At 71.5% G+C, this 114117-nt stretch carries 98 protein-coding genes and 3 pseudogenes (2 of these 101 cut by a window edge); 46 read left to right on the top strand and 55 right to left on the bottom strand.

Annotation, left to right across the window (positions count from 1 at the left end; translation table 11 throughout):
• Positions 1–165: the final stretch of an OB-fold domain-containing protein gene (locus ABZ845_RS13145; RefSeq protein ID WP_360977384.1), read on the top strand. 276 nt of this gene lie to the left of the window's left edge; the window shows 165 of its 441 coding nt (coding positions 277–441); the start codon falls outside the window, past its left edge; it ends in the stop codon at positions 163–165.
• Complete coding sequence (locus ABZ845_RS13140) at positions 162–941, top strand: enoyl-CoA hydratase/isomerase family protein (RefSeq protein ID WP_360977381.1); 780 nt, start codon at positions 162–164, stop codon at positions 939–941. The genes ABZ845_RS13145 and ABZ845_RS13140 overlap by 4 nt, the downstream gene beginning before the upstream one ends.
• 49 nt (positions 942–990) lie before the next feature.
• Here ABZ845_RS13140 and ABZ845_RS13135 read toward each other — a convergent pair whose 3' ends face one another.
• On the bottom strand, positions 991–3348 hold the full coding sequence (locus tag ABZ845_RS13135) for a serine/threonine-protein kinase (RefSeq protein WP_360977378.1): 2358 nt from the start codon (positions 3346–3348) through the stop codon (positions 991–993).
• A gap of 466 nt (positions 3349–3814) precedes the next feature.
• On the opposite strand from ABZ845_RS13135, the gene ABZ845_RS13130 reads away from it, so the two are divergent.
• Positions 3815–4462, top strand: coding sequence for a TetR family transcriptional regulator (locus ABZ845_RS13130; RefSeq protein ID WP_360977375.1), 648 nt, complete (start codon positions 3815–3817; stop codon positions 4460–4462).
• 233 nt (positions 4463–4695) lie between these two features.
• Here the strand turns inward: ABZ845_RS13130 and ABZ845_RS13125 are convergent, their stop codons facing one another.
• Both ABZ845_RS13125 and ABZ845_RS13120 read right to left on the bottom strand, forming a co-directional pair.
• Positions 4696–5169, bottom strand: a complete 474-nt coding sequence (locus ABZ845_RS13125) for a nitroreductase family deazaflavin-dependent oxidoreductase (RefSeq protein WP_360977372.1) — start codon at positions 5167–5169, stop codon at positions 4696–4698.
• On the bottom strand, positions 5166–6359 hold the full coding sequence (locus tag ABZ845_RS13120; RefSeq protein WP_360977521.1) for an acyl-CoA dehydrogenase family protein: 1194 nt from the start codon (positions 6357–6359) through the stop codon (positions 5166–5168). Before ABZ845_RS13120 ends, ABZ845_RS13125 begins: the two co-directional genes overlap by 4 nt.
• A 187-nt stretch (positions 6360–6546) precedes the next feature.
• On the opposite strand from ABZ845_RS13120, the gene ABZ845_RS13115 reads away from it, so the two are divergent.
• Together ABZ845_RS13115 and ABZ845_RS13110 are read left to right on the top strand one after the other, a co-directional pair.
• Entirely contained in the window at positions 6547–7719 is a 1173-nt protein-coding gene (locus tag ABZ845_RS13115; protein ID WP_360977369.1) for an acetyl-CoA acetyltransferase, read from the top strand.
• Between the two features lie 22 nt (positions 7720–7741).
• Positions 7742–8407 carry a pyridoxal 5'-phosphate synthase gene (locus ABZ845_RS13110; RefSeq protein ID WP_360977366.1) on the top strand — a complete coding sequence of 222 codons (666 nt, stop codon included), beginning with the start codon at positions 7742–7744 and terminating at the stop codon, positions 8405–8407.
• 95 nt (positions 8408–8502) lie between these two features.
• Here ABZ845_RS13110 and ABZ845_RS13105 read toward each other — a convergent pair whose 3' ends face one another.
• From ABZ845_RS13105 to ABZ845_RS13095, 3 genes are read right to left on the bottom strand one after another with little or no spacing between them, the layout of a single operon-like run.
• Positions 8503–9108 (bottom strand): GNAT family N-acetyltransferase, encoded by a 606-nt coding sequence (locus tag ABZ845_RS13105; RefSeq protein WP_360977363.1) that lies wholly within the window; start codon positions 9106–9108, stop codon positions 8503–8505.
• Positions 9109–9132: 24 nt separating this feature from the next.
• The gene (locus ABZ845_RS13100) at positions 9133–9597 is read right to left on the bottom strand and encodes a Zn-ribbon domain-containing OB-fold protein (protein WP_360977360.1); all 465 of its coding nucleotides are present in this window, start codon (positions 9595–9597) and stop codon (positions 9133–9135) included.
• Positions 9594–10046 (bottom strand): DoxX family protein, encoded by a 453-nt coding sequence (locus ABZ845_RS13095; RefSeq protein WP_360977357.1) that lies wholly within the window; start codon positions 10044–10046, stop codon positions 9594–9596. Before ABZ845_RS13095 ends, ABZ845_RS13100 begins: the two co-directional genes overlap by 4 nt.
• A 226-nt stretch (positions 10047–10272) precedes the next feature.
• Between ABZ845_RS13095 and ABZ845_RS13090 the strand changes: the two genes are divergently transcribed.
• From ABZ845_RS13090 to ABZ845_RS13080, 3 genes are all read left to right on the top strand, one after another.
• Positions 10273–11562 carry an NAD(P)/FAD-dependent oxidoreductase gene (locus ABZ845_RS13090; RefSeq protein WP_360977354.1) on the top strand — a complete coding sequence of 430 codons (1290 nt, stop codon included), beginning with the start codon at positions 10273–10275 and terminating at the stop codon, positions 11560–11562.
• A gap of 115 nt (positions 11563–11677) precedes the next feature.
• Positions 11678–13903: an acetate--CoA ligase family protein gene (locus ABZ845_RS13085; protein ID WP_360977351.1), complete on the top strand. Its 2226-nt coding sequence runs from the start codon at positions 11678–11680 to the stop codon at positions 13901–13903.
• A gap of 109 nt (positions 13904–14012) precedes the next feature.
• Positions 14013–14825: an enoyl-CoA hydratase-related protein gene (locus tag ABZ845_RS13080; protein ID WP_360977518.1), complete on the top strand. Its 813-nt coding sequence runs from the start codon at positions 14013–14015 to the stop codon at positions 14823–14825.
• On the opposite strand, the gene ABZ845_RS13075 is transcribed toward ABZ845_RS13080, so the two are convergent.
• A complete protein-coding gene (locus ABZ845_RS13075) occupies positions 14812–15834 on the bottom strand; it encodes a hypothetical protein (RefSeq protein WP_360977348.1) in 1023 nt (340 codons plus the stop codon). The genes ABZ845_RS13080 and ABZ845_RS13075 overlap by 14 nt on opposite strands.
• Before the next feature lie 83 nt (positions 15835–15917).
• On the opposite strand from ABZ845_RS13075, the gene ABZ845_RS13070 reads away from it, so the two are divergent.
• Positions 15918–16526 (top strand): flavin reductase family protein, encoded by a 609-nt coding sequence (locus ABZ845_RS13070; protein WP_360977345.1) that lies wholly within the window; start codon positions 15918–15920, stop codon positions 16524–16526.
• Positions 16527–16687: 161 nt separating this feature from the next.
• On the top strand, positions 16688–17392 hold the full coding sequence (locus tag ABZ845_RS13065) for a serine/arginine repetitive matrix protein 2 (RefSeq protein ID WP_360977515.1): 705 nt from the start codon (positions 16688–16690) through the stop codon (positions 17390–17392).
• A 58-nt stretch (positions 17393–17450) separates the two neighbouring features.
• Here the strand turns inward: ABZ845_RS13065 and ABZ845_RS13060 are convergent, their stop codons facing one another.
• A complete protein-coding gene (locus ABZ845_RS13060; RefSeq protein WP_360977342.1) occupies positions 17451–18770 on the bottom strand; it encodes an MFS transporter in 1320 nt (439 codons plus the stop codon).
• A gap of 71 nt (positions 18771–18841) precedes the next feature.
• Here ABZ845_RS13060 and ABZ845_RS13055 point away from each other — a divergent pair, with 71 nt between their 5' ends.
• Positions 18842–19870, top strand: coding sequence for a helix-turn-helix domain-containing protein (locus ABZ845_RS13055; protein WP_360977339.1), 1029 nt, complete (start codon positions 18842–18844; stop codon positions 19868–19870).
• Between the two features lie 72 nt (positions 19871–19942).
• Here ABZ845_RS13055 and ABZ845_RS13050 read toward each other — a convergent pair whose 3' ends face one another.
• Genes ABZ845_RS13050 through ABZ845_RS13040 form a run of 3 tightly spaced genes read right to left on the bottom strand, consistent with a single transcriptional unit; the run spans position 19943 to position 23128 of the window.
• Positions 19943–20992: a Zn-dependent alcohol dehydrogenase gene (locus ABZ845_RS13050; RefSeq protein ID WP_360977511.1), complete on the bottom strand. Its 1050-nt coding sequence runs from the start codon at positions 20990–20992 to the stop codon at positions 19943–19945.
• A 30-nt stretch (positions 20993–21022) separates the two neighbouring features.
• Positions 21023–22183, bottom strand: a complete 1161-nt coding sequence (locus tag ABZ845_RS13045) for an acyl-CoA dehydrogenase family protein (protein ID WP_360977336.1) — start codon at positions 22181–22183, stop codon at positions 21023–21025.
• A gap of 33 nt (positions 22184–22216) precedes the next feature.
• The gene (locus tag ABZ845_RS13040; RefSeq protein WP_360977333.1) at positions 22217–23128 is read right to left on the bottom strand and encodes an SDR family NAD(P)-dependent oxidoreductase; all 912 of its coding nucleotides are present in this window, start codon (positions 23126–23128) and stop codon (positions 22217–22219) included.
• A gap of 100 nt (positions 23129–23228) precedes the next feature.
• Here ABZ845_RS13040 and ABZ845_RS13035 point away from each other — a divergent pair, with 100 nt between their 5' ends.
• The gene (locus tag ABZ845_RS13035; protein ID WP_360977330.1) at positions 23229–24155 is read left to right on the top strand and encodes a cyclase family protein; all 927 of its coding nucleotides are present in this window, start codon (positions 23229–23231) and stop codon (positions 24153–24155) included.
• A gap of 285 nt (positions 24156–24440) precedes the next feature.
• On the opposite strand, the gene ABZ845_RS13030 is transcribed toward ABZ845_RS13035, so the two are convergent.
• The 4 genes from ABZ845_RS13030 to ABZ845_RS13015 form a co-directional block, all read right to left on the bottom strand.
• Positions 24441–24932 (bottom strand): ATP-binding protein, encoded by a 492-nt coding sequence (locus tag ABZ845_RS13030; protein WP_360977327.1) that lies wholly within the window; start codon positions 24930–24932, stop codon positions 24441–24443.
• Between the two features lie 520 nt (positions 24933–25452).
• Complete coding sequence (locus tag ABZ845_RS13025) at positions 25453–26349, bottom strand: acyl-CoA dehydrogenase family protein (RefSeq protein ID WP_360977324.1); 897 nt, start codon at positions 26347–26349, stop codon at positions 25453–25455.
• A 38-nt stretch (positions 26350–26387) separates the two neighbouring features.
• Complete coding sequence (locus ABZ845_RS13020; RefSeq protein ID WP_360977320.1) at positions 26388–27542, bottom strand: acyl-CoA dehydrogenase; 1155 nt, start codon at positions 27540–27542, stop codon at positions 26388–26390.
• Positions 27542–28735, bottom strand: a complete 1194-nt coding sequence (locus ABZ845_RS13015; protein WP_360977317.1) for an amidohydrolase family protein — start codon at positions 28733–28735, stop codon at positions 27542–27544. Before ABZ845_RS13015 ends, ABZ845_RS13020 begins: the two co-directional genes overlap by 1 nt.
• 164 nt (positions 28736–28899) lie before the next feature.
• Between ABZ845_RS13015 and ABZ845_RS13010 the strand changes: the two genes are divergently transcribed.
• Complete coding sequence (locus ABZ845_RS13010; RefSeq protein ID WP_360977314.1) at positions 28900–30414, top strand: AMP-binding protein; 1515 nt, start codon at positions 28900–28902, stop codon at positions 30412–30414.
• On the opposite strand, the gene ABZ845_RS13005 is transcribed toward ABZ845_RS13010, so the two are convergent.
• Together ABZ845_RS13005 and ABZ845_RS13000 are read right to left on the bottom strand one after the other, a co-directional pair.
• Positions 30393–30905 (bottom strand): EF-hand domain-containing protein, encoded by a 513-nt coding sequence (locus tag ABZ845_RS13005; RefSeq protein WP_360977311.1) that lies wholly within the window; start codon positions 30903–30905, stop codon positions 30393–30395. The genes ABZ845_RS13010 and ABZ845_RS13005 overlap by 22 nt on opposite strands.
• A gap of 394 nt (positions 30906–31299) precedes the next feature.
• The gene (locus tag ABZ845_RS13000; protein WP_360977308.1) at positions 31300–31680 is read right to left on the bottom strand and encodes an STAS domain-containing protein; all 381 of its coding nucleotides are present in this window, start codon (positions 31678–31680) and stop codon (positions 31300–31302) included.
• 269 nt (positions 31681–31949) lie between these two features.
• Here ABZ845_RS13000 and ABZ845_RS12995 point away from each other — a divergent pair, with 269 nt between their 5' ends.
• Both ABZ845_RS12995 and ABZ845_RS12990 read left to right on the top strand, forming a co-directional pair.
• Complete coding sequence (locus ABZ845_RS12995; RefSeq protein ID WP_360977305.1) at positions 31950–32531, top strand: sigma-70 family RNA polymerase sigma factor; 582 nt, start codon at positions 31950–31952, stop codon at positions 32529–32531.
• Positions 32525–33787: a maleylpyruvate isomerase N-terminal domain-containing protein gene (locus tag ABZ845_RS12990; RefSeq protein ID WP_360977302.1), complete on the top strand. Its 1263-nt coding sequence runs from the start codon at positions 32525–32527 to the stop codon at positions 33785–33787. The genes ABZ845_RS12995 and ABZ845_RS12990 overlap by 7 nt, the downstream gene beginning before the upstream one ends.
• Positions 33788–33811: 24 nt before the next feature.
• Here ABZ845_RS12990 and purU read toward each other — a convergent pair whose 3' ends face one another.
• Together purU and ABZ845_RS12980 are read right to left on the bottom strand one after the other, a co-directional pair.
• Positions 33812–34693, bottom strand: a complete 882-nt coding sequence (gene purU, locus ABZ845_RS12985; protein WP_360977299.1) for a formyltetrahydrofolate deformylase — start codon at positions 34691–34693, stop codon at positions 33812–33814.
• A gap of 99 nt (positions 34694–34792) precedes the next feature.
• Positions 34793–35302, bottom strand: coding sequence for a hypothetical protein (locus tag ABZ845_RS12980; RefSeq protein ID WP_360977296.1), 510 nt, complete (start codon positions 35300–35302; stop codon positions 34793–34795).
• Positions 35303–35495: 193 nt separating this feature from the next.
• Here ABZ845_RS12980 and ABZ845_RS12975 point away from each other — a divergent pair, with 193 nt between their 5' ends.
• A complete protein-coding gene (locus ABZ845_RS12975; protein ID WP_360977293.1) occupies positions 35496–36761 on the top strand; it encodes an ABC transporter substrate-binding protein in 1266 nt (421 codons plus the stop codon).
• A 249-nt stretch (positions 36762–37010) separates the two neighbouring features.
• Here ABZ845_RS12975 and ABZ845_RS12970 read toward each other — a convergent pair whose 3' ends face one another.
• Positions 37011–38507, bottom strand: coding sequence for a hypothetical protein (locus tag ABZ845_RS12970; protein ID WP_360977290.1), 1497 nt, complete (start codon positions 38505–38507; stop codon positions 37011–37013).
• A gap of 250 nt (positions 38508–38757) precedes the next feature.
• Positions 38758–40143, bottom strand: a complete 1386-nt coding sequence (locus ABZ845_RS12965) for a transcriptional regulator (RefSeq protein WP_360977287.1) — start codon at positions 40141–40143, stop codon at positions 38758–38760.
• Positions 40144–40620: 477 nt separating this feature from the next.
• On the opposite strand from ABZ845_RS12965, the gene ABZ845_RS12960 reads away from it, so the two are divergent.
• The 4 genes from ABZ845_RS12960 (at position 40621) to ABZ845_RS12945 (ending at position 45343) form a co-directional block, all read left to right on the top strand.
• Positions 40621–41274 carry a bifunctional DNA primase/polymerase gene (locus ABZ845_RS12960; protein WP_360977284.1) on the top strand — a complete coding sequence of 218 codons (654 nt, stop codon included), beginning with the start codon at positions 40621–40623 and terminating at the stop codon, positions 41272–41274.
• 146 nt (positions 41275–41420) lie between these two features.
• Entirely contained in the window at positions 41421–42212 is a 792-nt protein-coding gene (locus ABZ845_RS12955; protein ID WP_360977280.1) for an ABC transporter ATP-binding protein, read from the top strand.
• Positions 42209–43807 carry a transporter gene (locus tag ABZ845_RS12950; RefSeq protein ID WP_360977277.1) on the top strand — a complete coding sequence of 533 codons (1599 nt, stop codon included), beginning with the start codon at positions 42209–42211 and terminating at the stop codon, positions 43805–43807. The genes ABZ845_RS12955 and ABZ845_RS12950 overlap by 4 nt, the downstream gene beginning before the upstream one ends.
• A gap of 144 nt (positions 43808–43951) precedes the next feature.
• Positions 43952–45343, top strand: coding sequence for a PAS domain-containing protein (locus ABZ845_RS12945; RefSeq protein WP_360977274.1), 1392 nt, complete (start codon positions 43952–43954; stop codon positions 45341–45343).
• A gap of 84 nt (positions 45344–45427) precedes the next feature.
• Here ABZ845_RS12945 and ABZ845_RS12940 read toward each other — a convergent pair whose 3' ends face one another.
• Entirely contained in the window at positions 45428–46249 is an 822-nt protein-coding gene (locus ABZ845_RS12940; RefSeq protein ID WP_360977271.1) for an SIS domain-containing protein, read from the bottom strand.
• A gap of 197 nt (positions 46250–46446) precedes the next feature.
• Between ABZ845_RS12940 and ABZ845_RS12935 the strand changes: the two genes are divergently transcribed.
• On the top strand, positions 46447–47139 hold the full coding sequence (locus ABZ845_RS12935; protein ID WP_360977268.1) for a metal-dependent transcriptional regulator: 693 nt from the start codon (positions 46447–46449) through the stop codon (positions 47137–47139).
• A gap of 315 nt (positions 47140–47454) precedes the next feature.
• Here ABZ845_RS12935 and ABZ845_RS12930 read toward each other — a convergent pair whose 3' ends face one another.
• Positions 47455–48555, bottom strand: a complete 1101-nt coding sequence (locus ABZ845_RS12930) for a citrate synthase 2 (RefSeq protein ID WP_360977265.1) — start codon at positions 48553–48555, stop codon at positions 47455–47457.
• A gap of 410 nt (positions 48556–48965) precedes the next feature.
• Between ABZ845_RS12930 and pdxH the strand changes: the two genes are divergently transcribed.
• The gene (pdxH, locus tag ABZ845_RS12925) at positions 48966–49604 is read left to right on the top strand and encodes a pyridoxamine 5'-phosphate oxidase (protein WP_360977508.1); all 639 of its coding nucleotides are present in this window, start codon (positions 48966–48968) and stop codon (positions 49602–49604) included.
• Between the two features lie 323 nt (positions 49605–49927).
• Here pdxH and ABZ845_RS12920 read toward each other — a convergent pair whose 3' ends face one another.
• The 11 genes from ABZ845_RS12920 to ABZ845_RS12870 form a co-directional block, all read right to left on the bottom strand.
• A complete protein-coding gene (locus ABZ845_RS12920) occupies positions 49928–50788 on the bottom strand; it encodes an alpha/beta hydrolase (RefSeq protein WP_360977263.1) in 861 nt (286 codons plus the stop codon).
• A gap of 510 nt (positions 50789–51298) precedes the next feature.
• Entirely contained in the window at positions 51299–52369 is a 1071-nt protein-coding gene (locus tag ABZ845_RS12915; protein ID WP_360977260.1) for a 2-oxoglutarate and iron-dependent oxygenase domain-containing protein, read from the bottom strand.
• 251 nt (positions 52370–52620) lie between these two features.
• Complete coding sequence (locus ABZ845_RS12910) at positions 52621–53220, bottom strand: TetR/AcrR family transcriptional regulator (protein WP_360977257.1); 600 nt, start codon at positions 53218–53220, stop codon at positions 52621–52623.
• Positions 53208–53945, bottom strand: a complete 738-nt coding sequence (locus ABZ845_RS12905; RefSeq protein ID WP_360977254.1) for an enoyl-CoA hydratase family protein — start codon at positions 53943–53945, stop codon at positions 53208–53210. Before ABZ845_RS12905 ends, ABZ845_RS12910 begins: the two co-directional genes overlap by 13 nt.
• Positions 53942–55507 carry a 4-coumarate--CoA ligase family protein gene (locus tag ABZ845_RS12900; protein WP_360977251.1) on the bottom strand — a complete coding sequence of 522 codons (1566 nt, stop codon included), beginning with the start codon at positions 55505–55507 and terminating at the stop codon, positions 53942–53944. Before ABZ845_RS12900 ends, ABZ845_RS12905 begins: the two co-directional genes overlap by 4 nt.
• Positions 55508–55584: 77 nt before the next feature.
• Positions 55585–56742, bottom strand: a complete 1158-nt coding sequence (locus ABZ845_RS12895; protein ID WP_360977248.1) for an acyl-CoA dehydrogenase family protein — start codon at positions 56740–56742, stop codon at positions 55585–55587.
• 236 nt (positions 56743–56978) lie between these two features.
• The gene (locus ABZ845_RS12890; RefSeq protein WP_360977245.1) at positions 56979–58835 is read right to left on the bottom strand and encodes a biotin carboxylase N-terminal domain-containing protein; all 1857 of its coding nucleotides are present in this window, start codon (positions 58833–58835) and stop codon (positions 56979–56981) included.
• 8 nt (positions 58836–58843) lie between these two features.
• The gene (locus ABZ845_RS12885) at positions 58844–60442 is read right to left on the bottom strand and encodes a carboxyl transferase domain-containing protein (RefSeq protein ID WP_360977242.1); all 1599 of its coding nucleotides are present in this window, start codon (positions 60440–60442) and stop codon (positions 58844–58846) included.
• Complete coding sequence (locus ABZ845_RS12880) at positions 60439–62124, bottom strand: acyclic terpene utilization AtuA family protein (protein WP_360977239.1); 1686 nt, start codon at positions 62122–62124, stop codon at positions 60439–60441. Before ABZ845_RS12880 ends, ABZ845_RS12885 begins: the two co-directional genes overlap by 4 nt.
• Positions 62121–62933 (bottom strand): TIGR03084 family metal-binding protein, encoded by an 813-nt coding sequence (locus ABZ845_RS12875; RefSeq protein ID WP_360977236.1) that lies wholly within the window; start codon positions 62931–62933, stop codon positions 62121–62123. Before ABZ845_RS12875 ends, ABZ845_RS12880 begins: the two co-directional genes overlap by 4 nt.
• Positions 62934–63066: 133 nt before the next feature.
• Complete coding sequence (locus ABZ845_RS12870) at positions 63067–64494, bottom strand: hypothetical protein (protein ID WP_360977233.1); 1428 nt, start codon at positions 64492–64494, stop codon at positions 63067–63069.
• Between the two features lie 193 nt (positions 64495–64687).
• Between ABZ845_RS12870 and ABZ845_RS12865 the strand changes: the two genes are divergently transcribed.
• Positions 64688–65527: a GNAT family N-acetyltransferase gene (locus ABZ845_RS12865; RefSeq protein WP_360977230.1), complete on the top strand. Its 840-nt coding sequence runs from the start codon at positions 64688–64690 to the stop codon at positions 65525–65527.
• A 21-nt stretch (positions 65528–65548) separates the two neighbouring features.
• Here ABZ845_RS12865 and ABZ845_RS12860 read toward each other — a convergent pair.
• Positions 65549–65683: pseudogene (locus ABZ845_RS12860) on the bottom strand (cupin); the annotation flags it as partial.
• A 260-nt stretch (positions 65684–65943) separates the two neighbouring features.
• Here ABZ845_RS12860 and ABZ845_RS12855 point away from each other — a divergent pair.
• From ABZ845_RS12855 to ABZ845_RS12845, 3 genes are all read left to right on the top strand, one after another.
• A complete protein-coding gene (locus tag ABZ845_RS12855) occupies positions 65944–66078 on the top strand; it encodes a hypothetical protein (protein ID WP_360977227.1) in 135 nt (44 codons plus the stop codon).
• Positions 66079–66223: 145 nt separating this feature from the next.
• Complete coding sequence (locus ABZ845_RS12850; RefSeq protein WP_360977224.1) at positions 66224–68392, top strand: ABC transporter ATP-binding protein; 2169 nt, start codon at positions 66224–66226, stop codon at positions 68390–68392.
• Positions 68393–68575: 183 nt separating this feature from the next.
• Positions 68576–69487, top strand: a complete 912-nt coding sequence (locus ABZ845_RS12845) for an EamA family transporter (RefSeq protein WP_360977505.1) — start codon at positions 68576–68578, stop codon at positions 69485–69487.
• A 154-nt stretch (positions 69488–69641) separates the two neighbouring features.
• Here the strand turns inward: ABZ845_RS12845 and ABZ845_RS12840 are convergent, their stop codons facing one another.
• Both ABZ845_RS12840 and ABZ845_RS12835 read right to left on the bottom strand, forming a co-directional pair.
• A complete protein-coding gene (locus ABZ845_RS12840; RefSeq protein ID WP_360977221.1) occupies positions 69642–70784 on the bottom strand; it encodes a peptidoglycan bridge formation glycyltransferase FemA/FemB family protein in 1143 nt (380 codons plus the stop codon).
• An 87-nt stretch (positions 70785–70871) separates the two neighbouring features.
• Positions 70872–73805, bottom strand: coding sequence for an FAD-binding and (Fe-S)-binding domain-containing protein (locus ABZ845_RS12835; RefSeq protein ID WP_360977218.1), 2934 nt, complete (start codon positions 73803–73805; stop codon positions 70872–70874).
• 227 nt (positions 73806–74032) lie between these two features.
• On the opposite strand from ABZ845_RS12835, the gene serC reads away from it, so the two are divergent.
• Complete coding sequence (gene serC, locus ABZ845_RS12830) at positions 74033–75151, top strand: phosphoserine transaminase (RefSeq protein WP_360977215.1); 1119 nt, start codon at positions 74033–74035, stop codon at positions 75149–75151.
• A gap of 78 nt (positions 75152–75229) precedes the next feature.
• On the opposite strand, the gene ABZ845_RS12825 is transcribed toward serC, so the two are convergent.
• Positions 75230–76237: a WD40 repeat domain-containing protein gene (locus ABZ845_RS12825; protein WP_360977212.1), complete on the bottom strand. Its 1008-nt coding sequence runs from the start codon at positions 76235–76237 to the stop codon at positions 75230–75232.
• Positions 76238–76346: 109 nt separating this feature from the next.
• On the opposite strand from ABZ845_RS12825, the gene ABZ845_RS12820 reads away from it, so the two are divergent.
• The 4 genes and pseudogenes from ABZ845_RS12820 to ABZ845_RS12805 all read left to right on the top strand — a co-directional run bounded on the left by ABZ845_RS12820 (position 76347) and on the right by ABZ845_RS12805 (position 79122).
• A complete protein-coding gene (locus tag ABZ845_RS12820; RefSeq protein ID WP_360977209.1) occupies positions 76347–77027 on the top strand; it encodes an SGNH/GDSL hydrolase family protein in 681 nt (226 codons plus the stop codon).
• Between the two features lie 56 nt (positions 77028–77083).
• The gene (locus ABZ845_RS12815; RefSeq protein ID WP_360977206.1) at positions 77084–77692 is read left to right on the top strand and encodes a DJ-1/PfpI family protein; all 609 of its coding nucleotides are present in this window, start codon (positions 77084–77086) and stop codon (positions 77690–77692) included.
• A 121-nt stretch (positions 77693–77813) separates the two neighbouring features.
• Positions 77814–78401: a Uma2 family endonuclease gene (locus ABZ845_RS12810; protein ID WP_360977203.1), complete on the top strand. Its 588-nt coding sequence runs from the start codon at positions 77814–77816 to the stop codon at positions 78399–78401.
• 122 nt (positions 78402–78523) lie between these two features.
• A pseudogene (locus ABZ845_RS12805) lies at positions 78524–79122 on the top strand (Uma2 family endonuclease).
• Positions 79123–79197: 75 nt separating this feature from the next.
• Here the strand turns inward: ABZ845_RS12805 and ABZ845_RS12800 are convergent.
• The gene (locus ABZ845_RS12800) at positions 79198–80190 is read right to left on the bottom strand and encodes an aldo/keto reductase (RefSeq protein ID WP_360977200.1); all 993 of its coding nucleotides are present in this window, start codon (positions 80188–80190) and stop codon (positions 79198–79200) included.
• A gap of 193 nt (positions 80191–80383) precedes the next feature.
• Positions 80384–80977: an RNA 2',3'-cyclic phosphodiesterase gene (thpR, locus tag ABZ845_RS12795; protein WP_360977197.1), complete on the bottom strand. Its 594-nt coding sequence runs from the start codon at positions 80975–80977 to the stop codon at positions 80384–80386.
• 113 nt (positions 80978–81090) lie between these two features.
• Here thpR and ABZ845_RS12790 point away from each other — a divergent pair, with 113 nt between their 5' ends.
• On the top strand, positions 81091–81672 hold the full coding sequence (locus tag ABZ845_RS12790) for a Uma2 family endonuclease (protein WP_360977194.1): 582 nt from the start codon (positions 81091–81093) through the stop codon (positions 81670–81672).
• 6 nt (positions 81673–81678) lie between these two features.
• Here the strand turns inward: ABZ845_RS12790 and ABZ845_RS12785 are convergent, their stop codons facing one another.
• Both ABZ845_RS12785 and ABZ845_RS12780 read right to left on the bottom strand, forming a co-directional pair.
• Positions 81679–83088, bottom strand: a complete 1410-nt coding sequence (locus tag ABZ845_RS12785; RefSeq protein ID WP_360977191.1) for an MFS transporter — start codon at positions 83086–83088, stop codon at positions 81679–81681.
• A gap of 121 nt (positions 83089–83209) precedes the next feature.
• Complete coding sequence (locus ABZ845_RS12780; protein WP_360977188.1) at positions 83210–83647, bottom strand: MarR family transcriptional regulator; 438 nt, start codon at positions 83645–83647, stop codon at positions 83210–83212.
• A gap of 192 nt (positions 83648–83839) precedes the next feature.
• Between ABZ845_RS12780 and ABZ845_RS12775 the strand changes: the two genes are divergently transcribed.
• Entirely contained in the window at positions 83840–84022 is a 183-nt protein-coding gene (locus ABZ845_RS12775; protein ID WP_360977185.1) for a ribbon-helix-helix protein, CopG family, read from the top strand.
• A gap of 18 nt (positions 84023–84040) precedes the next feature.
• On the opposite strand, the gene ABZ845_RS12770 is transcribed toward ABZ845_RS12775, so the two are convergent.
• Entirely contained in the window at positions 84041–85492 is a 1452-nt protein-coding gene (locus ABZ845_RS12770; RefSeq protein WP_360977182.1) for an NCS2 family permease, read from the bottom strand.
• A 274-nt stretch (positions 85493–85766) separates the two neighbouring features.
• Between ABZ845_RS12770 and ABZ845_RS12765 the strand changes: the two genes are divergently transcribed.
• The gene (locus tag ABZ845_RS12765) at positions 85767–86024 is read left to right on the top strand and encodes a DUF2530 domain-containing protein (protein WP_360977179.1); all 258 of its coding nucleotides are present in this window, start codon (positions 85767–85769) and stop codon (positions 86022–86024) included.
• Positions 86025–86084: 60 nt separating this feature from the next.
• Positions 86085–88478, top strand: coding sequence for an HAD-IC family P-type ATPase (locus tag ABZ845_RS12760; protein WP_360977176.1), 2394 nt, complete (start codon positions 86085–86087; stop codon positions 88476–88478).
• 55 nt (positions 88479–88533) lie between these two features.
• On the opposite strand, the gene ABZ845_RS12755 is transcribed toward ABZ845_RS12760, so the two are convergent.
• The 4 genes from ABZ845_RS12755 to ABZ845_RS12740 all read right to left on the bottom strand — a co-directional run bounded on the left by ABZ845_RS12755 (position 88534) and on the right by ABZ845_RS12740 (position 95196).
• Positions 88534–89460, bottom strand: a complete 927-nt coding sequence (locus tag ABZ845_RS12755; protein WP_360977173.1) for a hypothetical protein — start codon at positions 89458–89460, stop codon at positions 88534–88536.
• Positions 89461–89656: 196 nt separating this feature from the next.
• Positions 89657–90541: a hypothetical protein gene (locus ABZ845_RS12750; protein ID WP_360977170.1), complete on the bottom strand. Its 885-nt coding sequence runs from the start codon at positions 90539–90541 to the stop codon at positions 89657–89659.
• A 292-nt stretch (positions 90542–90833) separates the two neighbouring features.
• A complete protein-coding gene (locus ABZ845_RS12745) occupies positions 90834–93989 on the bottom strand; it encodes a molecular chaperone Hsp90 (protein ID WP_360977167.1) in 3156 nt (1051 codons plus the stop codon).
• A gap of 280 nt (positions 93990–94269) precedes the next feature.
• Positions 94270–95196, bottom strand: a complete 927-nt coding sequence (locus tag ABZ845_RS12740) for a DUF3027 domain-containing protein (protein ID WP_360977164.1) — start codon at positions 95194–95196, stop codon at positions 94270–94272.
• 461 nt (positions 95197–95657) lie between these two features.
• On the opposite strand from ABZ845_RS12740, the gene ABZ845_RS12735 reads away from it, so the two are divergent.
• The 4 genes from ABZ845_RS12735 (at position 95658) to ABZ845_RS12720 (ending at position 99581) form a co-directional block, all read left to right on the top strand.
• A complete protein-coding gene (locus ABZ845_RS12735) occupies positions 95658–97091 on the top strand; it encodes an MFS transporter (protein ID WP_360977161.1) in 1434 nt (477 codons plus the stop codon).
• 432 nt (positions 97092–97523) lie between these two features.
• On the top strand, positions 97524–97985 hold the full coding sequence (locus tag ABZ845_RS12730) for a DUF2771 domain-containing protein (RefSeq protein WP_360977158.1): 462 nt from the start codon (positions 97524–97526) through the stop codon (positions 97983–97985).
• Between the two features lie 23 nt (positions 97986–98008).
• Positions 98009–98740 carry a futalosine hydrolase gene (locus ABZ845_RS12725; protein ID WP_360977155.1) on the top strand — a complete coding sequence of 244 codons (732 nt, stop codon included), beginning with the start codon at positions 98009–98011 and terminating at the stop codon, positions 98738–98740.
• A complete protein-coding gene (locus ABZ845_RS12720) occupies positions 98721–99581 on the top strand; it encodes a 1,4-dihydroxy-6-naphthoate synthase (RefSeq protein ID WP_360977151.1) in 861 nt (286 codons plus the stop codon). Before ABZ845_RS12725 ends, ABZ845_RS12720 begins: the two co-directional genes overlap by 20 nt.
• 41 nt (positions 99582–99622) lie before the next feature.
• Here ABZ845_RS12720 and ABZ845_RS12715 read toward each other — a convergent pair whose 3' ends face one another.
• Positions 99623–100006 carry a cold-shock protein gene (locus ABZ845_RS12715; RefSeq protein ID WP_350951219.1) on the bottom strand — a complete coding sequence of 128 codons (384 nt, stop codon included), beginning with the start codon at positions 100004–100006 and terminating at the stop codon, positions 99623–99625.
• Between the two features lie 173 nt (positions 100007–100179).
• Here ABZ845_RS12715 and ABZ845_RS12710 point away from each other — a divergent pair, with 173 nt between their 5' ends.
• Positions 100180–100431 (top strand): hypothetical protein, encoded by a 252-nt coding sequence (locus tag ABZ845_RS12710; protein ID WP_360977147.1) that lies wholly within the window; start codon positions 100180–100182, stop codon positions 100429–100431.
• Positions 100432–100574: 143 nt separating this feature from the next.
• Here the strand turns inward: ABZ845_RS12710 and ABZ845_RS12705 are convergent, their stop codons facing one another.
• Together ABZ845_RS12705 and ABZ845_RS12700 are read right to left on the bottom strand one after the other, a co-directional pair.
• Positions 100575–101180 carry a haloacid dehalogenase-like hydrolase gene (locus ABZ845_RS12705; protein WP_360977144.1) on the bottom strand — a complete coding sequence of 202 codons (606 nt, stop codon included), beginning with the start codon at positions 101178–101180 and terminating at the stop codon, positions 100575–100577.
• Between the two features lie 24 nt (positions 101181–101204).
• The gene (locus ABZ845_RS12700) at positions 101205–102206 is read right to left on the bottom strand and encodes a hypothetical protein (RefSeq protein WP_360977141.1); all 1002 of its coding nucleotides are present in this window, start codon (positions 102204–102206) and stop codon (positions 101205–101207) included.
• A gap of 374 nt (positions 102207–102580) precedes the next feature.
• Here ABZ845_RS12700 and ABZ845_RS12695 point away from each other — a divergent pair, with 374 nt between their 5' ends.
• Both ABZ845_RS12695 and ABZ845_RS12690 read left to right on the top strand, forming a co-directional pair.
• On the top strand, positions 102581–105166 hold the full coding sequence (locus ABZ845_RS12695) for a helicase-associated domain-containing protein (protein ID WP_360977138.1): 2586 nt from the start codon (positions 102581–102583) through the stop codon (positions 105164–105166).
• A 54-nt stretch (positions 105167–105220) separates the two neighbouring features.
• On the top strand, positions 105221–106864 hold the full coding sequence (locus ABZ845_RS12690) for a DNA repair helicase XPB (protein WP_360977135.1): 1644 nt from the start codon (positions 105221–105223) through the stop codon (positions 106862–106864).
• Positions 106865–106898: 34 nt separating this feature from the next.
• On the opposite strand, the gene ABZ845_RS12685 is transcribed toward ABZ845_RS12690, so the two are convergent.
• On the bottom strand, positions 106899–107090 hold the full coding sequence (locus ABZ845_RS12685) for a hypothetical protein (RefSeq protein WP_360977132.1): 192 nt from the start codon (positions 107088–107090) through the stop codon (positions 106899–106901).
• A gap of 162 nt (positions 107091–107252) precedes the next feature.
• Between ABZ845_RS12685 and ABZ845_RS12680 the strand changes: the two genes are divergently transcribed.
• Positions 107253–107381: a hypothetical protein gene (locus ABZ845_RS12680; protein ID WP_360977129.1), complete on the top strand. Its 129-nt coding sequence runs from the start codon at positions 107253–107255 to the stop codon at positions 107379–107381.
• 18 nt (positions 107382–107399) lie between these two features.
• On the opposite strand, the gene ABZ845_RS12675 is transcribed toward ABZ845_RS12680, so the two are convergent.
• The 3 genes and pseudogenes from ABZ845_RS12675 to ABZ845_RS12665 all read right to left on the bottom strand — a co-directional run.
• A complete protein-coding gene (locus ABZ845_RS12675; protein WP_360977126.1) occupies positions 107400–108104 on the bottom strand; it encodes a beta-ketoacyl-ACP reductase in 705 nt (234 codons plus the stop codon).
• A 93-nt stretch (positions 108105–108197) separates the two neighbouring features.
• Positions 108198–108626 (bottom strand): hypothetical protein, encoded by a 429-nt coding sequence (locus ABZ845_RS12670; RefSeq protein WP_360977530.1) that lies wholly within the window; start codon positions 108624–108626, stop codon positions 108198–108200.
• A 213-nt stretch (positions 108627–108839) separates the two neighbouring features.
• Positions 108840–108917: pseudogene (locus ABZ845_RS12665) on the bottom strand (hypothetical protein); the annotation flags it as partial.
• 249 nt (positions 108918–109166) lie between these two features.
• On the opposite strand from ABZ845_RS12665, the gene ABZ845_RS12660 reads away from it, so the two are divergent.
• The 3 genes from ABZ845_RS12660 (at position 109167) to ABZ845_RS12650 (ending at position 113720) form a co-directional block, all read left to right on the top strand.
• Positions 109167–110039: a helix-turn-helix domain-containing protein gene (locus ABZ845_RS12660; protein ID WP_360977123.1), complete on the top strand. Its 873-nt coding sequence runs from the start codon at positions 109167–109169 to the stop codon at positions 110037–110039.
• A gap of 108 nt (positions 110040–110147) precedes the next feature.
• Positions 110148–111122 carry an MBL fold metallo-hydrolase gene (locus ABZ845_RS12655; RefSeq protein ID WP_360977119.1) on the top strand — a complete coding sequence of 325 codons (975 nt, stop codon included), beginning with the start codon at positions 110148–110150 and terminating at the stop codon, positions 111120–111122.
• Between the two features lie 624 nt (positions 111123–111746).
• Entirely contained in the window at positions 111747–113720 is a 1974-nt protein-coding gene (locus ABZ845_RS12650) for an ATP-binding domain-containing protein (RefSeq protein WP_360977502.1), read from the top strand.
• A 159-nt stretch (positions 113721–113879) separates the two neighbouring features.
• Here the strand turns inward: ABZ845_RS12650 and ABZ845_RS12645 are convergent, their stop codons facing one another.
• Positions 113880–114117, bottom strand: the end of a protein-coding gene (locus ABZ845_RS12645; protein ID WP_360977116.1) for a copper homeostasis protein CutC. It continues 458 nt past the right edge of the window; 238 of the gene's 696 nt are visible here — the last part of the coding sequence; its start codon lies off the right edge, out of view — the gene reads right to left on this strand; its stop codon occupies positions 113880–113882.

The following is a 114117-nucleotide window of genomic DNA, read 5'->3' as shown; positions in this document are numbered from 1 at the left end:
GTGGAACTGGCCGAGGCGCCGCGCATCCGGCTGGTCGGCAACCTCGTCACCGGCCCGGACGCTCTCCTGGACTCGGTGCCCCCGGACCGGGTACGCATCGGTGCGCGCGTGCGGGCCGTCTTCAGCCGGGACGGGCTGCCCCGCTGGGTCCTGGAGCGGTCGTGAGCGGGGGGCTGAGGGTATCGGCCGACAAGGACACCGGCGTCGCCGTCGTCACGCTCGACCGGCCGGACAGGCTGAACGCCATCGATCCGGCGCTGGCCGCCGAACTCGCCTCCTGCTGGCATGCGTTGCGTTTCGACGACACCGTACGGGCCGTCGTCCTCACCGGCGCGGGCGAGCGGGCCTTCTGCACGGGCATCGACCGGGACACGGACGTGCCGCAGCCGAACTCGCCCTACATGGTGGACGATCCACTGCTCAGGATCGGCCCGAAGGCGAACGACCTGTGGAAGCCGGTGATCGCCGCCGTGCGCGGGATGGCCTGCGGCGGGGCGTTCTATCTGCTCGGCGAGAGCGAGTTCATCGTGGCGGACACCAGCGCGACCTTCTTCGACCCGCACACGACGTACGGGATGGTCAGCGCGTACGAGTCGGCCGCCATGGCGCACCGGATGCCGTACGGGGAGGCGGCGCGGATGGCGCTCATGGGGACCGCCGAGCGGATCTCGGCACGGCGGGCCCACGAGATCGGGCTGGTGTCCGAACTCACCGAGCCGGGCGCCGCCTTGGAGGCCGCCGTCCAGTGCGCCGCCGTGATCTCGTCGTATCCGCCGGAGGCGGTGCAGGGATCCGTACGGGCGCTGTGGACGGCGCAGGAGGCGTCCCGGGCACGGTGCTTCGCGCAGGCGCCCGCGCTGATCGCGCTCGGGAACCTGCCCGCCGAACGGCAGGCGGAACTGTTCTCGGGGCGACGGGGGCGGGAGTACCGGATTCGGTAGGCGCGGCGCTCGGCTGCCGCTATTCGGGCGTGGCCGCCGCGTCGGCCCCTCACGTGGTCCGGGCCGTCCCCGTCCCCTTCTCCGCGTCCAGGGCGTACACGCAGCGGTCCTTGCTGCACGCGTAGACCACGCCGTCCCGCACCACCGGCGCCCCGGTGATCTCTCCGCCCGTGGCCAGCTTCCAGCGCAGGCGGCCGTCGTCCGCCTTCAGCGTGTACAGCAGGTGGTCCGTGGAGCCGAAGTGGATACGGCCCTCCGCGACCACCGGGGAGCCCACGATGTCCCCGCCCGCCTGGAAACGCCACTTCGGGGTGCCCGTGACCGCGTCGAGGGTGTAGAGACCCTTGCCGCTGCCCACGTGGACGTGTCCCGCCGCCACCAGTACCGGCTCGATCGAGGCCCGCGACTCGGTGGCGATGCGCCAGCGGTCGCGGCCGTCGGTGGCGTCCAGCGCGTACACCGTGCCCAGGTAGTCGGCCAGGTAGACGCCGCCGCCCGTCACCGCCGGACCCGGTACGAAGGCCGGCGGGCACAGGAAGACCGCCGGGGCCTCGAAGTGCCAGCGCACCATGCCGGTGGAGACCTCGATCGACAGGACCCGGGCGCCTGCCGAGACGTACACATAGCCGTCCCCGGCCCGGGTCAGGCGCACGGGGACACCGCCGCAGGAGGCCGCGTCGCCGATCGGGTACGACCAGCGCTCCTCGCCCGTGCGCGCCTCCAGGGCCAGCAGCCGGGCGTCCTTCCAGACGTACACCGTGTCGTCCTGGATCAGCGGTCCGGCCTCCGGCGTCTCGAAGTCCGTCTGCGCCCCGGTCAGCTCCCACAGCTTCTGGCCGTGGGACGCCTCCCACGCCTGGACTCCGCCGCCGCGGGTGCCGGTGACGACCGTGCCGCGGTCGGCCTGGACGGAGTACACCCAGCCGTCCAGGGACAGCCGCCACAGGTCCGCGCCCTCCCGGGCGTCCAGCGCGAAGAGCGTGGGGCCGTCCGAGGCGTGGATGCGCCCGCCCGCCACGGACATCGACCAGGCCACGTCCCGTGTCTTGAAGCGGCGGCGGCCCGTCGCCACGTCGAGGGCGTGCACCTCGAACGAGGTGACGTAGACCAAATCCTCCGCGACCGACGGGGTGCCCCAGACGTCGTTCGACATGCGGAAGCGCCATGGACGCCAGCCGGTGGCGCCCTCAGGGGGCGCGGTCGGCGGGGCGACGGCGGGCGGCGCGACGGCGGGCGCGGCGCCCGTCCCGGCGCCCGGCCGGGACCAGGACGCGACGAGGCCCGCCTCCGGGGGAGGCGCCTTCACCGCGGCGGCCCGGGCGTCGGCGACCCGCGGCCCGGGCCCGATCGGCACGGAGGCGCCCGCGAGCCGCACCGGCCCGCCGTCGGGGCCGCCGACCGGAACCGGAACCGGAGCGGGTGCCGGGGCGTGCGACGGCGGGGGCGGCACCGCGGGCGGCCGGCTGCCGCTGCCGCCGCGGCTCGAGGACGGGGACGGCTTCACCGCCGGGCGCCCGCCGCGTCTTCCCTCGATCAGGGTGACGGCCTTCTCGGGCAGCCACGCCGACGCCGTACCGCTGTCGTCCGAGCCGGAACCGAACAGATGGGGTGCGAGCTGGGCCTGGAGATCGGCCGGGTTCGGGCGGGCGGAGGCCTCCATCTGCATGCAGGACTCGATGAGCGGACGCAGTTCGTCGGGCAGTCCGGAAAGGTCCGGGCCCTCGCGCAGCAGCATGAAGACGGTCTCGACGGGGTTCGCGCCGTGGAAGGGCGGATGCCCGGTGGCGGCGAAGACGAGCATCGAGCCCAGCGAGAAGACGTCGCTGGCGCCGGTCACGCTGCGCGAGTCCTTCGCCTGCTCGGGGGACATGTACGCGGGGGTGCCCACGGCGACATTCGTCATCGTCAGACGTGTGTTCGACACCCCGGAGGCGATACCGAAGTCGATCACCCGTGGGCCGTCCTCGACGACAAGGACGTTCGACGGCTTCAGGTCGCGATGGACGAGGCCCGCGCCGTGGATCGACTGGAGCGCCTCGGCCACGCCCGCCGCCAGCCAGCGCACCGCCTGGGCCGGCATCGGCCCGCATTCGGTCACTATCTCTTCCAGGGAGGGCGCGGGCACGTAAGCGGTGGCGAGCCACGGCACGGCCGCGCGCGGGTCGGCGTCGACCACGGCCGCCGTGTAGAAGCCGGAGACCGCCCGCGCCGCCTCCACCTCGCGGGTGAAGCGCACCCGGAAGAGCTGGTCCTCGGCCAGCTCCGTGCGCACGGTCTTGATCGCCACGCGCCGCCCGGATGCCGAGCGCGCGAGATAGACCAGCCCCATGCCGCCGGCACCCAGCCGTCCCAGCACCTCGAACGGCCCGATCCGCCGCGGATCGTGCTGCGTAAGCTGATCCACCACTTGCCTGCCACCTCCCCGTACGGGTCGCGTCATCCGCGTCGTGCACGCGACCCCGTGCAGCGTCTCACCACCGCACCGCCATGGCGGCACGCAGCCCGATTGTCCCTGTCCGAGGCACCGGTTGCGAACCCGGGGGCGGATCGGGGTGTCTCAGGACAAAACCATGTCCGGCCGCCCTACGGGAAACGGCGCCCGCATGGTGGAACGCCCGATACGCCTTCGAAGTGCCACGCCGGGACATCGAGCCGTCGGTCAGGAATACGGAGCGGGTGCCCTTTTCGCTCGCTTCGCCGCCCGTTCACTGTCCGTGACCGCCGCTCACCACCACTCGTCCGCAGGAGGTCTCGAACGGCGGTACCCCTGCCAGGCTCCTTCTCACGGGCTCCGGAAGCCGCCGGAGGCCCCCCTACTCCCCATTTGCAGTCGGCCGAATCGCGCTCCGATCACCCGTCGGTAAGCTGACGGCATGACAGGACAAGTACGTACCGTCGACGGCCGCGTGGCCGGTCGGCGTGGGCAGGCGACCCGGCAGAAGCTGCTGGACTGCCTCAGCGAGATGCTCAGCTCGTCGCCCTACCGGGACGTCAAAGTCATCGATGTCGCCCGGAAGGCGGGGACGTCACCGGCGACCTTCTACCAGTACTTCCCGGACGTCGAGGGCGCCGTCCTGGAAATCGCCGAGCGCATGGCGGCGGACGGCGCCGGGTTGACCGAGCTGCTCGAAGGGCGCTCCTGGGTCGGCAAGGCGGGCTGGCAGACCGCGCAGGAACTCGTGGACGGATTCCTCGAGTTCTGGCGCAAGCACGATGCCATCCTGCGCGTTGTCGACCTGGGCGCCGCCGAGGGCGACAAACGGTTCTACAAGATCCGCATGAAGATCCTTAACTCGGTGAACAACTCCCTCGCGGATTCGATCGCCGAACTCCAGTCCAAGGGGCGGGTCGACAAGGACGTGAACCCGGCGGCCGTGGCCGGATCGCTCGTGGCGATGCTCGCGTCCGTGGCCTCCCACCAGAAGGGCTTCCAGTCCTGGGGCGTCAAACAGGCCGAACTCAAGCCGAACCTGGCGCTGTTGGTGCATCTGGGCGTGACCGGGAAGAAGCCGACGAAGTAGGACGCCGCGCGACGGCACTCGTTCGGGCGCGCCCGGTCCTGTCGGTTCGGCTGCTCCAGGCCCACGTTCCGTTCTGTCATGCGGGCGGTGATCCACTCCGGTGGACCACCGCCCGAGGCGCATCTGCCGGCCCAGCCTTGCGAGCCGCACGAGCGTACGAGCCGTGCGGTCAACGTCGTACGAGCCGTACGAGCCGTGCGGTCAACGTCGTACGAGCCGTACGAGCCGTGCGGTCAACGTCGTACGAGCCGGAGCAGCCGGATCTGCCGCTCCACCCGCGCCTGGTACGTGGCATACGGCGGCCAGAAGGCCAGCACCGCCTTCCAGACCGCGTCCCGCTCCTCGCCCTCCAGCAGAAGGGCCGTGACCGGGATGTCCTTCCCCTTCCAGCTGATCACGGCGTCGGGGTGCGCCAGCAGGTTGGCGGTCCAGGCGGGGTGACCGGTCCGCCCGAAGTTCGACCCGACGAGGATCCAGCTGCCGCCGTCCTCCGGCATGCACGCGAGGGGCGTGCGACGCGGGAGGCCACTGCGTGCCCCGGTGGCCGTGAGGATCACGCTCGGCAGCATCCGCGCGCTGAGCATGACCCGGCCCCGGGTCAGCCGGTGGACGGCACGGTCCAGCGCGGGCAGGACGTGCGGGGCGACCTTGGCGAAGGCCCGCGTGGAGGACACCTTCTGCACAAGCCGCACTCCGATGGCGCTCATACGGCCACCTCCCCCAACGTGAAGAGCCCGGCTCCCTCTGCGGCGTGTGCGCGCAGCCGGTGCACGGGGCCGAACAGCAACTCGTCCCCGGCGGCGCGCTTGAAGTACAGATGCGCCTCGTGCTCCCAGGTGAAGCCGATGCCTCCGTGCAGCTGGATGCCCTCGGCGGCGGCGGTCCGCAGGGCCACCAAGGCCTGTGCGAGGGCGAGGCCGCCCACGGGGCCGCCCGACGCCTCCGTCTCGCCCGCCGCCCAGGCCGCGTAGTAGGCCGCGGAGCGCGCCGCCTGCACCCGTACGTACACATCGGCCAGCCGGTGCTTGACCGCCTGGAAGGACCCGATCGCCCGCCCGAACTGCTCCCGCCGCCTGACATGGTCCACGGTCCGCTCCAGCGCCCGGCCCGCCGCCCCGACCGCCTCACAGGCGAGCACCGTGGCGGCGCGGTCCCCGACCCCGGCGAGCACCCCGGGCACATCGGCCCCGTCCTCGCCCAGCAACTCGGCTTCGACGTCCCGCAGCTGCACCCGCGCGCACGGCCGTGTCTCGTCCAGCGAGGTCTCCCGGGTCCGCACCCCGCCGCCCTCCCCCCGCACGAGGAACAGCAGGGTACGAGACCGGGCGTACCCCCCGGCATGGGCGGCCACGATCAGCAGTCCGGCGCTGTGTCCGTCGAGCACCTGGCACGCCTCCCCGTACAGCCGCCAGGCACCGTCGGCCCGCCGCGCCTGGATGCCACCGGCGCGCCCGCCGCCGGCCCAGTCGCCCCGGTTGTCGCCGGCGAGGCCGAGGGCGGTGGCGAGGGCGGTGCCGGGGACGGCGAGGGTGGCGGTGAGCTCGCCCGAGGCGATGCGGGGGAGCAGTTCGGCGCGCTGGGCCGCGGAGCCGAGGGCGAGCAGCAGGGGCGCGGCGAGGACGGCCGTGGCCAGCAGCGGGGAGGGGGCGAGCGCGCGCCCCACCTCCTCGCAGGCGAGGGCGAGTTCGGTGACGGAGCAGCCGACACCGCCGTATCCTCCGGGAAGCGCGAGGCCGGGCAGACCGAGCTGCCCCGCGAGGGTGTCCCACAGGGCGGGGTCGTATCCGGCACCGGTCAGGACGGCGGCCCGCACATCATCGGGCCCACAGCGCTTGGCGAGCGCCTCCCGCACCGTACGGCGGATCTCGTCCTGTTCAGCGGTGAAGCGGGCGTCCATGGGCGTTGGTCCCTTCTCCATCTGACGATCCGTCATATTAAGGCGCGGGAGCGTCGACGGGGAGTCTCGGTACCGATTTCGGCGGCTGCGGAAGGGACGCGCGGCGGCACGGGGAGGGGACCGGTCCTCGACGGACCGCGCCTGCGGGCCGGTTCCGTGCAGCGATATCTGATGTACCGTCAGATTCATGACTGCTGCGACCGGACGTAAGGCCGCCATCGTCGGGGTAGCGCTGTCCGACTGTGGCCGGATCGACGATATGACGGCGTACGCCCTGCACGCCCAGGCCGCTCGCCGTGCCCTGGCCGACGCGGGGCTGGAGCGTTCGGTGATCGACGGGTTCGCGTCGGCGGGGCTCGGGACCCTGGCTCCGGCGGAGGTCGCGGAGTATCTCGGTCTGCGGCCGACCTGGGTCGACTCCACGTCCGTCGGCGGGTCCACCTGGGAGGTCATGGCCGCCCACGCGGCGGACGCCATCGCCGCCGGGCACGCGCGGGCGGTGCTGCTCGCGTACGGCTCGACCGCACGCGCCGACATCAAGGCGGGGCGCCGCACCGGGAACCTGTCCTTCGGCGCCCACGGCCCCCTCCAGTTCGAGGTCCCCTACGGCCACACGCTCATCGCCAAGTACGCGATGGCGGCACGACGCCATATGCACGAGTACGGCACCACGCTGGAGCAGCTGGCCGAAGTGGCGGTGCAGGCGCGTGCGAACGCGGCCGCCAACCCCGAGGCCATGTTCCGTGAGCCGGTCACGGTCGACGAGGTGCTGTCCGGGCCGATGGTCGCCGATCCCTTTACGAAGCTGCACTGCTGCATACGCTCCGACGGAGGGGCGGCGGTGCTGATCGTGGCCGAGGAGCTGGTACGGGACTGCCGTACGCGGCCGGTGTGGGTGCTCGGGACCGGGGAGCACGTCTCGCACACGACGATGTCCGAATGGGACGACTTCACCGTGTCACCGGCCGCCGTGAGCGGTGCTCTCGCCTTCGAACGGGCGGGAGTGCGTCCGCGGGAGGTCGACTTCGCCGAGATCTACGACGCCTTCACCTACATGACGCTGGTGACGCTGGAGGATCTCGGGTTCTGCGCGAAGGGCGAGGGCGGGCCGTTCGTGGAGAAGGGGCGGCTGCTGGCGCGGGGCGGGGAGTTTCCGGTGAACACCGACGGAGGCGGTCTGGCGGCCCAGCACCCCGGGATGCGGGGGCTGTTCCTGCTGGTCGAGGCGGTGCGGCAGCTGCGCGGGGAGGCGGGCGAGCGCCAGGTGCGCGCCAGGGACGGGCAACTGCCCCGGCTGGGTGTCGCGTCCGGCACGGGCGGATGGTTCTGCTCGTCGGGGACGATGGTCCTCGGGCGCTGAGCGGCGGCTACATACTCGGAGCATGGCAACGGATCTTCATGAACTGCTCCGGACCCTGCGGGTGTGGGACCCGGCGGCCACCGAGCTGCCCGCCTTCGACCCGGCGGCAACGCCCGAGGAGCCGCTCGCGCTGTTCACGGAGTGGTTCGCCCAGGCGGTGGCGGCGGGGCAGGCCGAGCCCCACACCATGGCGCTGGCGACCGCCGACGCGGACGGCACACCGGACGTCCGCGTCGTGATGCTGCACGGAGCGGACGCGGACGGCTGGGCCTTCGCCACGCACGCGGGCAGTCGCAAGGGCCGGCAGCTGGCGGTGCGACCGTACGCCGCCCTGGAGTTCTACTGGCCCGTCCAGGGGCGGCAGATCCGTGTGCGGGGAGCGGTCACGGCCGCTCCCTCTCGGGAAGGCCAGGCCGATCTGCACGCACGCTCCACCGGCGCGCTGGCCGCAGCGCTCACCGGGCGGCAGAGCGATGTGCTGGGTTCGGTCGCGGAGCTGGCGCGGGCGTCGGAGGAGGCGTGGGAGCGGGCGCGGCGCGAGCCCGAGGCGCCGGTTCCGTCCTGGACGCTGTACCGGCTGCGGCCGGACGAGGTGGAGTTCTTCCAGGGCGACGAGGAGCGCAGGCACGTACGGCTCGCCTACCGGCGCACGGAGGAGGGCTGGGCCAAGCTGCTGCTGTGGCCTTGAGCCGCGGCTTCCCGCAGGGATTCGCACGGCTTCAGCGCCGCTCCCGCACGGCTCCCGCACGGCCTCCGCACGGCTCCGGCGCGCCTCCCGCGCGGCTACGGAAGCGCCGGTTCCGGGTCGGTCGCGATCCTCGCGTGCAGATGCACGTCCCGGAACGCGTCTCTGCGTCCCGCCTCGCACATCGCGCCGCGCAGCGTCCCCTCGTGGAGGAAGCCGCATCGCTGGGCGATACGGCAGGAGGCCGTGTGACCGAGGGCGTGGCCCAGCTCCAGTCGGTGCAGGCCCAGGTCGGTCAGGGCCCAGCGGGCGGCCAGGGCCAGGGCGCGGGTCGCGACGCCCTGGCCGCGGGCCTCGGGCAGCACCCAGTAGCCGACGCGCGCGCAGCGTGTGAGCCGGGCGATGTCGTTGACGGCGATGTGCCCCAGCGTCGTACCGCTCGCCGCGTCCGCGACCCGGAAGGAGGCACCGGTTCCGTTCGCCGTCGCCGCCAGCTTCGACCGTATCGACTCCCGTGCGCCCGCCATGTCCTCCACGGCCTTCAGCGGGGTGTTCCACTGATGGAAGTCGGGGTCCGTCACCCCCCGCAGCCACGCTTCGACATCACGTTCCGACCCGTCGTCCCAGGAGCACAGCCGAAGGCCATGCCCGCGCAGTACGGGGACGAGGCCGGGGAGTTCGCCGGAGTTCTTGACGTCAGTCATCCGGCCATTCAAGCCCGCGGCCCGTCAAGGCTCACGCCCGGGGCGGAAGACCGGGACGGTGACGTCCCCGGCCTGCCGGAAGTGGGCCTCCAGGGCCATGCCCACCCGCAGTCCTCTCTCCTCGCACTCCACCACCTCCGTCATCATCCGTGGCCCCTCGGCGAGATCGACCACGGCGGCGACGTAGGGGGTCCGGCCCCCGAAGGGCGGGAGGTCGTTGCGGTGGACGACGGACCAGGTGTAGAGCGTGGCCCGGCCGCTCGCCTGCTCCCAGGCGACGTCCTCGCTCCAGCAGTGCGGGCAGAACTCGCGCGGATAGTGGTGAGCGCGCCCGCACGCCGCGCACCTGCGGATCAGCAGTCGCCCCTGGGCCGCCGCGTCCCAGTAGGGGCGGGTGAAGGTGTCGACTCCGGGAAGGTCGTGACGCGGCCCGTCGGCCCCTGCCCCTGCCCCTGCCCCTGCCCCTGCCCCTGTCCCTGCCCCCGTCATTGGAACAGCCCCAGCGCGTTGTCCACCGACCACGTCTGCCACGACATCGCGAACAGGCCCACGACCGAGATCAGGGCCATCATCGAGTTCTGCCCCTGCTCGGCCCAGTCATGGATCATGAGAATGAAGTAGAGGACGTTGAGGAGCAGTCCGCCGACCAGGGCGATGGGGGTCAGGAAGCCCACTGCCAGGCCGAGGCCCAGGGCGAGTTCCGCGTAGACGACCACGTAGGCCATCAGGCGCGGGCGCGGGGCGACCACCAGGTCGAAACCTCTGCGCACCGCCGGCCACCGGTGGCGGGTCGCCACCCCGGTGGCCCACTCGATGCCCGAACCCCGTTCGAACCACGCCTTCTTGTCCTTGTGCCGCCAGCTCTCCAGCCACCACAGTCCGAGCCCGATACGGAGCACAGCGAGCCACTCCGCGCCGGTGAGCCAGATCGTGTCCATGAGGCGCCCGCCTTCCCAGCGGCCGAGTTTCTGACGGTACGTCAGTTTCGATGTACGAAGAGGTCTCGCGCAAGAGCTACGCACGGCGTGAGCACCCACCGGTCCCCCACAACCGGTCCGCCTACGACACCGGTCCCACCCACTCCTCCTACAGCCGTGATCGATTCGCAACGCATTCCGGTCTTGACCGAGACCCATCAAGGAATCGTCTGGATACGCTCCGTACATGGCCGACTCGACTACTGCTTCGCCGCGCCCTGTGGTGCCCTCCCACGAGGACCGGCCCGTATACGTCATCGGCGGCGGACCGGGCGGGCTGGCCGCGGCCTGCGCGCTGCGCGCCCGGGGTATACGGGCCGTCGTACTGGAGAAGTCGGACCGCGTCGGGGCGTCTTGGCGGCGGCACTACGACCGGCTGCACCTTCACACCACCCGACGCCTCTCGGCCCTGCCGGGACTGCCCATGCCGCGGTCCTTCGGACGGTGGGTGGCGCGCGACAACGTGGTGCGCTACCTGGAGACCTACGCCGAACACCACCAGCTGGAGATCGTCACCGGCGTCGAGGTCTCCCGCGTGGAACCGGCCCCGGACGGCACCGGGTGGCTGCTGCACGCGACCGGCGGCCGGGAGCTCACCGGCCGGGCGGTCGTCGTCGCCACCGGCTTCAACCACACCCCGTACGTGCCCGACTGGCCCGGCCGCGACACCGCCACGGCCGAGCTGCTGCACGCGGGCGACTACCGCAACGCCGAGCCGTACGCCGACCGTGACGTCCTGGTCGTCGGCGTCGGCAACACCGGTGCCGAGATAGCCGTCGACCTGGCGGAGGGCGGGGCCTCCCGTGTGCGGCTGGCGGTACGCACCGTGCCCCACATCGTGCGGCGGTCGACCGCCGGGTGGCCCGCGCAGCTCACCGGAATTCTTGTACGACGGCTGCCGGTCGGGCTCGTCGACCGGCTCGCCCGGCCGATGGCGAAGATCAGCGTCCCCGATCTGTCGGCTCATGGGCTGCCCCGGCCCGCCACCGGGTTCTACTCGCGCGTGAAGGAGGGCGCGATCCCCGTGCTGGACGTCGGGCTCATCGACGCCGTGCGGAAGGGGCGGGTCGAGGTCGTGGCGGCCGTCGAGGGGTTCGAGGACGGCAAGGTCGCCCTCGCCGACGGCAGCCATATCGAGCCGGAGGTCGTGATCGCCGCCACCGGGTATGTCCGCGCCCTGGAGGGGCTCGTCGGCCACCTCGGCGTCCTTGACGACCGCGGCCGACCGGTCGTCCACGGTGCCGGCTCGCCGCGCACGGCACCCGGACTGCACTTCACCGGCTTCACCAATCCGGTCAGCGGCATGTTCCGCGAACTGGCCATCGACGCACAGAAGATCGCCAAGGCGGTGGCACGCCACACGGAAGCGTCCCGCGCCGACAAGCCCGGCCCGACGAAGCCGGCCCCCGAGAAGCCCGCGGCGAAGGTGTCCCGCTCGGAGAAGTCCGCCACCAAGGTGCCCCGCTCGGCACAGTGACGCGGCTGAACCCTTCCCGCGCTTTTGCCTGCACACCCGTTCCTGACACTGCGTCAGTTCAGTAATCTGACAAAGCGTCAGTTGATTGAGCCGTCACACAGGAGCGGGTGGAGCGATGCTTGGATCAACCCACGGCACCCTGACCACCGACTCCCGCCGGGCCCGAGTCATCGCCTGCGGCGAGCAGCCCTCGCCCATGGTTCACGGCAGGCCGGCCGACGTCGGTGACCTCGACGTCAGCGGACGGCCGCTGCATGCCGACGTCCCCGATCTGGACCGGTTCTTCCGGCCCGAGTCCGTCGCCGTCGTCGGTGCGTCCGACGCGGAGGGCCGGCCCAACACCGGTATCACGCGGCAACTGCTCGCCTGGGCCGACCGGGTCGGTGCGCGGGTGCACCCCGTGCACCCCACCCGCGACGCGGTCTTCGGCATCCCGTGCTTCTCCTCTCTCGGGGACCTGCCGGAGCAGGTCGATCTCGCCGTACTGCTCGTCTCCGACCCGCTCCCCCTCATCGAGGAACTCGGCTCCGCCAAGGTGAAGTTCGCCGTCGCCTTCGCCTCCGGTTTCGCCGAGACGGGCGAGGAGGGGGCGGCGGCCCAGGCACGGCTCGCCCGGGCCGTGGAACGGGCCGGGACACGGCTGCTCGGACCGAACACCAACCTCAACGCGTTCGAGCGGTTCCGGGACGACCTCGACGGGCCCGCCATCGCGCTCATCACCCAGTCCGGGCACCAGGGTCGCCCCGTCTTCGCCCTGCAGGAGCTGGGCATACGGCTCTCCCACTGGGCGCCGACGGGCAACGAGGCCGATCTGGAGACGGCCGACTTCATCTCCTACTTCGCCGAGCGGCCCGAGGTCGGCGCCATCGCCTGCTACATCGAGGGCCTGAAGAACGGCCGCTCCTTCCTGCTCGCCGCCGACCGGGCCGCCCGGCGCGGTGTCCCGGTGGTCGCGGTCAAGGTGGGCCGCACGGAGACCGGCGCCCGGACGGCCGCCTCACACACCGGCAAGCTGACCGGCGCGGACGACGTGGTCGACGCGGCGATGCGGCAGTTCGGGGTCATCCGTGTCGACGGGCTCGACGAACTCCAGGACACCGCCACCCTGCTGGCCCGGGCACACGCCCCGCGCGCAGAGGGCGTCGTCGTCTATTCGATCTCGGGCGGCACGGGCGCGCACGTCGCGGACCTGGCGGCCGAGGCGGGTCTCAGCCTTCCGGTTCTGTCCGAGGCCAAGCAGGCGGAGCTGCACGGGTGGATACCCGAGTACCTGAGCGTCGCCAATCCCGTCGACAACGGCGGCCACCCGGTGGGCGACTGGCGCGGGCGGAAGATCATCGACGCCATCCTCGACGACCCCGAGGTGGGCGTGCTCATCTGCCCGGTCACGGGGCCCTTCCCTCCGCTGAGCGACAAGCTCGTACAGGATCTCGTGGACGCGGCGGAGCGCACGGACAAGCTGGTGTGCGTGGTGTGGGGTTCGCCGGTCGGCACCGAGGCCGCCTACCGCGAGACCCTGCTCGGATCCTCGCGCGTGGTGACCTTCCGCACCGTCGCGAACTGCCTCACGGCCGTCCGCGCCCATCTCGATCACCAGCGCTTCGTCCTCGGCTACCGCTCCCCCTTCGACGAGGCGCCCCGTGTCCCCTCGCCGTCCTACCGCAAGGCACAGGCGCTGATGCGCCCCGGGCAGCAGCTGAGCGAGCACGCGGCGAAGCAGCTGCTGCGGGCCTACGGCATCCGCGTACCGCGCGAGCAGCTGGTGACCAGTGCCGCGGCGGCCGTGCGCGCGGCGGGGCTCGTCGGCTATCCCGTGGTGATGAAGGCGTCCGGCGCGCAGATCGCCCACAAGACCGAACTGGGACTGGTGAAGATCGGGCTGACGTCCGCCAGCCAGGTCAGGGACGCCTACCGGGAGCTGACCGACATCGCGCGCTACGAGCAGATCAAGCTCGACGGGGTGCTCGTGTGCCAGATGGTGGAGCGCGGTGTCGAGATGGTCGTCGGTGTCGGCCACGACCGCCTCTTCGGGCCGACGGTCACGGTCGGGCTCGGCGGTGTGCTCGTGGAGGTCCTGCGGGACGCGGCGGTGCGCGTGCCGCCCTTCGGGGAGGATCAGGCGCGGGACATGCTCTTCGAACTGCGCGGGCGGGCCCTGCTGGACGGCGTGCGCGGGCGCCCGCCGGCGGATGTCGACGCGCTGGTCGAAGTCGTGCTCCGGGTCCAGCGGATGGCCCTCGAACTCGGGGACCAGATCGCGGAGCTGGACATCAATCCGCTGATGGTGCTGCCCAGGGGGCAGGGAGCCGTGGCGCTGGACGCGCTGGCGGTGTGCGGCTGAGGACTGGGGCAGCCGGCCGAAGCCTCCGGCCGTGACGACACGGATCACGATCATCCGGATCATGACCGAACAGACCGTGGACAAGCGGACCGCGACGAAACGGAACACGATGACACCTTCCCCCGAAGATCCCGTCGAGCCATTGGTGCTGCACACCACTGACAGTCACGTCGCGTGGCTCACCCTCAACCGCCCCTCCTCCCTCAACTCCATCACCCCTGACCTGCGCGAACAGCTCATCCAGAAGTTCCGCGACACCTCCGCCGACCAGGATGTGCGCGCGGTGGTCCTGACGGGAACGGGCCGAGGCTTCTGCGCCGGGGCGGACCTGCGCGGCGGGGCGACGGGCGGGGAACGGATACCCGGCGATGTGGCGCGCACCATCCGCGAGGGCGCCCAGCGTCTGATCGCCGCGGTCCTCGACTGCGAGAAGCCCGTGATCGCGGCCGTCAACGGCACCGCCGCCGGGCTCGGCGCGCATCTCGCCCTCGCCTGCGATCTCGTGATCGCCGCCGAGTCCGCCACGTTCGTCGAGGTGTTCGTGCGCCGCGGTCTGGTGCCGGACGCCGGCGGCGCCTACCTTCTGCCCCGGCTCGTGGGGCCACAGCGGGCCAAGGAACTGATGTTCTTCGGCGACGCACTGTCGGCCCCGGACGCCGAGCGCCTGGGCCTGGTCAACCGGGTCGTCGCGGCGGACGCGCTGGAGAAGGCGGCCCGCACCTGGGCGGAGCGCCTCGCCGCCGGTCCCACCCGGGCGCTCGCGCTCACCAAGCAGCTGGTCAACGCCTCACTGGAGACAGACCGCACGACCGCCTTCGCCGCCGAGGCCGCCGCGCAGGAGATCAACATGACGACCGCGGACGCGCTGGAGGGCGTCGCGAGCTTCGTGCAGCGGCGCGACGCCGAGTTCAAGGGCCGGTGACGGCCCCTGTCCCGGCTTCCCGGACCCGCTTCAGGATCCGCAGCGAACCGGCGTCGGCGTCGCCGAACAGCACGAACAGCCCGGGCTTCCGCTCCGTGCCGCCGATCGTCCAGAACGTCTCGTGCCCGCATCCGCCACCGAACCGTACGAAGACGCCGTCCCGGTGCCGGGGCCCTTCGTCGCCGTCCGACGCGTAGTGGCCGTTCTTGTCGAGCACCCAGCTACCGGTGCCGTCGCACACCGTGAAGTCCTCGAGCCCCCGGTCGTCCGGCGAGGGCTGTACGGGCACCTTGGTGAACTCGACGCGGCCGTCCTCGCCCAGCCGCATCACCGCCCCGCCGTCACCGCGCCATTCCCCGGCCAGCTGCCGGGCGGACAGCACGGGAGGCCGGTACTGCGGGAGCGAGCCCGTCATCGAGGCGACCACCCCGCCCGAGACGACCAGGACGCACAGGACGAAGGACGCGAGCCCCGCCCGGAACCAGAGGCGCCAGAAGCCCCACGCACGACCCGTGCGCGCGGCCCGGCCCCGCACATACGCGATCCCCAGCACCGGCAGCACGGCCAGACCCATGAGCCAGCCGGCCGTGACAATGAACGGCCGGTCCCACAACGCGGCCACCGCCCCCGCCCACACCACCGCGGCCACCGCGGCGAACCCCAGGTGCCAGAGCCACTCGGCTCCCCGGGCACGCCGGACCGCCCGACGGGCGAGTACCGCGGCCGGCAACGTGAAGACGGCCGCGTGCAGCAGGCCGAGCACCGGAAAGACCAACGGCGCGAAGAGGACCAGACAGAACAGGCCCCATCCACCACCGGTGGCGCCGCGGTCGTCACCGGTCGATGCCTCCAGCCACCGGACGAGCCCTGCCGCCGGAAGCGCCGCCGCGCTCATCGCCGCGGCCGTGGTCGGCGTGGTCCCCGACCGGGCGGCGGACCCCCACCGGACCCTGCCGGCGGTCCCCGGACGCCCCTGGGCCCCCGCGTTCCCCGTGCTCCCCCGTGTCATGAGCGCAGCGTACGCACGGGTGTGCTGCGGGTGTGTCATACCCCTTCTCAACTGATACTCCGTCAGCTTCAATGGGGGCTGTGATGGGACACGCGGGGATGGCGGCGACCGCCGTCCGCTACCTCAGGTCGGTCGGAGCCCCTACGGTGGCGGAAGGGCCCTTCGAAGCCCTGCCGCGGCCGGAGCTGCGGTGCGTCGGGGAGGACGAGCGGGCACCGGTCGACCAGGGCGAGTTCCGGCGCGTCCTGGGGAGCTTCGCCACCGGCGTCACCGTGATCACAGCGCCCGCGGGGGACGACGGGACGGGACCCGCCGGCTTCGCCTGCCAGTCCTTCTCGTCGCTGTCGCTCGACCCTCCGCTGGTCGTGTTCATGGTCGGCCGAAGCTCTACGACCTGGCCGCGCATCGCCCGCGTGGGCGTGTTCTGTGTGAACGTGCTCGCGGGCCATCAGGGCGAGTTGTGCCGCGGCTTCGCGGTGAGCGGCGGGGACAAGTTCGCCGGAGTCGAGCACGAGCCGGCGCCGTTCTCCGGATCACCGCGCCTCACGGGCACCGCGGCATGGATCGACTGCGCCATCCACGCCGTGCACACGGGCGGCGACCATCTCATCGTGGTGGGCCGGGTACGGGCTCTGGGGACGGGTGACGACGACAGCGCGCCGCTGCTGTTCCACAAGGGCCGGTTCGTCTAGGGCCTGTTCACTTCGAATTCCGGCGCCGGCATCATGGCAGCGCGGGCCGGTGAAGACGGTTGCCCCGGAGAAACGCGTGCTTCGGTCTGCGCCCGGTCATCTTGGGCAACCGGCCATTGATTCACCCGAGTTGCGATGCCCTAGCATGCCGCGTTGTGACAATGCAGACTCCGTACGGGGCACCGTACAGCGGTCCACCGCCCCCGCCGCCCCACATCCCGGCAAAGGACGTACGGCCCCGGCGTATCTGGTACGCGATAGCCGCGCTGCTGGGGCTCGTGCTGGCCGGTGCGGGTGCCGTCTTCATCGGGGTGATGGTGAAGGACACCGTGAACTCGGTCGACACCTCCCACAGCTTCTCCGGCGGCGGCTCACAGACGTTCAGCTTCGTCCGGGGAGAGACCAAGGCGATCTACGTCTCCCAGTACGGAAGAGGCCGGGTCGACTGCCGGATTCCGCAGATGCCGTCCGCGGCGATCACCCATCCGGGCAGCAGCTTCCAGGTCACCCTCGGGTCCCGCACCTGGGAGCGTGTCTTCGAGGTGCAGCCCAGCAGCAGTGGCGACTACGCGCTCACCTGCACCTCAGAGCTGCCGGCCGAGTTCGCGCTGGGAAACAAGCCCCATGTGGGGAAGGCGATCGGCAGCATCGCCGCGGGGATCGGCTGCATCTTCGCCGCGTTCGCGGCCGCCGTGACCATCACCGTCGTCACGGCCGTCCGCCGCCACCACTACCGACGGCGGTTCGCCGCCACATCGGCCTCTCCGCAGCAGTGGGGCCCTCCACCCCAGTGGTCTCCCCCGCCGCAGTGGGGCCCGCCGCCCTCCGGTCCCGGCCCGGGGTACCCGCCTGGCTCACGGTCCTAGGGTCTTTCGTTCGGATCAGGCCGGATCCGGGAATGAGGCCTGATCCGAACGAGAAGCCCTAGGCCAGGGCAGCCTGGTGTCCGGTTGCCGCAGGCGCCGGGCGCCGACGGATCACGAGGGCCATCAGGGCCGCCGCCGCGCACAGGGCTCCCGACGCGTACCAGACCACGTCGTACGAGCCGAACGCGTCCCGCGCGACGCCGCCAAGGAAGGCCACCAGGGCCGCTCCGACCTGGTGGGAGGCGAGGACCCAGCCGAAGACGATGGCGCTGTCGTCGCCGTACTGCTCCCGGCACAGCGCGAGGGTGGGAGGCACGGTGGCCACCCAGTCGAGGCCGTAGAAGACGATGAAGAACACCATCGGCGGGTGGACGGACGGGGCCAGCAGCATGGGCAGGAACAGGAGCGAGAGACCGCGCAGGGCGTAGTACACCGCGAGCAGGCGGCGCGGCGAGAAGCGGTCGGTGAACCAGCCGGAGGCGACCGTGCCGAGGACGTCGAAGACTCCGATGACCGCGAGCAGGGAGGCCGCCGCGGTGATCGGCATGCCGTGGTCGTGGGCCGCCGGGACGAAGTGCGTCTGGACCAGGCCGTTGGTGGAGGCGCCGCAGATCGCGAAGGTTCCGGCCAGCAGCCAGAACGGGCCCGTGCGCGCCGCCGAGATCAGCGCGGTCAGGGCGCGGCGGGCGGCACCGCGCACGGGCTCCGGCCGGGGGACGAACTCCTCGGCTCCATACGGCTTCAGGCCCACGTCGGCCGGGTGGTCCCGCAGCAGCAGCCAGACGAAGGGGACGACCGAGAGCGCGGCCAGGGACACCGTCACCGCTGCCGGACGCCAGCCGTGGTGCTCCACCATCCAGGACAGCACGGGCAGGAAGATCAGCTGTCCGGAGGCCGAAGCGGCGGTGAGGATGCCGCTGACCAGCCCGCGCCGCTCGGTGAACCAGCGGTTGGTGACGGTCGCCGCGAACGCCAGCGCCATCGAACCCGTGCCCAGGCCCACCAGCAGGCCCCAGCAGAGCATGAGCTGCCAGGCCGTCGTCATCCACACGGTCGCGCCCGAGCCCAGTGCGATCACCACGAGGGCCACGGCGACGACCCGGCGGATGCCGAAGCGGTCCATCAGGGCGGCGGCGAACGGCGCGGTCAGCCCGTACAGCGCGAGATTGACGGAGACCGCGGCGCCGATCGTGCCGCGCGACCAGCCGAACTCCTGGTGCAGCGGGTCGATGAAGAGTCCCGGCACGGAGCGGAAGGCGGCGGCGCCGATGATCGTCACGAAGGTGACGGCGGCGACGAACCACGCCCGGTGCACACGGGCCGGCCTCTTCTCGGTGCGTACGGTGTCCGCGGGTGCGGCTTCGGTCGTCTGAGTCACGTCTTCGAGGGTCCGGTCCGATGAGCGTCCGAACGAGTGGCCCGAAGGACAGCATTCGCTAGAATCAGGCCATGGATCGAGTCATGGCCCGCCCCGACGCATCCGCGTTCCGGCCACACCGCGTCGTGGTCCTGGCACTCGACGGACTGCTTCCCTTCGAACTGGGCATCCCGCACCGGATCTTCGGCCGCCCCAAGGACCAGCAGGGACGGCATCTGTACGAGGTCGTCACCTGTTCCGTCAGGCCGCCCGGGCCGGTCAGGACGGAGGCCGACTTCGTCATCCATGTCGAGCACGGCCCCGAGGCGCTGGCCACCGCCGACACCGTCATCGTCCCGGCGTCGTACGAACTCGGGCCCGTGTTCGAGGAGGGCGTCCTCACGGAGGAACTGGCCGCCGCGCTCGCCCACATCCGGCCCGGCACCCGGCTCGTCTCCATCTGCACCGGCTCCTACGTCCTCGCCGCCGCGGGCCATCTCGACGGGCGCCCGGCCACCACGCACTGGGCCGAGGCCGAGCACTTCCAGCGGCTCTTCCCCCGGGTCGAGGTGGACGCCGACGTGCTGTTCGTCGATGACGGCGACGTCCTGACCTCCGCCGGTGTGGCCGCGGGGATCGATCTGTGCCTGCACATCGTCCGCCGCGACCACGGCACGGCGATCGCCAACGAGGTGGCCCGCCGTACGGTCGTCCCGCCGCACCGCGACGGCGGCCAGGCGCAGTACATCCACCGGCCCGTGCCCGATCCGCAGCTGGCCACCACGGGGGCGGCCCGCGCCTGGGCGCTCGGCCGCCTCCATGAGCCCATCCAGCTGCGCGACATGGCGCGGCAGGAGGCCATGTCCGTACGCACCTTCACCCGCCGCTTCCGCGAGGAGTCCGGTGTCAGCCCCGGCCAGTGGCTGACCCAGCAGCGCGTCGAGCGCGCCCGCCAGCTCCTGGAGTCCACCGATCTGTCCATCGACCGGGTGGCCAGGGACGCCGGATTCGGTACGGCCCAGTCGATGCGGCAGCACCTCCAGGCGGCCCTCGGGGTCACCCCGACCGCGTACCGCCGGACGTTCCGCACCGCGGTCGGCCAGAACGGCTGGAACGACTAGGGCCTCTCGTTTGGATCAGGCCGGATCAGGGAGCGTTCGCCCCTCGCGACGCCCGGCACGCCTGCCGCGGCACTAGAACGTGAGCACGGCCCGCGCCACCCTCCCCGCATGTGCGTCCGCCGCCGCCTTCTCGAAGTCCTCCACGGGGTACGTCGCCGTCACCAGCTCGTCCAGGAGCAAGCGGCCCTCACGGTAGAGCCTGGCGTAGAGCGCGATGTCCCGCTGGGGGCGCGAGGAGCCGTAGCGGCAGCCCAGGATGGACTTGTCCAGGTACATGGAGGAGACCAGGAACGTCGCCTCGGCCGCCGCCGGGGGCACCCCCAGCAGGACCGCCTGGCCGTGGCGGTCCAGGGAGTCGATCGCCGCGCGGATCAGCTCGACCCGGCCCACGCATTCGAAGGCGTGGTCGGCGCCGGTGGGGAGCAGATCCCTCACCCCGGCCGTCGAGGTGAGGAAGTCCGTCGCCCCGAACTGGCGCGCCATCGTCTCCTTGTCCGGGTTGGCGTCCACCGCCACGATCCTGGACGCCCCCGCTATGCGCGCGCCCTGGAGGACGTTGAGGCCGATCCCGCCCGTCCCGATCACCAGAACCGTGTCGCCCTGATCCACCCGGGCGCGGTTCAGAACGGCGCCCACGCCGGTCAGCACTCCGCAGCCGATCAGCGCGGCCGACGTGAGCGGTATGTCCTCGGGGATGCGGACCGCCTGCACCGCCTTCACCACGGTCCGTTCCGCGAAGGCCGAGTTGGACGCGAACTGGTACACCGGCCGGCCGCCCCGCGTGAACGGCTGTCCGGGACGTCCGATCGCCTGCCGGCACATCGTGGGCCTGCCCCGGTCGCACTCCGCGCAGGCCCCGCAGTTCGCCAGGGTCGACAGCGCCACATGGTCGCCGGGCCGGACATGGGTGACGCCCTCGCCCACCGACTCCACCACACCCGCGCCCTCATGGCCGAGCACCACGGGCACCGGGAAGGGGATGGTCCCGTCCACCACGGACAGGTCGCTGTGGCACAGCCCCGCCGCCGAGATCGCCACCCGCACCTCGCCGGGCCCGGCTTCCCGTATCTCGAGGTCGTCCACGACCTGCGGCTGCGTGCCGTCGTAGACCACCCCTCGCACACCGCTTGCAGCACCTGACATGGCAACTCCTCAGCCCTTCGGTCCCCTTGGTTCCTTCGGCAGTCCGAGCAGGCGCTCGGCGACGATCGTGCGCTGGATCTCGTCCGAGCCGCCGTAGACGGTGTCGGCCCGGCTGAAGAGGAACAGGTGCTGGAGCGGGTCCAGTTCGTAGGGCGCGCGAGCCGACCAGTCGGCCGGTCCCGCCGCCCCCACCGCGCCCCGCACCTGCATCGCCAGCTCGCCCAGGCGCTGGTGCCAGCGGCCCCACAGCAGCTTCGCCACGCTGGAGGCGCCGGCCGTCTGCGTGCCGCCCAGCGTGCGCAGGGCGTTCCAGCGCATCGTCCGCAGTTCGGCCCACTGGGTGACGAGCCGGTCGCGGATGACGGGATCGTCCACCGCCCCCGTCTCCAGCGCCGTGCGGATGACGTCACCGAGCTCGCGCGCGAAGCCGATCTGCTGGGCCAGCGTGGAGACACCCCGTTCGAAGCCGAGCAGGCTCATCGCGACGCGCCAGCCATTGCCCTCTCCCCCGACCACATGCTCGGCCCGGGCCGTGGCGCGGTCGAAGAACACCTCGTTGAACTCGCTGGTCCCGGTGAGCTGACGGATGGGACGGACCTCGATACGTCCGGGCTGGTCCATCGGTACGAGGAGGAAGGTCAGCCCGTGGTGGCGTCGCGACACCGGGTCGGTGCGGGCCAGCACGAAGCACCAGTCCGCCTCATGGGCCAGCGAGGTCCAGATCTTCTGGCCGGTGACGCGGTACGTGTCCGGGGTGTCGCGTACGGCGGCGGTACGGACTCCGGCGAGGTCGGAGCCCGCGCCGGGCTCGCTGTAGCCCTGACACCACAGCTCCTGGCCCCTGGCTATGGGCGGCAGGAAGCGGGCCTTCTGCTCGGGGCTGCCGTGGGCGATCAGGGTGGGGGCGAGGAGGTTCTCGCCGATGTGACCAGAGCGAGAGGGTGCCCCCGAGCGTGCGTACTCCTCCGCCCAGGCGACCTGCTGGGTGAGCGTGGCGCGGCGGTTGCCGTGGCCGTCCTCGGGCCAGCCGAGACCGATCCACCCGGCACTGCCGAGCGTGCGCTCCCACTCCCTGCGGTCCGGTGCGCCGTCCACCGCCACGTGCGACGTCAGCCAGGCGCGTGCCTCGCGCCGGAACGCTTCGTCTTCCGGACCGAACCCGAAGTCCATGGTCTCCGCCTCTTCTCGGTGGGTGAGGGGGGTTCACGCGTTGGGTCGCGTGCCCTCCCGTGCCGCCCTCTCCATCTCCTCCAGCTGCGCGAGCAGAGGCATCGGGTCGGTGCCCACCGACGTCGGCAGGAACTCGGCGATGGTCTCCGGGGTCCAGGAGCCCTCCGCGTACGCCGCCCTCAGCTCCCTCGGCTGGGCCCACACCGCCAGCTTCGGGCCCGCGATCGTGTACACCTGGCCGGTGATGCGTGCCTGCCGGGCGCGGTCCGACAGGAGGTAGACGACCAGGGCGGCCACGTCCTCCGGTTCGCCGATCTCCTTCAGCTCCATGGGGACGTTCGCCGACATCCGCGTCCGGGCCACCGGTGCCACCGCGTTGGCCGTCACGCCGTACTTGTGCAGTCCCAGTGCTGCGCTGCGTACGAGGGAGATGATGCCGCCCTTGGCCGCGCTGTAGTTGGCCTGGGCGACCGAGCCCTGGTGGTTGCCGCTGGTGAAGCCGATCAGCGTGCCGGAGCGCTGGGAGCGCATCACCGCCGACGCGGCGCGGAACACCGTGAACGTGCCTTTGAGATGGGTGGCGACCACGGGGTCCCACTCCTCCTCGGTCATGTTGAAGAGCATCCGTTCGCGCAGAATGCCCGCCACGCACACCACGCCGTCCAGGCGGCCGTAGGCGGCCAGGGCTTCGTCCACCAACCGCTGCCCGCCGGCCATGGTCGAGATGTCGTCGGCCACCGCGACGGCCTCTCCGCCCGCCGCCCCGATCTCCTTGACGACGGCCTCGGCGATCTCGCTCGTGGGCGAGGCGCCCTCCACCGACACCCCGTAGTCGTTGACGACGACGCGTGCGCCCTGCGCCGCCGCGGCCAGCGCCACCGCTCGCCCGATGCCGCGGCCCGCGCCGGTCACGGCGATGACCTTGCCTGCCAAGAAGTTCCCCATGCCCGGACCCTTCCCGCGCTTTCTGACGGTTCGTTAGATTGACGGTTCGTTAGATTCTATGACCCGCCGGACGCGCGGAGACAAGCCCCGGGGAGGACTCATGTCACTGCCTGCCGAGTTCCATGAGATGGCCAAGCGCGTGAACAACTGGGGGCGTTGGGGGCGTGACGACGAGATCGGGACCCTGAACCTCATCACCGACGAGGTGGTCAGGGAGGCGGCGGCCTGTGTCCGCAGCGGGCGGCGCGTTCCGCTCGCCCTGCCGCTCGAGCAGGACGGTGTGCAGACCGGCGTCATCCCGGGGCGGGTCAATCCCCTGCATGTGATGGTGCAGATCAACCAGGAGATCTTCGGTCCCGACACCGTGGCGTGCAGCGACGACGCCGTGACGATGGGGCTCCAGTCAGCCACCCACTGGGACGCGCTGACGCACGTCTCGCACTCCGGGAAGCTCTACAACGGCCGCCCCGCCGACTCGATCACGGCCCATGGCGGTGCGCAGTTCGCGGGGATCGACAAGCCCCGGCACATCGTCTCGCGCGGGGTGCTGCTCGACGTACCCCGCGCACTGGGTGTGCCACGGCTGGACGGCGCGCACGCCGTGACACCCGAGGACCTCGAGGCGGCAGAGGAACTCGCCGGGACGCGTGTGCGGGCCGGCGACATCGTGCTCGTACGGACCGGGCAGATCCAGACCTGTCTCGCGGGCGACAAGCACGCGTACGGGTACCCGTCGCCGGGACTGTCCATGCGCACTCCGGAGTGGTTCCACGCGCGCGATGTGGCGGCCGTCGCGAACGACACGCTCACCTTTGAGATCTTCCCTCCCGAGATCGAGGATCTGTGGCTGCCCGTGCACGCCCTCGACCTCGTGGAGATGGGGATGCACCAGGGCCAGAACTGGAATCTCGAAGAGTTGTCCACAGCCTGTGGAGAAGAGGGGCGCTACGCCTTCCTTCTGTCGGCGATGCCCGAACCGTTCGTCGGCGGTACGGGAACCCCCGTGGCTCCGGTGGCCATCCTGTAGGCAGCACCGCAACACGATCCGCACCGTCGAGGGCTCCCGTCACCGGAGCCCTCGGCGTCCCCTCGCGGCGAACCGCCGAACATAAGCGTGATGAAACGGACACTCGGCGTCAACAGCCGTTCAGAGATTCCTCACTTACTTCCCTTTTGTGAGAACGCGCACGGAAGCGCATACCGGCGCGCCCGAGCACATGCGCGCAGGAGCGCACGCCCTACCCGCGCCCCGCGGGAACGTCGGCCTTCGAGCCGGACGAGCGAAGAAAGCCCGGTGGCCCAGGGAGGGTCCTCAGAGCACCCCGTACGCGAACTCCGCCGCCACCACATCGGCCCCGCACACCGCGGCCCTGCCCGCGACCGACGCCGCACAGCGGTCCAGTTCGCACCAGATGCGCTTGCCCACGCCCTCCTGGTCCCAGCCCCACCGGTCCGCGAGGCCGTCCACCAGTTCCAGGCCGCGACCACCGGTCTCGTCACCCGTCGCATGCCGGGGCTCCGGCGGGCGGGCGCTGGCGTCGGCCACCTCCAGGCGGACCATGCCGGCCACGGCGCCCGAGGGGTCGTCCCGCATCCCCGTCAGCAGCAGCCGCAGCACGGCGGGGCACCCGGTGTGCACCACCGCGTTGGTGACCAACTCGGAGACGAGCAGGATCAGCGTCTCGGCGAGCGGCTCATCGGCCGCTATGCCCGACCCGGCGAGCCGGGAGCGGGCCCATTGGCGAGCCCGCCCCACTTCCGCGGGGTCGGGCCGGATCTCCAGCTGCACTTGAAGCACCTGCACCGCTCACACCATCCGAACCGGCGGGCACATCGCCTCGCGCCTCACAAGAGCCACGATCGTGGTCATTGTCTGCATGGCAGGAACCAGGATCACGGACCGTGATTCCCTCGCACGACAGCATGGTTGACGTACAGTCACCCCAACAAGCGCTTCGGGCATATTCCAGCGCGAAGGAGTACCCGTGCGGCATACTGTGCGACGCTTGCCGTGACGAGTCGAACAGGCAGGCACGACCGTCAGCCCTGCCTCCGGAGCCGCGCGCATCACCGGATCCGGCGCCACCACTGGGGTCACACCGGGGTGAATCGGGCTCGGTACGGCTCGCATCCCACACAAGGTACCGGAGCCGCCCGCCGACTCCAGTCCGTGACAAGTCACGCATAGGACACAACCCGATATCAACGCTCTGTGATGCCAAAGCGCCACGATCCGCGACATTCCTGCCGCCCGGCCCGCACCCCGCCCGGACCTCGCCCGAGAAATGCCTGCCCAGGGGCCCCGGCGGCTCCACGGAGATCCTCTACTTCATCCCCGAAAGCAGTTCCGCGGCGAGCAGTTCATCACTCTCCGTGCTCGTCCCCGTGCGCTGTGTCCGCACCCACGCCCGCTTCAGGAACAGGTGCACTTCCGACTCCCAGGTGAAGCCCATGCCTCCGTGCACCTGAAGGCAGTCGCGGGCGCCGCGCACGGCCGCCTCGTCGGCGAGCAGCCGGGCGGCGGCGATGTCCAGGGGGTCGGCGGTGACCGCGGCGGCGTAGACCGCTACACGGGCCGTCTCCACGCGCACCAGGCTCTGTGCGCAGAGGTGCTTGACCGCCTGGAATGCTCCGATGGGCTGTCCGAACTGCTCCCTGGTCCGCGCGTACTTCACGGCCAGCTCGCAGGCACGGGCGGCGCCGCCGAGCTGTTCGGCGGCGGTGAGGAGGACCGCGACCGGATCGGGGGCGTCACCGGCCGGGCCGCCCGGGGCCGCAGGCAGCCGGTGCAGCGGGGTCAGCGGGTCCACCGACGCGACAGGTACGGCACCGGACGCGTCCCCCACCACGACGTCCGCTTCCGCCAGCCACTCCACCAGCCCGCCGGAGGCGGCGGCCGTGACCACCGTCTCCCCGGTCGCCGCGCCCGCCACCCGGCCGGCCGCGAGATGCGTGGCCACCAGCGGCCCGGGCAGCAGCACCCGGCCCGCCTCCTCGAAGGCGAGCACCGCCTCGGGCAGTCCCAGTCCGACCCCGCCGTCCGCCTCCGGCAGCCGCAGCGCGAAGAAGCCCGCCGCGCCCAGCTCGCGCCACAGCGCGCGGTCGAGGACACCGGGCCGGGCGACGGCGGCGCGCAGCGCGTCGGCACCGAAGCGGCCCGTGAGCAGGTCACGCACCCCGGCCCTGAGCGCCTGCTGATCGTCGGTGAGTTGGAAGTGCACCGTTGTGTCACCGCCCCTTCCAAAAGCGCACGGGTGTGTCACCGCCCCTTCGGCAGCCCCAGAATGCGTTCGGCCACGATGTTCTGCTGGATCTGCGAGGTGCCGGCCGCGATCGTGTAGGACAGCGACGACAGCCGGTCGAGGACCCAGGGCCGGTCGAGGTCGAGGGACGCGGCGCCCAGGACCTCGGCTGCGGTGTCGTAGAGCTCCTGGCGCGCGTGCGAGTAGCGAAGCTTGAAGACCGACCCTCCCACGCCCGGCACTCCGCCGGTCAGCTCCGCCTCGCTCACGTTCCACTGCGTGAGCCGCCACAGCGCGCGGAACTCGGCGTTGAGCCTGCCCAGCCGCCGCCTGAGCGCCGCGTCGTCCCAGCGGCCGTTGCCCCGCGCCTCGCGGGCCAGTTCACCAAGGACACGACGGCAGGCCACCACCTCGCCCACGAACGCCGTGCCGCGTTCGAAGGAGAGGGTCACCATGGTCACGCGCCAGCCGTCGTTCTCCTCGCCGACCCGGTTGGCCACCGGCACCCGCACCTCGTCGAGGAAGACCTCCGCGAACTCCGTCGAACCGGCGAGCGTCCTCAGGGGCCTTACGGTGACGCCGGGCGCGTCCATGGGCAGCGCGAGCCAGGTGATGCCTTTGTGCTTGGGCGCGTCCGGGTCCGTGCGCACCAGCAGTTCACACCAGTCGGCGACCTCGGCGTGCGAGGTCCAGATCTTGGAACCGCTCACCACATAGGTGTCGCCGTCGCGCCACGCGCGCGTGCGCAGCGACGCGAGGTCCGAACCGGCGTCCGGTTCGCTGAACCCCTGGCACCAGACCTCCTCGCCGCGCAGCACGGGCGGCAGCCAGCGCGCCCGCTGCCCGGGTGTGCCCTCGGCGGCGATCGTCGGCCCCGCGTGCAGCAGGCCCACGAAGTTGGCCCCCACGTAGGGCGCGCCCGCCTTCTCGGTCTCCTCCAGGAAGATCAGATGCTGGGTGGGGGTGGCGCCGCGCCCGCCCGCGTCCACGGGCCAGTGCAGGCCCGCGTAGCCGGCGTCGTACAGCATCCGCTGCCAGCCGAGGTCGTAGGCGCGTCTGCCCGGCCAGTCGTCGGGGGACGGCTTCGGGGGCAGTGCCAAAAGGGCCTTGGCGAGCCACTCCCGCAGCCGTGCCCGGAACTCCTCCTCCGCGGGCGAGTAGGCGAGGTCCACTAGCGGTCCAGGTCGAGTCCGAGCATGCGGATGGCGTTGCCGCGCATCAGCTTGTGGACCGTCTCGTCGTCCAGGCCCTTGACGTGGTCGAGGGCGACCTCCTTGGTGTGCGGGAAGGTCGAGTCGACGTGCGGGTAGTCGGTCTCGAACGTCGCGTTGTCCCGGCCGACCGTGTCGAGGGACGCCACGCCGTGCTTGTCGCGGAAGAAGCAGCAGTAGATCTGCCGGTAGTAGTACGTGGACGGGGGCTCGGGGATCAGGCCGCGGACGCCGCCCCAGGCACGGTGCTCCTGCCAGACGTCGTCGGCGCGCTCCAGGGCGTACGGGATCCAGCCCATCTGCCCCTCGGAGTAGGCGAGGGTGAGGCGCGGGAACTTGACCAGCACCCCGCTGAAGAGGAAGTCCATCATCGACGCCATGGCGTTGTTGAAGGAGAGCGACGCCTGCACGGCGGGCGGGGCGTCCGGGGAGGCGGCAGGCATCTGGGACGAGGAACCGATGTGCATGTTCACGACGGTCCCGGTCTCCTCGCAGACCGCGAAGAAGGGGTCCCAGTAGCCGGAGTGGATGGAGGGCAGCCCGAGGTGGGTGGGGATCTCGGAGAAGGTCACCGCCCGTACGCCGCGGGCGGCGTTGCGCCTGATCTCGGCGACCGCGAGGTCGATGTCCCACAGGGGGATCAGGCACAGCGGGATCAGCCTGCCGCCGCTGCCGCCGCACCACTCCTCCACCATCCAGTCGTTGTACGCGCGCACACACGCCAGGGCGACCTCCTTGTCGTGCGCCTCGGCGAAGGTCTGGCCGCAGAAGCGCGGGAAGGTCGGGAAGCAGAGGCTGGCCTCGACATGGTTGAGGTCCATGTCCTTGAGCCGCTCGGCCGGGTCCCAGCAGCCGGGACGCATCTCCTCGCGGGTGATGCCCTCCAGGGTCATCTCGTCACGGTCGAAGCCGACGGCTGCGATGTTGCGCTTGTACGGGAACTTCAGGTCCTCGTAGATCCACCAGTCGGCCGGTGGCCCTTCCGGGTCCATCGTGATCTGGTACTTGCCGCCGATGTAGGCGAGTTCGCCGATCCCCGCGGTGAGCGGCCTGGGGCCGCGGTCCCGGTACCTCTGCGGCAGCCAGGTGTCGAAGAGGTGCGCGGGCTCGATCACATGGTCGTCGACGCTGATGATGCGGGGCAGTTCGGTCATGAGTCCCCTCCGTCCGGCGGGCATATATCTGATGGACCGTCAGATTCTCCTCCATGGGCAGGTTAGTCCCGCACCCCTGGACCGACAAGGCGGAGCGTCCTACGCTCTGCGCACGATCTGACTACCCGTCAGCTCACTCGCCCCGTCAGGCACAGGGAGCCGCCGTGAACGACACCGCACACGCGCTGGGCGCCTCCCGGACGCTCTGGGAACTGGCCGAACGGCGCGCCGCCCTCACCCCCGACCGGCCCGTACTGCTCCAGGGCGACCGCTCCCTGAGCTTCGGCGAGCTGCGCGAACGGGCCGAGCGGGTGGCCGCGGGGCTGTACGGCATGGGAGTACGTCCCGGGACGGTGGTCGCCTGGCAGTTGCCCACCCGTATCGAGACGGCACTGCTGTCCTTCGCGCTCGTCCGTCTGGGCGCCGTGCAGAGCCCGGTCATCCCCTTCTACCGGGACCATGAGGTCGGCTTCGCGCTACGGGAGTCGAGGGCGGAGTTCTTCGCGGTGCCGGGCACCTGGCGGGGCTTCGACTTCGCGGCGATGGCACGGCGGCTCGGCGCGAAGGGGGTCTTCGAGGCGTACGACGGCGAGGGCCTGCCCGACGGCGACCCGGCCGTGCTGCCTCCGCCGCCCGCCGAGGGCACCTCGGTCCGCTGGATCTACTGGACCTCGGGGACGACCTCCGACCCCAAGGGCGTACTGCACACGGACCGTTCACTGATCGCGGGCGGCTCCTGCCTCGCGCACGCGCTGCACCTCTCGCCGGACGACGTGGGGTCCATAGCCTTTCCTTACGCGCACATCGGCGGGCCCGACTACACGGTGATGCTGCTGCTGTACGGATTCCCGGCGGTGATGTTCGAGCAGTTCGCGCTGCCCGACGCGCTGGAGGAGTACCGCAGGCACGGGGTGACGGTGGCCGGCGGGTCGACGGCCTTCTACTCGATGTTCCTGGCGGAGCAGCGCAGACGGCCGGGCGGGAAGCTGATCCCGACGCTGCGGCTGCTGGCGGGCGGCGGGGCACCCAAACCCCCCGAGCTCTACCACTCCGTCGTCCGCGAGATGGGCGTGCAGCTGACGCACGGGTACGGCATGACCGAGGTGCCGATGATCACCATGGGGTCGCCGGACGACTCCGCGGAGAACCTGGCGAGCACCGAGGGGCGGCCACCGGAGGGGATGGAGATACGGATCGTGGACGGGGAGGTGCGCCTGCGCGGGGAAGCCGTCTGCCAGGGCTATCTGGACCCGGCACAGACGGAGGAGGCGTTCGACGAGAACGGGTTCCTCGTCACGGGCGACCTCGGCAGGCTCACCGCCGACGGCCACCTCGTGCTCACCGGGCGTCTCAAGGACGTCATCATCCGCAAGGGGGAGAACATCTCCGCCAAGGAGATCGAGGACCTGCTGCACCGGCATCCCGCCGTCCAGGACGTCGCGGTGATCGGCCTGCCGGACGAGGAACGCGGTGAACGGGTCTGCGCGGTGGCCGAGCAGGCGCCGGGGACGGCGGCGCTGACCCTTGCCGCCGTCACCGCGTATCTCCGGGCGGAAGGGCTCTCCGTCCACAAGCTGCCGGAGCAACTGGAGGTGGTGGACGCCCTTCCGCGCAACGACACCCTGCGGAAGGTGCTCAAGTACAAGCTGCGCGAGCGCTATTCGGGGACGGTGAAGTAACGCGCGAAGGCGGCCACGATCTCGGTCTCGCCGACCTTGCCGTCGCCGTCCGCGTCGAGCGTCGCGGTGACCGCCCGGGCGATGTCCTCGTGCACCCCGAGCGCCCTCAGGACGCGGACGGTCTCCTCGACCGTGGCCGTGCCGTCGTGGTCGCCGTCCGCCACGGCGAGCGCCGCGTGCAGGAAGGGGCGGGCGATCTCCCCGAACCGCTCGGGGTTGTCGCGCAGCCGCTTGACCGCGCCGCCGACGAACTCCTCGCGCGTGATGCGCTGGTCCCCGTCCCGGTCCGCGATCCCGGCCATGCCCTGCCAGAAGGCCTCACCCCCGGCATACAGGGCCTGTCCCCGCTCGGAACGGGCCGCGGTGCCGAACTCGGTGAGAACGGCCTTGGCCGCGACGTTGAAGTCCTCGCGGTCGATGTAGCCGTTGCCGTCCTGGTCGAAGGTGGCGAACCGGGCGGCGATCCTGCGCTCGTACTCGGTGCTGACCATGTGTTCTCGGGCCGCCTTACATCACATCGGGGCTGTATCCGGCACGGAGCGTACGACGCCGAGGCCTCCGGTGGAGACGGAAAGCGGCGCTTGTACCAAGATCGCAGGAATTCTGGGACAACAGTGTGGCCCACTTGCGACACGGATGCGCTGAGGCGCGCCCCGCAGGAACGCCGGGCCGTACCGATCCGCGCCGCCACCACATGGCCGCACACGACGCACCCGACAAGCGGCGCGGAGAACTACGTGACCAGCCACGAAGCACCTGCCAAGGGGCGCGGGGAACTGCGCGACCAGCCACAACAGACCCGCAGGCGGCAACGCACCTGATAGGGGCGCGGGGAACTGCGCAAACCCCCCACGCACCCGCAGGGACACCGCAACGCGACAGCGATCACGCCGACAACGGCCGGGCCTCGTCATCCGTGGCCGAGGTCACATCCCGATGCACATCGAAGAGACGCCGCACGCCCAGCGCGGCGAGGACCCGGTTCACATGGGAACCCTCCGCCCCGCCCTGCCCTGGCAGTATCAGCCGCAGCCGCCCCTGGCAGGACCGGATCAGCCGCCGCGTGGCGATCAGCACACCGACCCCGCTGGAGTCGCAGAAGAAGACCTCGGAAAGGTCCAGCACGAGCTGGTGACGGCCATCGGCCACGGCGTCGTGCACCCGCTGCCGCAGCACCGGTGACGTCACGAGGTCCAGTTCGCCCGCCACTTCGAGCACGGCCCACTCTCCGCGCTCCCAGAAGGTCACCTTGAGCGTCACCGCCACGCCTCCCGCTTGCCTGCAATCCGACCAAGAAACCGGAAGTACTTCCTACGCTTCCTTCAGGCGCGGCTGCCCCGACCCTGCTCCATGAAACACCGAAGTCCTGATCGAAAGCGTGTTGCAAACGAGCCAATTCATTCAGTAGCGGTCCCATTCGTTCATGTCTGGTCATCAACTGTCGGGGTAGGCGCCCACCCGGACCACGGGTCCCGCGTTGTCAGACGTGCCGACTACATTTCGAGGGGTCGTACGAGCAGGACTGAGGGGGCCGCATGGCGAAAAAGGACGCACCGCCCCGGTGGGACCGCGACATGCAACAGCGGCTCGCCCGGGGTGAGGCGGCGGCGCTCGGTGAGTGCTACGACCGGTTCGCCTCGCTCGTGCACGGACTGGCCCACCGCGTGCTCGGGGACGAGGACGCGGTGGACGGCGTCACGCGGGAGGTGTTCGCCCGCCTCTGGGAGAACCCCGGGGCGTACGACCCGAAGCAGGGCCCCCTGCGGTCATGGGTGGCCACGCTCACCCAGCGGCTCGCCGTCGAGCGGCTGCGCGCCACCGAGACCGCGGCACTCTCCCTGGACGGCGGGGGGACGACGGAGGAGCTGGAGCGCAAGGTGCGCAGCGCGTCGGTCGCGGCCCGTGCGGACTACATCATCACCTCGATGCCGGTGCCGCTGCGCGCCGCGCTGGAGCGTGCCTATTTCCAGCGCCGGGACTACCGCCAGACCGCGACCGACCTCGGCATCACGCGGGACGAGGCCCGCCGTCGCCTCCGCCTGGGTCTGCAGTTGCTGTCCACTGCCCATGAGACGGGTTCCTCGGGCACCCCTCCCGAAGCGGAGGCCGCGTGGTGACCGGGACGGACCGCTTCGAGGAACACGGCCGCACGCCCCGGATCCCGTTGCCGCGCCCCTCGGTCGAGGACACCGGGCTTCCTCTGCCCGATCCCTCCCCAGGCCCGGTGGCCCCTCCCACGGCGCTCGTGCTCGAACACCGGGTGCTGAAGGCACTGCTCGGCGCCTGGGCGCTCGCCGCCTGCTCGCCGGAGGAGACGACGGCCGTCGAGGCGCACCTCGGTGACTGCGGCCCGTGCGCGGAGGAGGCTCGGCGGCTGCGTGAGGCCGTACGGCTGCTGCACCGCCCCGACAGCCTCGACCTCGACCCCGGCCTGCGCACCCGTGTCCTGGAGAGCTGCCTCGACCGGCGCCCGCCCAGCGTCCCGGTGCCCGACTGGGCCGCCGCGTACGACGCCGAGGCCGCGCGCCTCGACGCCCTGCTCCAGGACATAGGCGACGCCGAGTGGCATGCCCCGGTGCGCCTGCGCTGGTTCGACGGGACGGGACCGGCCGGCCGCCGTACGACCGTCGCCGGAGTGATAGCCCATCTGCTCTCCGTGGACGGGCTGGTGGCGGTCGCGCTCGGGCTCGACGACCCGCTCGGGGAGGCGAACGTCGGGGAGGGCACACCGCAGTCCCGCACGGAGGCGTACTGGCGCACCTCGCGCCTTCCGCCCACCGGTGCCGTACGCGGTCCATGGCGGGAGCAGAGCCGCGATCTGCTGCGGGCCCTGTCCTTCGCGGGCGGGGACCCGGCCGGGCGCGGACTCGGGCTCTCGGTGTCGTACGGCGGGTTCGGGCTGCCGCTGCGCGACGCGATGCTGGACCGTGCCTTCGAGTGCTGGGTGCACGCGGAGGACATCGCGAACGCCATCCACTATCCGTACGGGCCCCCGGCGCCGCGTCATCTGAACAAGATGATCGATCTGGGCGCGCGGCTGCTCCCCACGGCCCTGGCGGCGCGGCGCCGGGCCGGACTCGCCGCGCCCGGGCACACCCGCCACCTCGTGCCCGCGGGCGAGCCGGGGCGGACCCTGCGCCTGGAGATCGAAGGCTCGGGCGGCGGAGAGTGGCTGATCGCCCTCGACGCCCCGCCGCACTCGGCGGTCGCCTCCCCCGAGCACGAGGTGGCGCACGTCGCGCTCGACGGGGTGGAGTTCTGCCGGCTGGCCGCGGGCCATGTGCCGCCCCAGGAGGCGGCCGCGGGACAGGTCGGCGACCGGCAGGCGATCCGGGATGTGCTGTTCGCGGCCGCGTCCCTGAGCCGGATGTGAGGCAGACGCGAAGGGGCCGGAGCCTCAGGCAAAGACGACCGTCCGCCGGCCGTTGAGCAGGATCCGGCGTTCGGCGTGCCACTTGACCGCGCGTGCGAGCGCCTGGCACTCCACGTCCCGGCCCACCGCGACCAGTTGGTCGGGGGTCACATCGTGGCCCACGCGCTCGACCTCCTGCTCGATGATCGGGCCCTCGTCGAGGTCGGCCGTGACGTAGTGCGCGGTGGCCCCGATCAGCTTCACACCGCGGTCGTGGGCCTGGTGGTACGGCTTCGCGCCCTTGAAGCTCGGCAGGAACGAGTGGTGGATGTTGATGATCCGGCCGCTGAGCTGCTTGCACAGGTCGTCGGAGAGCACCTGCATATAGCGGGCCAGGACCACCAGTTCGACGTCCAGCTCACGGACCAGTTCGAGGACCTTGGCCTCGGCTTCCGGCTTGGTGTCCTTCGTGACCGGAATATGACGGAAGGGGATGTTGTACGAGCCCACGAGCTCGGCGAAGTCGGTGTGGTTGGACACCACCGCCGCGATCTCTACGGGCAGCGCGCCGATCGAGGCCCGGAAGAGCAGGTCGTTCAGGCAGTGCCCGAACTTGCTGACCATCAGGATGACGCGCATCTTCTCGTCGGCCCGGTGGATCTGCCAGTCCATGTGGAAGGAGTCACCGATCGCGGCGAAGCTCGCGCGCAGCTTGTCGACGGTCACCGGCGCGTCGGCGGAGAAGTGGACGCGCATGAAGAACAGACCCGTGCCGCGGTCACCGAACTGCTGACTGTCCTCGATGTTGCAGCCGGTCATGAAGAGATAGCTCGACACGGCGTGCACGATGCCCTGCTTGTCGGGGCAGGAGAGGGTGAGGACGTACTGCTCGGCGGGGGCCGCGGCCCGGGTGGACTGCTCACTCATGCGGGCCAGGGTCTCATGGGCACGGGCCCACGCGGATCCCCGTCCCGCCACCCGGACGGATGCCGGCGTCGATGCCGGGCACCGGGTGAGGTGAGCGGTCTACGCGCTCTGCGCGGTGTGGGTGAGGATCCGCAGCACCTCGAGCGTCCGCGGCGGCGCGTCCGGGTCCTCGCCGTCGCTCACCGCGAGCCGCATATGGGCGTCGCGTGCAGCTCGTACCGCCTCCGGCCACCCTTGGTGGTTGAGGTACGCCTCCACCGGCGCGTCCGGCCCCACCTGGTGCATGATCCGCAGCACGCGCAGCACGGCGGTGTCGACCAGCGCCGCCTCCTGCGAGTCGCGGAAGATCGTGCCGACGTATTTCTCGGCGGACCAGCTGTCCAGCCAGGTGTCCTCGACCAGGCGGTAGACGGCGTCGGTGACGTCACCGTATCCGTCGACGCCGGCGAGCCAGACGTCTCGCTGGAACCCAGGATCGGAGAGCATGTGCAGCGCGGAACGCACGTTGCTGCGCCAGCGCCACCAGGGCATGTCGTTGAGCGGCATGCCGCCCATGGTGGATGAGCGACGGCCACGACGGGAAGGGGTCTCCGAACCTTGCACGGTCACCGATCGTACGTTCCACACGAAATCCAAAGCATCGACCCCCCGTAATTCACCCCTATGTCACTTCCTGTTGGTCAAAGGTCACTCGCAGGTTAGTGATGTGGCGGAATCGTGCGGGTCCATGAGCGGCAGGCGACGCAGCACCAGTACCTCCTCCATCCGCCCCCGGGTTTCCGGCTCATCAGGCCGCGGTGGCATGAGCCGCCGCGTCAGAAGCGCGCTGCTGTCCGCGGGCGTCCTGGTGGCGTGCTCGTCCCTCACCGTCGCCTGCGGGGTGATCCCCGGTGTCTCCGGTGACTCCTCGGACGACGCCATCACCGTCATGACCTGGGCGCCCGAGAACACCTCCGCCAACAACGAACCCGGCGTGCCGGCGATGGCGAAGGCGTACGCGCGCTGGATCAACGCGAACGGCGGCCTGGGCGGCCGCAAGCTCAACGTGCTGACCTGCAACGACCAGAACGACTACATCGAAGCCGCGAAATGTGCCCGGCTCGCCGTCAAGGAGAAGGCCGTCGCGGTCGTCGGCTCCTACAGCCAGTACGCGAGCTCCTTCATCTCCCCGCTGGAGTCGGCCGGGATACCGTTCATCGGCGGCTACGGCCTGACCGACGACGAGTTCAAGAGCGTGCTCTCCTACCCCGTCAACGGCGGTCAGCCCGCGCTGCTCGCCGGACTCGGCGAGGAGCTGGGCAAGACCTGCGGTCCCGTCTCGCTGGTGCGTCCTGACACCGTCGCCGGCGACGAGCTTCCCGTGCTGCTCAACTCCGGGCTCAAGGCGGGCGGCCACACGTCGGCCGCCGATGTGCGCGCCGCCGAGGACGCCACCGCGTTCGACCCCCAGGCCCAGCAGGCGCTGCGGAGCGCGACCAAGAACCCGCTGCAGAAGGGGTGCGTGGTGCCTGCGCTCGACGAGCGCACCGGTACGTTCATGGACTCCTTCCGCCGTCTGAGCCAGGACTACCCGGCGGTGCGCACCGCCTCCGTGCTGGGCAGCGTCGACCAGTCGGTCGTCGACACGTCGGGCGGCGCCTCGGGCCCGTACGAGGGCGCGTACGTCACCAGCTGGTACCCGGCGGCGTCGGACCCGCGCTGGGATCCGATGAAGAAGGTCATCAGCAAGGAGGCCTTCGGCGACAACCGGATCGATCCGGCGGACGCGGGAGTGCAGACGACGTGGATCGCCTACACCGTGCTGAAGAAGGTCGTCGACTCGCTCGGGGGCGGTGAGGTGTCCGCGCGCACGATCCGCGACTCGCTCGACAACGGCCTCCAGGTCGACACCGGTGGGCTGACGCCGCCCCTGCGCTGGCGGTTCCAGGATCTGACCGCTGTGGTCGACTATCCCCGGCTGATCAACTCGGATGTGACCTTCCAGGTCGTGCGGGGTGGGCAGCTTGTTGCTGCACGCAAGGGGTTTGTGAACGTGTCCAAGACGCTGGAGAGCACGACGACGGGCTGAGCGTGTTCCCTGCGGGGGCGGTGCGGGTTTTTGCGCAGTTCCCCGCGCCCCTTATCAGGTGCGTCGTCGCCCGCGGGTCTGTTGTGGCTTGTCGCGCACTTCCCCGCGCCCCCTATCGGTTCTCCCGCGGGTGCGTCGTGGTTGGCTTCGCGCCCGGATAGGGGCGCGGGGAACTGCGCGACAAGCCACGACGGACCCGCACGTGCCGATACATCGAAGTACCCCCCATAGGGGCGCGGGGAACTCGGGTTACAGCTGGGTCGGCTGGCGTTGGGTGAGGCCGTACTTCTGGGCGATGGCGTTCCACAGACGCGCGGCCTTCGTTTTCTCGCCGCTGGCCGTACCGCTGGCCCGGTTGCCCTCCGCGGCCTGCGGCGTGGTGCGGGCGTGGCCCTTGTGGCACGCCCTCTTGTTGCCCGAGACCTGGTCGGCCCACGCCGCGTAGTGGGTGTCGGCGGAGGCGGACGCCCGCCATGCGTTGGTGAGCGCGGTGGTCAGCTCGCTGTGGGAGGGGAGCTGGTCGACGCCGAGCGCGGACAGCCGGTCGACGAGGCCGCTGCGCTGTGTCGCGGCGTTGCGGAGGTCGGTGGCCGCCTGGCCGAGGTTCTTGCAGGACTTGACCTCGGCGACCGCGTTGATCACCGAGTCGCGGCTGTTGCCGCTGTCGGCGAGAAGCTTGTCGAGCGCGATGGCCTGCTGCTTGGCGGGGTCGCTGGAACCCGGTGTCGAGGCCTTCGCGGCCGGGCCGGTAGCAGAGACGTTCTTGCTGTTGTCGCTCTTGCCGTCGGTACCGCCGCCGCTGAGCAGGGCGCCCGCTCCGATGCCGAGGACGATGATGCCCACCCCGGCGGCTGCTATGAGGGGGATCTTCGAGCGGGTCCGGCCGCCTCCGTCGTCGTCGTACCCTACGGCCGGCCCCGCCCCGGGGCCGCCCGGCATGCCCGGCGCGTCGATCCGCGGCAGATGCTGGGTGGAGTCATGGCCGGCCGCCGCGTCATGACGGAAGAGGTTGTCGAACTCCGCCGGGGTGTGCCGGTCGCCTCCGGGCGCGCCCTGCGCCATGCCGTACGGCGCCGGGCCGGACTGTCCGGTCACCGGGGGCAAGAACTGCGTGGCCTGGGCGTCGGGGCCGGCGGCATGCGGCAGCAGGCCGGCGGCCGGGGTCCCCACGGCCCGTCCGAGATAACGCGTGGAGTCGTCCGCCGGTACCTCCGGCGGCAGCGCGCCCGGCGCCACCGGCGGGATGTACTGCGTCGCGCCCTCGTCCGCGGCGGCGACCGGCGGGATGTACTGCGTCGCGCCTTCGTCGGCGGCGGGCGGCAGGGGTGCCGCATGCGTGGCCTGCGGCATGGGCTGCGCCCCCGGCGCATGGGCGTGTGCGCCCCCGGAACCGGGAGCCCCGCTCCAGCCGGAGGGCGTGTCCGAGGACTCCCAGGACGGCTGTGCCTGCGCGCCGCCCCACTCCTGTGCGGGTGCCGAGGCGGGCTGCTGGGGTGCGCCCCACTGCTGCCCCGCGTCGCCGCCCCAGGTCTGGGCGGGCGGCTGTGCCTGGGCAGGCGGCTGTGCCTGGGCCGATTGCCCGGGGCCCCAGGGCCGGCCCCATGTCTGTTCGCCCGCCGGATGCGAGGAGCCGTTCACTCCGCCGGACCGGCCCGGCAGCAGGGGCTCGCCACCGTCGGAAGGCAGCACGATGCCTTCTCGCGCGGGCCGCGCCGAGGGCTCTTCGCCCTGTCCACTCTGCGTCACCGGGACTCCTACGAATGGGGGACCTTCGGAATCGTCGGCTCACGCTACCGGGTCCCCCGAGTCCCATGCCATGCAGCACAGGGCGTGACCTCGCACCCATGTGACCGTCGTAACAGATCCTCGGCGCACGACGCTGTTTATGCCGCCCCCAGGCCGTCCTTCCTTCGCTCACCAGCCGTTCACCACTCCTTCACTCCTGTACGGGTGATCAGTAAGGAGTGCTGAAAGACACCCCGGTCCCGTCTTCGGCCTACGCCGCCGCGGACAGGTCCAGCCGCGCGCCGAACTCCCGCACCACCGACTCCTCCCGGAACGGCTCCAGCCGCTGCTGGAAGTCCTCCAGGTACTCGGCGCCACGATTGGACCTCAGCGTGCCGAGCAGGTCCACGGCCTTCAGACCGGTGTGGCACGCCTGCTCCACCTCGCGCCGCTGCACCTGCGCGGTGGCGAGCAGCACATAGCCGATCGCCCTGCGCCGGACCCGGGACTCGGGGTGCCCGGCGAGGGACTCCTCGGCGCACCGGGCCGCCGCCTCCGCCTGCCCGAGGTCCCGGTGGCAGTGCGCCAGTTCGTCCGCCAGGTACGCGTGGTCGAAGTGGGCGATCCACGCCGGGTCGTCCCCGGACGCCGCGTCGGCCGCCTCCAGTGCCGCGACCGCGCGCCCCGAGGAGAACTGGGCGGCGCGCACATCCCCCATCAGGGCATGGCCGCGTGCCTCGGCCGCGTGGAACATCGCCTCCGCGCGCGGCGTCACTCTCCCCCGCGCTCCTTCCTGGGCCGCCCGCGCCAGCTGCGCGATCTCGCGCGGGTTTCCCAGCTGCGCCGCGAGATGACTCATGGAGGCGGCGAGCACATAGCCGCCGTATCCGCGGTCGCCCGCCGCCTGAGCCAGGCGCAGCGCCTGGATGTAGTACCGCTGGGCGAGGCCGGGCTGCCCGGTGTCGATCGCCATGTATCCGGCGAGTTCGGTCAACCGCGCGACGGCCGCGAACAGTTCGCGCCCCACGACGTCCCGGTACGAGCCCGCGAGCAGCCCCGACACGACGCTGTTGAGGTAGTGCACGACGACCGGCCGCACATGGCCGCTGCCGAACTGGTGGTCCAGGTCGACCAGTGCCTGGGTCATCGCGCGCACCGCGGCCACGTCCGAGGGCCCGACCCGTGGTCCCGCCGAGCGCGCGACCTGCGCGTCCGGCCCCGAGATCAGCCAGTCACGGCTCGGTTCGACCAGTGCCGAGGCGGCGACCGAGGAACCGGACAGGAAGTCCCGGCGGCCGACATCGCTGCGCCACAGCTCGCAGACCTGCTCGATGGCTCCGAGTACCGTCGGCGAGAACTGGAGCCCCACGCCCGAGGCGAGGTTCTTGCCGTTGGCCATGCCGATCTCGTCGATCGTGACCGTGCGCCCCAGCTTGCGGCCGAGCGCCTCGGCGATGATCGCCGGGGCCCGGCCCCTCGGCTGCTGTCCGCGCAGCCAGCGGGCCACCGACGTCTTGTCGTAGCGCAGATCGAGGCCGTGTTCCGCACCGCACATGTTGACCCGGCGGGCGAGTCCCGCGTTCGAGCAGCCCGCTTCCTGAATGAGCGCCTGCAGCCGTTCGTTCGGCTGTCGCGCGACAAGTGGCCTCGCGGCCATGGCGTACCCCCTGCTTCATGGCGCGCTCGCCTCCGGGGCGCCCCGTCGGCCCACGCGCCGTATGCCTGCGGTGCCTGCGCACGCACCGTGCCTTCAGCGATGACGTTCTTCAGCGTTGACGTACTTCAGTGGCCGGACTCACGGGAACGCTTCTCTCGTGCACCGCGAGGATCCGGCCTTGAAGATCGATGCCCAGCGGACATGCCTCTGATGCGAGACATGCGAGGATTGCCGGAGTAAAGACTGATGCCGCACCCCGGTCGCACCCCGGCCGTACCCCCCGTGGCTACCCAGCCCCCGCTGTCGTTCCCCGCGCGCGCCCCCGGCCGTGCACCCATGCGCCCCACGCGTCGTACCGGTGCTCCTCCCCGGCGCATGCGGGATGAAAAGGGCAGGCCCGAAACCCGATTCGCGGACCGGGGGAAGCCCCCGCAAGTGCGGGCGTAACCCCCCGTGACGGCTAGAGTTGAGTTCATCGTGGAAGAGACCATCGCGAGCCCTGAAACTGCCCATATCCCGAAGCAACGCGGCGACTCGCTGCTGGAATCGGCCGTACGTTATGCCGAGGAACGCCACTGGGAGGTGTTCCCCGGGACCTGGCTGGAAGCCGCCGACGGGGTGCTCCGCTGCTCCTGCGGACTGTCCGCGTGCCCGCTGCCCGGCGCGCACCCGGCACGCGACGACTGGGCGACCCAGGCGACCGGCAGCGCGACCGTCACGCGCCGCATGTGGGCCCGGCAGCCGAACGCGTCGATCCTGCTGCCCACGGGGCGCACCTTCGACGCGATCGACGTACCGGAGAGCGCCGGCTTCCTCGCGCTGGCGCGCATGGAGCGGATGGAACTGACGCTCGGTCCCGTGACGGTGACGCCGGACCGGCGCATGCTCTTCTTCGTCCTGCCCGGCGCGTCGTTGAAGGTGCCCAGCCTGGTTCGGGGCCTGGGGTGGTCACCTTCCTCCCTCGACCTCACCGCCCTGGGCGAGGGCGCGTACGTGGCCGCCCCGCCCACGCGCTACGGCTCCCGGGGCGCCGTCCAGTGGGCCCGCCGCCCCACCCCCGCCAACCGCTGGCTGCCGGACGCGGAGGAGCTGATCTCCCCCTTGTCGTACGCCTGCGGCAGGGACCGGTAGGCAGGAGAGCAACCATGCGGCCGTGTCCGCCCGCCGTCCGCCCGTCATGGCCGGGGCAGCGGGCGGCACCGGTCGGCCACCCCGCGCGACGCACCGGTCCGGGCACCCCCGCCCCGTAGCGGACCGCAGGTCACTAGGGTGCTCATATGACCGAGAGGGCTGAGGCGGGTACGCCCGCCGTACGGGTGCAGGGGCTCTGGAAGCGGTTCGGGGAGCAGATCGCCGTCGCAGGCATCGATCTGGCGCTCCCGGCAGGCCGGTTCATCGGGCTCGTCGGGCCGAACGGGGCGGGGAAGACCACCACCCTTTCCATGATCACCGGGCTGCTCAGACCCGATCAGGGCACCGTGGAGGTCGTAGGCCACGACGTATGGCGGGACCCGGTCGAGGTGAAGGCCCGCATCGGTGTGCTGCCGGAGGGACTGCGCCTCTTCGAACGCCTCTCGGGGCGCGAACTCCTCGCCTACACCGGCAGATTGCGCGGACTGCCCGGCTCCGAGGTCGACAAGCGGGCCACCCAGCTCCTCGATGTCCTCGACCTGGCCGGGTCCCAGCACAAGCTCGTGGTCGACTACTCGACCGGCATGCGCAAGAAGATCGGGCTCGCCGCAGCCCTGCTCCACAATCCCGAAGTCCTCTTCCTGGACGAGCCGTTCGAAGGTGTGGACCCGGTGTCCGCGCAGACCATCCGCGGCGTACTGGAGCGGTACACCGCCTCGGGCGCCACCGTGGTGTTCTCCTCCCACGTCATGGAACTCGTGGAGTCGCTCTGCGACTGGGTGGCGGTCATGGCCGCGGGACGCATCCGCGCCCATGGCCCGCTCGCCGACGTACGCGGCGACGCCCCCACCCTCCAGCAGGCGTTCCTCGAACTGGTCGGCGCGCACGGCCGCACCGCGAACGCCGACCTCGACTGGCTCGGGGGCGGCGCCCGATGAGCACCGCGGGCGTCACCCCGACCGTCGTACGCCTCAAGCTGTCCCTGCTGCGCAACGGGCTGCGGCAGTCCGCCGGGAGACGGGCCGCCTACATCACCTCCGTCGTCCTCGTACTCCTGGTCGCCGCGCTGCAGCTGATCGGCCTCATCGCCCTGCGGGGCACCACGCACGCCGCCACCATCACGGTCCTGCTGGTCGAGATCCTGGCCCTCGGCTGGGCGGTGATGCCGCTGTTCTTCCCCAGCGGGGACGAGACGCTCGACCCGACCCGTCTGGTCATGCTGCCGCTGCGCCCCCAGCCCCTCGTGCGGGCCCTGCTGGCGGCCTCCCTGGTGGGCATCGGGCCCCTGTTCACGCTCTGCCTGTTCACCGGTTCGGTGATCTCCCTGGCGCACGGGGCGGTCGCGTACGTCACCGCCGTTGTCGCCGTCCTCCTCGCGCTGCTCGTCTGCGTGGCGCTCGCCCGGGCCGTGGCCGCCGCGAACATCCAGCTGCTGTCCAGCCGCAAGGGCCGCGATCTGGCCGTACTGAGCGGGCTCCTCATCGCGATCGGCGCGCAGCTCGTCAACTTCGGGGCTCAGCGGCTGGGGTCGGCCGGGGGCCTGTCCCGGCTCGACCCGGTGGCCGACGTGGTGCGCTGGGTCCCGCCCGGCTCCGCGATCGGCGCCGTGGACTCCGCGAGCCGAGGCTGCTACGGCATCGCCGCCGCCCAGCTCGCGCTCAGCGCCGCGGCCCTGGCAGGGCTGCTGGTCCTGTGGTCGCGCACCCTGACGAAGCTGATGACCTCTCCCGACCAGTCCACGCTCAATGCCGCCGACCCGGGCGCCCGGGAGCGCGGCGCCTCGACGGGCCTGTCCCGGCTGCTGCCGGCGGGCCGCACGGGCACCGTGATGGAGCGCAGCCTCCGCTATGTGTGGCGCGACCCCAAGACCAGGGCGGCCTGGGTGACCTCGCTCGCGATCGGGCTCATCATCCCGGTCTTCAACGCCCTCCAGGGCACCGGCTCCGTCTACTTCGCCTGTTTCGCCGCCGGGATGCTCGGCATCCAGATGTACAACCAGTTCGGGCAGGACACGTCCGCGTTCTGGATGGTCGCGACGACGATCTCCTCGCCGCGGGACGCCTACGCCGAACTGCGCGGCCGGGCGCTGGCCCTGCTGCTCATCACGCTGCCGTACGCCACCCTCGTGACCACCGTGACGGCCGCGCTGCTCGGCGTCTGGGCCAAGCTGCCCGAGGTGCTCGGGCTGTCCTTCGCGCTGCTCGGCGCGATGCTGGCCACGGGCGCCTGGGCCTCGGCCCGCTTCCCGTACTCCATCCCGCAGGAGGGGTACAAGAACGTCGTCCCGGGGCAGGCGGGGCTCGCCTGGATCTCCGTCTTCGGCGGCATGGTCGCCGCAGCCCTGCTGTCCGCGCCGATGATCGCCGCGGCCATCTGGCTGAACGTCTCCGCGGGCGGCGAGGAGTGGGCCTGGCTGCTCCTGCCGTCGGGCGCCGTGTACGGGGCGCTGATCGCCCTGCTCGGCCTGCGGCTCGCGGCGCCGCGGACGGCACGTCGGCTGCCGGAGATCCTGACGGCGGTCAGCAAGGGGTGAGTACTCGCTGAGCAACGATTTCCTCCAAAGTCCTCCGAACTTCCCCGAAGCAGATGTGGGCTGAGTCACGTTCCAGTTGAATGAAGACGAGTGAGCGGACGAACGCGCTGTACACGCGGACGCGGCAGCCTGCAGGGGGTCCAGGTGAGTGCTTTCCGGCCTAAGGGGACGACGGACGAGCTGGGGCCGGGCGAGCCCGACCGGGACGGCTCGGATCTTCTCGCCGCGCTTCTGGACGGCATGGACGCGGCCCTGTGCGCCTTCGACGCCACCGGAGTCGTCACCCACTGGAACCGGGAGGCCGAGCGGATCCTCGGCTGGTCCCCGGCCGAGGCGGTGGGGCGGCGAGGGTTCGCCGACTGGGCGGTGCGGCCCGCCGACGCGGCGGAGGTCGAGACGCGGCTGATGTCCGCGATGGGCGCGCCCGGCCGGCAGGTGCACGAGTTCGCGCTGGTGACCAAGGACGGCGGGCGGGTGCTCGTCAGGACCCAGTCCGCCGCGGTGCGGGGGCCCGACGGGAAACCCGCCGGGGTGTACTGCGCCTTCAGCGAGGTCCACGCGCAGATCGACCTGGAGCGTTCCATCGCGCTGAGCGAGGCCCTGTTCGAGGACGCGAGCTGGGGAGTCCTGCTGGTCGACGCGGATCTGCGGCCGGCCGTCGTCAACGCCTACGCCGCCCGCGCGCTCGGCACCGGCCGTACGGCCGTGCTCGGACGGCCCCTTGGTGACCTGCTCTCCCAGGGGGTGGAGGAGCTGGAGAGCGCGCTGACCCATGTGCTCGCCGAGGGCGCCCCGCCCGCGCCCGCCGAGATCTGGGTGAGCGTGCGGTCCGCGGAGGGCGAGAGGCGGCGCTGCTGGCGCAGCGGATTTCTGCGGCTGTCGTCACCGCTCGCGGAGGAGCCGGTTCCGCTGGGCGTGGGCTGGCTGTTCCAGGACATCACCGAGGCCAAGCAGTCCGAGCAGGACGCGGCCCTGCTGCGCTTCCGCTCCAACCAACTGCACCGCGCGGCGCGGGCGGCGGCCGAGTGCGAGGACCCGGGTGAGGCGGCCACCATCCATCTGGACTTCGCGCTCGCCGGGTTCGCCGACCACGCGCTGATCGACCGGGTGGCGGGCGGTCCGGTGGCGGACGGGGACGGTCCGGTGCGATTGGTACGGGCCGTCGAGACGCCGTCCGGCGCGCCGGGCCCCAGCATGCTCGCCGGCAAAGCGGGACTGCCCGTGCGGTACGCCGGGGGGCATCCGGCCCTGCAGTGCATGGCGCGTGCCGGGTCCGTACGGGCCGCGGCGGGCGACGTCGGCCCGGAGCGGGCGAGCGAGTGGGCGCTGTCCCGGCAGTGGCCCGCGGACGCGGTGCACGCGCTGTGCACGGTGCTGCGCAGCCGGGGCAGGACGCTGGGCGTGGTGACGTTCCTGCGCGGGGCCGGACGCAGCCGGTTCGAACGGGCCGACGCGGTGTACGGGGAGGATGTCGCGGTACGGATCGCCGCGGCGCTGGACCTGGCCGGGGCGGTGGACGGCCGGGCGGGGACCTAGGGGCGGCCTGATCCAGACGCCCGCGGGGGTGCCGTCAGGTTGGGAAAGACCCTGGGCGCGTACGGGGCGGACGGAGCGTCGTCACTACGCCTGGCGGTAGAAGATGCGGTCGCGGTACTCCCGCATCACCTGGCTGTTCCATTCATGGCCGCCGTCGACGTTGCCCGACCTGAGCAGCGGCGGTTCGACGCCGCGGTCCGCGAGTACGCCCGCGGCCGTCGCCATGACCGCCTGGAGCAGGGCCGAGGTGACGACGGTGGAGGCGGGGGCGAAGGGGGCGGGGATGGTGTCGAGACTGAGTTCCGCGTCGCCGACCGCGATCTTCGAGTCGAGGACGATGTCGCAGTGGTCCTTGAGGTAGGTGCCGGAGGAGTTCCGCGGCTTCGTCTGTGAGGCGTAGGCCACCGAGGTCACCCCGATGACCTTGACACCGAGAGCGCGGGCCTTCATCGCCATCTCCACGGGGAGCGCGTTGCGGCCGGACAGGGAGATGATCACCAGCAGGTCCCCGGACCTGAGCGGGCTGGAGTCGAGGACCGCTCCGGCCAGTCCGTCGACCCGCTCCAGCGCGGAGCCGAGGGTCGCGGGCATGACGTCGACACCGACCACGCCGGGGACCGTGAGCAGGTTCATCAGGGCGAGGCCGCCCGCGCGGTAGACGAGGTCCTGCGCGGCCAGCGAGGAGTGCCCGGCGCCGAAGGCGAACAGCCGGCCGCCGGCGACGACGGTCTCCGCGATCAGGGTGCCGGCCTCGGCGATCGGCCCCGCGTCCTCGTCGCGCACCCGCCGCAGCAGGCCGATCGCCGCGTCGAAGAACCGACCGGCCAGGTCGCCCGCCGCCGGTTCGCCCGCCGCCGTCTCGCTCCCGCTTCCGCCGCGCGGTTCCCGGCTCGGCTCCTCGCTCATCTCGGCGGCGTCCCTTCGCAGTCTCGGGGTGACAGGCGATCACGTTACGGTGCGCGGAGCGGTCTGGACCAGTGGGACGCCATCCGCTTCTGGCGTCGCTCCCCGGTTGTCGGTCGCATGCGTCAGAATTGACTGCAGGGCCAGCGCACACGCCGGCGGGCCGTCGAGCCTTCGGCAGATCTCATCGAGGGGCACGTATGTCCGGACTGATCGACACCACGGAGATGTATCTCCGCACCATCCTCGAGCTGGAGGAGGAAGGCGTGGTCCCCATGCGCGCCCGGATCGCGGAGCGGCTCGACCAGAGCGGGCCGACGGTCAGCCAGACGGTGGCGCGTATGGAGCGCGACGGTCTGGTGTCGGTCGCCACGGACCGCCACCTGGAACTGACGGACGAGGGCCGCCGCCTCGCCACCCGCGTGATGCGCAAGCACCGCCTGGCCGAGTGTCTGCTGGTCGATGTGATCGGCCTTGAGTGGGAGCAGGTGCACGCGGAGGCGTGCCGCTGGGAGCACGTGATGAGCGAGGCGGTCGAGCGCCGCGTCCTCGAACTGCTGCGCCACCCCACCGAGTCGCCGTACGGGAACCCCATCCCGGGCCTCGAGGAGCTGGGCGAGAAGGACGGCGCGGACCCCTTCCTGGACGAGGGCATGGTGTCGCTGGCCGAGCTGGACGCGGGCGCGGACGGCAAGACCGTGGTCGTGCGGCGGATCGGGGAGCCCATCCAGACGGATGCGCAGCTGATGTACACGCTGCGGCGGGCGGGCGTACAGCCCGGCTCGGTGGTCAGCGTGACGGAGTCGCCGGGCGGGGTGCTGGTCGGAAGCGGTGGGGAGGCGGCGGAGCTGGAGGCGGAGATCGCGTCGCACGTGTTCGTGGCCAAGCGGTAGCGCTCCGCTTGGGGTGGGGTGGGGGTGCGGGGTGTTGGGGTGCGCAGTTCCCCGCGCCCCTGTCCGGGGGCTCCCGTGCGTCGTTCCCTGCGGGGGCCGGGTGGGATTTTGCGCAGTTCCCCGCGCCCCCGTCCGGGGCGCTCCCGTACGTCGTCACCTGCGGAGCCACGTGAGGTTTTGCGCAGATCCCCGCGCCCCCGTCCGGGGCGCTCCCGTACGTCGTCACCTGCGGAGCCGCGTGGGGGATTTTTGCGCAGTTCCCCGCGTCCCTGGGCGGGGCGCGGGGAACTGTGCGGGGGGGGGTGCGATGGGCCCTCAGTGGGCGATGGTTCCGTATCCCTCGATGTCCCGCACGCTACGAGTCCCAGGCCCGACGTACCGGGCCGAAGGCCGCACCAGTCGGCCCGTGCGCTTCTGCTCGAGAATGTGCGCCGACCACCCCGCCGTACGGGCACAGGTGAACATCGACGTGAACATGTGCGCCGGGACCTCCGCGAAGTCCAGGATGATCGCGGCCCAGAACTCCACGTTCGTGGCCAGCACACGGTCAGGACGCCGGTTGTGCAGTTCCTCGAGGGCCGCCTTCTCCAGCGCCTCCGCGATCTCGAAACGCGGGGCGCCGAGCTCACGGGCCGTACGGCGGAGCACGCGCGCCCGCGGGTCCTCGGCGCGGTACACCCGGTGCCCGAAGCCCATCAGCCGCTCGCCCTGGTCGAGCGCCCGCTTCACATACGCCTGCGCGTCGCCGGTGCGCTCGATCTCCTCGATCATGCCGAGCACACGCGAGGGCGCGCCGCCGTGCAGCGGCCCGGACATGGCGCCCACGGCACCCGACAGCGCCGCGGCCACGTCCGCGCCGGTGGACGCGATGACGCGGGCCGTGAAGGTGGACGCGTTCATGCCGTGCTCGGCGGCCGACGTCCAGTAGGCGTCCACGGCCGCGACATGCTTCGGGTCCGGCTCGCCCCGCCAGCGGATCATGAATCGCTCCACGATGGACTGCGCCTTGTCGATCTCCCGCTGCGGCACCATCGGCAGACCCTGGCCGCGGGCCGACTGGGCGACGTACGACAGCGCCATGACGGCCGCGCGCGCCAGGTCCTCACGGGCCTGCTCGACGTCGATGTCCAGGAGCGGTTTCAGTCCCCATACCGGAGCCAGCATGGCCAGCGCCGACTGCACGTCGACCCGGATGTCACCGGAGTGGACCGGGATCGGGAACGGCTCGGCGGGCGGCAGTCCGGGGTTGAAGGCGCCGTCGACCAGCAGTCCCCAGACGTTGCCGAACGAGACATGGCCCACCAGTTCCTCGATGTCGACGCCCCGGTACCGCAGAGCGCCGCCCTCCTTGTCCGGCTCGGCGATCTCCGTCTCGAACGCGATGACTCCCTCGAGTCCGGGTACGAAATCGGACATCAGGCGGCTCCTAGTGACTCGTGATGTGTGCGGCGGATGTGGTCTGTGGGGTCCCGCCGACCCCGTCCACGGGCCGGCGCAGGTGAAAGGCTCGCGGTCCGTAGCGGTCACCCGGGTGATGCCCCGATCGGTCGGCGCTCATCCACTCCGAACGGCAACTGCACGATATCCCCGAGTGCCACCTTTGGGGAGAGCATGCGGCACTCAGTGCCACTCAGTGATGTACCACACCCACCCGAAGTGCCAGCGGCATACGGCAAGATGACGACGTGACCGACCGCTACCCGGACGAACCCGCACCCGAATCCGCAGCCGAGTCTCCGGCCTCCGCCGCGGAGCCGAAAATCGAACCCATCGTCGAACGCGCGGCCCGGGGCCCGGCCGAGGACCTGGCCCACGACCCCGCCGAGATGCGGGCGCACTACCGCGCCGAAGGGCTCGATGAGGCCTCGCTCTCGGCCCACCCCATGGACCAGTTCGCCGTCTGGTTCAAGCAGGCGGCCCAGGCGTCCATCGCGGGGATGATCTACGAGCCGAACGCGATGGTCGTCTCCACGGTGGACGCGGAGGGCCGGCCCAGCTCACGCACGGTCCTGCTGAAGCAGTACGACACAGAGGGCTTCGTCTTCTACACCAACTACGACTCCCGCAAGGCCCGGGAACTGACGGCGAACCCCCAGGTCGCACTGCTCTTCCCGTGGCACCCGATGGCCCGCCAGGTGATCGTCACGGGTACCGTCCGCCGGACCGGCCGCGACGAGACTGCCGCCTACTTCCGCAGCCGCCCGCACGGCTCCCAGCTCGGCGCCTGGGCCAGCGCCCAGTCCTCGGTGATCAGCTCCCGCACGGAGCTCGAACTCGCCTACGAGGAGCTGAGTGCACGCTATCCAGAGGGCACCCTTGTCCCGGTCCCGCCGAACTGGGGCGGCTTCCGTGTGATCCCTCAGACGGTCGAGTTCTGGCAGGGCCGCGAGAACCGCCTCCACGACCGTCTTTACTACACCGCGGAGCCGGACGGTTCATGGCGGGTGGAGCGCCTGAGTCCCTGACCGTACAGACGCAGACGACCCGCGAGTTCGGTTCCTCCGCCTGACGGCGGGGAGCCGGCCGGACGTGCCGGCGAACTCGCGGGTCGGGTGACTGCTTGGGATTGGGCCGGCTGCGCACACGATCGCGCGCTGGTCCGGCACCGCACTTGGTGGGGTGCCGGGCCGCTAGCCCGCAGCCACCTCACGCGTCCGGTTCTCATACATCTGCCGAACCACCTCCCTTCTCGTGTAATCCACACCTTAGGAACCCCCTGGAAGGCAATCAACTACTTTTTTCCGAGTCCGCGCCCCGTCCGCGCCCCCGTCCGGGTCCGCGTTCCGGGTCAGGGCGTGAGCACACCGTCCAGGAACGGCTCGATCGCCGCCCGCCAGGCCTCGGGCTGGTCGTAGTGGACGAGATGGCCCGCGTCGGCGACCTCGGCGTACCGGCCGTGCGGCAGGACGCGCACCATCTCCTGGGCCTCCGCGCGGCCCAGCTCGCCGTCCAGGCCGCGGACGACCAGGGCCGGGCACCGCACCTGCGCGAGCTCCTCCCAGTGCGCGTCGTAGACCCAGGTCTGGCGGGACTTCAGCATCTGCTCCGGTTCGAAGACGGGCCGCCAGCCGTCCTCGGCCTCGGTCATGACCTCGGCGTAGAACGCGCCGCGCGCCGGGTTCGGGCGCTCCACCCAGGGGTCGTCCTCGCCGAACCACTTCCGTACGTCGGCGAGCGTGGCGAAAGGCAGGGGCCAGGACCTGAACCAGCTCTCCCACTCGCGCTGCGAGGCGGCGCCGAGCGCGGACGCCCGCATGTCGCAGATGACGAGTCCGCTCACCAGATCGGGGCGTTTGGCGGCGAGCTGCCAGGCGGTCAGGGCACCCATGGCGTGGCCGATGAGAACCGCCGGGGCGAGGCCCAGCTGCTCCAGGGCCGCCTCGGCGTCGTCGACGTAGGCCTCGCGCGTGTACTCCCCTTCGGGCGGCTTGTCGCTCTGGCCGTGGCCGCGCTGGTCCAGGGCGACCACGCGATGCCGCCCGGAGAGCCGGCGGGCCGTGGGCGCCCAGTGGGAGGCGCGCCCCATGAGCCCGTGCAGTAACAGCACTCCCGGCGCCCGCTCGTTCTCGCCGGGCTTGGGAGGATCGGCGAACTCCCAGGCGGCGAGCCGTACGCCGCCCGCCCCGGTCACGTCGATGCGCCGCACCATCGTCCTGGCACCCCCCTGCTCCGGCTACCGCTGTCGTCCTGCTGCATGTGCTCGTGTCGCCACGACGCTATCGAATGGCTATTCGAAAATGCGCCTTTTCGGGACAACACCCCACCTTTGAGTGACCTTCCTCCAGGATTGGCTGCCGATTCCGTGGGGAGATCTTCAGCGGGAGGCGGACCGCTCGGGGAAAAACGGTCCGAGGGGGACGACCCTGAGAGCTCGGGGCTCCGGGTCGGAACAGGGGAGGACAGGCCCCGGCACCCAAGGTGCCGGGGCTCTTCCCCTGTCTGCGGCACATACTCCCACCCTCTCCGCGCCCGGATGACATCGCTGTCACCGTCCGGCCAAGAGCTCTCCGGTCATATGCCTCCCGCCACAGCCTCGCACGCGAACGCCGTCAACGCTGCGGTTCGGCGGACTAGATCTTGAATTCGACGGTGTCCTTCCGGGGGCGTGGCGGGATTTCGCGCACGCGCGGCGGAGACCACTCTTTCCGGGCTCCGCCCTTCATGCCGCTGTCAGCAGGTCCGTGTGGTGGCGTTCCGCTGCCAGGGGATGGGCTCGCAGCTTGCCCTTCAGTTCGTTGTAGCCGTACTCGGCGAACAGGGGATTGGCCGGGTCCCGGGTGATGCCGGGGGCCGTGGAGGCGTGGGGGAATGGGAGGGGCTGGACTCGGGCGTCGAGGCGCGGGTTGTAGAAGAACGGGACGGAGAAGCGTTCCGTGGCGCCGGGCGGGCTGACGACGCGGTGATTGGTGGCGATCAGGTAGCCGTTGGTCGCCACCTCCAGGAGTTCGCCCAGATTGACGACGAAGGCGCCCTCCAGGGGCGGCACGTCGTGGAAGAGCCCGTCCTCGCGCTGCACCTGGAGTCCGCCGACCCGGTCCTGGAGCAGCAGGGTCAGGAAGCCGTAGTCCTTGTGCGCGCCCACGCCCTGGTCGGCGCCGTCGCCGGCGCTGCCGGGGTAGCGCACCAGCTTGAGGTGCGGGTGGGCCCGGTCGCCGAAGACCGGGTCGTAGAAGTCGGCGGACGCGCCGATGGCGGTGAGCAGTTCGTGCAGGAGCCGGCCTGCGACCCCGCTGAGCCGCTCGATCCAGGCGAGCGCGGCCGTGCGCAGCCCGGGCAGGGCGGCGGGCCACTGATTGGGGCCCTCGAGCCACCAGTAGGCGGGCTCCCCCGGGCCGGGTGTGCGGGCGGGGCGTTCCGCGCCTATGTCGAGCTGGTCGCGCCAGTCACGGGCGCCCTGGGTGCGTTCGTCGCCGGTGCGGGTGTAGCCGCGGAAGTGGGGCGAGCGGACGTTGTCGAGGGCGAGGCGGTCGGCTTCGGGGAGGGCGAAGAACGCGTGCATGACGCCCAGCAGGGCGTCGGTCTCGGCCTGGGGCACGCCATGGCCCACAAGCTGGAAGAAGCCCACGTCATGGGCGGCGCCGTGCAACTGCGCGTGCAGGAGTGCCCGGGCCTGGGGGCCGCGGTCGGCTGCGGAGAGGTCGATGATGGGGAGCTGGTCGTACGACGGGGCAGACCGGTTTGCCGGGTTTGCCGTGTTCGACAGATGTGCCTGGTTCAACAGGTTCGTCATGGGACGCGTCCGCGGGTGTACGGGGGCACGGGCTGCCGCCGAGGGTGGGGCGGAGCCCCTGGTGCCACGGGAAAGTGGAAGAAGAACGTGAGGGGCTGGGTCAGGCAGAGCGCCGACAGCCCATGCTCGTGACGCGCACGTAGTCCACGTGGCGGCGTCGAACGAGCATCGGAAGCATGAGGGAAGGATACTGCGGGTCCGTGGCATCCGGTTGGGATGTGTCCCGGTTCACGTCCCGGCTCGGGCCGCTCTCAGCCCAGCGCCTCGTCCAGCAGCGCCGCCCACTGGGCCACCACCCGCTTACGGCGGGCCCTGTCGTCGGTGAGCAGGTTCGCCAGGCCCAGGCCGCGGGCCATGTCGAGCAGGCCCTGGACCGTTTCGCGTGCGCCGGGGCGGGATTCGTCGGCGCCGAGCAGGTCGACGGCGATGCGATGCGTCTCCCGGCCGACGCGCGCCTCGAGTTCCGTCACGCGCGGGCGCAGCTGCTCCTCGTTCGAGGCGGCCACCCACAGGTGCAGGGCGGCGCGGAACAGGGGCCCCGTGTACAGGTCCACGAGGGCCGCGACCACGGCCCGGCGGTCGGCCGGGCCCTGCGGGAACAGCGCCCGCAGGGCCGTGGAGCGCTGATCGGCGACGTATTCGACGGCCGCCGTGAACAGGTCCTCCCGGGTGGGGAAGTGGTGCTGGGCGGCCCCCCGGGAGACGCCCGCGCGTTCCGCGACGACCTGCACCGTGGAGCCCGCCCAGCCGTGTTCGGCGAGGCAGGCCACGGCGGCTTCCAGGAGTCGCTGCCGGGTCGCCCGGCTGCGGTCCTGCTTGGGCACGCGGTCGACCGTGCTCACACCACCCACTCCGGGTCCCGTCGTTCGAGGAAGGCCGTCATCCCCTCGCGGGCCTGCGGGGAGGAGAACAGCCGAGCCGAGAGCGCGGCCAGGTCGGCCGCGTCCCGGTCGAAGGTCTCCAGCACCCTAACCGTGAGCAGGCGCTTCGTCTCGGCCAGGGCCTGGGGTTCCGCCCTGCGCAGTCCGTCGAGCACGGGCTCCAGCACCTCGTCCACGTCGTCGCCGGACGCGGTGAGCAGCCCGGTGCGTACGGCCTCGGCAGCGTCGAACCGCTCACCGCTGAGGTAGTAGCGGGCGATGGCGCGCGGGTCGGTGCGCGGCAGCAGAGTCAGGGAGATGACGGCGGGGGTGACCCCGATGCGTACCTCGGTGAGGGCGAAGGTGGCGGCGGCGGAGGCCGCCGCGATGTCGCAGGCGCCCAGCAGTCCGAGACCACCCGCCCGCACGTGTCCGGTCACCCGGGCGACGACGGGCCGGGGCAGTTCCACGATCTGCCGCAGCACTCCGACCATCGCCCGGGTGTCCGGCGGATCGCGCAGGTCGGCCCCCGCGCAGAAGGTGTTCCCGGTGTGGGTGAGGACGACGGCCCGAACGTCCTCGTCCTTGGCGACGGCGGTCAACGCCTGTGACAGATCGCCGAGCAGCGCCGCCGACAGGGCGTTGCGGTTGGCGGGCGAGTCGAGGGTGAGGGTGGTGAGGCCGCGCTCGTGCGCGGTTCGTACGAGGCTGGTCATGGGCGCTCCCTGAGCTGTCGGCGGAGGATCTTTCCGCTGGCGGCGCGCGGCACGGCGTCGATGAAGGTGACGGCGCGGACACGTTTGTAGGGGGCGACGCGCTCGGCGACGTACATCATCACCTCCCCCTCGGACAGGTCGTCCGCGTCCGGCCGGCGGACCACGAAGGCGTGCGGTATCTCGTTGCCCTCGTCGTTGTAGACACCGACGACGGCGGCGTCCGTGATCTTCGGATGGGTGAGCAGGAGTGCCTCCAGTTCGGCGGGTGCCACCTGGAAGCCCTTGTACTTGATGAGTTCCTTGACGCGGTCGACGACGAACAGCCAGCCGTCGGCGTCGACGTGACCGACGTCGCCGGTGTGCAGCCAGCCGTCCTGGTCGATCATCGCGTCGGTCGCGCCGGGCTGTCCGAGGTAGCCCCTCATCACCTGCGGGCCGCGGATGGCGATCTCTCCGGGCTCGCCGACGCCCAGGTCCTTCGCGGGGTCTTCCAGGGAGAGGATGCGCATCTCGGTGCCCGCGATGAGTTTGCCGACCGTGCCCGGGGGCGGGTTCTCGGCGCCGAGCGGGACCACATGGGTGCCGGGGGACAGTTCGGTCATGCCGTAGGCCTGGCCGACCGGCGGCAGCCCGAGCCGGCGCGAGCAGGCCGCCGCGAGCCCGGCGTCCAGAGGGGCGGCGGCGGAGAGGACGTACCTCAGGGACGACAGGTCGTACCCCTCGACGGCCGGGTGCTTGGCGAGGGCGAGGACGATCGGCGGGGCCACGTACAGGGCGGTGATGCGGTGCTTCTCGATGGCCTCGAGGAACGTCTCCAGCTCGAAGCGGGGCAGGACGACGACTGTGGCGCCGAGCCTGAGGGGTGCGTTCATGAGGGCGGTGAGCCCGTAGATGTGGAAGAACGGCAGTACGGCGAGGATGCGTTCACCCGGGGCGTTGGGCACCAGGGGTTCGAGCTGCGCGAGATTGGTGGCGATGGACCGGTGGGTGAGCATCACGCCCTTGGGTATGCCGGTGGTCCCGGAGGAGTACGGCAGGGCCGCGATGTCGTTCGCCGGGTCGATCTCCACCCGGGGTTCGGGCGCGGCCGAGCCCAGCATGTCGAGCAGGGAGCGGTGTCCCGGCGCGCTGTCGCACAGGAAGATCTCCTGGATGCCGCCCGCCTTCTCGGCGGCGGTGCGCGCCGTTTCCAGGAACGGTGACACGGTGACGATCCAGCGTGCCCCCGAGTCGCGCAGCTGCTTCGCGAACTCCTCGGCCGTGGCGAGCGGGTGCACGGTCGTGACCGACGCACCCGCTCGCGTGGCGGCGTAGAAGGCGAGCGGGAAGGCGACCGTGTTGGGGCTGTGCAGGGCGAGGACGTCGCCCTTGCTCACCCCTGCCTCGGCGAAGGCCGCGGCGAGCCGCCGGTGGAACCGGTCGAGCTGTTCGTACGTGAGAGTGGTGCCGTCCACCCCGTCGATCAGGGCGGGCGTCTCCCCGAACTCGGCGGCCCGGCCGAGCACTGCCTCGTGGATGGGGAGATCGACGGCCGGGACGTCTGCGTACTGGCTTCGGAACACGGTTCCTCCTCGTACGGCGCTGTACGGCTCTCTACGGCTGCGACGCGGTTCCCGTTCGGCCGCCGGGCCGCCGTGGATCAGTACGACTTGGGCAGGCCCAGGGTCTGATGGGAGACGTAGTTGAGAATCATCTCCCGGCTGACCGGCGCGATGCGAGCCACGCGCGCGCCCGCGATGAGCGAGGCGATGCCGAACTCGCGCGTGAGGCCGTTGCCGCCGAGGGTGTGCACGGCCTGGTCGACGGCCTTCACACAGGCTTCGCCCGCCGCGTACTTGGCCATGTTGGCCGCCTCGCCGGCGCCGATGTCGTCCCCCGAGTCGTAGAGGTAAGCCGCCTTCTGCATCATCAGGCGGGCCAGTTCGAGCTCGATGTGCGACTGCGCGAGCGGGTGGGCGATGGCCTGGTGGGCGCCGATGGGCGTCTTCCAGACGGCACGCTCGCGCGCGTACTCGACGGCACGGGCGAGCGCGAAGCGGCCCATGCCGATCGCGAAGGCGGCGGTCATGATGCGCTCGGGATTGAGGCCCGCGAACAGCTGGAGCAGACCCGCGTCCTCGTCGCCGACCAGCGCGTCGGCGGGGAGCCGTACGTCGTCGATCGTCAGCTCGAACTGCTTCTCGGCGCTGGTCAGTTCCATGTCGATCTGCCGCCGCCCGAATCCGGGCGCGTCCCGGGGGACGATGAACAGACAGGGCTTGAGCTTTCCGGTGCGGGCGTCCTCGGCGCGGCCGACGATGAGGGTGGCGTCGGCGATGTCGACGCCGGATACGAACACCTTGCGGCCGTTCAGGATCCAGTCGCCGCCCTCGCGGCGGGCGGTGGTGGTGATGCGGTGGGAGTTGGAACCGGCGTCGGGCTCGGTGATACCGAAGGCCATGGTGCGGGTGCCGTCGGCGAGGCCGGGGAGCCAGGCCCGCTTCTGCTCCTCGGTGCCGAAGCGGGAGATGACCGTGCCGCAGATCGCGGGCGACACGATCATCATGAGCAGGGGGCTGCCTGCGGTGCCCAGCTCTTCGAGGACGATGGAGAGTTCGGCTATGCCGCCGCCTCCGCCGCCGTATTCCTCCGGAAGGTTGACGCCCAGGTAGCCGAGCTTGGCTGCGTCCGACCAGAGTTCGTCGGGGTGGCGGCCTTCCCTGATGGCGGCGGTGAGGTACTCGCGGCCGTAGCGTTTGCCCAGGGCGGCTACGGCTGAGCGGAGAGCCTTGTGTTCGTCTGTCTCGATGACGGTCATGGGTTTCTCCCGTGGGCGAGTTGCTTCGGGTTGGTGGCGCGGTGTCCCTGCGGGGGCGTCGGGGGTTTTGCGCAGTTCCCCGCGCCCCTGGCGAGGTCGCTTGCGTGCGTCGTGTTCTGCGGGCGCGTCGGGGGATTTGCGCAGTTCCCCGCGCCCCTGGCGAGGTCGCTTGCGTGCGTTGTGATCTGCGGGTGCATGGGGGGTTTGCGCAGTTCCCCGCGCACCCTTCTAGGTTCCTATCGGGGGGCTTCGGCGGCGTCCACTACTGCCAGGAGCGTGCCTACCTCCACCTGTTGGCCCGGGGTGGCGTGGAGGGTGGTCAGGGTTCCTGTGGCTGGGGCGGTGATCTTGTGTTCCATCTTCATTGCTTCCAGCCACAGCAGGGGTTCCCCGGCGCGGACCGCGGCTCCGGGCTCCAGGCCGTCGGCGATGCGTACGACCGTTCCGGGCATCGGGGCCAGCAGGGAGCCGGGGGCGTGGTCGGCCGTGGGTTCGTGGAAGCGGGGCAGGGCGGTCAGGGGCGTCGGGCCGACGTAGAGCTGGTCGCCGTACCGTACGACCTCGAACTTCCGCCTCACGCCGTCCAGTTCGAGGATCACCAGCTGCGCGTCCGCGTGGACCACGACCACTCCGTCCGCGGCGAGGCCCTCGCGCGTGTGCCGGTAGCGGGCCTCGTGCTCCTCCCCCGCCATGAGGTAGCGCTTGGCCTGCTCCTGCGAGGCGAGGTTGCGCCAGCCGCCGAACCGTGAGCGGCCGTGCGCGTCCGCGAGGGCGGCGGCCAACGGGGCGTAGGGGTCGGGAGCGGAGCCGGTCAGGGCGGTCAGGTGGCGTTCGTAGAAGCCCGTGTCCATGCGGGCGGAGGTGAACTCCTCGTGGCGCAGGGACCGTACGAGCAGGTCACGGTTGGTCGCCGGGCCGTGGATGGCCGCCCGCTCCAGCGCGCCCGCCAGTCCCCGGACCGCCTCCGCACGGGTGGCCGCGTGGGCGACCGCCTTGGCGAGCATGGAGTCGTAGTGGACGCCTATCGCGTCGCCGTCGGCGTATCCCGAGTCCAGGCGTACGCCGGGTACGGCCAGGCGGTGCAGGGTGCCGGTCTGCGGGGCCCAGTCGCGCGACGGGTCCTCGGCGTAGAGGCGGGCCTCGACGGCGTGGCCGCGGGCGCGCGGCGGCTCGGACTCCAGGGCCTCGCCCTCCGCCACCCGGATCTGGAGGGCCACCAGGTCGATGCCGAACACCGCCTCGGTGACCGGGTGTTCGACCTGGAGCCGGGTGTTCATCTCCAGGAAGTGCGCGTTGCCGTTCGCGACCAGGAACTCCACGGTTCCCGCGCCCACGTAGTCGACGGCGCGCGCGGCGCGCTCCGCCATCGAGCAGAGGGACTCGGTGAGTTCGGGGGTCAGTCCCGGGGCGGGCGCCTCCTCGATCACCTTCTGATGGCGGCGCTGGAGCGTGCAGTCGCGGGTGCCCAGCACCCACACCGTGCCGTGCGTGTCGGCGAGGACCTGCACCTCGACATGGCGTCCGCCCTCGACGTACGGCTCGACGAAGACCTCGTCGTCGCCGAAGGCGCTGAGCGCCTCGGCGCGCGCGGCCGTGAGTTCGGCCTCCAGGTCGTCCAGATGCCGTACCACCCGCATGCCCCGGCCGCCGCCGCCGGCCGCCGCCTTCACCAGGACCGGGAGGTCGTCCTGGGTCACGGACGCGAGCGGCTCCAGACCCATCAGCTTCTTCGCGTGGGTCTTGGAGGCCATCGCCTCGATCGCCTCGGGCGGCGGCCCGATCCACACCAGGCCCGCGTCGAGCACGGCGCGCGCGAAGCCGGCGTTCTCGGACAGGAAGCCGTAGCCGGGGTGCACGGCGTCGGCGCCGGAGGCGAGGGCGGCCTTCACGATCAGGTCGCCGCGCAGGTAGGTGTCGGCGGGCGCCGACCCCTCCAGACGTACGGCGGCATCGGCGACACGCGCGTGGAGCGCGTTCGCATCGGCGTCCGAGTGCACGGCGACGGTGCGGACGCCCAGGTCATGGCAGGTGCGGAAGATGCGGCAGGCGATCTCGCCGCGGTTCGCCACCAGGACAGATGAAATCGTGGACATCACGGGCCTCACATCCGGAAGACGCCGAACCCACCGCGCGCGCCCTCGTAGGGCGCGGTGTGGATCGCGGACAGGCACAGGCCGAGGACGGTGCGGGTGTCGCGCGGGTCGATGACCCCGTCGTCGTACAGCCGCCCGGACAGGAACTTCGGCAGGGACTCGGACTCGATCTGCTGCTCCACCATGGCGCGCAGTGCGGCGTCCGCCTCCTCGTCGTACGGCTGCCCCTTCGCCGCCGCGGACTGCCGGGCGACGATCGACAGGACGCCGGCGAGCTGCTGCGGGCCCATGACGGCGGACTTGGCGCTCGGCCAGGCGAACAGGAAGCGCGGGTCGTACGCCCGTCCGCACATGCCGTAGTGCCCGGCGCCGTACGAGGCACCCATGAGCACGGACAGATGCGGCACCCGGCTGTTGCTGACCGCGTTGATCATCATCGCGCCGTGCTTGATGATGCCGCCCTGCTCATACTCACGGCCGACCATGTAGCCGGTGGTGTTGTGCAGGAACAGCAGCGGGATGTCTCGCTGGTTGGCGAGCTGGATGAACTGGGCCGCCTTCTGGGACTCCGCGCTGAACAACACCCCCTGGGCGTTCGCCAGCACCCCGACCGGATAGCCGTGCAGGGACGCCCACCCGGTGCACAGGCTGGTCCCGTACAGCGGCTTGAACTCGTCGAAGTCGGAGCCGTCCACGATGCGGGCGATGACCTCGCGCGGGTCGAACGGCACCTTCAGGTCGCCCGGCACGATCCCGAGAAGTTCCTCGGGGTCGTACTTCGGAGGGGCGGCCGGACCCGGTTCCGGGTACGCCTTGTGGTGGTTCAGCCGGGCGACCACGCGGCGTGCCTGCCGCAGGGCGTCCTGCTCGTCCACGGCGAAGTGGTCCGCGAGCCCCGACACGCGCGCGTGCATCTCGGCGCCGCCGAGGGACTCGTCGTCGCTCTCCTCGCCGGTGGCCATCTTCACCAGCGGCGGACCGCCGAGGAAGACCTTGGCCCGCTCCTTCACCATGATCACGTGGTCGGACATGCCGGGGACGTACGCGCCTCCGGCGGTGGAGTTGCCGAAGACGACGGCGACGGTGGGGATCCCGGCGGAGGACAGCCGGGTCAGATCCCGGAAGATCGCGCCTCCGGGAATGAAGATCTCCTTCTGGGAGGGCAGATCGGCCCCGCCCGACTCCACCAGGCTGATGAGGGGCAGCCGGTTGGAGAGCGCGACCTCATGGGCGCGCAGGGCCTTCTTCAGGCTCCACGGGTTGCTGGCACCGCCCCGCACGGTCGGGTCGTTCGCGGTGATCAGGCACTCGACGCCCTCGACCACGCCGATGCCGGTGACAAGGGACGCGCCGACCGCGTAGTCACTGCCCCAGGCGGCGAGCGGGGACAGTTCCAGGAAGGGTGTGTCGGGATCGAGGAGCAGTTCGATGCGTTCCCGGGCGAGCAGCTTGCCGCGAGCCCGGTGCCGTTCGACGTACTTCTGTCCGCCTCCCGCGAGCGCCTTGGCGTGCTCGGCGTCCAGGTCGGCGAGCTTGGCGAGCATGGTCTCGCGGTTCGCCCGGTGGTCCGGGTCCCCCACGTCCACAGCTGTGGAAAGGACGGTCACAGAAGGTCCTCCGGTATGTCCAGGTGACGGGCGCGCAGCCATTCGCCGAGGCCCTTGGCCTGCGGGTCGAAGCGGTGCTGCGCGGCGACGCCCTCGCCGAGGATGCCCTCGACGACGAAGTTCAGGGCGCGCAGGTTCGGCAGGACGTGGCGCTCGACGCGCAGGCCGGCCGTCTCGGGCAGCAGCTCGCGGAAACGGTCGGCGGTGAGGGTGTGGACGAGCCATCGCCAGGCGGCGTCCGTGCGCACCCACACCCCGACGTTGGCGTTCCCGCCCTTGTCGCCGCTGCGGGCTCCGGCGAGAAGGCCGAGGGGCGCGCGCCGGGTCGGGCCCGGGGGCGGCGCCTCGGGGAGGGCCGGTTCCGGTACGTCGTCGAGTACGCGGGTGGCGTGGGCCGGGGGCACCGGCATCCGCCGCCCGTCGTGGAGCACCGCCGTGTGGCCGACGGTCTCACGGTCGACGTGGGCGGACTCGAAGACCCCGTAGGGCGAGCCCTTTCCGGGCAGCGCGACCACGTGGAAGCCGGGGTAGCTGGCGAGGGCCAGTTCGACCGCGGCGCCGCTCAGCGCCTTGCCCACCGCCTCCTGGGAGGGGTCGCGCACGACGAGGCGGAGCAGGGCGCTGGCCGTCTCCTCGCTCGGGGCGTCGGAGTGGTCGGTACGGGCCAGGTCCCAGCGCACCTCGGCCGGCGGCGACTTGGCGAGCGCGTCCGTCATCTGGTCCCGCACGAGGGCGGCCTTGGCCTCGATGTCCAGGCCGGTCAGCACGAAGGCGACCTCGTTGCGGAACCCGCCGAGGCGGTTGAGGCCCACCTTGAGGGTCGGGGGCGGTGCCTCTCCCCGTACGCCCTCGATCCGCACCCGGTCGGGCGCCTCCTGGGTCAGCCGTACCGCGTCGAGGCGGGCGGTGACGTCCGGGCCCGCGTACCGTGCGCCCGCCGTCTCGTACAGAAGCTGCGCGGTGACCGTGCCGGTGTCCACGATGCCGCCGCTGCCTTCGTGCTTGGTGATGACGCTGCTGCCGTCCTCGTGGAGTTCGGCGAGCGGGAAGCCGGGGCGGCGCAGCAGCGCGGGCGGGTGCCCGGTGAAGAAGGCGTAGTTGCCGCCGGTGGCCTGCGCCCCGCACTCCAGCACGTGCCCGGCGACCACGGCGCCCGCCAGCCGGTCGTGATCCTCCGGCCCCCAGCCGAAGTGGGCGACGGCGGGCCCGGTGACGAGCGCGGCGTCCGTGACGCGCCCGGTGACCACGACGTCGGCGCCCTCGCGCAGGCAGGCGGCGATGCCGTGACCGCCCAGGTAGGCGTGGGCGGCGAGGGTGCCGGGGAAGTCGGCGGTACGGTCGTCGCCCTCGACGTGTGCGACCCGCACCGGGATACCGAGCCGGCCGGCCAACTCCCTCACCGCGTCGGCGAGACCGGCGGGGTTGAGGCCACCGGCATTCGTCACGATCTTGACCGAACGCTCGTGTGCGAGACCGAGGCACTCCTCCAACTGGCCGAGGAACGTGCGGGCATAGCCCCCGGAAGGGTTCTTGAGGCGGTCGCGGCCGAGGATGAGCATCGTCAGCTCGGCGAGGTAGTCGCCCGTGACGACGTCGAGGGGGCCGCCGGTGAGCATCTCGCGCAGGGCGTCGAAACGGTCGCCGTAGAAGCCGGAGGCGTTGCCGATACGCAGGGGCTTCATGCGCCGGCCCCCTTGTGGTCTCCCTTCGCGGGGCGTCCGCCGCCGGGCGGGCCCGCGAAGGCCTGCGCGATGTTCAGCCACTGGTCCGCGTCCGGCCCCTCGGCCTTGAGGGCGAGGTCGGCACGGTGCGCGCGCTGGGTGACCAGCAGACAGAAGTCCAGCGCGGTGCCGGTGACGCGCTGGCCGGCGTCCTCGGGCCCGTACGACCAGACATGGGCACCCGAGGGGGCGGTGAGCTCGACGCGGAACTCCTCCTGCGGCAGGCTCAACCCCCTTACCCCGAAGGCGAAGTCACGGGTGCGCACGCCGATGCGGGCCACGTGCCGCAGCCGGTCCGTGGGGGTGCGGGTCACGCCGAGCGTGTCGGCGATGTCCTGCCCGTGCGCCCAGGTCTCCATCAGCCGGGCGGTGGCCATGGACGCCACGGCCATCGGCGGGCCGTACCAGGGGAAACGGGCGCCGGCGGGTGCCGCGCGCAGGGCGCGGTCCAGGGCGGCTCGTCCCTCGCGCCACTCGGCGAGCAGTCGGGCGGGCGGCTGCGCGGCGCCCTCCCGGGCCGCGTCGTCCACCCAGGTGTCGGGGGAGGTGAGCGCCTTCTGGACCTCCGCCGCGAACCCCTCGGCGTCGGTGGCGGCCAGCAGCGCGGCCCGGTCGGTCCAGGCGAGGTGCGCGATCTGGTGGGCGATGCTCCAGCCCGGGGCGGGGGTCGGGAGGGTCCACTGCGTCGGGCTCAACTCGGCTACGAGCCCGTCGAGTTCCTCGTTCTCTTCGTGCAGATCGTCGAACACGGGCAGCGTCGGATCGGACATGGGGGGAGCATGGCAGCGGCGCCGAAAACAATCAAGCGTGCTTGCATTAATTTCTTCTTCCACCTTTTCCCGCGACCCGCCACGCGGACGGAGCCGTGTCGCTGCCCTCGCCGATGCGCCGACTCCGTGGCGGTCAGTTCGTGCAGTTCATGACCGGCTGCGGGCTGAACAGGCAGTTCGTGGGCGTGTTGCCCATGAAGGTGGTCGCACCGTCGACGCTGGTGATGGCCACGCCCGTGTACACGCCGCCGGGTGCGGGCGCCATCGGCGCGATGTTGTCGTTTACGCTCGACGTGATGAACGAGTAGATGGTGTCCACGTTGTAGATGCCTCCGGCGGCCGAGCCTGTGCCGGTCACCTTGTTCCGGTCGATATGGGAGTCGGTCACCGTCACGCTGGAGCTGGTCGCGGTGTTCGTGCTGGTGTAGAGCCCGCCGCCCTGGGAGTACCGCCCGGAGGCCAGGTTGCCGGTGACGCTGGTGCTGTTCAGGTTCAGGTCTGTGGCCCCGATGCTCCCCCAGAGGGCGATCCCTGCGCCCTGACCGCCCGCGCCGACGATCTGGTTCCCGGCGACCTTGCTGGCGTTGAGGGTGAGTGTGCCCTCCCGGTGGAGGATGCCCGCGCCCAGGTTGCTGCCGGGGTTGGCCGCATCGAACCCGGTGAGCAGGTTGCCGCTGACCAAGGTGTTGGTGAGGGTGGCGCCGGCCCCGGCCTCCGGGTCGTTGAACAGCCCCCCACCGCCGTTCTGGCTGCGGATCACCCTGTTGTCCGTGATCCTGCTGCCGGAAATGGACAGCGTGCTCGAGGTGCTGCCGCCGTACTGGACTCCGCCGCCGTCCTCCACCGCCGTGTTGTCGCTGATGACGCTGTTGGTGATGTTCGTCGCATTGAAGTTGGTGAGACTCACCCCGCCGCCCTCGGAGGCGGCGCGGTTGCGCTGGACGGTCACCGAGCTCAGGGTGACCGTGCCCGCCGCCGTGCCGTAGACGGCACCGCCGTCCCCGTCGGCGCGGTTGTCGGTGAGGGCGCCGCCGGTGAGCGAGACGGTCGCGTCGTCGGTGGTGGCCACCGCGCCGCCGTTCTCGGCCACGTTGCCCTGGAAGTTGACGTCGGTGGTGGACAGCGACCCGTTGGCGGTACTGAGGAGCACGCCGCCGCCGTCACCGCCGGTGGAGGTCGCGTCGCCGTTCATGACGGTCAGGGTGTCCATGGTCAGCGAACTGGCACCGACGGCGAAGATCCGGAACTGGGTGGTGGCGGCGGGGTCGCGGCGGATGGTGGCGTTGTTGCCATGGACGGTCAGGGGCTGGGTGATCGTCGGCAGGGTGCCGTCGGCGTCGGTCAGCGTGTAGACGCAGTACGACGCGAGCGACAGTGTGTCTCCGCCCGCCATTCCGTTCGATGCGTTGATCGCCGCGATCAGGTCCGCGTCCGTACACCCCACGCTGGTCACCGCGTACGCGGGAACCACGCACGGCCCCGCCAGCAGCACCCCCGCCGTCACCGCAACCCTGGCGGCCGAACCCGGCCGCCCGCCACCCTGCGCTCCGCGCCGACCCATCGCACTCCTCCACCGGACCATGTCGGATGCCGCCGACATCGGGTGCCGCTTGAACGCGGACGGCGACGCATGGGTAGCCGCCCCGGGGCACCGGCAAACGGACGCACCAGGCACCGTCACCCCATCGGCCCGCGCAAAGTGGGCGAATCACACGAGGTGCGGTAGTGCACGGCTCTCTGATCAACTGCGCCGTATGAGTGACTCACCACGCGACCGGATAGAGCGGTACTACGCCACGGTGCCCCTGCTGTTCGCCGAGGCCGAGGACTTCGGCCCGCTGAGGCTGTTCGTACGCAAGGCACCCGGCACCCCGTACTACGGCGGACCGAGCCACGCCCGGCCCACCGCGGAGGGCACCGTCACCGCCGCCGACATCGCCCGCGTGCGTGCCCGGCAGCGCGAACTCGGTGTGCCGGAGGCGTTCGAGTGGCTGGCGGAGGCGGCGCCCGGGATGCGTGCTCGTATCGAGGGCGCCGGACTGCCGGTGCTGGAACGGCCGCTGATGGTGGTGGACCCCGACCGTCCCTTGGCACCCGCGCCGTTGCCGGACGGTGTGAAGCTCCGGGTGATGACGGCCGACGACCCCGCGCTGCCCGCGGTGCTCGCGCTCCCCCGCCTGGCGTTCGCGCAGCAGGACACCGCCCTGGGCCCGGCGGGCCGTGCGGAGTTGCTGTCGTTGGCCGCCGGACTGACCGAGGACGGCACCGTGGAGTCGATCCGCCCCACGCTCCGCACCGGGCACAAGACGCTCATCGCCGCCCTTTCCGCCGACGGCACCCCGCTGGCCGCCGGTCACTACCACCCGGCGGCGGACGCCACCGAGATCGGCGGTGTCGGCACCCTCCCCACCGCCCGCCGCCAGGGCCTGGCCCCGGCCGTCACCGCGGCGCTGGCCGAGCACGCCCGCGAGCACGGGGTGAGCACGGTCTTCCTCGCCTACGCGCAGGAAGCGGTCGCCCGCATCTACGCCCGCCTGGGCTTCCGCCCCGCCGGAACCACCCTCCTGATCGCGAACCAGCCCGCACGGTCGTAGTGCCGCGAACCCGGTGCGGCCTCAGGGGTGCCGCTTCTCGAGGCGGGTGCCGGCCCGAAGGGTGACCGACATCAGGTTGCTGGGCGTCTCCAGTTCCAGGCGGTGCCGGCGGCCTCGGGGGACGATCACCGCGGTGCCCGCCCGCAACCGCGTCACCAAGGAGCCTCACAGGCAAGGCCCTTGGCGGACAAGTGGTGCTCAGGTTCCTCAGTGTCGTCCCAGCAGATTCTCAGGAGTTCACAGCGATATCCGGGTCTTTGCCACTGCATCGCCCTGTAGGTTCTTTCATGTCGGACGGCGCGGGAATTCCGAAGGACTTCAGTCGTGAGTTCCCGGGCGAGTCCGCAGAGAATTCTCGCCCAACTGCACAGCTGCACAGCTGCACAGCTGCACAACAAACCGTTCAAGGAGTCGAGATGAGCTTCAAGAAGCTGGCCCCCCTGCACCCGAAGCCCAAGTCGAGGCAGCTCCCGCCCCCGCCGCACCCGAAGCCGAAGCCGAAGCACGCGCCGAAGCACCACCCCAAGCCGGTTCCCGGCCACGGCTGCTGAACCAGTGGTGAAGAAGAGGGCCGACGGTGCACCGTCGGCCCTCTTCGGGCTTCACGGAGTAATTCCGGCAGCCCCGGAATTATTCGCAGGTTTTCCTGAGGAATTTCAAAGGGTGAGCCAAGGCCAGTGGCCGAGCATTGTTGCCATGACCGGCACGGATCATTACGGCGAGGCCCGCCCACCCGGCACCCATGACGTTCACGAGGAATACGACGAGTACGAGGCCGGCGACACACCGGCCATCTCCGCGCATATCGCGTTCCGGCGGTTCTGGCCCCTGACCGGAGGGCTGCGGGCCGGGCTCGTGTGCGTGTGGCTGTGCGCGGTGGTGGCCGCGCTCGCCGAGACCGAAGCCATCCTGTTGTTCAGCGACCTGACCGACCATGCCCTGGAGAAGGGCTCGTTGAGCGCGTTCTGGGATCCGGCCGCCAAGTGGCTGGGCGTCGCGGTGGTGGGCGCGCTGATGGGGTACGCGGGCAACTCGCTCGCCGCCTGGCTCACCGAACGCTACGTGATGCGGCTGCGCGACCATGTCTTCGACCATGTACAGCAGTTGCCGCCGCACTTCTTCCAACGGCACCGGCAGGGCGACCTGTTGTCCCGGCTCACCAGCGATGTCGAGGCGATCGAGACGATGATCGTGTCCGGCCTCGTCGGCGCGGCGTCCGCGGCCTTCAGCGCGCTGTTCTACGCGGTCGCCGCCATCTGGCTGCGCTGGGACCTGGCCGCGGCCACCTTCGTCCTCGCGCCCCTGTTCTGGCTGGCGGCCCGCCGTTTCTCCGGCCTGCTGGGGGACGTCTCACGTGCGGGCCGGGTCGCCGACGGCGCGATCACTTCCGTGGTGGAGGAGTCGCTCGGCAATATCGTCCTCACCCAGGCGTACGACCGCCGGGACGCCGAGCGGAGACGGCTGCGGAAGGAGGCGACCGCCTGGTTCCGTTCCTCGGTCCGCTCACAGCGCCTCAACGAGGCCTACGAGCAGCTCGTCCAGGTCATCGAGACCGTGTGCGTGCTCGCGGTGATCGGCATCGGAGCCTGGGAGATCTCCACCGGGCGCATGACTCTCGGGCAGCTCCTCGCCTTCGCCGCGTTTCTCGGCTACCTCTACCCTCCCGTCCGGGGCCTCGCCCAGCTCGGTCTCACCGTCACGGCGGCGAAGGCCGGGGCCGAACGCCTGATCGAGATCCTGGACGCGGAGCCCTCGGTGCGCGATCCGGATCATGTCCCGTACGGGGACCCGTATGCGTACGGGGGTATGCACGAGCCGGCCGGACGGCCCGACGGAGCCGTGGAGGTGCGGGACGTCTCCTTCCGCTACCCCGGCGCCGACGGGGCCGCGCTGACGGGCCTGTCCTTCACCGTCAGCCCCGGCGAACTCGTCGTCGTCACCGGGCCGAGCGGTGCGGGCAAGTCCACGATCTCCAAGATGCTGCTGCGCTTCTACGACCCCGACTCCGGTTCGGTGCTCCTCGACGGCGTCCCGGTCAGCGGCTTTCCGCTGGCCCGGCTGCGCGAGTACATCACGCTCCTGCCCCAGGAGACCCTCGTCCTGCGCGACACCGTCCGCGCGAACATCGCCTGCGGGCGCCCCGGCGCGAGCGAGCAGGCGATCGTGGACGCGGCGCGGGCCGCCGACGCGCACGAGTTCATCGTGCGGCTGCCCCATGGCTACGACACCCTGGTCGACCCCCACTCGGCACGGCTCTCCGGCGGCCAGCTCCAGCGCCTCGCGCTGGCCCGCGCCATCCTGCGCGACTCACCGGTACTCGTCCTGGACGAGCCGACTACCGGTCTGGACGCGATGGCAGCGCGCCGGTTCGTGAAACCGCTGCGGCGCCTGATGACAGGCCGTACGACGATCGTGATCACCCACGACCTGAATCTGGCGCCGGACGCCGACCGTATCCTGGTCGTCGACCGGGGCCGCGTCATCGAGACGGGCCGCCACGAGGAACTGCTGGCCCGGGGCGGGGCGTACTCCCGGCTGCACCAGTCACAGAACAACCCCCTGATGGACACGGGGGAACTGCGGCTGCCGCTGTCGGGGCCGAGCACGCAGACCGTACAGATCACCCGGACCCCGCGGACGGCATGGAGGGCGACCTCCGACGGAGCGCGCGGCCACGGGTGGGCTGCCGCGGAGCGAGGGAACGGGGCACCGGCACAGTCCGCGGAGGCCGTACCGACGCTGTACGCGGACGAGGCCGAGGCCGGGTTCTCCGGACGCCCGCACGGCCCCTCCCGCGCCTTTCCCGGCCAACTTCCCGACGGGCGGCCCCTCTTCCGCGACGAGGCACCCCGGCGCGGGACCTGACCGCCGCCCGCCCGTCGCCGTACAGGCACGTCTCGGGTTCACACTCCTGTCCAAGTCCATTACCCTGGACCGGAAGGTACATCACGATGAACGCACCGAGTCACCTTGGAAGGCCCCGTGAACAGGCCCAGCGCCGCCCCCTCCGGTCCGGTCCCGGTCCCCGTCTCCAACGGGACGGTCCCCCTGCACCCCGCGCCCGGCGGACCGCGACCGCGCCGCCGGGGGTCCCTGGGTTCCGCGGGGCCGGTGGGACTCGTCCTCGCCGGAGGCGTCTCCGTGCAGTTCGGCGGGGCGCTCGCGGTGACCCTGATACCCCGGGCCGGCGCGCTCGGAGTCGTCACCCTGCGGCTGTTCGTGGCCGCCGTCGTCCTGCTGCTCGTCTGCCGCCCCCGGCTGCACGGGCACTCGCGCGTCGACTGGGGCACCGTCGTCGTCTTCGGTGTCTCCCTGGCCGCGATGAACGGCTTCTTCTACCAGGCCCTGGAACGCATTCCGCTCGGCGCCGCGGTCACCCTCGAGGTCCTCGGCCCGCTGTCCCTTTCGGTGCTCGCCTCCCGCCGCGCGGTCAACCTCGTCTGGGCGGGCCTCGCGCTGACCGGCGTCTTCCTGCTCAGCGGCGGAGGCTTCGGGAACCTGGACCTGGCGGGTGTCGCGTTCGCGCTCGCCGCGGGCGCGATGTGGGCCCTGTACATCGTGTTCAGTGCCCGCACGGGACGGCGCTTCCCCCAGGCCGACGGGCTCGCGCTCGCGATGGCGGTGGCCGCGGTGCTGTGCGTGCCGCTGGGAATCGTCGAGTCCGGTACGAAGCTGCTCGTACCGGCGACGCTCGGCCTGGGCGCGGGCGTGGCGATACTCTCCTCGGTCCTCCCCTACACCCTGGAGCTGCTGGCCCTGCGCCGCCTGCCCGCCGCCACCTTCGCGGTCCTGATGAGCCTGGAGCCCGCCCTCGCGGCTGCGGCCGGGTTCCTCGTCCTCGGACAGGCCCTGACCGCCCCCCAGGCGGTGGCGATCACGCTGGTCATCGCGGCGAGCATAGGAGCCGTGCTGACCCAGGCCGGACGGGGCAGGACCGCGCCCGTCGAACCTGAGGCGTAAGACGGCACGAGGTGGGTTGAACTACTTGTTCAACTTGATCAGTTGTCATCGCTTCGTACGAACGGCCGGCCGACAGGACCGCTGAGCCGGCGGGCGCGAGCGAATGGAGCGAACAGGAGGGCGTACGGGGGCGGGCGCGGTTCTCCCCGGCCGTCTACCGGCGCGCCATGTACCACTCCAGCGCCCTGTGCAGCAGGCGGTTGAGCGGCAGGTCCCACTCGCCCAGGTACTCCACCGCGTGGCCGCCCGTGCCGACCTTGAAGCGCAGCAGCCCGAGCAGGTGGTCGGACTCCTCCAGGGTGTCGGTGATGCCGCGCAGGTCGTAGACGGCCGCCCCTCTCTCGTGGGCGTCGCTCAGCATTCGCCACTGGATCGCGTTGTTCGGCTGGACCTCGCGCCGCCGGGCGGTGGAGGCTCCGTAGGAGTACCAGACGTGGCCGCCGACCGTGAGCATCGTCGCGGCGGCCAGGACCTCGCCGTCGTGGTGGGCGAGGTAGAGCCGCATACGGTCCGGGGCCTCGGCCGTCAGCGCGGTCCACATCCGCTGGAAGTACGGCAGCGGACGCGGGATGAAGCGGTCCCGTTCGGCGGTCTCCGTGTACAGGGTGTAGAACGCCGGCAGATCGTCGTACCCGCCCTGTACCACCTTGACGCCCGCCTTCTCGGCCTTCTTCACATTGCGGCGCCACTGCTGGTTGAGACCGCGCTGGACCTCGTCCAGGGTCCGCCCCGCGAGCGGTACCTGGAAGACGTACCGGGGCTGGCCGGCCGTGAACCCGTCCTCGCCGCCGGGCCGCGACTGCCGCCAGCCCATGCTCCGCAGCCGGTCCGCGATGCCCTCGGCCCGTGGTTCGTGCCCGGTCGGCGGCACATCGCGCAGGCGCCGCGCGTCCGGGTCCGCGATCGCCGCCTTGACGGCGTCCGCGCTCCAGCGGCGTACGGCCACGGGCGGGCCCATCTTCACCGAGAAGGCCCCACGGCTCTTCAGATGGGCGACCAGCGGTGCCAGCCAGCGCTCGAGGGACGGGTCGTCCCAGTCGATCACCGGGCCCTCGGGCAGATACGCCAGACACCGCTTGAGCCTGGGCAGCGGGCGCAGCAGCACCAGGCCCACGCCGACCGGCCGTTCCCCGCCCCCTTCGCCTCCGCTGCCTTCCTCGAACCAGCCCAGGCTCTCCGCCCGCCAGTCCGGCTTCACATCCCCCCAGGAAGGCATCTGCATATGGCTGGCCGACGGGAGCGAGGCGATGAACGCCAGGTGATCTTCCCGCGAGATGGGGCGGATGCGGAGGGTCATGCGCAGGGCTCCTGGGGTGGGGGGAGACACGTCCCGTGCCTCCATCCTCCCGAAGACCGCCAGGGCCGCCACCGCTGCGGACGGAGTTCACCGCGACGGCCCCTCCGTCACCCCCTCATCCGCCTCGCTCAGCCCCTCCGCCAAGACCTCCGCGACATGGCGTGCCCCGATGCCCGCGAGCTGCTCCAGCTGGGTGCGGCAGGAGAAGCCGTCCGCGAGGACGAGGGCGTCCTCGGGCGCCGACCGCACCGCTGGGAGCAGCTGCTCCTCCGCGCAGGCCCGTGACACGTCGAAGTGCCCCTTCGTGAAGCCGAAGTCGCCCGCGAGCCCGCAGCAGCCGCCGGACAGCTCCCCGGTCAGGCCCGCCGCCGCGCGCAGCCGCCGGTCGGCGGCGTCGCCCAGAACGGCGTGCTGGTGGCAGTGGGTCTGGCCCACGGCCGGCCGGTCCAGCCGTGGCGGCGTCCAGTCCGGAGCGTGCCGCTCCAGGGCCTCAGCGAACGTCACCACGGCCGCCGCGAGGCGCCGCGCACGCGGGTCGTCGTGCAGCAGCTCGGGCAGGTCGGTGCGCAGGGCCGCGGCGCAGCTCGGTTCGAGGACGACGACGGGAGGCGGCTCGGGGTGGGTCTCCGGGTCCAGGCAGGTGTCCAGCAGGTCGAGCGTGCGGCGCATCACGGCGCGGGCGCGGTCGAGTTGGCCCGTTGAGACATACGTCAGCCCGCAGCAGACGCGCCCCCGCCGGGCCGTCCACGAAGCCGTGGGCGGCGCCGCCGCGAGCCGTACGCGCAGCCCGGCCGCCCCCAGTACCCGTACGGCCGCCCTGCCCACGGACGGCGAGAGGTGCTCGGTGAAGGTGTCCGGCCACAGGAGGACGGGCTTGCCCGGCCCCTCACCCGATTGCCCGGCCCTCGCCCACCAGCGGCTGAAGGTCTCCGCCGCCACCGGCGGGATCTCCCGCTCGGGCGTGATCCCGGCCAGCCGTCTGCCGAGCGCCGCGACCGGCCCGGCAGACACCAGGCAGTTGACGAGCGGCGCGGTGCGCGTACGGGCGACCGCCCGCAGCCACACCGGCAGCCACCCCATCGCGTAGTGGGCCGCAGGTCTGCGCCGCCCCGCGTAGTGGTGGTGCAGGAACTCCGCCTTGTAGGTGGCCATGTCCACGCCCACCGGGCAGTCGGTGCGGCAGCCCTTGCAGGACAGGCAGAGGTCGAGCGCCCGCCTGACCTCCGTCGAGCGCCAGCCCCCGGTGATCACCTCGCCCGCCAGCATCTCGTGCAGCAGATGGGCCCGGCCGCGCGTGGAGTGTTCCTCCTCGCCGGTCGCCCGGTACGAGGGACACATGACGCCCGCCCCGGACACCTCCGTCGTACGGCATTTGGCGACGCCCACGCAGCGGCGCACCGCCGCCGAGAAGTCCCCGCCGTCCGCCTGGTAGCCGAAGGCGACGTCCACCGGTTCGCGGGGCAGCACCGCGAACCGCAGGTTCTCGTCCAGGCGGTCCGGCCTCACCAGCATGCCCGGGTTGAGGAGGCCGTCCGGGTCCCAGACGTCCTTGGCCCGCTCGAAGAGGGCGATCAGGTCCGGCCCGTACATCTTCGGCAGCAGCTCCGCCCGTGCCTGGCCGTCGCCGTGCTCCCCGGAGAGTGAACCGCCGTGCGAGACGACCAGGTCCGCGATGTCCTCGGAGAAACGGCGGAAGCGGGCGATGCCCGGGGCGGTGATCAGGTCGAAGTCAATGCGGACGTGGATGCAGCCGTCCCCGAAGTGGCCGTAGGGCGTGCCGCGCAGACCGTGTTCGGCGAGCAGACGTCTGAAGTCCCGGAGGTAGGCGCCGAGCCGGGCCGGTGGCACCGCGCAGTCCTCCCAGCCCGGCCACGCCTCCGATCCGGGCCCGGACCCGGGCAGCCGGGAAGCGGCGCCGCTCGCGTCGTCGCGCAGCCGCCACAGCGCGCGCTGTCCGGCCTGGTCCGTGACCACCACGGCGTCCGTCACGTCCGCAGCCCGAATGATCGCCTCCGCGTGCGCGCGTGCCTCGGCCGCGTCCGCGCCGCCCGTCTCCACGAACAGCCAGGCGCCGCCCCGTGGCAGCCCGGCCGACGCCGGTACGAGGTCGGCGCCCATGCCCTCCACCGTCAGCGGCTTGTGCGGCAGCAGCCCGGGCGCCGCCTCGGCCGCCGCGCTCTCGTCCGGATACGCCAGTACGGCCAGCGCACGCGCGCGAGGTGCCTCCACAAGCCGTACGACCGCCTCGGTCAGCACACCCAGCGTGCCCTCGCCGCCGCAGAAGGAGCGGGCCACGTCCGCGCCCTTCTCCGGAAGCAGCGCGTCCAGCGCGTACCCGGAGATCCGGCGCGGCAGGTCCGGGTACCCCGTGCGCAGGGGCGCCAGCCCTCCGTCCACCAGCGCCCGCAGCCCCTCCGGGGCGCCCCGCCAGCCCCGGCCCAGGGTCAGCGCCTCCCCCCGCGCGGTGAGCACCGACAGCTCGCGGACGCTGTCCGCCGTGGTGCCCCAGGCCACCGAGTGGGAGCCGCAGGAGTTGTTGCCGATCATTCCGCCCAGCGTGCAGCGGGAGTGTGTGGAGGGGTCCGGGCCGAAGCACAGGCCGTGGGGGGCGGCGGCCTCCTGGAGGCGGTCCAGGACCAGGCCCGGCTGCACCACCGCCGTACGCGCCTCGGGGTCGAGGGACACCACCACGTTCATGTACCGCGTGAAGTCGAGCACCACTCCCGTGCCCGTGGCCTGCCCGGCGATCGACGTACCGCCGCCACGGGCGACGACGGGCACGCCCTGCGCACGGCACACGCTCAGGGCCGCCGCCACGTCCTCCGCGTCACGGGGCGCCACCGCACCGAGCGGCACCCGCCGGTAGTTGGACGCGTCCATGGTGTGCAGCGCCCGTGCCGCCGTACCGAAGTCGACCGCGCCGCGCACCGCCGCACGCAGCCCGGCCCGCAGCGCGCCGACGTCCACGCCGGCCGCCCCGGCGGCTGCGCGCCGCCGCTCTCGCCCACCCGTTCCGGTCATGCCACCAGGATGCCCCCGACCACCGACAGTCACCGTGACATCCCCGGCGTCACCCGGGAAACAAAGATGCGGAACACCCTGTTCGGCCACAGTCCGTGACATGACGCCAGAGCGCCTGACCTCGCGCGGAGCCTTGTGCTTCCCGCCAAGTCCACGGACCGGGTGGCGTCGTCTCATCCGACGGACACGTACTCGCCCCGTTTCACCGAGCGACTACCCTCCGCCTCGTGGCCGATATCCAGATCCCTGCTGACATCAAGCCCGCGGACGGCCGTTTCGGCGCGGGTCCCTCCAAGGTGCGGGTCGAGGCGCTGGACGCCCTCGCCGCGACGGGCAGTTCGCTGCTCGGCACGTCCCACCGCCAGGCCCCGGTCAAGAACCTCGTCGGCAAGGTCCGCGAGGGTATCCGTGAGCTGTTCCGGCTTCCCGACGGCTACGAGGTCGTTCTCGGCAACGGCGGCTCCACCGCGTTCTGGGACATCGCGACCCACGGACTGATCGAGAACAAGTCGCAGCACCTCACCTTCGGTGAGTTCTCCTCCAAGTTCGCGAAGGCGGCGAAGCTCGCCCCGTGGCTCGCCGAGCCCACCGTCATCGCCTCCGACCCGGGCACGCACCCGGAGCCGGCCGCCGAGTCGGGCGTCGACGTGTACGCCTTCACCCACAACGAGACCTCCACCGGTGTCGCGATGCCGGTCAAGCGCGTCGCGGGCGCCGACGAGGGCGCGCTCGTCCTGGTGGACGCCACCTCCGGCGCCGGTGGTCTCCCGGTCGACATCGCCGAGACGGACGTCTACTACTTCGCCCCGCAGAAGTCCTTCGCCTCCGACGGCGGCCTGTGGATCGGCGTCTTCTCCCCGGCCGCGATCGAGCGGGCCGAGCGCGTCCACGCGTCCGGACGCCACGTCCCGGAGTTCTTCAGCCTGCCCACGGCGATCGACAACTCCCGCAAGAACCAGACCTACAACACCCCGGCCCTCGCCACCCTGTTCCTGCTCAACGAGCAGCTCGAGTGGGCCAACGGCCAGGGCGGTCTCGACTTCGCGGTGCGCCGTACGGCCACCTCCGCGCGCACGCTCTACAACTGGGCCGAGGACGCCAAGTACGCGACCCCGTTCGTCGCCGACCCGGCCAAGCGCTCGCAGGTCATCGGCACGATCGACTTCGCGGACGAGATCGACGCGGCGGCGGTGGCCAAGGTGCTGCGCGCCAACGGCATCGTCGACACCGAGCCGTACCGCAAGCTCGGCCGCAACCAGCTCCGTATCGCGATGTTCCCGGCGATCGACCCGGCGGACGTCGAGGCGCTGACGAAGTGCGTCGACTACGTGATCGAGAAGCTCTGACCTCTCGGGTACGAGCAACCGAAGGGCGCCCGGCACTTACCCGGGCGCCCTTCGCGCGCCGGTCAGCGCGGACTCCGGTCAGCGCGGACCGCGGCGCACCAGCTTCTTGAGGCCGAAGACGACGGCCAGGCCGAGGGCGAGCACCAGCGCGCCCACCTTGTAGTCTGCTTCCATCCCCGATCCGCCGTCCGCCCCGGAGTGCGTACCGCCCTTCCCCGAGGGAGACTTGGCGCCGTCGCTCGCCCTGTAGGGCACGTCTTCGGCCTGCACCGGGCTGTCGACGCCCTCGCTGCCGTACAGCAGCTTCGACCCGTCGACGGTGTAGGTGACCGACTCGCCCTGCCGCTGGAGCGGCACCTCCAGCCTGCCCTGCCGCTTGATGTGCCCGCCGTTCCAGTCGTACGCGATGCCGCCGAAGTAACCGCGTACGGCGAGCTGGCGGCCGTCGGGTGAGAAGGCGGCGTCGGTGGCCCACAGATCGACGACGGCGACGGGCTTGAAGATGTTCGTGCCGGTGGTCGACAGTGCGGCCGGGCCTTCGTAGAGGTGCCCGCCGTCCTCGTTCTTGTCGATGATGTAGACGCGCCCCGTCTGGGGATGCACGACCAGGGACTCGGCGTTGCGGGGTCCGTCCGAGTACTTCACCACGTACTGGGTGGCCCGGACCGCCTGGTCCTTGAGCACCTTGGGCTCGGGCAGCTTGTAGATCCACACGTAGGGCCACTTGCCGCCGAGGTTGTCGCCGATGTCGCCGAGGTAGATCTGGTTGCCGGGACCGATGGAGATCGCCTCGACGTCACGGGGTGTGCCGATGCCGCGCAGGGTGACGGTGGCGACCGTCCGACCGGTGCGGCTGTCCACGGCGTAGACGTACGGGCCGTCGCCGCTGTCGTTGTGGGTCCAGTAGATCCCGGGGTGCAGTCGGGAGGCGGCGAGCCCGCTGGACTCCGTGATCCGGGGGTCCTTGATGGTGAATCCGCTTCCGCCGTCACCGTCACCGTCGGCGGAGGCGGCGGACGCGGGCGCGGGCGCGGCGAGCGCACCGACGAGAAGGGCCCCGGCAAGGAGCGCGAACGATCGACGCATGCCCCAAGCCTGCCATCCGCCGATGTGCCGCCGACGGCGTGTCCATCCTCACACCCACCAGCCCCGAACGTCCCCCCTGCACCGGACGGCGATCGTCCATGATGAGCGGATGCTCAGGTTCATGCCCGTAGGCGACTCCATGACGATCGGCAGCGCGGGCGAACACACATGGCGCTACCGGATGTGGCAGCACCTGTGCGCGGCCTACGACGGGCCGTGCGCGCTGGTCGGCCCGCGCGAGACGCTGCACGACAAGTCGACGGACGAGCCGACGTCGTACGCCTACGCCGAACCGGGGTTCCCGCGCGCCCACCTGGCGGGCTGGGGCGAGGGCTGGCAGCACATGACGCCGCTGATCGCCGAGGCCGTGCGGAAGTCGCGCGCGGACGTCCTGCTGGTCTCGCTGGGCCTGATCGACCTCGGCTTCTACACCGACGCGGAGCAGACGGCCCAGAACGCACGCCGGTTCGTGGCCGAGGCCCGGTCGGCGAACCCTCGTGTCCGCATGGCCCTGCTCCCCGTCATCCCGAACATCCGGGCGGAGGCCGACGACTCCTTCGCCGTGGAGGTGACCCGCTTCAACGAGCTGCTGGCGAAGGCGGTGGCGGACCTGGACGAGCCCCGCTCTCCGCTCGTCCTGGCCTCGGTCCCGCCGTCGTACGACATCCACCGCGACACCTACGACGGCACGCACCCGAACGAGCGGGGCGAACACAAGATCGCGGGAGCGTTCGCCGAGGCGATGCACCAGGCGTGGGACCTGGGCGCGCCGTACGAGGCAGGCGTCTGACGGGTCGGGCGGGGCACGATGAACGGACACCCGAAGCGGCACTCAAGGGAGTTGTGATGCAGGTAGCCGTGGTCACGTTCGACGGGTTCAACGAGCTCGACAGCTTCATCGCCTCCGCGCTGATCAACCGGTGCCGCAAGGACGGTCTGGAGGCCTTCATCACGACGCCGGCGCCGGTGGTCACGTCGATGAGCGGCGTCGAGGTGACCGGGCAGCGCCCCCTGGAGTTCGTGACCGAGGCGGACGTCGTGCTGATCGGCAGCGGGGTGAAGGCCCGGGACGTGGTCGCCGACGAGCGGCTGCTCTCCCGGCTGCCGCTCGACCCCTCCCGGCAGCTGATCGGTTCACAGTGCTCCGGCGCGCTGGTGCTGGCCCGGCTCGGGCTGCTGGAGGGCATGCCCGCCTGCACGGACATGAAGACCCGGCCGTTCGTCGAGGCCTGTGACGTCACCGTGCTGGACGCGCCGTTCCACGCCGAGGGCGACATCGCCACGGCGGGCGGCTGCCTGGCGTCCCAGTACCTCGCCGCATGGGTGATCACGCGCATGCTCGGGGAGGACGCCGCGCGCGACGTCATCGGCTACGTGGCCCCGGTGGGCGAGAACGAGGAGACCGTCGAGCGCGCCCTGAGCGTCGTCCGCGCGGGCCGGGCCGCTGTGCGCTGACGCTTCCCGCGCTGGCTCCGAGCCACGACCCTGCCGGATTCGGTGCGTCACCTCGTCACCGTGCGTATCGTTGTACTGCGCGGCCGCCATCATGGGAAGGCGGCCGGGGAGGAGCGCCACCATGACCGTCCTGGAGGACAGGATCGAGATGGCCGACGCCAACACCGCGCGTTTGGACGAGTGGTTCGAACGCATCGAGCGCATGCCCGTCCCCGAAGGATTCAGGGTCGAGATCGTCGGGGGCAACGTCCACATGACACCACAGCGTGATACCCATTGGGAGATCATCCGGCGGATCGTACGGGCTCTCGAAGACAGGTTCGGGATGAGTGTGAGGGTGTTCTCGGACGTGCGGATCGACTTCCCCGGCCACGAAAACGGCTTCTGCCCGGACGTCGCCAAACTCAGCGACTCCGCGAAGAAGGACGACAGGGGCCGTTGGCGTTACGAAGACGTCGAGTTCGTCGCCGAGGTCATCTCCGAGGGCACGGCCGCCAACGACTACGGCCCCAAGAAGAGGGCGTACGCCGAAGCCGAGGTCGCCCTCTACGTCGTCGCGGATCCCTACCAGGGCAGGTGCCACATCTTCAGGCACCCAAAGGCCGGCGACTACATCACCGAGACCACGGTCCCCTTCGGCGAGGATCTGGATCTCACGGACACGGTGGCCGATCTGATCATCAAAACGGACGGGTTCCCCCGCGACTGACCCGACCACCGTCACGCGCCCGGAGCGGTTGGACCGAGTCCAGGCGTTTCCTGGTCGCTCTGCGTAACGTTGTACTGCGCGGCCACACCCGTACGGGGGGGTGGCCGGGGAGGAGCGCCACCATGACCGTCCTGGAAGACAGGGTCGAGATCGAGATGGCCGACAACAACGCCGAGCGCCTGGACGAGTGGTTCGAGCGGCTTGAGCGGATGCCCGTCCCCGAGGGTTACAAGGTTGAGATCGTGGGGGGGGCAGCGTCTTCATGACGCCCCAACGGGACATCCACGGGGAAACCATTCGCGAGATCCTCTGGGCACTCGAAGACCGCTTCGGACGGCGACGGTCGCGGATGTTCACGGACGTCCGTATCGACTTCCCAGGCTTCGAGAGCGGCTTCTGCCCCGATGTGGCCAAGCTGCGTGAAGGAGCCGCAAAGGACGACGAAAGCCGCTGGCGGTACGAGGACGTCGAGTTCGTCGCCGAGGTCATCTCACAGGGGACGGCCCGGAACGACTACGGCCCCAAGAAGGCCGCCTACGCACGGGCCGAGGTTCCCGTGTACCTCATTGCCGACCCCTACCAGGGCAGGTGCCACGTGTACACCGAACCCAAGAAGGGCGATTACACGTGCGAGCTGCGTGTCGACTACGGAACCGACGTCGACATGACCACCACCCCGCTCGGGTTCACTCCGAAAACCGACGAGTTCCTGCGCGAATGACCCCACCGCAGAAGCCGCCCCTGCTGGGCAGTGGCGGCCTCGGGTGTGGCGGTCGGAGCGTTCACGCCGGGTCGGTCACCAGGCGAAGGCCTCCGGGGACGGGCCGGGGCCCGGGAAGATCTCGTCCAGGCCGGCCAGCAGTTCCTCGCTCAGCTCCAGCTCGACGGCGCGCAGTGCGGAGGCGAGTTGCTCCGCGGTGCGCGGGCCGACGATCGGGCCGGTGACACCGGGCCGGGTGAGCAGCCAGGCCAGGGCGACCTCGCCGGGTTCCAGTCCGTGCTTGTCGAGCAGGTCCTCGTACGACTGGATCTGCGCGCGGATTGCGGTGTTGGCGAGCGCGTCCGCGGCCCGGCCCGAGGCTCGGCGCCCGCCCGAGGCCTCCTTCTTGATGACCCCGCCCAGCAGCCCGCCGTGCAGCGGCGACCAGGGGATGACGCCGAGGCCGTACTCCCGGGCGGCCGGGATGACCTCCATCTCCGCGCGGCGCTCGGCGAGGTTGTAGAGGCACTGCTCGCTGACGAGACCGATGGTCCCGCCGCGCCGGGCCGCCGTCTCGTTCGCCTGGGCGATCTTGTAGCCGGGGAAGTTGGAGGAGCCGACGTACAGGATCTTGCCCTGCTGGACGAGGACGTCGATCGCCTGCCAGATCTCCTCGAAGGGGGTGGCCCTGTCGATGTGGTGGAACTGGTAGACATCGATGTAGTCGGTCTGAAGCCGCTTGAGGCTGGCGTCCACGGCCCGCCGGATGTTCACGGCGGACAGTTTGTCGTGGTTGGGCCAGGCCTCGCCGTCCGCCGCCATGTTCGCGTAGACCTTGGTGGCGAGGACGACCTTGTCGCGCCGGTCACCGCCCTTGGCGAACCAGTTGCCGATGATCGTCTCGGTACGGCCCTTGTTCTCGCCCCAGCCGTACACGTTGGCGGTGTCGAAGTAGTTGACGCCCGCCTCCAGCGCGGCGTCCATGATCGCGTGGCTTTCGGGTTCGTCGGTCTGAGGCCCGAAGTTCATCGTGCCGAGGACGAGTCGGCTGACCTTGAGTCCGGTGCGTCCGAGCTGCGTGTACTCCATGGGGAGTCAGCCAACGCCTTCGAGTCCGCTCAAGGCAAGGGCCACCGCGCGGCGGACACGGGGCTCGGCGCGCGGGTCGGCTACTTTCCGAGCGCGGCCGTCAGCGCCACCACCGCGAACATCATCACAAGTACACCGGCCATGATCCGGTTACGGGTCTTCGGGTCCACACATCGAGACTAACCGGCCCGTCCTAGGAGTCGTCCGCCGGACCGTGTCCCACGGCTCCGAGCGGCCAGCGGGCGACCGCCTCATAGCGGGGCTGTTCGCCCGGTATGCCGGACTTCGGCAGGTTGCTACGGACCAGGACCAGCTCATCCACCGTCCAGGCAAGGCTGCGGAAGTCACGCAGGGCGTCGACGTACGGGCGTACGTCCGCCGCGTCCCGGCTGCGCGCCACCGTCAAGTGGGCCTTGTAGCGGCGATGCTCCCCCATCGGCAGGCCCGTCTTCCGCGCCGCCGCCTCCGTGCGGTCCGCCAGCAGCCGCAGGGCCGGCAGGCCGCCCTCGGCTCCCACCCACAGCGCCCGCCCATGCCCGAACTGCCCGCCGCCCGACAGTACGAGCGGGAAAGGCTCCGTACGGCGGGCCGCGTGCGCCAGGTGGGCCGACAGATCCGGTACGGCGCCCTCGTCCACCTCCCCGTAGAAGGCGAGGGTGAAGTGCCAGCCGGGGCGGCCGGTCCAGCGCAGCCCGTCCGCCCCGGGCAGCCGCTTCAGCTCGGCCACCTCGCGGGCGAGCTCATGGGTGACGTCCTCAGGGGGCACGAGCGCGGCGAAGAGTCTCATGGGTCCAGTGTCGCCGGGGGTACCCCCGCACGTCCGGGCGTGTCCACAGCACCGTGCGTATCGTTGTACCGCGCGGCTGTACTCGTCCGGGGCAGCCGGGGAGGAGCGCCACGATGACCGTCCTCGAAGACAGGATCGCGATGGCCGAGTGCGACGACGAGAGCACGCTCGACGCGATGTTCGACCGGCTTGAGCCCACCCCCGAGGGATACAAGGTCGAGATCGTCGAGGGGACCGTCTACATGTCACCGCAGCGGACCACGCACTGGCAGATCACCCTGGGCATCATCATGCAGTTGTGCGCCAAATACCCCCAGGCGCGGTTGATGTCCGACGTCCGCATCGACTACCCCGGTCACCTCAACGGCTTCGCCACCGATGTGACGGCCCTCGGGGAGGGCGCGGCCATGACGGAGAAGGGCCGCTGGCGCCACAAGGACGTCGAGTTCGTCGCGGAGGTCATCTCCAAGGGGACCGCGGCCAATGACTACGGTCCCAAGAAGACCGCCTTCGCCACCGCCGAGGTCCCCGTGTACGTGATCGTCGACCCCTACAAGGGCACGTGCTACGTCTACACGCAGCCCAAGGAGGGCAGCTACGTCACCAGGACGACCGTCGACTTCGGCGACGACATCGACCTGACCGGCACCGTAGTCGACCTGGTCCTCAAGACCGACGAGTTCCCCCGCGGCTGACCCCGCTCACGCCGCCACCGTCGCCGGCTCGGGCTCGCGCGGAACGAAGCGGAGCCTCGGCCGTCCCTGGCTCCAGGCCACCGACAGTCGCAGGTCGCCCGCACGGGCCAGGACCAGACCGATGGTCAGCGCCGCCGCGGCGGACACCAGACCTCCCAGGGCGAAGCCGACCCGGGCACCGTAGACGTCCGTGATCCAGCCGACCAGGGGCGCGCCCAGGGGCGTACCGCCCATGAAGACCATCATGAACAGGGCCATGACGCGTCCGCGCATCGCGGGATCGGTGCCCATCTGGACGGTCGTGTTCGCGGTGACGTTCACCGTGAGACCGAAGATGCCGATCGGGACCATGAGCAGCGCGAACAGCCACAGGGACGGGGCCCCGGCCGTCACGATCTCCAGCGCGCCGAACACGGCCGCCGCCGCCAGCAGCACCCGCAGCCGCGCCGTGCCCCGGCGGGCCGCGAGCAGCGCGCCGCTCAGCGAGCCCACCGCCATCAGCGTGTTGAAGAGGCTGTAGGCACCGGCGCCCGCGTGGAAGACGTCGTCCGCGTACGCCGACAGCCAGACCGGGAAGTTGAAGCCGAAGGTGCCGATGAACCCGACCAGGACGGTCGGCCAGATCAGCTCCGGGCGCCCGGCCACATAGCGCAGCCCCTCGCGGAGCTGGCCCTTGGCGCGCGGCGCCCGCTCCACGACGTGCAGCTCACGGGAGCGCATCAGCAGCAGGCCGGCGATGGGGGCGAGGAAGGACAGGCCGTTGAGCAGGAAGGCCCAGCCCGTACCGACCCCGGTGATCAGGACGCCCGCCACCGCGGGCCCGACCAGCCGGGCGGACTGGAAGTTCGCCGAGTTCAGGCTGACCGCGTTCTGCAGCTGCCCGGGGCCGACCATCTCGGAGACAAAGGTCTGCCGGGCCGGGTTGTCGACCACCGTGGCGAGGCCGACGGCGAACGCGGCGACGTAGACGTGCCAGACCTGGACCTGGCCGGAGAGCGTGAGGAGGGCCAGGACAAGGCCCGTGGCGCCCATCGCCGACTGGGTGACCAGCAGGGTCGGACGCTTGGGGAGGCGGTCGACCAGGACGCCGCCGTACAGGCCGAACAGCAGCATCGGGAGGAACTGGAGCGCCGTGGTGAACCCGACGGCGGTGGAGGAGCCGGTCAGGCTGAGCACCAGCCAGTCCTGGGCGATGCGCTGCATCCAGGTGCCCGTGTTGGAGACGACCTGGCCGATGAAGAACAGGCGGTAGTTACGGATGCGCAGCGAGCTGAACATCGTGGATCTGCGGGACGCGGACCCCGTCGCCCGTTCGGCGACAGCGGTGCGGGTCTGCCGGGGCAGGGTCCCGGGGGCGGGCGGGGAGTCGTGGGTGGCTGGTGCGGGGGCGGAAGCTGTTCCGGGTCCCGAACTCAAAAGGGTTCGCCTCCTTGTGATGACGGCGTGGTGACGGCTTTGACGCTGCCGACCGCGTCGGCGGTGCTGACGGTGCTGACGGTGCTGACTGCTCGAACGTGCGCGGATGGGACCGCGACGGTCACTGGTGCGCGAGCTTCTCCAGGACGGGGGCGGCGGCGCGGAGTTTCGCCCACTCGTCCTCGTCCAGGCCCTCGATCAGTCCGGCCAGAAACGCGTTCCGCTTGCGACGGCTCTCCTCGAGCATCGCCTCGGCCCGCTCGGTCTGGGTGACCACCTTCTGGCGCCGGTCCTCGGGGTGCGGCTCGAGCTGGACCAGACCCTTGCTCTCCAGCAGTGCCACGATGCGGGTCATCGACGGCGGCTGGACGTGCTCCTTGCGGGCGAGCTCGCCCGGCGTGGCGGAGCCGCAGCGGGCCAGGGTGCCGAGCACCGACATCTCGGTCGGGCTCAGCGACTCGTCGACGCGCTGATGCTTCAGTCGGCGCGACAGGCGCATCACAGCGGAGCGGAGAGCGTTCACGGCGGCAACGTCGTCGCCATGGGTCAGGTCAGCCATGCTCTTTAGCATAACTCATTACTTTCCCTAAGGACCACCGGAGCGCGCCGCCTCATGGGTGACGCCGACCACTTCCGAGCCTCTGTTCCCTCGCCCGGCACCGAAACAGCCGCTCCGCGCACATCACTCATATGAGTGACAAAGCAGCGGAACGTGACGTGTCGGCGGCCCGGGGCGGGCAACCCTCGTGCCATGGGGACCAGCGTGCTCAGCGTGCGGATGGACGGGGAGCTGCTCGACAGGCTCCGGGAACATGCCGCAAAACGAGGAATGAGCGTCCAGGACTATGTCGTCCGGACGCTCACTCGACATGATTTCGACGAACGGTTCCAGGCCGCCGTCGAGGAGACGGAGCGGTTCTACGGGGTCACCTGATCAGGCAGGCCCTGAAGATCAGGTCAGGCCCAGCGCCGGCATCAGGTAGTAGAAGCCGAACACCGCCGCCACCACATACAGGGCCACCGGGACCTCGCGTCCACGGCCCGCGGCCAGGCGCAGGGCGGCGAAGGTGATGAAGCCCATGCCGATGCCGTTGGTGATCGAGTAGGTGAAGGGCATCATCAGCATGGTCACGAAGGCCGGTATGGCGATCGTGTAGTCCGACCAGTCGATCTCCGTGACGGAGTTGGACAGGATCAGGAAGCCGACCGTGACCAGGGCCGGGGTGGCCGCCTGGGAAGGCACCATCGTGGCGACCGGGGTGAGGAAGAGGGCCACCGCGAAAAGGGCGCCCGTGACGACGTTCGCGAAGCCCGTACGCGCGCCCTCGCCCACACCCGCCGTGGACTCCACGAAGCAGGTGGTGGCGGAGGAGGAGCTGACGCCGCCCGCCGCGACCGCGATGCCGTCGACGAAGAGGACCTTGTTGATGCCGGGCATATTGCCCTCGGCGTCCGTCAGCTTGGCCTCGTCGCTGATGCCCATGATCGTGCCCATCGCGTCGAAGAAGCACGACAGCAGGACCGTGAAGACGAACAGGAGGCCGGTCAGCAAACCGACCTTGCCGAAGCCGCCGAACAGGCTCACCTTGCCGATCAGGCCGAAGTCGGGGCTGGCGACGGGGTTGCCGGGCCACTTGGGCACGGTCAGTCCCCAGGACGGGATCTTGGCGACCGAGTTCAGGACCAGCGCGAGAACCGTCATCGTGACGATCGAGATCAGGATCGCGCCCGGCACCTTGCGGACGATCAGCGCGAAGGTGAGCAGCGTGCCGAGGATGAAGACCAGTACCGGCCAGCCGTTGAGGTGTCCGTCGCCGCCGAGCTGGAGCGGCACGGTCGTCTTCGCGATGTCCGGGATACGGGTGACGAAGCCGGAGTCGACGAGGCCGATCAGCATGATGAACAGACCGATGCCGATCGAGATGCCCTTGCGCAGACCGAGCGGCACCGCGTTCATGACGCGTTCCCGCAGACCGGTGGCGACCAGCAGCATCACCACGAAACCGGCGAGGACCACCATGCCCATCGCGTCCGGCCAGGACATGCGCGGGGCGAGCTGCAGGGCCACGACCGTGTTCACGCCGAGGCCGGCGGCCAGAGCGATCGGGACGTTGCCGATCACGCCCATGAGCAGCGTGGTGAAGGCCGCGGTCACGGCGGTGGCGGTGACCAGCTGACCGTGGTCGAGGTGGTGGTGGTACATGTCCTCCGCGCTGCCGAGGATGATCGGGTTCAGCACGATGATGTAGGCCATCGCGAAGAAGGTCGCGAAGCCGCCGCGGACCTCGCGCGACAGCGTGCTGCCCCGCTCGGAGATCTTGAAGTAACGGTCGAGAGCGCCGGACGGCGGCCGGGTGCCCGGCTGCTGCGGGGCGGGGACCTTGGCGGAGGCCGAGGTGGGCATGCGGGACCTCAATGGTGCGGGGGACTGTGCAGGGGACTATGACAAACGTGATCGAGTCTCGCCATTGAAAGATCGCCGAATGATCGCCAACACCCCTCACGGAGTAGCCATTGGCACTTCGTACGAAGAAAAGCGGCCAGACTCAAACCGTTTCAGTATGAACATATGAGGCCTAGATCGCTATCTCCGCGCGTAGACCCCTTGGGAGGGCCGCGCTGCGCGCAGCGCCCAGGGTCTCGGCCGACCCCGGGTGGCCGCCTCGTAAGCTGTTCGCATGGCGAAGTGGACCCCCAAGCACGAGGCGCCGGAGCCCCTTGAGGGCCCCGTGGTCGCCACCATCACCGGCGGCACGATCCTCTGGTTCGTCCTCTTCCTGGCCCAGCTGCCGTTCTACGGCTGGTTCCACGACCACGGGCACACCTGGTGGCTGTGGACCTGCCTCGCGGGCGCGGGCCTCGGCTGCATCGGCGTCTGGTACGTCCGCAGGCGTGACGCGGCGATCAAGCGGGCCGCGGCGGCCGACGGACGGTAGCCCGCGCAGCACCGTCCGCTCAGCGGGTGAACGTGCCCTACCGCACGTACCGTCGAATGCATGACGCACATCGACGCGGGCGCCGAGCTCGACCCTGTGCACCCCTTCCCGGTGCCGGGCCCGACGCGGGGGCTGTCCGCCGCCCAGGTGGCCGAGCGGGTCGCCCGCGGTGAGGTCAACGACATACCCGTCCGCAGCAGCCGCTCCCTGGGCGAGATCGTCCGTGCGAACGTCTTCACCCGCTTCAACGCCATCATCGGCGTGCTCTGGCTGATCATGCTGTTCGTGGCGCCGTTCCAGGACAGCCTCTTCGGTTACGTGATCATCGCCAACACCGGTATCGGCATCATCCAGGAATGGCGGGCCAAGAAGACCCTGGACTCGCTGGCCGTGATCGGCGAGGCACGACCGACGGTGCGCCGGGACGGGATGACCGCCGAGGTCGGCACCTCCGAGATCGTGCTGGACGACATCATCGAGATCGGCCCCGGCGACAAGATCGTGGTCGACGGCACCTGCGTCGAGACCGACGGCCTGGAGATCGACGAGTCACTGCTGACCGGAGAGGCCGACCCCGTCGTCAAACGGTCCGGCGATCCCGTCATGTCCGGCAGCTTCGTCGTCGCGGGAGGCGGCGCCTTCAGAGCGACCAAGGTGGGGCGCGAGGCCTACGCCGCCCTCCTCGCCGAGGAGGCGGCCCGCTTCACCCTGGTCCACTCGGAGCTGCGCACCGGTATCTCCACCATCCTCAAGTACGTGACGTGGATGATGGTCCCGACCGCGATCGGCCTGGTCATCAGCCAGCTCGTGGCCAAGCAGAACGACTTCAAGGACTCCGTGGCCCGCACGGTCGGCGGCATCGTGCCCATGGTTCCCGAAGGGCTCGTCCTGCTGACCTCCGTCGCCTTCGCCATCGGGGTGATACGGCTGGGGCGCAAGCAGGTGCTCGTCCAGGAGCTGCCCGCCATCGAGGGGCTCGCCCGCGTCGACACCGTCTGCCTCGACAAGACGGGCACGCTCACCGAGGGCGGCATGGACGTCACCGAACTGCGCCCGCTCCAGGGCGCCGACGAGACGTACATACGCAAGGTCCTCGGTGCGCTCGGCGAGTCGGACCCGCGCCCCAACGCCTCCCTCCAGGCGATCATCGACGCCTACCCCGACAGCGAGGACTGGCGCTGCACCGAGGCCATGCCCTTCTCCTCCGCGCGCAAGTACAGCGGCGCCTCGTTCAGCGAGGGCGACGGAGAGTCCAGCACCTGGCTGCTGGGCGCCCCGGACGTCCTCCTGGACCCCGACGACCCCGCCCTGTCCGAGACCGAGCGGCTGAACGAGCAGGGGCTGCGCGTGCTGCTGCTGGCCCGTGTCTCCCGGGACCTGGACGACTCCCAGGTCGCATCGGGCGCCCGGCCCACCGCCCTTGTCGTCCTGGAGCAGCGGCTGCGTCCGGACGCCGCCGACACCCTGCGCTACTTCGCGGACCAGAACGTCCACGCCAAGGTGATCTCCGGCGACAACGCGGTCTCCGTGGGAGCGGTGGCGGGAAAGCTCGGCGTCGCGGGTGAGGTCCTGGACGCCCGGCGGCTGCCCACGAACCAGGACGAGATGGCGAAGTCGCTCGACAAGGGCACCGTCTTCGGACGGGTCACCCCACAGCAGAAGCGGGACATGGTGGGCGCGCTCCAGTCGCGCGGGCACACGGTGGCGATGACCGGCGACGGCGTGAACGACGTGCTCGCGCTCAAGGACGCCGACATCGGTGTCTCGATGGGCTCGGGTTCGGAGGCGACCCGGGCGGTGGCACAGATCGTGCTGCTCGACAACAGCTTCGCCACGCTGCCGGCGGTCGTCGGGGAGGGCCGGCGCGTGATCGGGAACATCACGCGGGTCGCCACGCTGTTCCTGGTCAAGACGGTGTACTCGGTGCTGCTCGCGGTGCTGGTGGTGTGCTGGCAGGTGGAGTACCCGTTCCTGCCCCGGCATCTGACGCTGCTGTCGACCCTGACGATCGGCGTCCCGGCCTTCTTCCTGGCGCTGGCCCCCAACAAGGAGCGGGCCCGGCCGCACTTCGTACGACGGGTGATGCGCTACTCGGTCCCGGGCGGCACCGTGGCGGCCGTCGCGACCTTCATCACGTATCTGATCGCCCGCCACCACTACACGGGCCCGGGTTCGCTGGACGCGGAGACCAGCGCGGCGACCCTCACGCTCTTCCTGATCTCCATGTGGGTGCTGGCCATCGTCGCCCGGCCCTACACCTGGTGGCGGATCCTCCTGGTAGCCGCGATGGGCGTGGCCTTCCTGTTCGTGCTGATCGTGCCCTGGCTCCAGCACTTCTTCGCGCTGAAGCTGGTCGGGGTCGCGATTCCATGGATCGCCGTCGGTGTCGCGGCGGTGGCGGCGGCCGTCCTGGAACTTCTGTGGAAGTGGGTCGGCCGCCGCTTCCCGGCGTGACGCGGTGACGCGGTGACGCGGTGACGTACTGCCGTACTGCCGTACTGCCGGGTGGTTACTTGACGTCGACGAAGCCGGACGCCGAGGTGACCGCCGAGGTGGTCGAGTTACCCGCGAAGGAGTAGCGGAAGGAGCCGTCCACGGACGCCTTGACCGTGGTCTTCAGGTTGCCCGCGCTGTCCCCCTTGACGGTCTCGAGTGTCGTCCAGGTGGTGCTGCCCTTCTTGGCGAACTGCAGCTTCACCGACTGGCTGCCGTACGCCCCGTAGTGGCCGGTCTCCCAGTTGGCGCGGGACAGCTTGCCCTTGACCGTGATGGTCGCGCCCTTCTTCACCGGCTCGGGGGACGCGTCGGTCGTCAGCGTGGCGTTGCGCTGGATCAGGGTGCTGCCGAGACCGCCCTTCTCGGCGACGCCGACCTTGGAGAGGTCGGGGTTGGCCTTGCCCTGCTGGCCGTTCCACTTGATGGCCAGCGCGCCGACGTTCCAGGAGCCCGCGTCCGCGTTCTCGAGGAGGCCGTCGGACGGGTGGATGTCGATGTCGCCCTTGCAGACGGCGACGGTCGACGAGGTGGCCGTGCAGGTGGCCGCGTCGTCCCCGAAGATCACCTTGCTGGGGTTGCTGCTCACACCCTTGTAGATGTAGGGGCCGGTGGCGAAGTCGGACGCCTTGATGTTGACCTCGGTGCCATGCGTCAGCGTGTACGAGACGGAGAGCGCGACATGGTTGGTGGTGCCGACCTTGTACGCCTTGCCGATCTTGAGGTTCGAGAAGGTGGCGTGCAGGGCGTAGGGCCGGCCAGTGGCGGGCTTCGCGGCGGTGAACGCGGACATGCCGTGGGCGGCACGGGCGGCGCGCAGAACCTTCGCGGCGCCCTCCTGGTACGAAGGCGCGGCGGTACCGGCGGCGTGCGCGGCCGGCAGGGCAAGAGCGGACAGGGCCAGGGCGCCGGAGACGGCGGCCACAGTGGCGCGAATGCGCATGCGTTCCCCAAATGGGAGAGAGGGACCCACGGGTTGGCTTCACGTGGGGCCCGAGTGTCTGGTGAGTCTGTTGACTCGTGACATCAGATCCGTGACCAGGCCCGACGGTTGTACAAGATCTGATCACTTTGTCGTCGCGCTACCTGGGACCGGCCCGGGCGGTCCGGGACCGTGACCCGGGCCGCCCCGGCAGCGCCTACACCGCCGGACCGGACACCATCCGCACATCGGTGCAGCCACGCCGCTTCGCCTCGTCGTCGGCGAACGACTTCAGCGCGGCTTCGGCGAAGTCCGCGGAGTAGGCGCGGACGGAATACGCGTCGCGGTCGGTGCCGGGTTCGTGGAGGCGGTACAGCGCGAACCTGGCGGGCTCCGCGTACTGAGGGCATCGCGCGGTGGCCCAGGCGGTGTCCTTGCCGGTGAATCGTGAACCGCCGCCATAGGAACTCACCCGGAAGTCCTTGGCGACGGCGCCGTAATAGGCGTACAGGCCATAGCCCGGCTTCTTGCCGGGCGTGAGGAGATAGCAGTTCACCTGCGGCGCACGGGAATCCGCCGGATACTCCATGATGTCCGGAACCCCGGCCGCCGTCGCCTGGCGAGAGAGTCCTCGCACGGCGGAACACGACCCCTCGGCCTTCTCCACGGGTTCCGTGCTTCCGGTCGTGCGCCGGTCCGGAACCCTCACCTGCGTGAGTTTCCCGCCGCCACTCGCCTCGCATCCATATCTGCCCGCCGCCTTCAGGGCCGTCTCCGCGGTCACCCGGCCCAGGCCGTCGGCCACGGTGCCTTCCCGCCTCGTGTCCTGCGGCGGCGAGACGAGGTCGCCCTGAACGACGAGCGCCTTGTTCTTCTGATTGCGGCAGTCGAGCGCGACGATGACCTGAGCGTCCCCGTCAGCCCTGACGATGCCCGGCCAGCCGCCCCCCAGAGGTGCGGCCCGTCCCCTGAAATCGTCGTCACTGCCCTCGTACCAGACCTGGGCACCGGACGGGACCTCGTCGCTGCTCCAGCGTATGCGCACATCCAAGGCCCCGCCGTGCTGACCGGTGTCCGGCCTGTTGACCAGGCAGGACGACATGTAGTCCCCCCCTTGCTCATCGGGGCGTGCACGGATGTGCGAGGAATGCAGGGCGGCCCGGAGCCCTCCCTGGGCCAAGGTGCCGTCACAAGCCTGGTCCAGCGAACGGCTGTCCCGCCATGATTCGTAGGCGCCGGGTCCCACGCACACTGCGGCAACGACACCGAGCGTGAGCACAACCAATCCTGTGCCACGGCGCGCGCTGGTCCATCGTTTCCTGGAATTACTCTGCACGGTACTCATCCTGCCGGTGGGAACTGCCGGATCGGCAAGCGGATTTGGCGGTGACCGCTCAGTCGAACCAGCGGTCCCGGGCCAGTTCCTCGGTGCGGGACGGATCCTCCAGCAGGGCCGCCACCTCGAATCGGCGCGGCCACTGGGCCGCCGCCCATGCGAGCCCGGCGGCGACGCCCTCCAGGGTGGCGGCGTGCAGGACACCGTCCGCCGTGAGCCGCCAGTCGATCTCCACACCGTCCACGACGAGTTCCTCGTGCTCGGCGTACGACGTCAGGGCGGCGGGCCCGAGCAGTACCCGTACGGACTCCGGCACCTCGTGCTCGACGCCCTGTGAGGTGACCTCGCCCGACACCGACTCGCTCAGCCGCCGCACCTGGAACAGTTCGGCCAGGTAGGCGGCGCGCGCCGGCGGGACGGGCAGCAGCGGAACACCCTCGGTGAAGGGCAGCAGATCGGGCGAGTCCACGACCACCGCGTCGGGGGCATCGACGATGGCGACCCGGCCGTCGACCACCGCGCGCAACTCGTCCGGCAGGGTCACCTGCTCCGGGTCCAGATCGGCCAGCGCCCCGTACAGGGCGTGCAGCTGGGCGGCCGATACCTGACGACCGGGGTCGGCGAGCCGGTCCAGCAGTTCGGCGGCGCCGCCCGGCTCGTCCAGCAGGGCGGCCACCGTCGTCCGCACGCCGAGGGCGCGCAGCACCTGCTCGTCGTCGAAGCCGGTCGCGTCGGCCTCGTCGTACAGGCCGGCGAGCAGCGGATCGCCGCCCGCGGCGCGCAGACCGGCGGGCCGCCGCCCGTCGAGCACCGGGTGATCGCGCAGCCACCAGGCCGTGTACGGGCGCACGATCTCGTGGGTGCCGTCCGGCAGCAGGATGCGCACCGGCTGGGTGAGCGCGTCCCGCAGCGGAGGCCGGGACAGTAGCGCGAGGGCCTCGGGCCAGCGGTCGTCGTCCACGAGGTCGAGGTCGCGTACGGCGACGATCTCGGTCGCCACCGGCGGCACGGGGGTGTCCGGCAGCCGGTCGAGGACGTCCTCGCACCACACGTCCACGGCGTCGAGCAGCCCGGCGTCGTCGGGTTCGGCGAAGTCCGCGTCGCGGGGTTCCAGTTCGTCGGGGTCGAGGACGACGTCCGTGGCGCGGACGAGGGCGAAGGTGGCGAGCACCCCGCAGGCGGCCAGCGGCTGCTCGCCCCAGCGCTCGGCGTACTCGGCGTCCACGAAGGCGAGTTCGCCCTCGCTCATGACGCTCGCGAAGGGACTCCCGGGCAGGACCAGTTCCCCTGCGGGCGCGAGTTCGCCGTCCTCGTCGGGCAGGGCCAGGGCGCCGAGCCACGGCTCGTCACCGGGTTCGAGCCCGGCGTCCCGGACGAGGGCGAGCACGGTGTCGGCCAACTCCTCGGCGTCCAGGCCCTCCTGGTCCCAGCCGGGGCCCTCGTCGTCCAGGGAGGCGGCGACGGCGGCCCGCACCTGAGGGGTCGTGAGCACGGCACGCGGGGTGGCCGGAAGGCTGCCCAGCTTCTCCAGGAGGGGATGGGCGGCATCCGGGTGCGCGATCTTCAGGCCGAGCCGGGCGAGGGCCTCGGGAGCCACCGGCGGGCCGTCCACGGTGGGCAGCAGGACCTGCCGGGGTCCGATGGTGGTCGGGGCGGCCTGGAAGGAGTCGGAGGCGGTGCCCCCGGCCAGCGGCACGGGCAGCCCCGAGAGCCGGTCCGGGTCGACCCCGGCCAGGCTGTCGTACAGCCGCCACCACCAGCCGGGCTCCTTCTCCAGGCCCGCGAGGCGGTCGACCGCCTCCGTCAGCGGCAGGCGGGCCACGCCCAGCGTCCGCAGCTCCGGGCGCCGTTCAAGTCCCGCGGGCAGAAGGCTCGGCAGCACCTCGGCGAGCACGCGCACCGTGTCGGCGCCGGCGCCCTCCACGATCTCGGCGTCGCGCGGGCGCAGTGCCTCGGGCAGCCCGGAGTCGTCGCCCTGGCCGGACGCGTCGGACGCCGGGGGCAGGAAGGCGGTGCGCGGGAGCCGTTCGAGAATGGACCGGCGCAGGGCCCCGTCCAGTTCGCCCTTGCCGAGCGGCCCCGGGACCAGGTCGATGATGCCGGAGGTCACCGGGCGCCAGGAGGCGAGGAGTTCGGCGTACGCGTCGGCCGCGCGCTCCACCAGGAAGTCGGTCAGCGGTCCCGGAGCGGCACGTCGGCGGGTGGTGTCCAGCGGGAACGAGGCGATGAGCAGGGCGGGCACTCCGAGCGCCTCGTCGCTCGGGGTGGGGGCGTGCACGACCGGTGCCGTACGCGGTCTGGCGGGGGTTCCGTCGGCGTTCACTGGGACGGCCCAGGTGAGGGACCAGTGGGGGCGCAGCCGCTCCTCCACCGGGCGGTCGGCGAGGAGCTCCGGGGTGAGCGGGCCGCTCCCCTCGGCGGTGCGCCAGCGGGTGGTGCCGTCCCGGGAGTCCTCCACGACCGTGTCTGTGCCGTCGGCGCGGCGGCTCAGGGTGCGGGGGGCCGCGCCCTCGATCTCCACGACGACCTCTTCGAGGCCGGGCAGGGCGAGGAGGAGGGCGTCGTCGACGGTGGTCAGGAGCCGCTCGGCGAGGTCGGCGGCGGCCGCGTCGCGCAGCGGCAGGATGACGGCCGTGTCGTACGGGTCCGGGGCGGTGCCCTCGGCGGCGAACGGCAGCCTGAGCAGCGGCACATGTCCGTCACGGCGGCGGATCTCGTCGCCGAGGCCGGGGCTGTGCCGGGCGGTCTCGGCGCTCAGCTGCCGGGCCTCGGCCAGGGACCAGCGCACGCCTCCGTGCCGTCCGACCACCGCGGGTTCGTCGCTGACGGCGAGGACGGCCGCGAAGCCGACGCCGAAGCGGCCGACGGCGCTCTCGTGGGCGTCGCGCTTGGCGGAGGCCCGCAGCGTGGACAGCGACTCGGCGCCGGCCGCGTCCAGCGGCGCGCCGGTGTTGGCGGCGATGAGCACGCCCTCGCGCAGGGTGAGCCGCAGCCGGCCGGGGACCTTCGCCCGGGCCGCCGCGTCGGCGGCGTTCTGCGCGAGCTCCACGACCAGTCGGTCCCGGTACCCGCCGAGTACCAGGTCCTCCTCGGCGTTGGCGTCCTCACGGAACCGGGCCGGGCTGGTGACCCAGGCGTCCAGCACGCCGCGTCGCAGTCGCGCCGTCCCGAAAGGGTCCGCACCCTCCGCTGCCGGCCGCACGAACTTGCTCACGTTCACTCTCCTCATCGGCGTGCCGCCGAAGCCAAGCGCTCCGCGGGAATTGCGGTTCATCACCTGCGGGTCCGTTCTGGCTGGTCGCGCCCGCGCGGCGGAGCCGCATACCGAGACAGCCCCGCGCCCCTTCAGGGCGCTCCACTCCCCGGAGGCTACTCGCTGGAGCCGACAGTGCCCTGTCCCGGCGGAAAGCCGAACCGTGCGGTGACTCGGTCGCGCGCAGAACCCACCACGCACCCGCGGGCGACGACGTACCCGGCGCCCGCGAGCCGCCGGGTCAAGAGTGTCCCAACTCCGCCGCGGCCTCGTCGGAGACGGCCGGCACCGAGCCCGAGTCGGGAGACGGCCGCAGCGGGAACGGCTCCACCCTCGTCTCGTCCACCACCGGCGGAGCCGGCTGCGGCGTCTTCGGCATCACCGCCGCCTCCGAGTGCGCTCCGCAGCCGTACGACAGGGAGACCATGCGGCCGTCCGCGGGAGAGAACTCATTGGCGCACACGCCGAAGGCCTGCCCCAGCGATCCGCCGACCGGCACCAGGAACGCGCAGCTGACGCAGGTCGCGGGTGCCGCCTGGGCCATCGGGGTTCTCGCCCCGAACGCGTCCTCCCAGCGGTCCGCCGCCGTGTGCAGCCCGTAGCGGGACAGGACCCGGGCGCGTCGCATGCCCAGTTCCTCCGCCACGGACGCGATCGAACCGCGCGTCGGCGCGAACGGCAGGTTCGCCGGGACGCCTCCGGCCACCTCCGCGTCCTCCGCCTCGACCAGCTCCGCCATCTCTCCGGAGACCGCGGCGCTCGGCGGGGGCGCGTCCTCACCGGAGAACCCGGGCTCCAGGCGCAGGTCCTCGGCGTCCGTCGGAAGCAGGTCGCCGGGACCGAGGTCCCCCGGGCGCAGCCGCTCGCTCCACGGCACCCACTCCGGCGCGAGCAGCGCGTCGGAGCCGGGCAGGAGGACCGTCTCGTCCAGCGTCACCACCTTGGCACGTGACGCCCGCGCGACGGTCACCGCCCAGCGCCAGCCCCGGTAGCCGAGTTCCTTGCACTCGAAAAAGTGCGTGACAACGCGATCGCCCTCGGACACCATCCCCACGTGCTCGCCGACGACGCCGGGCGCGGCGGCCTCCTCGGCGGCGGCACGGGCGAGGTCGACTGCCTCGGCGCACAGGCGGTCGGGGGTGCGGCTTCGCGTTGTCGCTGCGCTCACAGGTATCGCTTCTCTCCTACGCCGTCTCACGGGTGCGCCCTTCCTCGGCTGGGGGAGCGGACGGAGCGGACCAGGGGGCCGCGTCGACGTCCGCGCCCGATCGCGCTCGGGCGCACCTACACCACCCATTCTGCGGGATGGATGAGAGGCGCGCGGCCGAGAACGATCGCCACGGCGCGCTACGCACGCTACCTTCTCCGGGCCGCTGCGCCCACACCGAGTCGCTGGCTCGGTTTCAGCGGGGCTCACAGCCGGCTCACAGCAAGGCGCCGGACCCGGCCCTCCGTGCCCGGCCAGGCGCGTTGCCGCACGGTCCCCGGCCCCTCGGAGCGGCACCGCCGCCGGTCCCGCACTCCGGACGAGACGCGAGGAGGCGCGAGGGGACGCGAGGAGAACGCCACTCGCCCCCGTACGAGGCGATAACCGCACTAGCCCCGCCGTTCTCGGGGCACTATGACGGGGTGGCAGCCGCGAGGTCGTCCCATGGAACCGCCGGGGCCGGCGGGGTCAAGGGGCGCAGCCGGAGTGGCGGTTCGGGCCGGCTGGGCGGGTCCGTCCGCGCGATCGGCCGTGCCCTGCACCTGCCGGTGACCGGAGCCGCGCGGGGCATCCGCAAGGCCACCCACGCGCACGGGGCGGGCGAGTCCGGCCTCGGCAAGCTGATCGAACTGCATGCCGTGAACGGCGCCGGCGACGTCATGATCACCGTCGCCCTCGCCTCCACGGTCTTCTTCTCCGTACCGACCGACGAGGCCCGCGGACGCGTCGCGCTCTACCTCGCCATCACCATGGCGCCGTTCACGCTCCTGGCACCCGTGATCGGCCCGCTCCTCGACCGCCTCCCGCACGGCCGCCGGGCCGCGATGGCGAGCTCGATGCTCGCCCGCGCCCTTCTCGCGCTGATCATCTCGGGAGCGGTCGCGACCGGCGGCCTGGAGCTGTACCCGGCAGCGCTCGGCGTCCTCGTCGCGTCCAGGGCGTACGGCGTGGTCCGCAGCGCCGTGGTGCCCCGGCTGCTGCCGCCCCGCTTCTCCCTGGTGAAGGCCAACTCCCGGGTCACCCTCAGCGGTCTGCTCGCGACCGGCATGGCCGCGCCCATCGGCGCCGGGCTGCACACCATAGGCCCCTCCTGGCCGCTGTACGGCGCCTTCGTGATCTTCGCCGTGGGCACGTTCCTGTCCTTCTCGCTGCCGCCGAAGGTCGACTCCGCCAAAGGCGAGGACCGGGCGCTGCTGGCCGCGGACGCCGAGCACCTCCACGGCGCGCGCCGCACCACGGCACAGCGCCGCCCCGGTCTGCGCACGGTCGGCCCCGCGGTCACCCATGCCCTGGGCGCCAACGCGGCCCTGCGCTGCCTGTCCGGCTTCCTGATCTTCTTCCTGGCGTTCTTGCTGCGCGAGCACCCGCTCACCGGCGAGAGCGCGGCGGTGTCCCTGGGCATCGTGGGCGTCGCGGCGGGCACGGGCAACGCGCTGGGCACGGCCGTCGGCGCCTGGCTGAAATCCCGCGCCCCGGAAATGATCATCGTGACGGTCGTGGCGTTCGTGCTGGGCGCCGCGATCATCGCGGCCGTCTTCTTCGGCGCGTTCCTGGTGACGTGTCTGGCGGCGGTCGCCGGGTTCGCGCAGGCTCTCGCCAAGCTGTCGCTGGACGCGCTGATCCAGCGGGACGTGCCGGAACTGGTGCGCACGTCCGCTTTCGCCCGCTCCGAGACCCTTCTGCAGATGGCCTGGGTGCTCGGCGGGGCGATCGGCATCGTGCTGCCGCTGAACGGAGTACTCGGGCTCGCGGTGGGTGCCGCGATCGTCGCGACAGGCTGGCTGACAACGATCCGGGGCCTGCTCGCCTCGGCCCGCCACGGCACCACGCCCCGCCCCCGGGGCACGCTCCTCTAGAGGCCCGCACCTCTGCCGACACCCGGCTCCCCCCAAGACATGCGCGCGAAGCGCGCCCCCAAGGGGCGCGGGGAACTGCGCGACCAGCCACAACGACCCCGCAGACGGACGCCGGGCTCCGCCGACACACGGGCCCCCGCAATGCATGCGCGCGAAGCGCGCTCCCAAGGGGCGCGGGGAACTGCGCAAACCCACAGCGCACCCGCAGTCCAGAACGCACCGAACCACCCGAACAGGGGCGCGAGGAACCGCGCGAACAGCCACAGTGGCCCGCAGATCACAACACACCCGGACACCCCCCGACAGGGGCGCGGGGAACCGCGCAAAATCCCGCCCCCCAGCGGAGCGCCCGGGCACCTGATCGCACCACCACCCGGCACGTCGCACACCCCAGGTGGGGAGCGGGCTGGACGCGCCCGATAGCCTTCGGCCATGACCGCACTGCGTTCCCGCCGCGCCGTAGCCGCCTTCGGCGCCGTTTCCGCCGGACTTCTCCTGCTGTCCGCCTGTAACAAGCCGACGCCGCTGGCGACCGTCACGGTCGGCACGAACTCGGTGAGCACCCAGACGGCGTGCTACAACGACGGCAAGGTGGTCCCGCCCGCGGACCTGGCGAAGTGCCTCACGGCCAAGGACATGAAGTCGATCAAGGTCGCCTCCGACGACACGGTCCGCTTCGGCGTGGACCCGAGCATCGCGGACAAGGGCTGGACGATCCTGCTCAACGGTCAGCCGCTGACCGAGTCCAGCAAGGAGACCTACCGCACGATCCCGGGCAGCGTGTTCTTCAACTCTCAGTACGGGGCGAGCGGCAACGCGACGACCGTCTCCATCAAGCAGGGCGAGAACAACGTGACGGGCCTGTGGTCCTTCAAGTTCGAGAAGAAGTCCTGACCACGTCCCCCGTACGAACCCTGGTGGCCACCGCCGTCCCCGCCGAACGGGACGCGGTGGCCAGGGCGTTCGCGACCCAGGCGATCGAGGTGCCGCTCCCCGGCGCGGTGCTGCACCGCATCGGCGGCCAGGGCCACACCGGTGTGGCCCTCGACCTCCTCGCCGCCGGTGTAGGGCCCGGTCTCGCCGCGGCCACCGCCGCCTCCGCCCTCACCGCCGCGGCCCTGCGGGGCACCCCCTACGACCTCGTCGTCTGCACTGGCATCGCGGGCGGCTTCGCACCCCACGCGCCCGTCGGCTCTCTCGTGGTCGCGGACGCGATCGTCGCCGCCGACCTCGGTGCCGAGACCCCGGACGGTTTCCTGCCCGTCGCCGAGCTCGGCTTCGGCACCTCCGCCCACCGGCCCCCGGAATCACTCGTACGGGACCTCGCCGGCGCCACCGGCGCGCGCACCGGCGCCGTACTCACCGTGTCGACCGTGACCGGAAGCGCCGCACGCGCCGCCGAGCTGCACGCCCGGCACCCGCACGCGCTCGCCGAGGCGATGGAGGGCTTCGGCGTCGCCGAGGCAGCCGCCGCGCACGGCACGCCCGCCGTGGAGGTCCGTGCCGTGTCCAACCCTGTCGGCCCCCGCGACCGTGCCGCCTGGCGCATCGGCGACGCCCTCGCGGCCCTCACCGAGGGGTTCGGGAAGCTGGCGCCCGTATTGGAGAGCTGGAGAGTTGGAAAGCAGCATGAACGCAGCCCCCGGTGAGCCCCTCCGGATCGCCTACTCCCCCTGCCCGAACGACACCTTCGTCTTCGACGCCTGGGCCCACGGCCGCGTCCCGGGCGCACCGGCGCTCGACGTCACCTTCGCCGACATCGACATCACCAACGGCATGGCCGAGCGCGGCGAATTCGATGTCCTGAAGGTGTCGTACGCCGTCCTGCCGTACGTTCTCGGCGAGTACGCCCTGCTGCCGTGCGGCGGCGCGCTGGGCCGCGGCTGCGGTCCGCTGGTGCTCACCCGGGAGCCGGGGGCCGGCGAGCTCACCGGACGGACGGTCGCCGTGCCGAGCGAGAGGTCGACGGCCTATCTGCTCTTCCGCCTCTGGGCCGCGGACACCGTGCCCGGAGGGGTCGGGGAGATCGTCGTGATGCCGTTCCACGAGATCATGCCCGCCGTACGGAACGGGAAGGTCGACGCCGGACTCGTCATCCACGAGGCGCGCTTCACGTACCAGAACTACGGGCTGCACAAGTTGGCCGACCTGGGCGAGCACTGGGAGTACACGACCGGCCTGCCGATCCCCCTGGGCGCGATCATCGCCAAGCGCTCGCTGGGCGCGGACAGGCTGAAGCTGCTCGCCGAGTCCGCCCGGGCGTCGGTGCGCGCGGCCTGGGAGGACCCCGAGGTGTCGCGCCCCTACGTCATGGAGCACGCCCAGGAGATGGACCCCGCGGTGGCGGACCAGCACATCGGGCTGTACGTCAACGAGTTCACGGCCGACCTGGGCGAGGACGGCTACGCCGCGGTCAGGGGGCTGCTCACACGTGCGGCGGCCGAGGGGCTCGTACCGCCCCTCGGCCCGGACGCGCTCGCTTTCCCCTGACGGGTATCAGCCTCACGTCAAGGGCGGGGTCAGGCTCGAGGTCAGACGTCCAGCTGGTCGGCGACCGCGCGCAGCAGGCCCGCGATCTTCTTTCCGGAGGCCTTCTCGGGGTAGCGGCCCTTCTCGAGCATCGGGGTGATGTTCTCGAGGAGGGTCGTCAGGTCCTGGACGATGGAGGCCAGTTCGTCGGGCTTCTTGCGCTGCGCGGCGGCAACGGAGGGGGTCGGATCCAAAATCGTGACCGACAGCGCCTGGTCGCCCCGCTGACCTGCGACGACGCCGAACTCCACCCGCTGGCCCGGCTTCAGGGCATCGACTCCGGCGGGGAGAACCGAGGAATGGACGAAGACGTCTCCGCCGTCGTCGCGGGAGAGAAAGCCGAAGCCCTTCTCGCTGTTGAACCACTTGACCTTGCCGGTGGGCACGTCTGTCCTCGTCCTCGTACTCGTCGGAAACTGCGTCTGCAAAGTGTTCGGGAAACTACGCCAGATAGAACTTCAGCGGGCCGCACGGCCCGCCGGTACCAAGGCTAATGGTCCTGGGGCCCGTGACAAGACGTCGCCGAGTTGTTCCTCGCGCAGGGAACTACCCTGGTCCGGTGCGTGACAAAACCCAAGCGAATTCCTCGGCGGCCGGCGACTGGCTGATCCGTGCCGGTGCCATCGTGTTCTTCGCCGGGGTGGTGTCCACTTTGGTCACCATGGCCCCGTTGCTGCTCGGTACGAAGCCTTTCCCGACGTACATGTACGACCTGAGCATGCTCATGGCCGTGGGTTTCCTGATGGCCGGCGCGGGCCTGCTCCGGTCGATCGCTCAGGGCCGCAGACAAGCCCGCGGAGACCACCCGTAGGGCCCGCCCGGCAGGGGTGCGGAGCCCAGCCGGTGCAGGGCTCCGTCGCGCGGGCGCGGCGAGCTACGACGTACCCTCGGTCGACAACGCGCCTCGTCAGGGGCACGGGGAGGCGCGCAGAAAACTCCCCGCCGCGCCGCAGGTCACCCGGCGAGCCACGCCGGGAACTCGGTGAGGTCACCCAGAACCACATCCGCCCCCGCCGAGCGCAGCTCCTGTGCGGAACAGGGCCCGGTGGCGACGGCGACGGACAGCGCGCCCGCGGTACGGGCCCCCCGCACATCCCCCGTATGGTCCCCGACGTAGACCGCCGCGCCGTGCGCGACGAGTGCCTCCGCCTTCCGCTCGGCCCACAGGTCCCCGATCACCGCGTCGGGCTCGATCCCCAGGTGCTCCAGGTGCAGCTTGGCATTCGGCTCGTACTTGGCGGTGACGACGATCGCGCGCCCCCCGGCCGCCCGTACGGCCTCGATCGCCTCCCGGGCCCCGGGCATCGCGGGCGTCGCCGCGACCGCGATGGCCGGATACATCTCGCGGTAGAGATCGGCCATGGCGTCCACCTGCTCCGCGGGGAACCAGTTCACCAGTTCCTCGACCAGCGGCGGCCCCAGCCTGGTGATGGTCAGATCGGCGTCGATGTACGTCCCCGTACGCGCGGAAAGCGCCCGGTAGCAGGCATGGATACCGGGCCGGGAGTCGATCAGGGTCATGTCTAGGTCGAAGCCGACCGTGAGTGCGCGAGGGGCCATGGGAACGATTGTCCCAGGGCCGGATCAGCCCCTGCGCTGTGAACGCCAGGTCAGATACAGCGCCGAGGCGACCGCGGCTCCCCGGATCACCCACGGCCAGGTCTGGGCGATCGCGTCGCCCATGTGGCCCTCCGCGATGGGGGTGCCCCAGCGGCCGTCCGTGCGGCCCCACAGCCAGACGAGGGCGGCGCCCGCGACCAGGCCCGGCATGCCCATGACCGCCCACTTGGACTCGGCGGCGGTCAGCCGCCGGGACGCCCACGCGATCAGCCAGCCGAGGCCCAGGGCGATCAAATTGCCGAGTACCGCGCCGGCGACCAGCAGCACGGCGGCCAGAAGCAGCAGGGGGTTGCGCCGGGCGGTGAGCCGGGGCAGCCGGCGGCGCGGGGCCGCGGTCTCCTCGGCGGCTGCCTCCATGGCCGGTTCCGGTTCCAGCTGCTCGAGGTCCGCCTCCCGCTTCGGCGCGTCGCCCGGCGGGGGTTTCAGCAGTTCGGGGATCTCCACACCGCCCACGAACCCGGGTACCTCGTCACCGAGTCCGAACGCCCCGCCCGACCCGCCCTCTGCACGCCACCAGTCCCCCTGGCCCGCGCTGTCGCCCAGTTCGTGCGCTCCGGCCAGGTGGGGCGGGGAAGCGGCGCTCCGGGAGGTGTCCGCGTCCACCGAAGGGGAAGCGGCGGCCTGGCGGGGGCGGGGTACGACGCGCCGCAAGCCCTTCGGGCGGTCCTCGGAGCCGGTGCCCTTCGAACGCTGGACGGGCACGGCGGCGGGACGGCTTCCCGGGGCTTCGCCCGGCGCGTCCTCCGACACGGCGGTCACGACCTCGTCAGGCGTGCCGAGGCGGGAGAGGATGCGGCGGACCGCGGCCGGGCTGTCGACCGGGGACTTCGCGCGGCGCCGGTCGATCTCGTTGCGCAGCTCCGACACCAGGCGCATGCGCGCGGCGGATGGCAGTTGGCGCTGCTGGGCCAGGTCTCCGACGCGGCTCAGGTAGTCGAAGACCAGGCGGTCGCTCTCGATCCCCACGAAGCCCCTCCGGGGTGGGCCTGTATTGACACGTACCGTATCCCGGGTGCGAGGTCCACGGGGGCTTCGCCCCCGCACCCCCCATCGGCCTGAACGGCCTCGTCCTCAAACGCCGGACGGGCTGAAGGTGCCCCACCGGGCCACAGGCGCTCCCCGCCACCACCCACCCCCGGGGGCTACGCCCCCACACCCCCATCGGCCTCAACGGCCTCAACGGCCTCGTCCTCAAACGCCGGACGGGCTGAAGGTGCCCCACCAGGCCACGGGCGGCGGTTCGGTGCCCGGGTGTGAGGTCGTGGGCGGTTTGAATGCCGGGTGGGCTGGTTGTGGCGCCCCCAAGCGTCATCCCCACCCCACCCGCTACCGTTGACCGGATGACCCCCGAGGAGCGCTCACTCACGGAAGTCCCGGTCGCCGGCGGAGCCGCCCCGCGTTCGCTGGCCGAGTCTCTGCGTGCGCGGGACGACGTCTCCCTGTCCGCTCTCCTCCGTGACCGTCCGGACCTCGTCACCCCCGTCCCCACCGACATCACCCAGCTCGCCTCGCGGGCCGCGACCCGCGCGAGTGTCGTACGGGCGCTCGAACGCCTCGACCGGTTCGCGCTGGGGACCGCCGAGGCCCTGGCCGTGGCCGGGGACCCGGCTTCGTACGACGAACTCCTCGGGCTGATGGCCGGTGACGGCGGGGCCGAGGCCGATCCCGTGGTCGCGGAGGCGCTGCCCCGTACTCTCGCCACCCTGCGCGACCAGGCCCTGGTCTGGGGCGCCGACGACCGTCTCCGGCTCGTGCGCACCGCGCGGGAGGTGCTGGCCCCCTCGCCGCAGCACCCCTCCCCCACCGGGCTCGGCCCCACCGCCGCCGAGGCCGCCGCCGGGATGTCGCCCGGGCGGATCCAGGAGATCATCTCCGCGACCGGGCTGCCCAGCACTCCTGACGCCGTGTCCGCCGTGGCCCGGCTGACGGAACTGTTCACCGACCGTGCCCGGATGGCGCGTCTGCTGGAAGCGGCTCCCGCCGAGTCGCTGGAGGTGCTCTCCCGGCTCGTCTGGGGGCCGCCGTACGGCCAGGTGACCCCCGACCCCGCGCCGCGACTGCGCTGGCTCCTCGACCGCGGTCTGCTGCTGCCGACCGCGCCCGGCACGGTCGTACTGCCCCGCGAGGTGGCCCTGCACCTGCGCTCGGGGCGGGCACACCGCCATACCGAGCCGCTGCCGCCCGCCGTGGAGGCCGCCGCCACGCACCCCCCGGGGATCGTCGACGCGACGGCGGCCGGGCAGGCGTACACCGCGCTCGCGACCGTCGAGGAACTGCTCAAGGACTGGGACGAGGGCGGACCGGCCGTCCTGCGGGCCGGGGGGCTGAGCGTGCGGGACCTCAAGCGGACCGCCGTGGCGCTCGACGTTCCGGAGCCCGTGGCCGCCTTCTGGGTCGAACTCGCTTACGGGGCGGGACTGCTCGCCTCGGACGGTGAGGCCGACGAGCGGTATGCGGCGACCCCGGCCTACGACGAGTGGCTGGAGCTGCCCGTCGCCGAACGCTGGGCCGCTCTGGCCACCGCCTGGCTCGCCGCCACCCGTGTCCCGGGGCTCGTCGGCGGGCGGGACGCGAAGGACCGCGCGCTCTCCGCGCTCGGCCCGGGACTGGACCGTTCGGCCGCGCCGGAGGTACGCCTGCGCGTACTGACCCTGCTCGCCGGGCTTCCGGAGGGGGCCTCCGCCGCCCCGGAGTCGGTGCTCGCCCGTCTGCGCTGGGAGCGGCCCCCGCGCGGCACCCAGGCTCGGACGGCGGACGTCGACCCCCGCTCCCGGCTCGCCCAGTGGGTGCTGTCCGAGGCGGAGTTGCTGGGCGTCACCGGCCGCGGCGCCCTGTCCGCCCACGGCCGTGCTCTGCTGGGCGAGCGTCCCGACCACGCGCCGGCCGCCGGGCCGTCCGGTCCGGGTGACAAGCTGCCCGTGCACCACCGGCGCCATCACCGTCCGGTCCCCCGCGAGGCCCTCACCGCCGCCGAGCGGGCCGCTGCCGCCACGCATGCCGCGCGTCTGCTCGCCCCGCAGCTCCCGGAGCCCGTCGACCACGTCCTCCTTCAGGCCGACCTGACGGCGGTGGCCCCCGGCCCGCTGAAGCGGCCCCTGGCCGACATGCTCGGTGTGCTGGCGGACGTCGAGTCGAAGGGCGGCGCGACGGTCTACCGGTTCACGCCCGCCTCCGTACGCCGTGCGCTGGACGCGGGCCGGGCGGCGGCCGACCTGCACGCCTTCCTCACCGCGCACTCCCGCACCCCGGTCCCACAGCCGCTCGCGTATCTGATCGACGACGTGGCCCGCAAGCACGGGCATCTGCGGGTGGGCGCGGCCTCGGCGTACCTGCGCTCCGACGACGACACCGTCCTGAACGAGATCATCGCCGACAAGCGATCGGCCTCCCTCAGGCTGCGCCGGCTGGCCCCCACGGTCCTGGCCGCCCAGACCGACCCGGCGACCCTCCTGGAGGGCCTGCGTGCGATGGGGTTCGCCCCCGCCGCGGAGTCCGCGGAGGGTGACGTCCTGATCACCCGCGCCCACGCCCACCGCACCCCGCCCCGCACCGTGCCGGAGCCGGTCCCGGACGGCCCCCCGGCCCCGGACACGACGATGCTGGCCGCCGCCGTGCGCGCCATCCGCGCCGGTGACCTGGCGTCCACGACCCCCCGCAAGCCCACGGGCGCCCCGGTCACCGGCGGTGAACTCCCCCGCACCACCTCCGCCGAGACCCTGGCCACCATGCAGGCGGCCGTCCTCACGGGGGCGACCCTGTGGATCGGGTACGTGAACGCGGAGGGCAGCGCCAGCCAGCGCGTCATCGCGCCCATCCGCGTGGAGGGCGGCTTCGTGACGGCGTACGACCACACGGCGGACGAGGTCCGCACCTATCCGCTGCACAGAGTCACCGGCGTCGCCGAACTCGCGGACGACCAGGTCTGATCATCGCCGTATGAGGCACACTGGACGTTTGACCACACGGAAAGGGTGCCGCGCGTGAATGGTCCGCTCATCGTCCAGTCGGACAAGACCCTGCTCCTCGAAGTCGATCACGAGCAGGCCGACGAGTGCCGTCGTGCCATCGCGCCGTTCGCCGAACTGGAACGGGCGCCCGAGCACATCCACACCTACCGGGTGACTCCGCTCGGCCTCTGGAACGCACGGGCCGCCGGGCACGACGCCGAGCAGGTCGTGGACGCGCTCGTGATGTACAGCCGCTACCCGGTCCCGCACGCGCTGCTCGTCGACATCGCCGAGACCATGGACCGCTACGGGCGGCTGACCCTCAGCAAGCACCCCGCCCACGGGCTCGTCCTGACGAGCACCGACCGGCCCGTGCTCGAGGAGGTGCTGCGCTCGAAGCGGATCGTCCCGCTGGTCGGGGCCCGGATCGACCAGGACACCGTCGCCGTGCACCCCTCCGAGCGCGGGCAGATCAAGCAGGTGCTCCTCAAGCTGGGCTGGCCCGCCGAGGACCTCGCGGGGTACGTGAACGGCGAGGCGCACCCGATCGAGCTGCGCGAGGAGGGCTGGGCCCTGCGGCCCTACCAGAAGCAGGCCGTGGAGAACTTCTGGCACGGCGGCAGCGGCGTCGTCGTACTGCCGTGCGGGGCGGGCAAGACGCTGGTCGGCGCCGGATCCATGGCCGAGGCCAAGGCCACCACCCTGATCCTCGTCACCAACACCGTCTCCGCCCGGCAGTGGAAGCACGAGCTGGTCAAGCGGACCTCGCTCACCGAGGACGAGATCGGCGAGTACTCCGGCACGCGCAAGGAGATCCGGCCGGTCACCATCGCCACCTACCAGGTGCTGACCACCCGGCGTAAGGGCGTCTACCCGCACCTGGAGCTGTTCGACTCGCGCGACTGGGGCCTCATCGTCTACGACGAGGTGCATCTGCTGCCCGCGCCCGTCTTCAAGTTCACCGCGGACCTCCAGGCGCGGCGGCGGCTCGGGCTGACGGCGACCCTCGTACGGGAGGACGGCCGCGAGTCGGACGTGTTCTCGCTCATCGGCCCCAAGCGCTTCGACGCTCCCTGGAAGGAGATCGAGGCCCAGGGCTACATCGCGCCCGCCGACTGTGTGGAGGTGCGGGTCAACCTCACCGACTCGGAGCGGCTCGCGTACGCCACCGCCGAGACGGAGGAGAAGTACCGGTACTGTGCGACCACCGACACCAAGCGCAGGGTGACCGAGGCGCTGGTGCGGCGCTTCGCCGGGCAGCAGATCCTCGTCATCGGGCAGTACATCGACCAGCTGGACGAGCTGGGTGAGCACCTGGGCGCGCCCGTCATCAAGGGCGAGACCTCCAACGCCCAGCGCGAGAAGCTCTTCGACGCGTTCCGCGAGGGCGAGATCAATGTGCTCGTCGTGTCCAAGGTCGCGAACTTCTCCATCGACCTGCCGGAGGCGACCGTCGCCATCCAGGTGTCGGGGACATTCGGGTCGCGGCAGGAGGAGGCGCAGCGGCTGGGGCGGGTGCTGCGGCCCAAGGCCGACGGGCACCAGGCCCACTTCTACTCGGTCGTCGCCCGCGACACCATCGACCAGGACTTCGCCGCCCACCGCCAGCGCTTCCTGGCGGAGCAGGGGTACGCGTACCGGATCGTGGACGCGGACGAGCTGCTGGCCGAGAGCTGAGGGTGCCGGGAGCGGGGGCCGGGAGCTGAGGGCGTCACCGGTGGCTGCGGACCCCCGCCTCCTCGCCGTACTCTCCGAGGACGACCACGTCGAGCACCGCGCCCGCGAACACCTTGAGGGCGCGTAGGGAGTCACCGAGCCGGTGGCGGCGGTGACTGCTGCCGTCAAGGGCGGTCGCGCCGGTCGGCGGGCCCTGCTGTGCGGGGGTGAAGGTTGCTGCGCTCATGCCTCCATGGTGGAACCGGAACACCCGAATGGCGTCGGACCAAGGACGGAACCTCTACGAGTTGCGCGTAGCCCTGCGGTCGGGTCCGGTGTCGTACTTCGGACGGATGCCCACCCCTAGGGCCTCTCGTTTGGATCAGGCCGGATCAGGGAGCGGGCCCTGGTGGCCGGAAAGGAGCGGGCCCTGGTGGCCGGAAATGGGTATGGGTACATCACCGTCCTCGATCTGGATCCGCCCGCCGCGTGGCGGTGGCGCGGCGAGCCGATCCGCGTGCTGGACCTCGCCCCCTGACCTTGACGATCCTCGGGGTCAGTGCCCCATGCCGGCTCCGCCGTCCACCGGGACCACGGCACCGGTGATGTAGGAGGCGGCGTCGGAGGCGAGGAAGGCGACGGTGGCCGCGATCTCCTCCGGACGGGCGAGGCGGCCGAGGGGGATCTGGCTCTTGAGGCGCTCGCGCTGCTCGTCGGTCAGCTGCTCGCTCATGGCGGTCTCGGTGAGGCCGGGCGCGACCACGTTGAAGGTGATGCCGCGCGATCCCAGCTCGCGGGCCATGCTGCGGGCGAAGCCGACGAGTCCGGCCTTGGAAGCGGCGTAGTTGGCCTGGCCGCTCTCGCCGCGCAGGGCGACGGCGGAGGAGATGAGGACGACGCGGCCCTTCTTGGCGCGGAGCATGCCGCGGGTGGCCCGCTTGGTGACGCGGAAGGCGCCGGTGAGGTTGGTGTCGAGGACCGAGGTGAAGTCGTCCTCCGTCATACGCATCAGCAGCTGGTCCTTGGCGATGCCGGCATTGGCGACAAGGACCTCGACAGGGCCGTGCTGCTCCTCGACCTGCTTGAAGGCGAGGTCGACCTGCTCGGTGTCGGTGATGTCGCAGCGGACGGCGAGCAGGCCCTCCGGCGGCTCTCCCGAGCGGTAGGTCACGGCGACGCGGTCGCCGGCGTCGGCCAGGTGGCGTGCGATGGCCAGGCCTATGCCGCGGTTGCCGCCGGTGATCAGGACTGAACGGGACACGAGGTGCCTTTCTGTCACGTTGTGGTGCTGCCTAGTGCCGCAGCAGGCGCGGCACTAGTCAATCAGCCGGGCGGTCGGCGACCGCGTGGGCATTCAGCCGGTCCGGCGTGCGCCTGAACGGGTCAGCTGCCCGCTCACCGTCGCGGCGGTGTCCATGAGTGCGGTGATGTACCGGGCGCGGGTGGCGGGCCGCTTCATCTGGGCGTCGCCGGCCAGGAGCGCGACGGATCCCGCGACTGCGGATCCGAACCAGAGCGGAGCCGCGATCATGGTCCGGCCCGGCAGCGGGGACGGCCCCACCGCATGACCTTCTTCACGTATCCGGGACATGTCAATCTTGGCGCCCGTCGCGGAGCCGAGACAGGCGAGGATCGCCAGGCCCGCGGCATCGGCTTCCAACGGCGCGGAATCGAGGGCCCGCAACGCGTCCGGGGGCGCCGTGAGCAGCTCTTCGCCGTGCGCACCGTATGCCCGGTCCGCGCAGATCCTCATGGGCCCGCCGATCAGGTGCGGTCGGTACACGCATACGATCTGGCCGGTTCTCGACTGTAGTGTTACCAGCTCAGCCCTGACAGAAGGTGAGGGCTGTCCAGCCGGCGGCGGCTGGGGAGTTCCCAGAGGTCGAGGAGGGTCGTGCAGCGCGTCGACCAGGGCGTAGCGAGCGCGCGGCCCGCATTGTTCCACCGCTCCGTTCCGCACGAGAGCCTGCAGGTACCGGTGAACGGTCGGAGCCGGCAGGCCGGCCGACTCCGCGATGGCGGCCAGCGGCTGTTCCCGCGGGCCGAGTTGGTCCAGGGCCCTGAGCACGGCCATGGTACGTGCCACGGCTCCGCCCGTACGATCCGGCGGGGCCCCGACTGGGTGCAGCAACGCGAACTCCCCCTCGCGATTGAGGACCTGTGCGTCTCCCACAACGCGCGTTCGATCCAACCGCCGATTTTTCCCGGCCATGATCCGGCTCACCAGGCTCTGAATTTTCCTGTCCGCGAATTTCAGGAGCGCGAGCTTCAGGTATTTCGGCAGGCTTGGCCGCACCAACGGCACCGCGGGGAAGGGCTCTAGGTGAACAACAAGGAGGCGTTGCAGCAACTGCTGCGATGGAAGCGTGCGCAGATAGACCCGGTCGAGTTCGGCTGGCCGAAGCGTACGGGGCGGGGGCGGCGCTCGGCCGGGCTGTCGCAGGCGCAGGTGGCGCAGGCCCTGTTCGTGACGGAGCGCACGTACGCCGACCTCGAGCGCGGCGACATGACGACCCCCAGCACCGAGTTCCTCGACAAGGTGGCCGGGGTGCTGCGCATGGAGGAGCGCGAGCGCACCGCGCTGTACGTCTACTCGCTGGGCTATGAGCCGCCCATCCCCATGGACCCGATGGCGGGCACGAACGTCGCTCCCGCCTGGCAACAGGCCGTCAGCCGGGTCTCTGGCCAGCCCTGTTACATCAATGACGTGGCGTGGAACGTCCTCGCCGCGAACGACGACTTCCTGCGTATGTTCCCGCAGGCCCCGGACCAGCCCCCGAGGCTGCCCGAGCAGAACCTCATGCGCTGGATGCTGCTGCGGGAGGACGCACGCGAACACCACCTGGTCGACTGGGAGAAGCGGTGGGCCGAACCGGTCGCGGCCCAGCTGCGGACCGCGGTCGCCACGCACCCCGACAACAAGGACCTCCAGCAGCTCGACCAGGAGGTCAGCGACGACCCGGTCGTCGGCCCGATCTACCGCAACCACAACATCGCCTACATCCATCCCGACGGCGACACCCGCGTCATGCGGCACGCCGGCCACACGGTTCCGCAGGGCTGCGCCGACAGCCGCGACCGGTGCTGCGAACGGCACGCGCCCTCGCAGCTGGGCAATGTGACCATGTGTGCGGCACAGCCGTTCGGCAGCCCGGGGGCCCGCTTCTTCTTCCTGGTGTTCGAACCCGCGGGCTGAGCCCGCGGGCTGAGCGTGCGGGATCAGTCCGCGCGCCGATCCGGTCGGCACAGCGGTCCGGCGGCCCTGATTTCCGCCGTGCCGCCCCCGACAGCAGAATGCAGGCTCATGGCATCTACTCCTGAGCTGACACAGATCACCCATGGCGTCTTCGCGTGGCTGCCCGGACAGCCCTCGGCCTGGGGCCTCGCCAACTGCGGCCTGATCACCTTCCAGGGCCGGGCCCTGCTGGTCGACACCCCCTACACCCCGGCTCTCACCGATGTCTTCCTGAAGGCCGCCCGCGCGGCAGCCGGCCCGTCCGTGCCACTGGACCGTGTCGTCGTCACCCACGCCAACGGCGACCACACCTGGGGACTCCAGCAGCTCCCCGGCGCCCAGGTCTTCGCGACCGAGGCCGCGCTGAAGCACCAGTGCCTCGAACCCACCCCCGAGCAGCTGCACCTCCTCGCGCACGACAGCGATCCCGACCGGCCCCTGGGCTGGTACTTCCGTCGGCACTTCGGCGAGTTCGACTTCCGGGGCATCGACGTCATGCCTCCCACCGACACCTTCACCGGGCGCCTCGACCTGACGGTCGGCGAGATGCCCGTGGAACTGCACGAGGTCGGCCCCGCGCACACGGTCGGCGACCTGATCGTCCACCTGCCCGAGCAGCGCGTGGTCTTCGCGGGCGACATCGTCTTCTCCGGCGACCATCCGTCGCACTGGGCCGGCCCTCTGGCAGCCGTGGCCTCCGCATGCCGGCGCATCCTCGACCTCGGCCCGGAATGGGTCGTACCCGGTCATGGGCCGCTCATGGCCGCGGAAGAGCTGGGCCGGCACATCGCCTACCTCGACGATCTCTCCGATCAGGCCTACCTCATGCACGGCCAGGGGCGGAGCGCCGAGGACGCGGCACGGGTCCTCCTCAAGGAGGGACGCTACGCGGGCCTCGGTCTTCCGGAGCGACTGGCGATCACGCTCAGCACGGAATACCGCCATCTCGACGGCGACTCGGCAGAACCCGACCTGCTCGCGCTGGCGGACGGGGCGGCCCGCATCGCCTGGGAGCGCGCATCGATGCCTCCGCGGACGTCCTGAGACCTGCCGGCCTGCGCGCCCATGCTCCCCACCACCTGTTCCGACCGGTGGAACAGCGCATACGCGCCATTCCGGTAACCGAAATATGAACGGGGCCCAGGAGCTCCGGCTTGCCTCACCGGCGGACCGGACGGTGAACTGACATCCGTCGGCGCGCCAAGAGCTCACGGGGGAGCGCCGACACCGCACCGAGGGCTCTCCCACGCCCGATGACGTGCGCGGTCGAGCGACACGCTCGCATCTGGATGCCGCCGCCGGCCACCGGCGGCGGCATTGCGCGCAGCAGGGCACGGGCGCCCCGAAAACCGTTCGCCCCGGCATCGCCGCGTCACTTAGAATCTCCTCTCTTGCCTGCCTCCCTTCACGGAGAGCCGCCGCCCGGACGGAAACCGGACGGCAGAACCGCCACCCGTCACCGTGACGGCCGACGGTGCGCGCACCGCGCCCGGCCGGCCGGCCTCCCCCGGGTCGCCGGCGCCGCCGGAACAGGGGGACCCACCGCCCCGGAGGCACCTTTCCGTGTCCACGTCGCCCGCCCCTTCCACCTCTTCCGCCCCGTCCGCGACCGACCCCCTCTCGCGTGAGCGCTCCCACCTCTCCGCCTCCCGGGCCGCGCTGCGCGCGATGCGCGAGGACGTGGAGAACCTGGACATCAGCGACGTCACGGCGAACTGGGTCAACGCCGCGGTCCTCGCCCGCCAGATCGACGACCGCATCAAGGCCCTGGCCGACCTCAGCCACACCCCGCTGTTCTTCGGCCGCCTCGACTATCTGCACGCTCCCGGTGCGGACCGGGCCGAGGGCGCGGAGGGCGAGCGCTTCTACATCGGGCGACGGCACGTTCACGACGCCGGCGGCGACCCGATGGTGATCGACTGGCGTGCGCCCGTGTCGCAGCCGTATTACCGGGCCTCGAAGAAGGACCCGATGGACATCGGTCTGCGCCGCCGCTTCGGCTACAGCGGCGGCGACCTCACCGCATACGAGGACGAGCACCTTTCCGACCCTGCCGAGGCGGCTGCCACCAGCAAGCTGCTCCAGCAGGAGATCGAGCGCCCACGCGTCGGTCCGATGCGCGACATCGTGGCCACCATCCAGCCCGAGCAGGACGAGATCGTGCGCGGCGGCCTGTCCGGCACGGTCTGCGTGCAGGGCGGCCCGGGCACCGGGAAGACCGCCGTCGGCCTGCACCGGGTCGCCTACCTCCTGTACGCGTACCGCGAGCGGCTCGCCCGCACCGGCACCCTCGTCATCGGGCCGAACAAGTCCTTCCTTCACTACATCGAGCAGGTGCTGCCCGCGCTCGGCGAGCTGGAGGTCAAGCAGGCGACGGTGGACGACCTCGTGGCGCACGTCGAGGTGCGGGGCACGGACACCGCGGCCGCCGCGGTCGTCAAGGGCGACGCCCGCATGGCGGAGGTACTGCGCAGGGCCGTCCGCGCGCATGTGACGATGCCCACGGAGCCCGTCGTGGTGGTGCGCGGCTCCCGACGCTGGCGTGTACCGACGTACGAACTGGAGGAGATTGTAAGGGAGTTGCTCGACCGAGACATCCGGTACGGCGCCGCCCGCGAGGCCCTGCCACAGCGGATCGCGCACGCCGTGCTCGTCCAGATGGAGCGGGCCGGGGAGGCACCGGACGACCGTGTGCAGGACGCCGTCGCCCGCAACGCCGCCGTGAAGGCGGCGGTCAAGGCGATCTGGCCGGCGGTCGACCCCGCCAAGCTGGTGCTGCGGCTGCTCGCCGACGCGGGCTTCCTCGCCGAGCACGCGGACGGTGTCCTCGACGCCGACGAGCAGAAGGAGATCCTCCAGGCGAAGCCGGCGCGGTCCGTGAAGTCGGCCAAGTGGACTCCCGCCGACGCCGTACTGATCGACGAGGCCACCGACCTCGTCCAGCGCACCCATTCCCTCGGCCATGTCGTGCTCGACGAGGCGCAGGACCTGTCCCCGATGCAGTACCGGGCGGTCGGCCGGCGCTGCACGACCGGTTCGGCGACCGTGCTCGGCGATCTGGCCCAGGGCACCACTCCCTGGGCCACACGCAGCTGGCAGGAGGCGCTTGCCCACCTCGGGAAGAAGGAGGCGGTGGTCGAGGAGCTGACGGCCGGTTTCCGAGTGCCCACTGACGTGATCACGTACGCCTCCCGGCTGCTGCCGCACATCGCACCGGGCCTGACTCCGGTGGATTCGGTGCGTGAGAACCCGGGCTTCTTCGAGGTGCGCCAGGTCGCCGGCACACCCGACGTAGTGGCCTCCTGCGAGGAGTCGCTGCGCAACGAGGGCTCGATCGGCCTGATCGCGGCGGACGCCCGTATCCCGGAGCTGGCCGAGGCGCTCACCGCGGCGGGCATCGGCTATCTCGGCCCCGGCGAGGAGACCACCGAGGAGACCCGGCTCACCCTGGTCCCGGCGTCCCTCGCCAAGGGTCTGGAGTACGACTACGTGGTCCTCGACGAGCCTCAGGCGGTCGTGGACGGCGAACCGGACGAGCGTACGGGCCTGCGACGCCTGTACGTGGCCCTCACCCGCGCGGTCTCAGGCCTGATCGTGACCCACACAGCACCACTGCCACCCCAGCTCACCCCCACCCCCTGAAGCCCGACAGGGCGACAGGGGCGCGGGGAACTGCGCAAAAAACCACAACGAACCCGCAGACGCTCGACACGAACACCACGCACCACGCACCACGCACCACGCACCACCGACAGCCAGACCCCACCCCAGGGCGAGCCCAACCCCAAAGCGAGCCGCAGGCTAAGACGCCCCGTCGACAGCCCCGCGCCACGAACGCACGGCCCGAGCCGAGACCGGCGTGTCCCACCCACCCCCACGCGCCGCTCCACCGACGTGGAACCCGTCGACCCCGGCGGAGCGCAACCGCGGGACATGGTCGAGCCGCAGGCCCCCGCCCACGAGGAGCCGCTGGGTGTACCCGGGCTCCCCGTGCCGGGCGGCCTCGGCCAGCAGGGTGGGCAGCCCGTCGTCGACACCG

The organism is Streptomyces sp. NPDC047022, assembly GCF_040644155.1.
GTDB lineage: Bacteria > Actinomycetota > Actinomycetes > Streptomycetales > Streptomycetaceae > Streptomyces.
Note: the sequence above shows the minus strand (reverse complement) of the source record. Positions and strands in the feature narration are given on the sequence as shown.

Coding starts and splice junctions, on each gene's coding strand:
- ABZ845_RS12865 (WP_360977230.1), top strand. CDS start 64,688: ATGAGTGACTCACCACGCGACCGGATAGAGCGGTACTACGCCACGGTG.
- pdxH (WP_360977508.1), top strand. CDS start 48,966: ATGCGGGCGCACTACCGCGCCGAAGGGCTCGATGAGGCCTCGCTCTCG.
- ABZ845_RS13075 (WP_360977348.1), bottom strand. CDS start 15,834: ATGACACGGGGGAGCACGGGGAACGCGGGGGCCCAGGGGCGTCCGGGG.
- ABZ845_RS12730 (WP_360977158.1), top strand. CDS start 97,524: ATGACCGCACTGCGTTCCCGCCGCGCCGTAGCCGCCTTCGGCGCCGTT.
- ABZ845_RS12775 (WP_360977185.1), top strand. CDS start 83,840: ATGGGGACCAGCGTGCTCAGCGTGCGGATGGACGGGGAGCTGCTCGAC.
- ABZ845_RS12765 (WP_360977179.1), top strand. CDS start 85,767: ATGGCGAAGTGGACCCCCAAGCACGAGGCGCCGGAGCCCCTTGAGGGC.
- ABZ845_RS13055 (WP_360977339.1), top strand. CDS start 18,842: ATGGATCGAGTCATGGCCCGCCCCGACGCATCCGCGTTCCGGCCACAC.
- purU (WP_360977299.1), bottom strand. CDS start 34,693: ATGAGTGAGCAGTCCACCCGGGCCGCGGCCCCCGCCGAGCAGTACGTC.
- ABZ845_RS12835 (WP_360977218.1), bottom strand. CDS start 73,805: ATGACCGGAACGGGTGGGCGAGAGCGGCGGCGCGCAGCCGCCGGGGCG.
- thpR (WP_360977197.1), bottom strand. CDS start 80,977: ATGAGACTCTTCGCCGCGCTCGTGCCCCCTGAGGACGTCACCCATGAG.
- ABZ845_RS13130 (WP_360977375.1), top strand. CDS start 3,815: ATGACAGGACAAGTACGTACCGTCGACGGCCGCGTGGCCGGTCGGCGT.
- ABZ845_RS13110 (WP_360977366.1), top strand. CDS start 7,742: ATGGCAACGGATCTTCATGAACTGCTCCGGACCCTGCGGGTGTGGGAC.
- ABZ845_RS12930 (WP_360977265.1), bottom strand. CDS start 48,555: ATGTCCGATTTCGTACCCGGACTCGAGGGAGTCATCGCGTTCGAGACG.
- ABZ845_RS13105 (WP_360977363.1), bottom strand. CDS start 9,108: ATGACTGACGTCAAGAACTCCGGCGAACTCCCCGGCCTCGTCCCCGTA.
- ABZ845_RS13015 (WP_360977317.1), bottom strand. CDS start 28,735: ATGACCGAACTGCCCCGCATCATCAGCGTCGACGACCATGTGATCGAG.
- ABZ845_RS13100 (WP_360977360.1), bottom strand. CDS start 9,597: ATGACGGGGGCAGGGACAGGGGCAGGGGCAGGGGCAGGGGCAGGGGCA.
- ABZ845_RS12810 (WP_360977203.1), top strand. CDS start 77,814: ATGACCGTCCTGGAGGACAGGATCGAGATGGCCGACGCCAACACCGCG.
- ABZ845_RS12825 (WP_360977212.1), bottom strand. CDS start 76,237: ATGCGTCGATCGTTCGCGCTCCTTGCCGGGGCCCTTCTCGTCGGTGCG.
- ABZ845_RS13070 (WP_360977345.1), top strand. CDS start 15,918: ATGGGACACGCGGGGATGGCGGCGACCGCCGTCCGCTACCTCAGGTCG.
- ABZ845_RS12915 (WP_360977260.1), bottom strand. CDS start 52,369: ATGACGAACCTGTTGAACCAGGCACATCTGTCGAACACGGCAAACCCG.
- ABZ845_RS13045 (WP_360977336.1), bottom strand. CDS start 22,183: ATGGACTTCGGGTTCGGTCCGGAAGACGAAGCGTTCCGGCGCGAGGCA.
- ABZ845_RS12815 (WP_360977206.1), top strand. CDS start 77,084: ATGCAGGTAGCCGTGGTCACGTTCGACGGGTTCAACGAGCTCGACAGC.
- ABZ845_RS12995 (WP_360977305.1), top strand. CDS start 31,950: ATGGCGAAAAAGGACGCACCGCCCCGGTGGGACCGCGACATGCAACAG.
- ABZ845_RS12880 (WP_360977239.1), bottom strand. CDS start 62,124: ATGAAGCCCCTGCGTATCGGCAACGCCTCCGGCTTCTACGGCGACCGT.
- ABZ845_RS12870 (WP_360977233.1), bottom strand. CDS start 64,494: ATGGGTCGGCGCGGAGCGCAGGGTGGCGGGCGGCCGGGTTCGGCCGCC.
- ABZ845_RS12890 (WP_360977245.1), bottom strand. CDS start 58,835: ATGTCCACGATTTCATCTGTCCTGGTGGCGAACCGCGGCGAGATCGCC.
- ABZ845_RS12650 (WP_360977502.1), top strand. CDS start 111,747: ATGCGCGAGGACGTGGAGAACCTGGACATCAGCGACGTCACGGCGAAC.
- ABZ845_RS12940 (WP_360977271.1), bottom strand. CDS start 46,249: ATGAGCGAGGAGCCGAGCCGGGAACCGCGCGGCGGAAGCGGGAGCGAG.
- ABZ845_RS12780 (WP_360977188.1), bottom strand. CDS start 83,647: ATGGCTGACCTGACCCATGGCGACGACGTTGCCGCCGTGAACGCTCTC.
- ABZ845_RS12905 (WP_360977254.1), bottom strand. CDS start 53,945: ATGACCAGCCTCGTACGAACCGCGCACGAGCGCGGCCTCACCACCCTC.
- ABZ845_RS12695 (WP_360977138.1), top strand. CDS start 102,581: ATGACCCCCGAGGAGCGCTCACTCACGGAAGTCCCGGTCGCCGGCGGA.
- ABZ845_RS13005 (WP_360977311.1), bottom strand. CDS start 30,905: ATGGTCAGCACCGAGTACGAGCGCAGGATCGCCGCCCGGTTCGCCACC.
- ABZ845_RS12750 (WP_360977170.1), bottom strand. CDS start 90,541: ATGTCGTCCTGCCTGGTCAACAGGCCGGACACCGGTCAGCACGGCGGG.
- ABZ845_RS13120 (WP_360977521.1), bottom strand. CDS start 6,359: ATGGACGCCCGCTTCACCGCTGAACAGGACGAGATCCGCCGTACGGTG.
- ABZ845_RS12975 (WP_360977293.1), top strand. CDS start 35,496: ATGAGCCGCCGCGTCAGAAGCGCGCTGCTGTCCGCGGGCGTCCTGGTG.
- ABZ845_RS12685 (WP_360977132.1), bottom strand. CDS start 107,090: ATGAGCGCAGCAACCTTCACCCCCGCACAGCAGGGCCCGCCGACCGGC.
- ABZ845_RS12855 (WP_360977227.1), top strand. CDS start 65,944: ATGAGCTTCAAGAAGCTGGCCCCCCTGCACCCGAAGCCCAAGTCGAGG.
- ABZ845_RS13090 (WP_360977354.1), top strand. CDS start 10,273: ATGGCCGACTCGACTACTGCTTCGCCGCGCCCTGTGGTGCCCTCCCAC.
- ABZ845_RS12720 (WP_360977151.1), top strand. CDS start 98,721: ATGAACGCAGCCCCCGGTGAGCCCCTCCGGATCGCCTACTCCCCCTGC.
- ABZ845_RS13085 (WP_360977351.1), top strand. CDS start 11,678: ATGCTTGGATCAACCCACGGCACCCTGACCACCGACTCCCGCCGGGCC.
- ABZ845_RS12655 (WP_360977119.1), top strand. CDS start 110,148: ATGGCATCTACTCCTGAGCTGACACAGATCACCCATGGCGTCTTCGCG.
- ABZ845_RS12950 (WP_360977277.1), top strand. CDS start 42,209: ATGAGCACCGCGGGCGTCACCCCGACCGTCGTACGCCTCAAGCTGTCC.
- ABZ845_RS12800 (WP_360977200.1), bottom strand. CDS start 80,190: ATGGAGTACACGCAGCTCGGACGCACCGGACTCAAGGTCAGCCGACTC.
- ABZ845_RS12850 (WP_360977224.1), top strand. CDS start 66,224: ATGACCGGCACGGATCATTACGGCGAGGCCCGCCCACCCGGCACCCAT.
- ABZ845_RS12920 (WP_360977263.1), bottom strand. CDS start 50,788: ATGGTGCGGCGCATCGACGTGACCGGGGCGGGCGGCGTACGGCTCGCC.
- ABZ845_RS12895 (WP_360977248.1), bottom strand. CDS start 56,742: ATGACCGTCATCGAGACAGACGAACACAAGGCTCTCCGCTCAGCCGTA.
- ABZ845_RS13035 (WP_360977330.1), top strand. CDS start 23,229: ATGTCACTGCCTGCCGAGTTCCATGAGATGGCCAAGCGCGTGAACAAC.
- ABZ845_RS13065 (WP_360977515.1), top strand. CDS start 16,688: ATGCAGACTCCGTACGGGGCACCGTACAGCGGTCCACCGCCCCCGCCG.
- ABZ845_RS12790 (WP_360977194.1), top strand. CDS start 81,091: ATGACCGTCCTCGAAGACAGGATCGCGATGGCCGAGTGCGACGACGAG.
- ABZ845_RS12875 (WP_360977236.1), bottom strand. CDS start 62,933: ATGTCCGATCCGACGCTGCCCGTGTTCGACGATCTGCACGAAGAGAAC.
- ABZ845_RS13095 (WP_360977357.1), bottom strand. CDS start 10,046: ATGGACACGATCTGGCTCACCGGCGCGGAGTGGCTCGCTGTGCTCCGT.
- ABZ845_RS12705 (WP_360977144.1), bottom strand. CDS start 101,180: ATGGCCCCTCGCGCACTCACGGTCGGCTTCGACCTAGACATGACCCTG.
- ABZ845_RS12755 (WP_360977173.1), bottom strand. CDS start 89,460: ATGCGCATTCGCGCCACTGTGGCCGCCGTCTCCGGCGCCCTGGCCCTG.
- ABZ845_RS13080 (WP_360977518.1), top strand. CDS start 14,013: ATGACACCTTCCCCCGAAGATCCCGTCGAGCCATTGGTGCTGCACACC.
- ABZ845_RS13040 (WP_360977333.1), bottom strand. CDS start 23,128: ATGGGGAACTTCTTGGCAGGCAAGGTCATCGCCGTGACCGGCGCGGGC.
- ABZ845_RS12935 (WP_360977268.1), top strand. CDS start 46,447: ATGTCCGGACTGATCGACACCACGGAGATGTATCTCCGCACCATCCTC.
- ABZ845_RS13115 (WP_360977369.1), top strand. CDS start 6,547: ATGACTGCTGCGACCGGACGTAAGGCCGCCATCGTCGGGGTAGCGCTG.
- ABZ845_RS12820 (WP_360977209.1), top strand. CDS start 76,347: ATGCTCAGGTTCATGCCCGTAGGCGACTCCATGACGATCGGCAGCGCG.
- ABZ845_RS13125 (WP_360977372.1), bottom strand. CDS start 5,169: ATGAGCGCCATCGGAGTGCGGCTTGTGCAGAAGGTGTCCTCCACGCGG.
- ABZ845_RS12770 (WP_360977182.1), bottom strand. CDS start 85,492: ATGCCCACCTCGGCCTCCGCCAAGGTCCCCGCCCCGCAGCAGCCGGGC.
- ABZ845_RS12760 (WP_360977176.1), top strand. CDS start 86,085: ATGACGCACATCGACGCGGGCGCCGAGCTCGACCCTGTGCACCCCTTC.
- ABZ845_RS12955 (WP_360977280.1), top strand. CDS start 41,421: ATGACCGAGAGGGCTGAGGCGGGTACGCCCGCCGTACGGGTGCAGGGG.
- ABZ845_RS12840 (WP_360977221.1), bottom strand. CDS start 70,784: ATGACCCTCCGCATCCGCCCCATCTCGCGGGAAGATCACCTGGCGTTC.
- ABZ845_RS12965 (WP_360977287.1), bottom strand. CDS start 40,143: ATGGCCGCGAGGCCACTTGTCGCGCGACAGCCGAACGAACGGCTGCAG.